Genomic DNA, 110,188 nt, shown 5'->3' with positions numbered 1-110,188 from the left:
GCGCTTCACGGGCGCTTGGGCCAGACCAGGGTGCCTGCCGGCTGATAATCAGCAACGATTTAGGCATGTTTCATGGCCCTCCAAAACAGATCAGGCGATCGGCGTCTTGCACCGCATCGTGCAACTGCCCGAGCCCGGACAATTCCCACGGTGCGCTGACATTGATTGCCGTGCGCTGATAACGCCTGGCTTCTGCTTCATCCAGCACACCGCGACGCAAGGCTGCAGCAATACACACTACGCCGTCGAGTTGGTGCTCGCTGACGAAGTTGCGCCATTGCAGCGCCAGGTCCTGCTCGTCCTGTGGCGTAACGACGTTGCTCGACGCGTTGTAAACGCCGTCCTGGTAGAAAAACAGCCGCACGATCTCGTGCCCACCGGCCAGCGCTGCCTGAGCAAACAGCAGGGCGCGGCGCGAGGAGGGCGCATGTGCGGCGGAAAACAGCGCAATGGCGAACTTCATGATGAACTCTGACAACAAATCTGCGGCCATGATAAAGCTTTATCGCCGGTGCGGCGAAGGGCGATTCAGCGCGGCATATAGCCCATCTGCCAACGCCGTGGAATCTTCAGTGAAACAGCACCGAGCACGCCGGCCAGCAGACCGCTGGCATACAGGGCTTGCAGGCCGAGATGGTGTTCGAGCGCTGCGCCCAGGACGGCGCCGGCAAACATGCCGGTCCACGGAATCAGTTGCACCCGCCAGCCATTGCGGCGTTCGCCGAGCAACCAGCGTCCCAGACCGCGCCCAAAGCGTGACAGGGCACCGGTGACATAGGTCAACCCGACCGGAAAGCCGTTGACCTGTTCGACGGCGGCGTTGAGCATCCCCATGGCGATGATCGCTGCCAGCAACGCCGGTAATTTAGCCTCGAATGGCCATGCAGCGGCGCCGCACAACAGCGCAGCGACGCACAGCATCAAGGGCAGGGCGCGTCGGCCGCTGAATCGGCTGACTACAATACCCAAGGCGTTGCCGACGACAAACATGGCGACCAGCACTAGCAACCGCAAGGTCATGCCCAGATCTGCGCCGCTGATCGCTACCGCCAGGCGAGTGGTGTTGCCGCTCATGAAGGAGACGAAGTCGCCAGTGGCCATAAAGCCGATAGCGTCGGTCATGCCAGCCAGCACTGACAGGCTCGCTACCAGCAACATACCGATCCGGCCGCGCCATTTCTGCACGTGCAACAGGCCCGGTGTGTGGGCGCGATTAGGTGAAGACGGCAGCATTCGTCAACTCTCGATACCATGCAATTTGCGATATTCCTTCCAGTCCATGCCGGCCATTTGCGCCACTTCCTTGTGCACCTCCAGCCGTTGGGCTTCATAGTCCTCAACAGTGGCCACGGTCAATTGCAACGTCAGTTCCCAGGCAAACAGGCCCAGACGCTCGGCCTCCGCCTCGTAGGCTTCATGCAGTCGTTCGTTGCGATACTGCGCCATGGTTTCGCCTTTGGCCTGGGCGGCCAGAGGGTTCAGGTGATCGAGCTCTTCGCGTAACGCCGGTCGTGCATTGAGAAATCGTTGCAGCGCCAGTTCGTGCTGCGAGTCGATGGGGGCCATGGACCGTCCTTGTCAAAGGGAAAGTATGCGCGTCTTGAGGGCGTTTGCCTTGACGCGGGTCAGGAGGTCTTTTTCTTGTTGGCTTTGGCCTCGGCGGCCAGGCACTCAAGTGCAAACTGCTCGGTGTAGGTCATCTGGATCGGCGTGGTTTCACCTTTGACGGTTCTTTCGCCATCGAGGATGTAGCGAATGCGCTTGTCGGTCACGCCAATGCGTTTGGCGATCCACGACGGAGTCTGACCGATCTGGCTGATCAGCTTGTCGGCGTAGTCGGTGGAAGGTTTGTAAAACTCGGCATTGGGGGTCATGGGCTTTCCGGAGGAAGTTGCTCGGCGCGACGCGCCAATTATGGCGCGACAGGGTGCGCGAATCGGCGCGGGCTGTCGCTATCTATATAAAGTAAAGCAGAGCGGCGCCATGAGGAAGAACCTTGCCTGGCGCTTCGGAGTAGCCGCTTGCGGTGATACAGTCAGCGTTTTGCGAATAAGGAAACACAATGCGTATTTTGATGGTGGCGCTGGCTGGCGTGTTGCTGGCGGGTTGCGCGGGATCGACGATGAAAGAAGCGCGCTCCCAGAGCCCCTACAAGACGCTCGCCTCGAGCAAGCCTGATCTGGTCGTCGCCCAGTGCGTGCAGTTTGCCTGGCAGGACGAGGCGGTGTTCGGTGTCGACGCCAGCGGTTACCTGCAACCCGGCGAAACCGGCGGTTTTACGGTTTACACCCGTTCGGCCGAGGCCTTCATCGACGTGCAAAGCGGCGCATTGAAGTACTACGCCACTCAGGACAACTGGGTTGCCAAGCGCCGATTGGCAGCACTGGCAACCTGTCTGTGAGTCAGTGACCGTCAGGTGTTTGGCTCGGCGGCCGTCAGGCGTTTCTGAAAAAAGAAGCGCTTGCTGCCCGGTGGGTAATCGGCAATCTGCCCAATCTCGGTAAACCCCAGCTTCTTGTAAAACTCCGGTGCCTGGAATTCGAAGGTGTCGAGGTAGATCCCAATGCAGTTCTTCTCCCGTGCCAGCTCTTCGGCCATGTGCATCAGCCGTGAGCCGGTGCCCTGTCCGCGTGCCTGTTCGGGCACTGACAACAAGTCGATGAACATCCACTGATAAAACAGTTTTGCGTAGAGCCCGCCGAGGATTTCGTCGCTCTGTTCATCTCGAACCAGCAGGGCGATTTCCTGGTAGTGACCTTCGCCGGCATGGGCGATGTTGTAGGCGCGCAGGGGGTTGATAATCGCCTGGCGTTCTTCGGGTAGCGGGTTTTGCGATATCTCGATGCGTAGTTTCATTCGTGACGTCCTTGTAACGGTTTTTGGGCAACCGATACCGAGACTACCGCGTGTTGTTAACGAAGTGAATACCAGTGACGCGCAGCCTTCCTGATGGGAATCGTTCCGATTGCGGGATTGTGTTGTAGTACTTTTGCCAGTCTCAACGTACGAATTCATACATTTAACTGTATGGATAACCAGTATTTATTGGGTTCGGCTCAAAAGCGCGATTGGAACGCGAAAAAAGCGGCCATGGACTTCATCTGTCATTCGGTTAGGTTGAAAGCGTTCCTCAGGAAGGAACGTTCTTAATCAACGGAGTGAAAAAATGAACAAGCCACAAACCCAAGCGCAACTCAAACATGGTCGTGTCACTACCCCTGCCAGCCGCGGCTCTGTCGCCATGGAGGTCGGTCTCCTGGAAGGGTGGCAGGTCAACGAAATGGAAGGCGGCAAGAACTTCCCGTCACTGACCGCCGGGCCTTTCCCCGCACCGTATCAGACGGACAGCGACAGCGTTGCACCACCGGCTGATGGTTTTATTCTCAGCGGTGGCAAGGCTGATGCTCGTGACTGCATCAACTTCACCAATGAGGAAATGAGCAAAAAGCTCAACCGCCCATTTACCTGGCCACTGCTGAACGTGAACCCGGGCCAGGTCTTTCATGTCACCTGGCAGTACACCGCGCCTCATACCACCCGCGGCTACAGCTGGTTCATCACCAAGGATGGCTGGGACCCGAAACAGCGCATCAGCCGTGCGCAACTCGAGGCCAAACCGTTTGCGGAGGACTTCTACACCCAGGTGCCTTATTACGCGCACAGCAGCGAACTCAAAGCCAAAGTCGAACATGAAGTGAAGTTGCCAGCAGGCAAAAAAGGCCATCACGTCATTGTGCTGCTGTGGATTGTCGCCAACACCGGCAACGCCTTCTATCAAGCCTTCGATGTGGACTTCAAGTAAGGCTTCGCTCGTAGAGTGATACCCAACAGGTTCCAAAGGATTGGAACCGAAAGCCCGGCGGCGATGCCGGGCTTTTTTTGTATCTGCCGTCGCTGCGGCCACCGCTACGATGGAATACCATGGCGCCCTCTGACAACAAAAAGGATGGATTGTCATGTCGAACACGGCTGAGCGCGTCAACATCATCGAGTCCCAGGTGCTGTCCCACGACTGGTACCTGCTCAAGAAAATCACCTTCGATTACCTGCGCAACAATGGCGTTTGGCAGCGACAAACCCGTGAGGTCTACGACCGTGGCAATGGTGCCGCCATTCTGCTGTTCAATCGCGCGCAAAAAACCATCGTACTGACCCGCCAGTTCAGGTTGCCGGTCTTCGTCAACGGTCATGACGGCTTGCTGGTTGAAGTGGCTGCGGGGTTGCTGGAAGGCGCCTCACCGCAAGAACGCATTCGCGCTGAAGCGGAGGAGGAAACCGGCTATCGCGTTCATGACGTACAGAAGGTCTTTGAGGCTTACATGAGCCCCGGGTCGGTGACCGAGAAACTGCATTTTTTTGTGGCTGAATATGATGCTGCTTCACGCGTCGGATCGGGTGGTGGGCTGGAGGTTGAAACGGAGGACCTTGAGGTGCTGGAGCTGAAGTTCGATGAGGCACTCGAGGCGTTTTACAGTGGGCAGATCGTCGACGCGAAAACCATCATGCTGCTGCAGTACGCGGCGATGAAGGATATTTTTGCGGCGGTTTAGGCTTGGATTTTCGCCGGGCAAAAAAAAGCCCGCGGGAGAAGGCGGGCTGAAAGTTTCTTGAATGAGCGGCGAGGAATATATCCGCCAAGCGTCGAAATCACTGTGAAAGATGTTTCATATGTACGCCTCGGATCATTCGACCGTTCAACCTATTGAGCCCACAGAACGCTAAACCGGGTGTAAGTTAGGTTCGGACTGTCTGTACTCGAATGGAGGTGACTATGAGTGCTCCGATGCTTAGCAAAATGCAGATGAACGGTTATCAAGTGGTCAGCGTCAACAGCGGTCTCTGGAAGGTCTGTACCCGTAGCGACCGGCTCGGGTCCTTTGGCAGTCGAGAAGAAGCGCTGGCCTACGCCGCGTCATTACCCGCCCGTTCATCCAGAACGAAAGCCGTTCCCAATACACAGTGAGGCGATCATCCGGATGAGTGTGTCGGTCTGCCTTCCAGCCGCGCAAACGAAAAAGAGCCCGCTTATAGCGGGCTCATTCGTCAGGCGTTATCAGTCGACTCAGGTTTGCGTCGATCCTTGCCGGCAGGATTACCGGTGTTCAGAAGTCTTCTCTCCACCATCACATTTTCAAGTGCCTGGCGGTCTGAAGGTTGCAGCTGATGTTCCCTCTCTTTGAGCTCTAGCAGGATCGGGCTGGACCAAGTGCGATAGGTCCGCTCGGCCATTCGAATCGGGTTCATTTTCGTCTCCCAGACCAAGTGCTCGCTAACAGCGCGACACGTTTCCATACCGCGAAAATCCTAGTCGAGAAACCGCGGTGTCGCCACCCGATCAGCCATTGCTTTTGTGATCGCCAGTGATGATCTTACCGATCGGCGTGATGAGATCCGGTCTCTGGTTTTTCACGTTACCGATCGCCATATCCACCTTGAACCACTCGAAGGTTTCGGCAGGCTCGCCCTGGTGCAGCACCATCTGTTCGGCGCTCTCCTTGGGCATCGCCAGGTTGAGCCACTCGCGGGCCAGCTCCGGTGACAGCACCACCGGTCGCCGATCATGTAGATCGACCAGGCCACCGCCACTGTCGGCGGTGAAAATCACAAAACCATCGTCCTTCTTCGGTTCCCGACCACCTGCAGGGTACTGACCAATGGCTGCGCAGAGTATGGGAGCGCGATCCCGGCGCCGGATAAGGTAAGGCTGTTTATTCGGGCCGCCTTCATAAACCCATTCGAACCAGTTATCGATGGGCACGATGGCGCGGTGCGGCCAGATCGCCCGGAAGAATGAGCCGTGTGCGACTTTCTCGACTCGGGTATTGATCGGCACAGAGTTGTCTTTCGACCAGGCTGGTCGCCATCCCCAGCGTACCCTGTCAGCGTGCAGGGTTTCGCCTTCGAGGTGGAAGAGCGCGACCTGGGTTGATGGTGCGACGTTGTACAGACCCAGAGGCTGGTCGCCCACAGTATTGACCAGGGGATTGGGCATGCTCAGCGCCGCGACGAAGTCGTGGATGCCTCGGTACTGCGAAAGTCTTCCACACATTGGAAAATCCTCCGGTGGAGCTTTCAGCTTAGCCGAGTCGCGCCCAGGGCGGAGGCGCCGCGAGCGGATCTATTGTCTGAAGGACTGGCAGATCGCAGGAGGTATGGGCCAGCAAACCTGCAATGGCCCCGGTCAACAGGTTCTCCAGCAGTTCGTTGCGTTCCCGATCCTCCAGCGGGTGCAGCGCCAGCCAGCTGGGCGCGCTGTTGAGCATGCTGGCAATGGTGTGTCCGGCAGCCAGTAATCCTTGTTCACTGAATCGGCGCGAGGGACAGAGGATCATCAGCAATTGCCGTTCGTAATGCTCCTGCAACTGCCGAACATGCACTTGCTGATCCTCGTTCAGGCAACCGCAGTCGCGCTCCACCAGGCGAAAATGCCAGGGCATTTCCCGATGCAGGCTCAGGTGCGCATGGATGACGTCGTGCAGGCTGTCACGCAGGTCTCGCGGCTGTCGCTCGAGGCGTCCGAGGGTCGCCAGCAGCTCCTCGTAAAACTCTTCGATCAAGTCGAGCAACAAGTGCTGCTTGCTCGGGTAATGGTGATACAGCGAGCCTGGGGCAAGCCCCAGGAACGCTGCCAGCTCACGCATGCCGACCTGGCCAAAACCCTTGCTGGCGAACAGCTCCAGGGCCTTGTCCCGGCTCTCGGCGAAGCGTGAGCAACGCTCAGCCATAGGTATGGAAACCGCGGCCGGTCTTGCGCCCCAGGTAACCAGCCGCGACCATTTCCTTGAGCAGTGGCGCGGGGCGGTACTTGCTGTCGTTGAAGCCGTCGTAGAAGGCCTGCATGATCGCCAGCAAGGTATCCAGGCCAATCAGGTCGGCCAGCGCCAGCGGACCTATCGGCTGATTGCAACCCAGGCGCATGCCTGCATCGATGTCTTCGGCGCTGGCCAGGCCTTCCTGAAACACCAGGATCGCTTCGTTGATCATCGGCACCAGAATCCGGTTCACCACAAAGCCCGGACGGTTACCGGCGGTGATCGCGGTCTTGCCCAGGCGTTGCGCCAGTTCCAGGGCCAGGGTGTGCGTGGCGTCGCTGGTTTGCAGGCCGCGGATCACTTCGATCAACCCCATCACCGGCACCGGGTTGAAGAAGTGCAGGCCGATGAAACGCGCCGGCGAACTGACGCTCGCGGCGAGCTCGGTGATCGACAACGATGAGGTGTTGGAAGCAATCACGCAGTCGGCGCTGACCTGAGCGGCGATCTGTTGCAATACCCGCAGTTTCAGTTCGAGGTTTTCGGTCGCGGCCTCGATCACCAACTGCACATTGTGCAGGGTGCTGTAGTCGGTGCTGGTGCTGATCTTGTCCAATGCCGCAAGCTTTTGCTCCTCGGTCAGCGACGCCTTGGCGACCTGCCGGTCGAGGTTCTTGCCCACGGTCGCCAGCGCTTTTTGCAGGGCGCTTTCGGAGATGTCCAGCAAGGTCACGTTGAAACCGGCCAGTGCGCAGATTTGCGCAATGCCGTTGCCCATGGTGCCGGCGCCAATGACGCCAATGTTCTGCAGATTCATCGTCATGTCCTTTCCGTCAAACCCGTTCGAACAACACGGCAATGCCTTGGCCGCCGCCAATGCACATGGTCGCCAGGGCATAACGTCCCTGAATCCGATGCAGTTCGTGAATGGCCTTGGTCGCGATGATTGCGCCAGTGGCGCCCACTGGATGGCCCAGCGAGATGCCCGAACCGTTGGGGTTGACCTTCTCGGGATCGAAGCCCAGCTCTTGCGCCACGGCACAGGCCTGGGCCGCGAAGGCTTCGTTGGACTCGATGACATCAAGGTCGGCCACGGTCAGGCCCGCGCGCTTGAGCACCAGGCGAGTGGCGGGAATCGGTCCAAGTCCCATCATCGACGGCTCAACCCCGGCGTGGGCATACCCCACCAGTCGGGCCATCGGCTTGAGGCCTTGTTCCTGGACAACTTGCCCGGTGGCCATGATCAGCGCGCCAGCGCCATCATTGAGGCCGGAGGCGTTGCCGGCGGTGACGCTGCCGTCTTTTTTGAATGCGGGTTTCATGCCGCTCAATTGCTCGAAGCTGACCTCTGCCCGTACATGCTCATCCGTCGCAAACGAAACCGTGCCTTTGCGGCTCGCCACTTCGATCGGTACGATCTGCCCGGCAAAACGTCCTTCGGCAATCGCCCGGGCAGCACGCTGCTGGCTGAGCAGCGCCAGTTGATCCTGGGTCTGACGGGAGATGCCGTAGTGCTCGGCGATGTTTTCTGCGGTGATGCCCATGTGGAAGCCGGCAAACGGGTCTTGCAGCACGCCGAGCATGTAGTCGATGCCCTGAATGTCGCCCATTCGTGCACCCCAGCGCGCCTGTGGCAACAAGTAGGCACCACGGCTCATGGATTCGACGCCACCGGCCAGCGCTGCCCCGGCATCCCCCAGCATCAGACTTTGTGCCGCACTGACAATCGCCTGCAGACCCGAACCGCAGAGGCGGTTGACGTTGAAGGCCGGGGTCTCTTTCGGCAGGCCGGCATTCATCGCCACGGCCCGTGAAATGTAGGCGTCGCGAGCCTCCGTCGGGATCACATGGCCCATCACCGCATGACCGATGAGTTCGGGCGCCAGGCCTGAACGTTCAATGGCTGCGCGGCACACGTCGGTTGCCAACTGGATAGGCGGCACATCCTTGAGTGAACCGCCAAAACTGCCGATGGCAGAACGGACCGCGCTCACAACAAAAATATCGGAAGGGTTCATGTGGTTTTCCTGAAAGAGGTCTTTTTTGTTGGGTACGAGTCTAGAATCAGCAACGCCGCTGGCCTATGCCGGAACTGTTCAACGGTGATGGCGTTTTTTGCCACTTTCAGATGCTGAGGAGAGAGACGAGCACATGCGGGATACGGATTCGGTGGCGGTCTATTTCATGTATCCAATGATCCATACCCTGCGTGAAAATCCGCAGCGTCTGCGGTCGGTACTCGAGCAGGTGGGAATCGATCCGGCACTGATGGATCAGCCTACGGCGCGGGTGCCGGCTACTGCTTTTGCGGCGTTATGGCTGGTGCAGATTCGTGAGCTGAACGACGAGTTCTTTCAGCTGGACTCCCACGGCATGCCGCCGGGCAGTTTCGCCTTGATCTGTCGGGCATTGATTCAGGAGCCGACGCTGGAAAAAGCCATGCGTCAGTGCCTGGCCAATTTCGGTCTGTTCCTGCGGGATTTTCGCGGCACGTTAACGGTGCGTGGCAAGCGTGCAGTCATCAGCTTGCAGACTCAGGCGCAAAACAGCGACGTCGCACACTTCGGTGAAGAGACGTTTCTGGTGTTGATGATCAGCCTGCTGTGCTGGCTCGGCGGGCGGCGCATTCCCATTGATCGTGCGGACTTTCGTCATGAGCGGTTGTCGCTCAATGATGATTCATTGCTCTGGGGCGCCAACCTGACCTTCGGCGCCGAGCGCACCGAGATCGAGTTCGACAGCCGTTATCTGCAATTGCCGGTGGTTCAGGACCTTGCTTCACTCAAGGCATTTTTGCGCAGTGCACCGCAGTGGCTGGTGATTCGTTTCCGTAACCAGCATGGCCTGGCATCGCAGGTTCATCAGCGTTTGCGCAACAGCCATTACAGCCAATGGCCGACCCTGGAGGCGTTCGCGATCGAACAGCATTTGAGCCCCAGCACCGTTCGCCGAAAGCTGGAGCGTGAAGGCTGTTCATTCCAGGAGATCAAGGACGAAGTACGCCGCGGTGTTGCCTTTGAACAGCTGCGCCAGAGCCAATCGAGCATCACCGCGATTGCCGAGCAGATCGGTTTTCAGGAGCCCAGCGCGTTCCATCGGGCGTTCAAGAAATGGACCGGTGAGAGTCCGGGGCGTTACCGGGCGAGGTTCCAGGGCAAGCGCCTCGATGCCTGAGAAGTATCTGTGGCGAGGGAGCTTGCTCCCGCTGGACTGCGTAGCAGGCCCAATTCAGGGCCACTTCGCGCCCCAGCGGGAGCAAGCTCCCTCGTCACAACTGCGGTTTTGCCTGAAACACCGGCTTAAGTGAACAGCACTGCACTCATCGAATAGCGTTTTACTTGTCGGCTTCGCAATTGACCATCCATGGCACCCCGAAACGGTCAACCAGCATGCCGAAGCGTGCGGCCCAGAACGTCGCCTCCAGCGGCATTTGAATGGTGCCCTGGTCCGCCAGTGCGCTAAAAATTCGCTCGGCTTCAGCGATGCTGGTGACATTCAGCGAAACAGAGCAACCGCTGATGCCGTGGTAGGGCCGCTCAGGTGTGGTGTCGGAGCCCATGAGGACCTGGTCGCCGACCACCAGCCGGGTATGCATGATCAGGTCATGGCTACTCGCCGGAATTTGATCGCGGGCCGGCGACTCGCCGAAGGTCATCATCATTTCAAGGGTGCCTTGCAGGCATTGCGCGTAGAACGTGAAGGCTGCTTTGCAATCACCGTTGAAGATCAGGTAGGGATTGATTTTCATCGTCAGCTCCAGGAACGCAGAGGGAAAGGGCACTATTTATTCCAGCGTGCCCGTGTGGGTAAGCCATGGGAAAGACGTTCAGCTATCGAGTAGTAGGGGGCTAATTATGGCTGACAGGTGTGGTTTTTTTAGATGATTTTGTTTGCTGCGAGCGAGCGTTATTACCGGTGGAAAAAAGATTGCAGGGGGCGAGTTGCCCCCTGGTATTCAGGCCTCGCTACATCAAGTTGCTTTGCGGCAATCCCAGCAGTCCGGTCAGCGTATTGAGGATGGTTTGTTGCCGGGCGCGGTTGACCTGGTGCTCGGCTTCTGCGGCGGCGACATCGGCGGCGCAATGTGGGCAGATCACTTCGTGTGCGTGGATGTACTGCAAACAGCCACGACACAGCGCCAGTTGCGGCGGAATACGTCCTTCGTCAGGCGATTTCTGGCCCTGGTTCGCCCAGGCCAGTTTGATCACCTGGCCACTGTCGCTGACGCTGTTGACCTTCTCGCCGGTGTCGATGCGTTCAGTAATCAGGTCAAAACGTCCTACGGCGAAAGAGGTTTTCGCAGCGTCCTCGAGTTTGACAATTCGTTCGCGCAGTCCCTTTTTCTGCAGATCCAGCGCACGGTAGTGACAGTAGGGATTGTTGCCGGGTTTGCCGAGCAAGGAGTGCGACGTCCAGGTACAGCCGCCACGGCAGACATCGTTGTAGTAGCAGCTTCGGCAGTAGCCCCACAGATCCTCGACACCGCGCAGACGGCCGAAGTGCATGCCTTCGCTGTAGTGCCAGATATCGTGCAGGCTCATGTTGCGCACATTACCGCCGGAAAAACCCACCGTTGCCAAAGAAGGGCAGCCTTTGACGGTGCCGTCGGCTTCGAGTGCCAGCACGGTTTGCCCGGCCGCGCAGCCGCTCCAGTGCACGCGCTCGTCGCCAAAACCACGCCACATATGCTCGTAAGGGCCGTAGTAACCAATATTGTTGCCCACGTTCATCAGCAGGCCGCGATCAACCCCCTCGCGGTAAAGGCGTGCCAGCAACGGCATCACTTCAAGCAGTTGATAGGGCTGTAACAGCAGCTCTGGATGGTCGACGGCATTGCCCATGGCGACCGTCAGCTGGATCTGCCAGTGGGTGGCGCCGAGTTCGATGATCAAGTCCATCAGTTCGGGCAGATCGGGCAGGGTGGCCGCACCGATCTGGGTGTTGACGCTCACCGCGAGCCCCGACTGTTTGGCGCGTCGCAGGGTATCGATAGCCTTGTCGAACGAGCCCGGAACATTGCGCACGGCGTCATGCAGCGGAGCCAGTCCATCCAGCGAAACACCGACGCCATTGAGCCCGGCATCCACTGCCGCCTGCATTTTTGCCGGCGTCAGGTTGCGGCCACCAGTTTGTATCGCGCAATACATGCCGTGATCGTGGATCGCCTGGATCAGCTGAGTCCAGTCCTTGCGCAAATAGGCTTCACCGCCGATCAAGGTGATCTCGCGGGTGCCGAGTGCAGCGAGGGAATCGATGACATCCAGGCATTCCCGGGTGTTCAGTTCATCCGGGCGTCGATGGCCTGCGCGGGAGCCGCAATGCAGGCATTTGAGATCGCAGGCCAGGGTGATTTCCCAGACCACATGGACCGGCACGTAACGTTTGAGGTCGGTTTCACTGAGGTAGCGGGCGGGGCGATTGTCTGACATGGGAAATCCTTGCGCACAGACACGTACGCGGCACGAATCCATCGAAGTGTTCGCGCCTTCCTTAGCGTCGATGGCGCGAGCGGATTTACCTCTGGGGTTGAAAAGTCCCGGGCCCGGTCAGTGGTGATCTGACCCCGCCCGGGCATTGCCGGTTAGCGTGCTTCCAGTCGCGCGATTTCTGCTTGCAACTGCTCCAGTGCGCTGCGCAAGGCGCCGCTGTTGGCCAGTTGCTGCTCGCCTTGGCTCACCACGGATTTCAGCTGCGCCAGGTCACCGCTGGCTTGCGCTTGTTGCACGGCGACGGCGTAGAGCGGGCGCACAACATGTGACGGATGCTCCGGGTGCTGAGCCGGGGCCTGGCTGACAGCCGCATGTCTGACTGTCGTCCAGTGGTCCTGATCGTAGTACTTGTAGTCGGCAAAACCGCTGGCCCAATCGGCGCCTAGAATGCCGCGCAGGTCGAAGGTCTGGGCGATCTGGCTGTAAGGGCCACTCGGGCTGCCATCCAAAGTGAGGATGATGTGGTTTTCCGTATCGGCGGTCAGTTTGGCCTCGGAATACTCACCCCATACCCGGGCACGGAAGTTGAGGGGTGGATACGTGCTTTGAAAAATGCTCGCAACACCGCTGACTTTCTTGTTGACGGTATCCACCAGCAGATCCAGGGTTAAAACCGGTGCGCCGAGTAGCGAGCTGGAAACGTTGAGGCGCGTGTGAAAAAGTCCAATTGACATGGTGCAACTCCCTTAATTGTATTCAGGACAAGCCAGGCACATTCAGTTGCCGGTCAGCGGCGTTCCAGTCGGCCGATTTCACCCTTGGCGGCCTCAAGCGCACTTTGCAGCTGTGGTTGTTGGTCCAGTTGTTGTTTGGCAAGGCTCGCCAGATTTTTCATCTGGGCCAGGTCACCGCTGGCGATGGCACTCTGAATCGGCGCGGCGTACAGCGGCATGATCGGCGGATACGGCAGGATGACCGGGCCCGGTTCCAATGGCGGTAAATAGGCCCTGGAGGGCACTGACTCGACGAGATGGGCGGGCGCATTGACCTTGACCCAGCGCTGACCATTGAAGTACTCGTAGTTGGCGACGCCTGCTTTCCAGTCGCTACCGACCACCAGATGCAACTTGAAATTCACGATGGAGTTAGAGCTCGGGCCACCTTGGTTGCCTTGAACGGTGATGAGGATTTTGCTGACGCCGGGTTTCATCACCGTCATGTAGGTATATTCACCCCAGACATCGGAATGCACATCCAGCGGCGGGTTGGTTGCCTGAGTGATGGCGGCAGTACCGCTTACCGTTTGCTCAGGTGTAAACACCAGCAGATTGAGCGCCAGACTTTGTGCGCCTGGTTGCTGAGTACCAATTTGATAGCAGAGTGGGAATAAACCGACAGATTGTTGAGAAGAACCAGACATAATTATTGCCTCCATTGCAATAGGGGAGCGGAAACAGTGCTTAGTGCTGTTCCAGGCGTGCGACTTCCTTAGCCAACTGCTCGTACGCGCTACTTAGTTCTTTGGGTTCTGGCTTGGATGTATCGCGTTGTTTCAATAAAGCTTTCATTTGCGGCAGCTTGCCTTCCGAGATCGCACTTTGGATTGCGACCCCGTAAGGGGGGACTGGGTGACGAGTTGAGGTGCTCATATCGATCCCTTCCGTGGTGTATGTGGACACTGCTGTCATCAGCAGTTTTTGCAGTTAAGCAGGGGTTGATAAATATGCAATGGGCAATGGGCTAGTACGGCTGATAAATTGTTAATATTATTTTATTAATAGCGACGCGTTAGGACGTTGGCCGTTTGTTATCAGGATCGGCGATGAGGGAAAGTGTGCTGGGTTCTTTTCTCATAAGCAGGGCAAGTTCTTATCGCCATTGATAATGAATATGTGCGGTTGTTTAATTTACGGGTAATTAAGTACGATAGTTCCAATAAAGGCATCGTTTTATTGTGAATCTTCAGCCTTCCTGAGCGGCAATTCGTCGAATGATCTGCAAGGCTTCTTCGCGCAGCAACGGCTGCTTCATCCGCTCGGCCAACAAGGCCATTTGCCGCGAGTACTCGCAGGCGACCACCGCCTCGACCTGTTCACCCTTGCACAGCAGGGCGATGAAGGCGTATTGCTCGGGGTTACCTTCGAAGACGATCCGGTCCCATTGGTCGGCGTGACCGAGCATCTCGAAGGTCTTGTCGAAGTGATACGTCCAGAAGAACGGCACATCCACATAGTGTGTATCAGCGCCCAGCATGTTTTGCGCGGCGATCCGCGCCTGCTGCTGCGCCAGGCGCCAGTGCTCGATGCGTGTGGGGAAACTTTGCCATGCAAAGGAGGCGATGTCGCCGGCAGCCCACAATCCAGGCGCAGCGCGCATGCCTTCGTCTACCGGTAGCCCGCCGTCATCGTCCAGCTCAACACCTTCGAGCAGGTCGGTGACCGGGTTGACGCCGATGCCGATCAGCACCAGGTCGGCGGGAAGTCGTTGACCATTCTCGAGCAGAACGGCCTCGACGTTGTCCTGGCCCTCGAACGCCTTCGGCTGGGTATTGGCATGAAAGACCACGCCGTTATCTTCGTGCAGGGACAAAATCGCCAGGCCGATGCGCTCACCGAACAGCGTGCTGAACGGTGTTTCATGGTGCGCGACCACGCTGACTTCCAGGCCATGGCGGCGCAAGGCCGATGCCGACTCCAGGCCGATGAAGCTGGCACCGATGATGACCACACGGGCACCGGGTTTTGCGATGTGCAGAATGCGCTCGGCATCCGTTCGTGAACGCAGCGCCAGGATGTTGTGCAGATGCGCACCGTCTACCGACAGCGGCCTGGGTTCGCCGCCACTGGCCAGGAGCGCGGCGTCGTAGTCGAAGGTGCGCCCGTCACCCAGGGAAACCCTTTTGGCGGCCACATCGAGACGGATGACCTCACCTTGAACCCGCTCGATGTGCTGTTCGTTGTAAAAGCGTTCATCAAGCAGCGGTGGCGTTTCTTCGACGGACATTTCCCCGGCAAGGACATATTTGCTCAGCACCGTGCGGTCATAGCCGGGGTCCGTTTCGCGATCGATCAACACCAGGCGACCGGCAAAGCCGTGTTCACGCAGGGCGACTGTTGCCGCTGTGCCCGCAGCGCCTGCACCGACGATCACGAAGCAGCGTGAATCAGGGGCACAATTCACTTCGATGGAGGCGAGGGGTTGGTCGTCCACGTGTACATCGCCATCGACGATCTTGACCGGATAACGGGTCAGTCCATTCAAGGCTGGCGGTTCGCACACTTGACCGTCCTCGACCGTGAACATCGCCTTGTGCCATGGGCAAATCAGCCGACCATTGCAGACAATGCCTTCGTCCAACGGAGCCTGTGCGTGCGGACATTCGCCCTGATAGGCGTAGACCCGTTCGCCGGCCCGCAACAGCACGATCTTCAGTGAGCCGATTTCAACGCGAGTACCGCGGTCTTCACGAAGGTCGGTAAAACGGGCGACGTTGTGCAGGGGCATGACAACTCTCCGGGGGGAATTTTCCGTTGGTGTCGGTAGCGGCGGGGGAGCGTCAGTGAAACTGCGGCCCCGTCTGGCAAGCTCGACCCTTACAGTAAAGCAGTGAAATCGATTGCCCATCGGCACCCTCGATCGACGCTCCAAGGAACGCTTGCACTGCGTTACACGCTATGCAAACTGTCGCGACTCCACCTGACTGATGGCCTTTAACATGACGGATAGCAAACCCGACAGACACACTCCCAGCGCCCAGGACATCGTCGCTGCACTCGACCTGGAACCCCATGTGGAAGGCGGTTATTACCGCCGGACCTTTCAGTCGGATCAGCAGCCCATGGTCGAGACTGCAGGTGGTCGGCGTTATGCGATGACCTCGATCTATTACCTGCTGACGGCTACGTCTCCCGTCGGCCACTTTCATTTGAACCGATCCGACATCGTTCACTACTACCATCTGGGCGATGCGATTCGATACTTCCTCATTTACCCGGACGGCACATTGAAAACCGTGGAGATGGGCAATGACGTCACTGCCGGGCAGTGCCTGCAACTGCATGTGCCGGGCGGTGTCTGGAAGGCTTCGCAGCTCATGGCTGGACCGGCCGCTTACGGCCTGATCAGTGAAGCCGTTTCGCCAGGGTTTGATTTTGCGGATATGCAATTGGGCAGTCGGCGCGGGCTCAGCGAGCTGTTTCCAGAGCATTCGGCGCTGTTTGAGCGGCTGGCGCGAGAATAAAACAGTAAGACCAGCACGCACTCCGTAGCAGCTGTCGAGCCTGCGAGGCTGCGTTCGGCTGCGTAGCAGTCGTAAACCCTGCCTCCGTGGTCGATCTGGTAGACCGCGTTGCATGATTTTACGAGTGCTGCGCACTCGAACGCAGCCTCGCGGGCTCGACAGCTGCTACCGGTCATCCGGTCTGCGAGGGATGAGCAGGATGTTGCGCTCATGAAATTTATTCTGTAGTTTTTCATGAAATTATAAAAACATAATTTCATGGGTGCCCGAATGTTTCAGCAGTCCTCGCAGCATGTCGCCAGCTATTACGCCCACAGTTGCGCTGATCGCCTGTTGAACCGAGCCGCATTGGAAGGTGAACACACTGCCGAGGTGCTGATCATCGGTGCTGGTTTCAGCGGTCTGCATACCGCATTGCGCCTGGCCTTGGCGGGCAAGCGCGTGACGTTGCTGGAAGCCAGTCGTGTTGCCTGGGCCGCCTCGGGGCGCAATGGTGGGCAGGCGATTCTCGGCTGGTCGTGTGACATGCCGCCCCTGGAGGCTGCGCTGGGTCATGAACGCGCGCGGCGCTTGTGGGACGGCATGCGCTGGGCGGCGCAGGAGTTGCGCGGGTTGCCGGCGCGCCATGGTTTCGACTGCGATTATCGCCCCGGCCACTTGTGGACGTCGGTCATGCCGCGTCGGGTCAGTCTCCTGACCGAGTGGCAACGCGAGGCCAGCCATAAGTGGGGCCACGATGATCTGCAATTCATAGCGCGTGAACAGTTACCGCAGTGGGTCGCCAGCGAGCGTTATCAGGCGGGGCTCTATGACCCCGAAGGCGGTCACCTGAATCCATTGAAGCTGGCGCTTGGCCTGGCCGCAGCCATCGAGCGTGCGGGTGGCTGCATCTACGAACACAGTAAAGCGCTGAGCTATCGCGAAGAAGGCGATCAGTACCGGGTGACTACCGAGCGCGGGAGCATTCGGGCAAATGTCCTGGTGCTGGCGTGCAACGCCTATCTTGATCAACTCGATCCTGACCTGGCCAGTTGCGTGCTGCCGGTGGGCACTTATCAGGTGGCCACCGCGCCGCTGACTGCCGAGCAAGCCAGCGCGCTGTTGCCGAGTAATGTCTGCGTCACCGACAACCAGTTTGTCCTCGATTACTTCCGTCGCACTCCGGATAACCGCTTGTTGTTCGGCGGCGGCTGCACCTATCTGGGCGGGATGCCCAAAGACATCGCCGCCGCGACACGACCCTATCTGGAGCGGGTCTTCCCGCAGCTCAAGGGTGTCGAGCTGGAGTTTGCCTGGGGCGGGCATATCGACCTGACCCTCAAGCGCACCCCCGACATTGGCCGGCGCGGCGACCTCTACTGGCTACAGGGTTATTCCGGGCATGGCGTGCTTCCAACATTGGCGGGGGCTCGCGCCGTGTCCGATGCGATTCTCGGTCAGCCGGACGAGCTGGCCTTGTACCAGGGTTTGCGTAATGACAGCTTTCCCGGCGGTAAATACCTGGCAGCGCCATTGGAAGCCATCGGCAAGGCCTGGTACCGACTGCGCGACAGCATTTGATGAGTCATCTTCCGGAATTACTGGCATGAACAAGCAAGAAGAAATCGCCGCGCTGGCGATCCTGATCCACGATCTGCGCAAGCACAAGAAATACACCCTCAAGGAATTGGCCGACAAAATCGACCGTTCCGTGGGCTTTCTTTCGCAAGTCGAACGTGGCTTGTCACGGCCGACCGTGGCAGACCTGACCGCGATCAGCGAAACCCTCGGCGTGCCAACCACCTACTTTTACAGCTTGCCGAAACCCAAGGTGTTGCCTTGGGTGACCCGGCCGGATGAGCGCCGCACGTTGTACTACGCCAACGGGATTACCGACATTCTGGTCTCGCCGAAGATCAGGGCCTCGTTCTCGATGCTCGAAAGCCAACTGGAGGCCGGCGCCAGCAGTGGCGAGCGGCACTTGAGCGACAGCTCCGAGCAGGGCGGCTATGTGCTGGAAGGCGCATTGACGCTGTGGTTGGGCGATGACGACGAGCCGGTCACCTTGCAGGCCGGTGATAGTTTTCAGCTCGACAGTCACACACGCTGTCGCTACGGCAACCTCACCGACCAGCTCACGCGAGTGCTTTGGGTTTACACCTGATAACAATAAAAGGAACAACAACGATGGATGCTGCCTGCTCTGATCTGCTGGCTGAGGTTCGTGCTTTTCGCCAACGCTACCCCGAGGTGCGCTATGTCGACCTGATCTCCCTGGACATTCCCGGGCATTTCTACGGCAAGCGCTATCCGATAGAGATGCTCGAAAAGGTGGCTGCCGGCAGCGCCCTCAAGCTGCCGCAGAACTGCGTGTTACTGGGCGTGCAGGGTGGGCTGTTCAAAATCGGCGACTACTGTTTTAACGACGGCGACCCGGATGCTCTGCGGCGCCTGGTGCCCGGCACGCTCAAGCCGGTGAGCTGGGAATCCAAGCCACTGGGTCAGATGCTGATCACCTCGGACGGCACCGAGAAGCCAATCGTCTTCGAGCCCCGCGAGGTCCTCGCGCAGGTGTTGGAGCGGTTGCGTGGCAAAGGTATTCATCCGGTGGTGGCGTTCGAGCTGGAGTTCTATCTGTTCGATAAACAGCTGCGCGACGGGCAGCCGCAGTTCCCCCGCGATCAGCTGTCGGACGATGCCGATGATCAACCGAACATGCACATCGAGCGGCTGTCGCGCTTTTCGCCAGTGCTCGATGAAATGGTCGAAGCGGCGAGGGCGCAAGGCATCGATACCACGGTGATCACTGCCGAACTTGGGCCGGGCCAGTTCGAGATCAACTTCGGTCATCTTGATGACGGCCTGCGTGCTGCCGACTGGGCGGCGCTGTTTTGCCGTAGCACCCGTGGCGTCGCGCTCAAACACGGTTACCGCGCCAGCTTCATGGCCAAGCCTTACTTGCAGCATCCGGGCAGCGGCATGCACGTGCATGTCAGCCTCTATGATGCCGAGGGTAAAAACCTGCTGGCCGCCAACCAGCAGCAAGCACTGCGGCATGCGGTGGCCGGCTGCCTGGAACTGTTGCCGCATTGCATGCCGATCTTCGCGCCGAACCAGAACGCCTTCCGGCGTTTGGGCGGTACGGTGAACGCGGCGACACTTGCCAGCTGGGGTTTCGAGGATCGCGATGCGTGTGTGCGGATTCCCGATTCGGATTCGAAAAATTTGCGTATCGAGCATCGCCTGGCGGGCGCGGACGCCAACCCTTATCTCGTGCTGGCAGCGATTCTGGTGGGACTGGAGCAGGGGCTGGAAGCCGGTCGCGAGCCGATCGCAGCGCTCAATGAAGACCGCAACAGCGGGATCGATTTTCCGCTGGAAATGCTCGAAGCCGTGCGCGCCATGCAGCATCAGCCACAACTGCGTGAGGGTTTGGGGGCGGAGTTTGTTGATGTGTACTGCGAGAACAAGCGCCAGGACCACCTGGCCTTCATGCAGGAGATCAGTGCGCGCGAGTATCGCTGGTATCTGTAACAACCGCCGACTCAGCCCCGTGAACTGAGTCGGCGTTTTACCCTGTTGTTAGCGAAGGAATGCCTGCATGTCGCTGGTCAGCTTCTTCAGTGCTGCCTTGAAGTCGTTGGCTGTCACCTGCTGGCTTGTATTCTCCAACTGTTCACCGAAGACCTTGCGAGCGACTTTAGCCACGGTTTGGCCGTTGCTCGCGTCAACCATCTCAGCTTCGATGTACAACTCGGTGTCTTGGTCGCGGTGACCGGTGGCCGCCTGAGTCGCACCTATCGCAGCTGCGACCGGAACCACTTCATACCATTTCATGCCTTCGTTAGAGGCTGTGACCCCGGTAATCGCGGCGCGTACGATCAGGACTCGCGAACCGGCAGGGGCCGACTGAACGTTTGGCACCACACGGTACTTCTGGCTCAGTGTGCTCTTGGCACTGTCCGTCATGTAGGTTTGCAGCTGATCCAGCGTCTGGCGGTTGACTCGCTCATTGGGCTTGGGGGCCGGGTACAGTTCCAGTTGCTTGAAGGCCACCGTGTTGTAAGCGTTCGGGTTCCAGGAAGGCGTCACCCAACGCATGGCTTTCTCGCCGCTGGGGGTGGTGACTTCTTGCAGGTTGCTGTAGTTGGGAAGAAACCCCGAGTATTGTTCCTTCTGTGTCACTTTTGAGGTGCAACCACCAAGCAGCAGGCCGGTCAAGGCAACGCCGATAAGCAAGTTTCTGGATAGGTCCATATTTTTACTCCATGGGTTGAAACGTTTTATTCAGGTCGCCTTAGTGGTAAGGCCGGCATTATCCGTGTCGATGTCGTACCTCACTCAGCCACAGCCCGCCAGAAACCTGGATCCCTCGCGAATCAGCGTAGGTACGAATGGCGAAATATCCAGTAGTGATGCTCGTGGGCGCATTGCCCCGTGATATCGTCTGCCCGGCTGTGGAGTGTATCCGGTAGGGAGCTATAGAATTTTTTTCTTCCTGTCCTTGACATGCCCGGCGAACACGTCCAGAATTGCGTCCATTCCTGATTCAGGAACGAGAAAAACCCTTTAGATATCAAAGGGTTGGAAACAGATAGCAATCCAGTTTCCCTCTCCAGTTTTTATGCGTTTGATGTTGTTTTTAAGGCATCGGACGTTTGGGGCCGAGTAGCAAAATGGTTATGCAGCGGATTGCAAATCCGCCTACGCCGGTTCGATTCCGACCTCGGCCTCCACTATTAAAAACCCCGTAGATCAACGATCTACGGGGTTTTTTGTTGCCCGCGATTTGGGAGGTGTTCCGCAACTTTTTGGATGTGTTCCGCAACCTGCCGGCTTTTATCGTGGGTAATTGCACTGACTTGACCGCCCGTTTGCATTCGATCTGACCAGTCATTTGCATCGGACTTGACCAGCAGGCTTCGTAACCATGACCGGCAGAGAACGGCCAACAACGGACGGTCGACGTTCCTACGGGAATCGTCGACAACTTCTGCATTGCGCTGAGGGCTAAAGGCGTGCAATCAAACTGCAATCGCGGAATCCCGCCGCACCTCTTATCACGAGCCTGAAGGCGGCGGATGATAATCGGGATGCCCCTCGGTGAGCTCACCACGTGCAGAAGCCCAGAAGTATTTCGCGTGATGCTTGTAGACGACGGTGGCGTCCGATAAGTCGAGGGCCACACCTTGAACCAAACTCAACAGTAGGCGCATGATTTCGAGATTGTCTTGATAGAACATCTCAATCTCGTCATCGGTTGCCCGAACAGGCCGCTTACCTTCCTCGTCTTGTTGCCTCGGGGTATCCGATCCAGCTACTGCTACCGGTGCTTTTGGCAATTCCCGGTGCGCCAGATGCTCGTTACGTAACGTCTTTAGCTTCTCCAGAACCTCGAAGGCTGTGCCATTCTCGCCGTACTTGTAGATCAATTTCAGTACCTGATCCCGTTTTGGCGTGAGTTCTTTTCTCATGGCGTCGGGTGTAAACCTGGAGCGAAGGCCTGTGCGCCCGGCCCGGAACTGAACCAGGGCTTCAAAGCATTTCCTGTCTCGCAGACGATCCGCAATCAGGGTCATCCTCACAGCCTTTGGGTTTTTATCCCATACGCGCGTCAGCGCCAGTAATAACTCACGACGCAGCGCCAACCGAATGATCTGAAAGGAATGTGCCGCATAGGAAGTGCCGATACGGGAATGAAGGCCGGTGTCATATGCCGCTGGTCGCCACGTCTCATGGAGCATGATCGCCAGTTCGATCTCCTGTCGGGCCGTGTCGACGAGGTTATTCAATCGTTCGATCTCTTGTTGGGTATCGCCCATCTGCGTCGCCTGCGAGCTAAATTATTCTGATCATAACGCGCAGATGCGACGAAGTCGGGTCAATTTCTGCCTTTCGGCAACGGCAGTTATGGGTCGGTTCCTGCCCATCGCGGCAGGCGGCAATCGGCCAGAAGCAGCCCCTCAAATGGGTCTACGATATTAGGGTCGATTCAGATTCAGCCAGTGGCGCTGCACGTTGCGAAACATGCAAGGCTCGGCTATGTTGCTGAACATTAGGGCATTTCGCCACCATGACGGACAGGACGCTAGGCATGAGTGCTGAAGACAGCAATGTAATTTTAGATGTACCTTCTGAAGAAAATGAAGACTTTTATAGCGATGACGATTTGTTTGAAATTTCATCGTGGGGTGCAGACTTAAGCTTCCGCGAACTAATAAGCCGCTACGACGATAACGAACTTGTAAAGCCCGAACTGCAACGAAATTATGTCTGGGATAAGTCGGAAGCGTCAAGATTCATTGACTCCATTCTACTTGGACTTCCCGTCCCAAGCATCTTTCTAGCAAAAACTAACGATGAAAAGCTTTTGATAATTGACGGCTATCAAAGGTTGATGACTGTACGCGATTATGTAAAAGGTATTTTCACAAAAGATAGCTCCGTATTTAAACTTTCAAAAAGCGATAAGATTCATGATCGCTGGAAAGGGAAAGCTTTCTTAGAGCTTCAGCCTGAAGAACAACGTAAGATTAGAAATACCACCATCCACGCCATCGTCTTTATGCAAAAGTCCCCAGCCGACGGCGATACTAGTCTTTTTCAAGTGTTCGAGCGAATTAACTCTGGTGGTCGATCCTTACTACCGCAAGAAATACGTAATTGTGTATATCAAGGCCCATTCAACTCCTTGCTATTCGAGTTAAACAGGGATCCAACTTGGCGACAACTATGGGGTAGAGAGGAAGCTGATTCCAGGATGCGAGATATGGAATGCATCCTACGTTTCTTCGCTATCTCCGACTTGGCTTCCCAGGATCCAACCACAGCCCCGTCTAGAATTTCGCTAAAAAAATATCTTAATCAGTATATGGGGCTGCATAACCGCGTCGATTATTGCGAAGCATTCCGCAATAGATTTCTATCGGCGACACGCTACATTCACGATCACCTAGGCCACGAAGCCTTCCACAACTTGTCACCCAGCAATCCTGAACGCGTGGTTCCTGCATTCAGCGCGACCGTTTTCGATTCAGTGATGATCGCAGTTGATATGGGGATACGACGTAATATTGCGCGTGATTATGGAGAAGGTTTGTCTGCGCGACGTAAAAAAGCACTACAAGACAAAGGCCTTCAAAATTATCTTTCCTTTGAGACCATGCGAACTGAAACTATCCGCAACAGAGTAGGGCAGATGTACCGGGAACTTTTCAAAGGGGCATCTCGATGAGAAATCAAGAGGTGTTACAGCAACTTGAATTATGCCGTCAGGAACTTGAAGGGATAAGGCAGCTTTTGGTAGGGATGGGGGCAGGCGCCAACCCCACACCTTATATGCGCCGCTATGCTGTAATAAGGGCCTCGGGAGCGATTGAAGTCGGATTTAAAAAGATAATCGCAGACAAAGTTGATGCGGAATGCGCGATACAGGCGAGAAATTTTGTAAAGAAGAAAATTCGTGACAGTTCATTCAATCCTCGCCTTGGGCAAATTGAAAGTATTCTTTCAGATTTCGACTCAAGGTGGCGAAAAAAGTTTGAAGAACTAATAAGCCTAAGTGATAAGCCCAAATTCAACACTGCATTAAATAGACTGGTTAAGGCAAGAAACGAGTTCGCTCATGGCGGGTCCCCGAATGTCGAAATAGACGACACAATTGAATGTTATCAAGGCGGCTGTGAGGTGCTACGCATTCTTGATCAAGTTGTTCATCATGAATTCGAAGAAGGGGAAGATGAGCCTATAAATGAACTAGAATAAAATACTCTTCAGTCTAGCGATTTTAAGAAGCTTACAGGCTCAGCGAGACGTGAAGCCTCTTCATCAAGTGTGAGGCTTCCGTCTACTACACGAGCCAGTTTAACGCCTACCTTCGTGGGGGAGCGCCAACCTTGCACCAGGTTGACGCTAGTTGAAGGGGGGTACTTCGTGGGTTTTACGATCTCTCCCACTCGTCGATAAACCTTTTTGGTCATCTCTTCTGTGGAGTGCCCCAGTAGTCGGCTGGCGTGTGTCAGTTCGATTTCACTTGCGGCTTTCGGGCGAATGTCCTTGAACTGAAACTGGCGAATGCTGATGGCCAACGCTGTGTCACCGTCGGCGCCAGCCTTGACTGCGGCTTTTTCCCGAGCTTCATCCCAACGGTTGCGCAACATCTGCTGGCTCATCCTGAGTCCGGACGTGTTGGTGATTAGGGTTGAGGTTTTGATACCGTTTAGCGCTCTGCGCTCCTGCAAGTCATCAATAAAAGTGCTGAGTCCAGATTGGGCGCCGGCGTCTTCCAGACGAATACGCAGGCGCTTCTCGGTTTTGCCTTGCCCGATCATCAGGAAGCCGCTGTTCAAATCAGTGGCCGCAATCTTCAGTACATCTGCTGGGCGCTGCCCGGTCAGATAGGCCAGGTCCATCGCGTCCTTGAGTTCCTGCACGGCCTGGGCGTAGACCGCATCCCACACCGTTTCCCCTGCGTAATAGTCGCGGGGAGTTTCTTTATTACGTCGAACACCAAAGCAGGGATTGGCGTTGGCCGTCAGGCCCCATTCGCGGGCGATGGTGAACATGTGGGAGAGCAGGGCGATTTCCCTATTGGCCCTGACTTTTGCGGTCCTGGCATCTCGATACTGGGCCACCACTTGGGGCGTTATCGAGTCAATGGGCGCTTTCTCAAATGACTTTCTGAGCTGCTTCAGCTCCTTGCGATTGTCCGATTGGGTACGGGGTTTCTTGCCGGGGATGATTTCCTTTTCATATCTGTCGAACAGGTAGCCCAGCAGATGATTAGGTTTGATCGGCGCCTTGCGCTCAAGCCTGGCCCATTCGACTTTGGCTTGATCGAGGTCGTTGCCCAGCGGGATTTCTTTGCGTTTGCCGTTGCCACTGCTGATTTGCGCTTGTCAGTCCTACTCGACGCCACCAACTCAGCCAGCGGTGCAGTGTCAGCCGCCACCACAGCCGGCGGCGTGGTTCATGGCGCCTCAAGAGCCCAACTTGACCCGGCGCATGCTCAACGAATTATCGGCATCACCGATGCCGGCGACCAAGGACTGATCGCCCTGGCTGCCTGTCAGGCCTATGTCATGGAAGTCTCAAAAAACAAGTAAAGCGGCACTTGGATAAGATGGAAGTCTATCCGAGGGCCGTATTATAATATAAGGAGGGTGTTATTTTTTCTGGTACAGCCTGTATTGGAAGCCAGCAAAAATAATTGCTGCTGAGATATACAGGAACTGTATGCTTAAGTTTGTAGCTCCACTCCAGAACTTGATGATCCAGCCGAAGGTTGTTAATGATATTGTTGTTGCTATTATAGCAACAGTTTTCTTGGCTAAGCCTCTGCCGGATTGTGAAGGGCGGTGGGTGTAATAAGGTAGCTGCAAGGCGTATAGGAATACCAGGGCCAGCAATGTGAAGGCTATTGCTGATAGCGGTATAATCAAAGAATCAGCTTCGCTGCTGTATTTACCTGATGAATAGTTACTTAATAGTGCACCTGTGCATGCAATTGTGATGGCAAGTAAAATCAGCGGGTATGAGATTGCGATTATTTTGTCTGTTCTGTTCATGTTTACTCCAAGGGGCTTGGTGTTGTAGGTTATCAATCTAGCGGAACATTACCAACGCCTACCAGGTTGATTTGGTGAGTTCCGTAAATGTCTATCTCAAATGCCGTTCCGTTAAAGGCTGCCCCCAAGGTTGTTGCGGTCTCTGCAACAATGCCGCGATTACTGGCGTTGAAATCAAACACGTCATGATACGCGCGTGCGTCACCTGAGAAACCCCACGTTCCGTTTTCGTGCCGGATGAAGTCTCCTTCCACATTTAGGGTAATTCTACCCAGTAATGCACCTGTTACAAGGCTGTCGTCGAAGGTGTTGTATTGAATCTTTGGGTCTGAGATATGGTAGGTGCCGGGAGTGTTGGTGTATTGAATATGCTGGGTAAGGAGAGGTAACTCGCTTGACTTAACGTTTAGTTGAATGGAGTTTATATCGACGTTCATCTTTTCTCCATTTCCGAACAGATAGTTTTCCATCGCCTTCACAGGACTGAAAACTCCACCAGAAAGATGATTGTCATTGTTGTAGTAGGTGGTGTGGCCGGCGAGTTTGTCGTTACTTACTTTGACGATTGCATCTCTGCTAGACATGCCCTTGCTCTGCCAGTCATCGGCAGTAGAGTAAGCAGCAAGTTGGCTTTTGAAGTAGGGGTCATATTGCCAGTCTTGGTAGTTATTGTAGAGGTTGGGTATCTTTCCAGCAAACTGCCAAACGTCTAGCGCGGCACCGAGAGCGTCACCTTTATTCAAGGCCTTATCCAAAAGTTTCAGCTCGAATGTAAATTTGTTAAGGCCGGTGATGGCTTGAATGTAATGAGCATACAGAGAATTATCAACGATTAAGGTTCCGGCTCCGCGATCATAAATTACCCCAGTTGACCCAGGTGGGTAAAGCGTTGAGGCCTCCCACCAGCGGCCTTGCCAAAACGTACTGAACGGAAGGTCGTTGTCAGTCGGATGAATAAAAGTCGGGTTTAAAACTATAGGTGCGGACACGCCCATGCTTAATTTCCTTATTAAGAAATAGAATGAAATTGTTGGTACATTTTCATAGGATCAATAGATAGTTCACTATCGAGATTGAGTATCATTCTCGATAGTGATGGGCTACGCAAGATCGCGGCCGCGGAGAGATGTTTCAAACTGTTTCAGTCTGCGGGAGTTGTTGGGCCGAATTAAGGGAGCATTCCAACTGAGGGCCGAGGTTTCCTGTACCCCTCGACGGAAGGCTTGATTCGCGTAAGAGTTCAAGTTGGTTGTCGTATGTCCAACAAATTATCGACGCCGCCGATATTGGCGACATGGGACTGATCACCCTAGCGGCCTGTCAGGCCTATACCAAAGAAGTCTCAACACCGAAATAAAAAAGAGCGGCCGGGTTGGATGCGTCAGCATCCAACCCGGCCGCCGTCCCTGCAGACTGTCCCTGCAAGTCCAGCCAAGGCTCTCGCTTCGTGTACAAAGAGCGGCGAGCCTAGTACCTGCTTATCCATACAGTAAAGGTCTTGCTTACAATGTCTACATCCATCATCCCTTGGATGGACGGCAAACGCCGCCTGGCCGACCGCCTCATTCCGCTCTTCCTCTCACCAACCTTGTCGCCCCTGATTACCGGAATGTTTTCCCATTCCGATTTACCGCTTGTGTAGAAGCCGTAAGCGTTAACGGAGCTATCCAGCAAGGTCTTCACATTGACACGTACACGGGAGCGGCCAGTTTCAAGCGTTGCGTATTGGTCGTTCTTATAGAAAGCGCCGTCGGGCGAAATGCTGGTGTTCGGTATCAGCATCCCAACAGTGCCCGTCGCAAAGCCAGAAGCAACAACGCTTGATCCTTTCAGTAGACGCAGTGACAGCGATCCGCCGAGACGTTGAGCAATCGCACTGCCAGTAGCAGACCCGCCCACCAGTTGCAGTGGAGTGCCTTCGGCGGTAATCGCTGCCCCGGTGCCAAGCACAGCCCACAGTCCGCAGTCGGCCAGTTTCTCAACAGGCACAAATCCGGCTGGGTTCTTGTGATTGATTACGCCGTCAGGGAGGTTACAACTCTTGGCGAACACATAGCCCATTGTGTCGGGCATGTCTTCTGGCTTCGGTGCAAGGTCTTTGTATTCCGTCCAGTGCTGAGCGTGAGTATCAACAGGTTCTACGCCGCTGTTGCGATAGCCTTTCGGCGGGTTGGGTGCATAACCGCTCATGCAGCGTCCCTGTTCATCCTTGGAGGTTCCCGGCCTGAGGCTGGGGCAGAATGACGTTACCGGGAAGTACAAGCGCTGGCTGCAGGACAATTCCTATTGGCAGTGCTGATTTCCCTGTTCCATGTCATTGCAGAGAGCGGATGGTGACCGCGCTAGCATGAGGGTTTGAGTGGTGGCATACACCTTGTTGACCACTGTCATGCCGGTCACTGTCAGGGCCTTGGTCGTGATGCTGACGGTGTCATTTTCAGCCCTCAACGATCATTGTTGAAAAAGTCTTGCCTGATCGTCGAGCCATTGCGTGAAACGCTCCAATTTTGCCGATTGGTGCGAGCGATGAGGCCAGACCAGGTAGTAGCTAGACGTGTGCGTGGTCTCAATGTCGGTTACCCGAACAAGCTCGCCGCGCGCCAGCAGGCCCGAAGCAATCGAGCGACGCGTGAGCGCAACGCCCATCCCCATCCGGACGGCTTCCAGCATATGCGTCGAATCGGTGAACTGTAATACCGGGTTGAGGGCATCAATCGCACGTGTCTCGGTCGTGGGGGGAAGCCATGTTGACCAGCTTTCGGTGGCTTGCAACGTCGGAACGGCCAGCGCTTCTTCCACTGTTTGCGGCACGCCAGTCGGGAACAGTTGGGGAGAAGCAACCAGCAGCAGCGAATCCCCCATCAACCGATGGCTGTGCAGATTTGGCCATTCACCATGTCCGAACCGAATCGAGCAATCTGCGAGCTCGGTGTCGAAGTCGGTCAGCCTGGTCGACGCATCGAGACTGAGCATAACGTCGGGGTGGTGGATGATCCAGTTGGGCAATCTAGGTACTAACCAATGCATCGCAAAGGAGGGCAAAACGGACACCCGCAGCAGTTGGCTGCCTCGCTGCCGGCGCAGGCGGCTGGTGACGGCGGCAACGTTGTCCAATGCCTGGCGAATCTGGTACGCATAAATTCGCCCCTCATCAGTGAGGTTCGTCCGACGTCCGGTGCGATTTATCAGCGACACACCGAGATAGTCTTCGAGCGCACGCATCTGGTGGCTGATCGCGCTGTGTGTCACGTGCAGTTCCTCTGCAGCGGCACCGACCGAGCCAAGGCGCGCGACGGCAACGAAGGCGCGAAGCGCCGATAAAGGGGGGAGAGGGGATCGCATGTTAGTTTTTCTAACGGAAATGCTGAATATATGCCACACATGCCCTTGTGTAGCAACGCTATGCTTGATTTGCCGTGAAAATTCCTTCACGTGAGGAGAACCGTATGATGGTAGATGAAATTCAGAAATTCCTTGGCTCGTACTTCGATGTGCTGCAAAGTCAGGACATATCGTTATTTGACCTCGTGTTTCACCGCGACTGCATGCTTTATTCGCAGCAGGATGGCGCCACAGTTGTGCGTCCGCTGACTGAGTACCGCAAGATGGTCGAAGGGCGAAGCTCGCCGCAAAGTGGTGGCTTTCCGCATCGCGATGAAGTGCTGATGATCGATGTGCTGGCGCCGGACATGGCACTGGCCAAGGTCCGGTTGCGCTTGTTCGACAACATCATGATCGACTACCTGAATCTCATGAAAGTTGATGGTCAATGGCAAATCGTGTCCAAGCTCTTCTACCGCGTGGGTAGCGCGGTAGCCGCCAGCTAACCCAACGGTGGAGCTTTATTGCGTAAATTGAATTCCGGCGAATCACCCCTGACCCCAGGCGGAGTTATGCCACGGCGACGGCTTGAGGGCGGCCCAGTTACGTAAAACGATTGAGCCGCGCGGAGCGGACCTGCAACTCGACCACCTAGCGCTCGAAGGTCCGCGCGGCCGTTGCCGTTCACATCGGCAGCGGCAGCACCGTGGCAATAGCACGAGAATGAAGCAAAAAACCGTTCCGCAACCCAAAACTGGACCCTTGAAGGACGTGGTCTGCAGGCCTTTAAAAATCAGTAGCTTGCGGAACGAATGCCATGCTAACCTATTGATCTACTTAGCTTTGTGGGTGGATTGCAAATCCGCCTACGCCGGTTCGATTCCGACCTCGGCCTCCACTATAAATAGCTCCGTAGATCACTGATTTACGGAGCTTTTTTATTTGCAGTAGACGGCAAGATTTTGTCTTGAATTTGACGTCAGCGAACTTGCTTAGAGGGGAAGGGGTGTATATATTTCTTCCCCTGCTGCACCGCACCAAAAAGAGTGATCGTTCATTCGATTGTTCTTGAAGGCTTCACCGCGCTACCGCCCGAATGGCGAAACTGGTAGACGCATGGGACTTAAAATCCCCCGCTCGTAAGGGCGTGCCGGTTCGATTCCGGCTTCGGGCACCATGAATATCAAGGGCTTGCGTGAGATACCTCATGCAGGCCCTTATCAATTCCACTCCGCAAAATAATAACCCGCTCCGCAATTCACTTGGTTGGCGTGACCTTTTTGCCTATGCGTTTACGGATGTAGTTTTCAGTCATAACAACAGTCGTATGACCAAGCTGATCCCGTGCTTGCAGGATATCTCCGCTCGACTCTGCCTTATCAGTGCCGGCTTTTGCTCGCAAGTCACGCATCTGGAAGTCAGCCTTTTCAACTCCCGCCGCTTCTCGCGCCGCATCAAACCTCCCTCGCAACATGCTGGTGGTCATAGGTTGGCCGTTATCCATAACAATTAGTTTGCTGGTGCGGATCTTATGACCGGCCTTTCTGGCAAGGATTCGGTCAATCACAACCTTCAACTCTCCAACAATCTCAATCCGCCTTTTTGCTCGGGTTTTCCCTTGCTGCACCGCCAGTCTATCGTCGCGGATATCTCGTTCGTTCATCAGTCGCGTGTCGGTCACCCGCTGACCGGTCAGATAAGCCAAGTCCATGGCGTCTTGCAGGCCGGCATCAGCCTTGTTGTGCACACGCTTGAAGAGCTCATCCTCGACGTATGTGGCCCGCCCCGTCTCTTTATTGCCCTTGATGCCAGCGCGGGGGTTGGCCAGGGATGTGTAACCCTTGTCCCTGGCGTAGTTCCAAATTGCGCTGAGCAGTGCCTTTTCACGATCAGGGATCAGCTACAGTTGAATGGTCATTCGCAAGGAGGTGGTTATGAGCATTGCTGTCTGTGTTGTATGTAGTGGGAGCTCCGATAAAGCTTTTCCAGTAGGCAACTTTTATGAGTTCAAATGCCCTGCTTGCGGACGTTATTCTGTGAACCGACAGCTACTTGAAGAAATGGAGAAGGCGAATCGGGTTTTTCATACGGCCCGCACACAGCAGTACCTGGTGATTCAATCCAGGTCCGGCCAAGTGCCGTCTATTTCCCAGCCCGAGGCATCAATTCATCAGCTGATCGTTGAGAGATCAAGCAATAGGTGAGGGTGGGTTGGTCCATCTGTGGGAGGAGTCTCGACTCAGAGGGGAGTGAGCTGCCCATCTTAACGTGACCGATGCCGATATTCCGGCATCGTCAGCCTTCGATCTGCCGAAGAAAAGCAAAGCCTGGCGGACTTTCATGCCGTCGGCAATGTATTGCTCTGGCGTTTCCAGGATCTTGCGTGCCGTGCACAACCAGCAGGCCCGATTCGGCGTCCTGCTGAGTGGCGCTGCCGGCCGCCTTTCCGTTGGCGTTGAATGTCCCGGCCACTGTGCCGGGTTTTTCATTTGGGTTTCGTCTTTATTTGACTAAACCGTTGTACACCTCGGTGGATGCACCCTCTTTCTTAATGATGAGCTTGTTCCCATCAGCCAATGAGTCAACTGTTTCCGAGCAGCCGTCAATTGATGTCTTGCCGTCGACAGATTCTGTTTGGGTATCGAAGCTCACGGCGTAGGTCGTGGCAGGACAGCTGTTGCCGCCTTCGCCTGTAGAGATGACTAATACGAATTTATTGGGGCCAAATGCGTAGGCTTTTTCGATCCCAACATAGGTAGCGTACTCGGGCTCGTCGATCACTTGCTCCATGATATCCATGACGCCAGCGCGAGACTGGTAGTTGATTTCATGGCCGCTGATGGTAAATGGGCCAATTTTGTCACCCGAGATCAGTATTGGCTGATAAGCGATGCTGGGTGCTGGTGGGGTTAAATTCACAGGAGGTTTTGGATTAGCTGTGAGATTTTTTTGTGTGTTCGGGCTAGTGCACTGGCCACTCTCACAGATACGGTCGCCTTTGCAATCGGTATCCTTGGAGCACTGCGCGGACACCTGATTTGTCTGGCTGGTATTTTCTGCCGGTTTATCGCAAGCGGTGAGGGCGAGTGTGAGAAGTGAAAGTGCAAAAATACGCTTCATAAGCGAATTCCTTTTCATGGGTGATGGCGTAACAGTATCGCCAATCGTTCCGCGAATGTCTTCTGGCCTTCGCCTCCCTTAACCTGACTCAATCTGAAATCGACGGGATGAACGCCATCAAGGCGCTTGAAGCTGACGCCGGCGGTTGTTCAAGCAAATCGGCCTGATTGAAGGTGTTGATCCGCGGCTGTTGGCTCTGGCCAAGACCAACTTGCAACAGGGCTTCATGTGGTTTGTGCACTCGATCGCGAAGCCTGCCGATCCGTTCAGTTGAGGGGTAACGTTACACGGCTCCGTCACGCTCTACCGCTGAACGGTGCTGTGCTCATCGATTACAGTTGAGTTTTGCTCCTGATATGATCGGCGGCTAATTTCTCTCTTGTTCAAGGTCGAATCAATGAAAGTGTGGCCCAAGGTAAAAAGTTCGGCACACACTCAAAGAGGCCATGTGAATTGTGCGCGCAGGAGGATTATTAATGACAGATCGACTTACCCATACGCGTATAAAAGCTCGTCGATCAGGTCCAGTTCTGGTTGCGTAAATTGCACATTGTTGAATTTTCTAATGTGCTCAAGTACTCCTCTGATGGGCACTTGGCGCGAAGGATCCTCAACTATCTCGATCAGGCGATCGTGCTCAGGATCTTTGCCTTTCAGGTATTTATGAATCAATTCCTTGAGCGATAAGCGGGCCTGCTGGTCGGTCAGCACTTTTATTTCTCCGGAAAAAATCGTGACTTCATCCACTTTAATGTGAGTGGGAGCGCCCGGTTTTGGAATAAGTTGCCTTGAACCACCGGTACCGTACTCGGGGTAGGCCTTGGTGAAAGGCTCCCAATTCGGGCCGGTGCCACCTAACTCGTGCGGAACAGTAACGTTCGGCGTTCCGTCCTTGTAGAGCTGCAACGTGTCGAACTTCAAGCGCAGACGGCCATCACTCCACGCTGGAGACGGATCGGCTGCAGTAACGTGTTTAGGCGCTCGAACCTGAAAAGCTTTTGTCGCAGCGTATCCAGTATCGAATTTGTCAAAACCAGGGCTTCCTGGGTGTCGATGGTCTTCTGCGCATGAGCGTTGAGACTTCCATCTGCGTTCTTATAACCCATGTACCGGTAGCCGGTGGCTGGCAGTGTCGAGTCCGGTCCGGATGGACCTACGTAAAAGTCAGCTTTAGATTCGGTGACAACCGGCGGGCGTGGGGATATTTCCTGAGCCTATAAGGGCGGGGTAAAAGGTTATTAGACGTACAGAAGCTGCTTTGTTAAAAAAATAGTGCATAGCACGCTGTCGGCGTGGTCATGCATCTCCATTTGGCTAAATGGAAATCGCCCAACATTGAGCTGGGCAACGATCAATGAGTCTGATTGCCGATACAGGGAAAAGTAGCTGCGACTTTGGCCAACTGCTCGCGCACCAGTGCATTGGGCTCATTGATCCCTCTTCTTTTCGGCCGCTGACCCTCTCACCCAAAAAACTTCTCGCCGGCTCGTGGAGGCCGACAGACACATCCGATGTACGACTTCTTGCCGATTGGCGCACCAGTGGTTGCGGGTCAATACTTTTTTCCTGTCCTTGGAGCGCTCCTATGAACCGGCAAGAAGAGTTTTTGGCGAAAGCGTTAGAGGTTCATCATGAATATGAAGAAGCTACGGTCGCCGTTCACAAAATGATGCGTGAGAACAGGGCTATAGGCTCGGAATGGGATGCGGCTGTAGCGCGGCAGATTGCATCTCTTGATGCCTGGATGGAGCTGCCCCACGAGTTCGGGGACTTCAAGGCGAATGAGTGACCGGTTTCAATTCAGTGGGCTGGGGTCTTCGGCAACCGGGTGTTTTGAACCTCCTCAATATGAGGACATCAAACAACTATAACGTCAGGCACGGGCCTGCCCGGAGAAGATCAAATGAAACGCACAACTGCTTTGATTTTTGTGGTGTCAGCGGCGTTGTTACTGGGTGGTTGCTGGCCGTATTGGCATGACCATGACCGTCGCGGACATGATCGTGGGCGTTACTACGGTGACTATCATCAGGCACAAGAGTATCGCCGTGCATGAGTTCGAAGTAGCAGAGCCAGGATAGATTCGTGTCGAGCCCGGCAGTCTCATGGACTGCCGGCTGGAGGGCGTCGTATAGCAAATAGCCGCGGCTGGAGCGATCCCGGCAAAGAAAGGAGTCTCTACGAGGTTGGCGTATTTTCTGTAGATGGGGCCAAATCCTTTTGGCTGGTCCCAGTATGCTTGGCAGGTGTGATAAAGGTATGACGGGATCGAAGGGAAAAGCCCGACATGAGATCGGGCTAGAACGTGCACGTCAACTCAACCGTTTAATCGTGTTTGTACTTATTCTTGTATTTATGATGGTGTTTACCGTTGTAACCTCTGCCCTCTGAGCCACGATTGCGATTATCGTCGGACAGGTTATTGCCGAGTGCGCCGCCCGCGGCACCGCCGAGGCCTGCGCCAATGGTGGAGCCGGTTGAGCCACCCAACTGATGACCAATCACCGAACCACCCGCCGAGCCGAGCCCCCCGCCGATCGCGGCGTTGGTTTTGTTGCCCCTCGGCGCAGCGACAGCGCTGCCTGCAGCTCCTCCTACACCCGCGCCGATCGCTGCACCGGTGCTTCCGCCCATTTGCTGACCAACTATGTTGCCCAGTGCGCCGCCAAGGCCTCCGCCAACGGCTGCGGTGCCATCTCCAGCGGCCATTGCTCCTTGTGTGATCAGGGCACCTAGAGCAAGGGTAAGCAGTGTGATTCGCATGCTGTGCACCTCAATAAGTAGTTTTTGTGTTCAGACTGCTATTTTGACTATTGAGCATTTTGAAACGTGCGTTGTTGCTTCCGGTCGCCAAGCTGCTCTCGTCAGTGCATTGACGATAGAGAGAGCACTAGAACTGTAGAGGACGCGGCAAAGCCAAAGTTCGACTGCGATAGTGGCACGTTGTCGAAAGTTTACACAGGAGCAAAAAAACAGCCCGTACGCGGTGGGCTCTTTAGTGCGGGTTACTCGACTAACAACCAACAGAGGGATGCAGCAATGACTGAGCGCCATATGATCCACTCGGAAACGCTTTCGAACGGACGCAAGATCGAGGTCAAGGCCAAGATTCTGAGGGACGGCTCGTTGCAGATGTTCATCGGTGTTTACCAGCCTGACGGCACAGTCCTCTTTGAGGACCACGACCCAAAACCGCATCTGCTGGACATGGAGGACGCGCTGGACTGGGGGATCGAAATCGCGCGACGCACCGGTAACGCCCCTGAAATCAATAAGACTTGATGATCACCGGATCTGGTTTTTTAATGTGTCGTCTCTCACTAGTGAATCATTGATCCGCTTCATGGTCGTAACTATGGTTGAACGCTCTCCAGACTAAACTGGCGGATAGCGACATTCCTTCTCCGTAGCACTGACCCTTGCTTTTAGGATGTTCATATGAAGCGCACAGCGATAATGATCCTGGCCATTTCAAGCTCTCTCCTGCTGGGAGGCTGCTGGCCTTACTGGGAAGATGGAGACGGGTACGGTCGAGATCACGACCGTGGTCGAGAGTATCACCGTCGTTATGATCGCCATGATGACCGCGGATACGAGCGTCGTGACAATGATCAGGGCGAAGGTCGTTACCACAAACGTGATCATGACGACAGAGACGACTGACGCTTGAGGCCTGGTCGGGACGAGGAAAGGTCATGCAGACTCTGACAGCAAGGACGGTTCGCCCCGTCAGCCAATGGCTGATGGCGGCGGGTATTGGTCTGATCGTAATGATGACCAATGCCCAGGCTCAAACCACGCCACAAGCCGCTCAAGAGATAAAGAGCTTGCTGGATTTTGTCGAACACAGTGAGTGTCGGTTTGTGCGTAACGGAAGCGAATATCCGGGCTCCCAGGCTCGGGCGCATCTGGAGAAAAAGCTGAACTATCTCGAAGGCAAGAACATGATCAGCAGTACAGAAGACTTCATCGATCTGGCGGCCACTAAAAGCAGCATGAGTGGCAGCCTCTATGAAGTGCGATGCCCTGCAGGCGTACAACCTGCAAGTCTCTGGCTGAAGACCGAGCTACAGAGGCAGCGTCAGCTTCATTGAGTCGATCTGAAATCAAGAAAGCCCAGCCTGATGCTGGGCTTTCTCGTTTTCGGGCGTCGTACGGGTGGACTGGATCGGTCGGTCAGTCACTTCGAGGCTATCCTGTGATTTCAAGCCACGGGCGCAGTGACGTATGGGTGCGACTAGAGTGAATAAGTCCCGCCCTTCGATTTAGAAACAGTAGTGCGCGTTGCTCCGATGGTAGGCCCCTTCCTGGTCTGAAGGTTCTTATGACGCCTCACACGCAGCCAGGGATGGCGGGCCGTGGTGGCATTGGCAAAGTGGCGATTATGGACACGAGAGTCAGACTGGCGAGCGGCGAAGAGGCAGAAGACTTTTTCGTGCAAACACTGGAGCAGGCTGTCGATGCCGTGGTGGTCATTGATGACCAGAACAACGTGGTGTTTTTCAATGCGGCTGCCGAACAGTTTTGGGGGTGTTCCCGTGTAGAAATACTGGGAAGCAATGTCAATAGATTGGTTCCTCACGCCATACGTCCCCACCATGACGGTTATGTCGGCGCAAACCGGGAGACCGGGGTCAACAAGATCGTGGGCGCTAGCCGGGATATCCATATCACGCGCAAGGATGGTGAGGCGCGTTGGGGCGCGATGTCGATCTCGAAAATCACCTTGCAGGGCCGAATCCTTTATGCGGCCTTTCTCAAGGATGTGACGCAGACGCGCATGAAAGATATCGAACACCGATTGCTGTCGATGTCGGTCAATATCACCAGTTCTGCCACCTGTATTGTCGACGCCGATGCGCGTCTCATCTATGTCAATGACGGGCTTATTCGACTGCTCGGGTATTCCCGTGAGGAGGTCATCGGGCGGTCGCCTTTGATGTTCTTTGTCTCCGATATTCAGGCCGAAACGCGTGCGCAAGCGGTGCTGGAAAGAGTCCTGCGTGGTGAGCCCAGTGAAGCCAGTGCACTGATCAGCAAGCGTAATGGTCAACGGTTGTGGGTGCATATTTCGTCGACCCCCGTGTTCGATGCTCAAGGGAAGGTCGACAACATTGTCATAGTGCTGACTGACATCACCCGGTCGAAGCTGCACGAGGTGTTACAGGACAAGGTGATAGGGGCTCTTTTGAAAGAGCAGTCTTTGGAAAGCGTATTGACCCTGATGTGTCAGGAGATCGAACGCATCGCGCCAGAAGTCATCGTTTCGATCCTGAGCGTGGACCCGGAAGGATTTCTGCACCCGCTGGCCAGTCCTGGTTTGCCGACCGATTACTCGAGAGCGATCGAGGGGTTACCGATAGGTCCTGTTGCCGGGTCTTGCGGGACAGCGGCCTACAGGGGCGAACCGGTTCTGGTGACGGATATCATCCACGATCCGCTCTGGGCGGATTACAAGTCTCTGGCCGAAAAGTCGGGTTTGCGAGCGTGCTGGTCTATTCCTGTGCGCAACGGGGCAGGGCGGATCGCTGCCACCTTTGCACTCTATTTCAGGGAATGTCGCGGTCCCGATACCTTGCATGCTCACCTGGTGACGGCGGGAACGCACCTGTGCATGTTGGCACTCGAGCGGGAAGAGGCGCGTGAATCCATTCGAAAAATGGCGTTTTATGATGTGTTGACCGGCTTGCCCAATCGCAGTTTTTTGCTGGCACAAGCGGACCGCGCCATTGCCGAAGTTGCTCAGGAGCAGGCTGAACTGGCGGTACTGTTTGTCGACCTGGACCGCTTCAAGCAGGTCAACGATGCGCTGGGGCATGCTTCGGGCGACGAGTTGCTGCAAGTCGTGGCGCAACGGCTACGCAGTGTGCTCAGGGAGTCGGACATTGTCGGGCGGTTATCCGGCGATGAGTTCGTTCTGGTGCTTCCAAGGATGAATGCCACGCAGGTTACGACCTTTCTCGAGCGGTTGAAGATGACCCTGAGTATTGCGGCCAATATAGCCGGCACCTCCGTGGTCCTGTCCGCCAGTATCGGTATAAGCATGTTTCCAGTTGACGGGCAGGATATGGAAAGCCTGCTGCATTGCGCCGATATTGCGATGTACCAGGCCAAACGTACCGGCCGTGGCAGCTTCAGTTTTTTTCTCGAAGAGATGAACAAGATCGCTCAGGAACGTTTGATACTTGAGACGGCGTTGCGTGTGACCCTGGCTGACAATGCTCTTCACCTGGTTTATCAGCCACAAGTCGATCTGAGGAACGGGCGTCTTGTTGGCGTAGAGGCGCTGGCACGCTGGGAACACCCAACACTGGGCAGTATCTCGCCAATGCGATTCATCCCCTTGGCCGAGGAGTGCGGGTTAATCAATGAGTTGAGCCAATGGGTATTGCAAGAGGCCTGCGGGCAATTGGCGCAGTGGCGCCAGCAAGGACTCGTGGTCCCGTCCATGTCGATCAATCTGTCACCGATCAACTTTCACAATCTGAATCTGGTGGGGCTGATCGCCGAGCAATTGCGCCGATGTAAATTGCAGCCCGCCGATTTGTGCGTGGAGGTGACGGAAGGCGTATTGCTTTGCAACAGCCCTGGTTCAGAGCAAACCATCCAGGACCTGCATGCCTTGGGTGTGCGTCTGGCGATCGATGACTTTGGCACGGGTTATTCCAGCCTGGGGTACTTGCGGCGGTTGCCGATCAGTGAGCTGAAACTGGACAAGAGTTTTGTTGATGACCTGGAGCATGATGCTTCCTGCCGTGCACTAAGCGAGTCTGTCATCGGTATTGGCAAGGGACTTTCCTTGCATGTTGTCGCTGAAGGCATTGAGCACGCTGCCCAGCGTGACATTCTCAGAGCGCAAGGTTATGAGGTCGGGCAGGGATATTTCTTCTCTGTCCCATTGTCTTCCGGGGCGTTCATGCAATGGATGCTGAGCAGCCCGAGCGGGCGATAAACGGCGTAGAAATAACCCTGGCCAGCCACGGCCATCGATCAGGTTCTCATCCCTGACATCTATACTCATTGTCATGCATTCAGCCATGGGATCCCGATCCCGGGACCTATCCTGTTCACTCGCTGGTGATAAAGCCTTGGCCTGGATTTACGAGGGCTCAACATGCGGATTTTGATAGGGGTTGCAGCCTTTTTATTCATTTCAGGGTGCATGACTTCTCCAGTTCCAGCAGAAAAAGCCGCTCGGGTTCCAAGTGATCGGGTTTTTGCGTTTCAGCAACCCATCGAGGGAAACAGCGGAACGATTTTTGTGACGCGTGATGGCGGTTTGCTGGGTTCGGCCTGCTACATCGGTGTTTATGTGAACGGTGATTTTGTTGCGCGAGTGGGACCTGGTGAAGGAGCAAGGTTTTTCACCAAGCCCGGGGAAGTCTTTGTCGGCGCAGGAGAAGACCTGAAGGGTAACGGCCTGTGTTCGTTAGGCATTTCCTTACGCGAGGTGGTAACGACCATGGATGCCGGAGAGGTCAGGCATTTTCGAATTTACGGTGATGCGAGCGAGGGCATTTCAATAGCGCCAAGCTCTCGCTGAAGTAGCGATGTACGAGCTTCGACCTTTAAAAAAGTGTGGTTATTTAAGGGCTTAGGTGATTTTTGTGTGGAAAAAAGATGTAAATATCTTGTTACATCTCGAGTGGTGAGCTATTATCGCGCCCGTGTTCACCTACCACGGTTTACGCATTTTTAAGCCCCAAGCGTCCATCAGCTGCTTGGGCTTTTTTTTGCCTGAAATTTGCCGCTGGCTGGTACTGGTTTTGAACATGGGGCGTTTCTAAACTTCTAATACGTATCGACTGCAGGGCGTACGAGAGGTGAGCCATGAGGACCGATCCGCAAGCACCACGTATTAAAAAACCCGCTGAGCCAAGCCGCTCAGGTGAAGCTCGGCAGGACCGCGACGAGCTCCAGCCAGATAATCCGAAAAAGTGGAAGGATGTTCAAAGCGCGGTCGAGAGCGAGCTGGAAACACTGCACGATAAAGCCAGGCCCCTCTAAGTGGCGCTCGCCAGCAAGTACAAGCCATGCATCTCACCGTTGGGTGAGATGCATCTTGCGAATCAGGCAATCAGATCCACTTTGCCGCTGGCCAGGCGATAGATGCCCCCGACAACTTTCAATGTGCCCTTGCTCAGCGCTTCAGTCAGCACAGGTGAGGCTTTCTTGAGGTTGTTTACCGTGTCTTTGACGTTTTGCACGGTCGCGTTCTCGAGAAGATTTCCCGGATCCTTGAGTACCTTCTCGATAGAGGGCCTCAGTGCGTCAGTCAGTTTCTGGATTTGACCGGGGAAAACCGCATTGTCCTTTGTTGCCTTGATGCCGGCATTGAGTGCGCCGCAGTCTTCATGCCCCAGCACCAGAATCAGTGGTGCGCCGAGCACCAGGACCGAGTATTCCAGGCTTGCCAGGCCTTCCTCCGTGACGAAGTTGCCCGCGACACGCACCGCGAAAACGTCGCCACGGGCCGTGTCGAACGCGTACTCGGGGGCAATGCGCGAATCAGCACAACTCAATACTGCTACGAACGGGTTCTGGCCGGTGACCAAGGCTTCACGCTCGGCCTTGAAGTCGTGCGTCTTTGAGGTGCCGTTGATATATCGCTTGTTACCGTTTATCAGTCGTTGAAGGGCCTTGTCGGGGCTGATCGCATTTTGTGGTTTTGGAGGCGAAGCCTTTTTCTCGGCGGCCTGGGCGATGCTGTCAGGCAGCACACCGGCAAGCAGCAGGGCGCTGGCGCCTAGTCCTGCAAGCCGGAGAAAACGACGCCGTCCGTCTGCCTCCGGCGCGGAGCTTGAATCACAAGATTCACACATGATTTGTGTACTCGGTATTTGGATGGGAGTGGCTCGCTATCAAGGGTTAATACTTGCGGGAACCTTCAGCACTTCTGCGTTGGAGTCTAGATGGTTTGCCGGGGCTCGTTTCAGGGGGGGCGCACGATTACAAAGTGCGAAATACCTAACACTTTGAGCTTAATCCGTTCGCTTTTGCCGGGGTCGGCTAACCTGTAAAGGTTAGGTAACACTCCCGCACACTATCTCCCCATGGACGGAATGCCATGTTTCCTCTTCTTCAGCTTTGCCAGATTGTGGAGTCCGGTTTCTATCCACTCTCGTGCACCTGCACGGTGAATCCCGACGGATCGTTGAGGGTCACGATTGTCGATCCCGAATCCGGACGTGTTGCACTGCTGATCACTGGCGTGTCGACATCGACGCTGTCCAGCGTCCGTGAGATCGCCAATTTTATCGGTGAGCTGCGTACTGAGTTGAAAGCCGGGCGTAGAGCGTTCGCAGGCTGAGACAACGATCAGGTCAAGCCGCAGTCCGACGATTGGACTTGTACCGAATGATCTGGCGGCAGGCTTGATTCGTCGTGCAAGCGAGGTGGTAAATCTGGGAGTTGCATCCAGTGCACAAGAGGGTTATCAAGTCTTTTGCAGTGGAAACGATTTTCAGAGCGTCGCATCGAGAGATGCCGTGACGCGGAGGGAATTGCCATGTTACTCAACAAACCCGAGCACGAACTGCGCAGCGACTTCCAGAACCTCGCGTCTGATTTGCGATGGTCGGCGGTGGAGCTCAAAGCCATTGCCGAGCGGCTGAGACAGACCGGTAACGAGGTCGATGCCCAGTCATTGCTGAAGACGTGTCAGGTGTTGGAGACCGCCGAAGAACGGCTGGCGCTCTACGCGAGTGAAGTGAAGTCTCATCGAATTCACCTTGAATAAGCGCGGGTCGCCATTACAGCTTGCTCAGGACTGCCAGTATGGCTCTGCGGCAGCATTGCAGACTTTCCGGAGCAATGGAGATTTCCAGGCGTCTCACATGAGGTTGTCGCATAGAGTCAGGAGATATACCCAGTTGAAGGAAAGGCTTTCAGATTTTGCAGTGCTCATATTGATGGTGCTTGGCGGCATTGCGTTGCTGTTCGTTGCTAAATACTGCATTGAATACTTCGTAGGCCCCATTGCTGAATCATGGATCGATCTCGCGCTCGTCCTCTCGGGCTATGTACTGTTCTTTCTTCTTGAACCCATTCGCAAGTCGGTCAGTAAAAAATGGAGTAAAGGGGCGAGACGAAAAAGACACAGTGAGGGAGTGTGAGGGGCGTTGATAAGGCGCTGGCTTGCGTGGGGGGCGGTGATATTTCCGTAACCATGACAACCCTTTCACGAAGTCTTCACCCCGACCGGCCTAAATTGACGTGACTCCTTTGTGATATCCCCTTCAAGCCCGCCCGCATGCGGGCTTTTTTTCGTCTTCAATATTGTCCATTCGTCGACAGGCTCTCCAATGAGTCTGCATAGATTACTTTTGCCGAGGCCTGACAAATTCTATAAAGTTAACCATTAGGTCAGCTTTTCGGCTTTTCAGCCCTTCGCATTGCGAGGAAGGGCTCCTGAGGTTTTCCCTGTACACCATAACGACATGGGCGGAATTCATAACCGTCCAGAGGATGATCCATGTCCAACCGTGATATATCCCGGCGCTCCTTTCTACAGGGCGGGTTGATCGCTGGCGTCAGCGTGACGCTGACCCCGCTCAGCTCCCAGGCATTGGCTGCCTTGATGGAAAACAGCGTGACCGTGCCGTCCGAGCAATGGCTCGGCAACAACGGCAAGGCCCGCATGCGCAACGACTCATTGTCCAAGGTGTGCGGCAGCAAGGTATTTGCCCGCGACATCCGCGCCAAGGACATGCCGGGCTGGCCGCAACAACAAGGCCACGCGATGCTGCTCAAAACCATTCGCGCCGACCGCATTTATGACGGATTCGACCTGTCGTTGCTGGGTGCCGAATTGCAGCCTGATCGCATCGTCACTGCTGAAGACCTGGACAAGGACGGCATCGTTTTCCCTGAAGACCACGCGCCCGATCCGCTGCTGCCAGCCGGCAAGGTGCCGATGTTCATCGGCCACCCGGTAGCGATCCTGATCTGGAACGACTTCGAGCGTTTCCGCCAGGCCAAGAACATGCTCAAGTTCAACGACAAAGCGATCCGCTACGGCGCCAAGGCGCCGTTTTACACGCGCGATCCTTATGGCAGTTTCCGTTACGTGCGGGTCGGTGGGGCGACCTCGGCAGATGAAGATGAATTCGCCAGCCTGAAGGACTCGATCCTGTTCCCGATGATTCGCGAACGGCGTCCGGTGTGGAACGCCCAGCCGAACCTGCATGGCAACCTGACCGAGCGCGGTCTGTTTTATGCCGATCGCATGAAACAGCAATTGGAAACCCCGCCAGAAGGCTGGATGGTTTTCGACGAGCGCTACAAGACGCCGTCGATTGAACCGGCTGCAATGGAACCCGACAACGGCAATGGCTGGTACGACCCGACGACCAAGACCCTGCATTTTGTCGTCGCGACCCAGTGTCCGCTGGAGTCTGCGACTGAAACCGCGAAGATGATCGCGCCGTCGCGTTTCGGCTTGAGCACGCTGAACATGCATCCAGGCTACACCGTCGGATACGGCTCCAAAGACCACAACATCTTTGTCTACTACGCGGCGCTGGCGGCGTTGTATGGCGGCGGTGTGCCGGTGCGTCTGGCCAACGACCGCTACGAGCAGTTCCAGAGCGGTATCAAGCGTCATCCGTTCGACATTCGCTACCAGTTGGCCGTCGACAAACAGGATCACAGCTTCAAGATTTTCCGCGCGGACATGAACGTCGACGGTGGTGGGCGAATCAACTACAGCCCTTCGGTGGCGGCGGTTGGTGCGACAGCCGCACAGTCGATTTACTACATGCCGCAGAACGACCTGCAAGTGACCGCTTACCATTCACGTGGTGTTGAAGCCGGCTCCATGCGGGGTTACGGCACCCTGCAAAGCATGGCCGCTACCGAGATGATGGTGGATGAAATCGCTGATCGTCTGGGTATCGACGCCATCGACCTGCGCAAGAAAAACGTGCTGCTGTCCGGGATGAAAAACACCCAGGGCGCGGTGCCGGCAGGTGCATTGCGCCTGCATGAAATTCTCGAAAAAGCGGCTGGCAACGAGCTCTGGAAAAACCGTCACGCGTTGAAAAAACAAGAGGACGCCAAGGACCCGGACAACTGGTACGGCATCGGCTTCGCCATTTGCCAGAAAGACTTCGGCACCGGTTCCGAAGCGCCGATGGCCAGTATCGAATTCAGCGCTGACGGGCATATCACGCTGCGCCATATCGGCATCGAGATTGGCACCGGCATGTCCACTTCCCAGGCCTTGGTGGTCGCCGATTTCCTCGGTAACCCGGCCAGTGAAGTGAAGACCGGTGAAACCGAATGGAAAGAGCTGCAGCTGACCAGCAGCGGCAACCCCTACCTCATGAGCCAGGCCGAGCAGGACACCGTGCTGCGCAACCCGCGTTGGGTCGGCAAAATTGCCTCGGCGTCGTCGGCAACCAACTCCGCCTATTACTTCAGCCATGCGACCCGTGAAGCGGCGCGTGTGTTGTTCAATCACGGTCTATGGCCGGCCGCCGTCGAAATCTGGCGTCAGGGGCCGTTCGGTGGTCAGGCCAACCCGTATGTGCTGCGCCGCGAAGACGCGCATTGGGTGGACGGCAAACTGACCGCCAACGGCATGGAACCGCTGCCATTTGCGGTGCTGGCCAAACGTGCCCATGAGCGCGGTCTGGTGACTGGCGCGACGGTGCACGGTTTCAACCGCTGGAGCTGGGCCGAGGCGGAGTACAGCATCAATGGCGTGCGCGAGCGTCTACCGCTCGACGGTCTCGCCGTGAAGTATGGCGACGGTGCGCCGAACGCGATCAAGGCGCAGATGAACAGCGCCGGTTTCCACCTGCTGGATCGGCAGAACATTGCCTACCCGGCGACCCAGTTGAACAACGCGGCGGTGACCTATTACAGCCCCGTGGCGACGCTGGTTGAACTGAAAGTGAACAAGGGTTCGGGCGAGGTGAAAGTCCTCAACCATCACTCCTGGCTTGAATGTGGCCGGGTGCTGGTGCCAGAACTGGTCAAGGGCCAGCTCGAGGGCGGGATCGCCATGGGCATCGGCCACGCGCTGCTGGAAGAAATGCCGCTGTACGAAGGTGGACCGGGGGAGGGTGACTGGAACTTCAACCGTTACCGTTTGCCGCGTGCCAAGGATATCGCGGTCTGGACGCAGACCTCGGAGATCCTTCCGCCATTGTCGCCGAGTGATCCGTCCAAGGGCATCGCCGAAGTGGTGATGATTCCGGTGGTGGGCGCCATCGCCAACGCCGTGGCCCATGCAATCGGCAAACGGGTCCGTGACCTGCCTATCACTCCAGCGCGCATCAAGGAGGCCCTCAATGGCTAACCGTCCGCTTCACATGACCCTCAATGGTCAATCCGTCGGTCCCGTGGAGGTCCCTGATGATCTGCCGATGATCGACTATCTGCACGAATACCGAAACCTTACCGGCTCGCGCCTGGGCTGCGGCCAGGGCATTTGTCACGCCTGCGTGGTGATTGTCGACAACCCCGACGGCACCAGCGAGGAAGTACGCACCTGCATTACCGGCGCGCATTACTTCGAGGGCAAGAAAGTCCGCACCATCGAAGGCCATGCGCGCCGCGATGAAAGCGGCAAGGTCACCGAGCTGACCCCGATTCAGCAACGCTTCGTCGACGAATTCGCCTTCCAGTGCAGCTATTGCGCCCCGGGCTTCGTCAACGCCGCGACCGTACTGGTGGAAAAACTCCAGCGTCAGCCGATCAGCAAAAGCCAACTGGAAGCAGTTATCGAAGACAGCCTTGGCCACCACATTTGCCGCTGCACCGGCTACGTGCGCTATTACAGCGCCACGCGCCACGTGTTGACCGATCTCGGCCTGGTCAAGGAGGGTTGAGCATGAAGCGACTACTTTCCAGCCTTGGCACGGCGGTTGGCCTGGCCGTTTCGCTGATGGCGATCCAGCAGGCCCAGGCAGCCGATCAGCAGCAGATCAAGCGCGGTGAATACCTGGCGCGGGCGGCGGACTGCATGGCTTGCCACACCGCACCCGGTGGCGCGCCTTACGCGGGCGGCCTGCCGATCGTGTCACCGTTCGGCACCATTTATGGCACCAATATCACCCCGGACAAAGACCACGGGATCGGCCAGTACAGCGATGACGAATTCTTCGCTGCGCTGACCGAAGGCAAGCGTCGTGATGGCGCCAACCTGTACCCGGCGATGCCGTACACCTCGTATCACTTGATGCCGCGTGAAGACTCCGACGCCATTCACGCGTACCTGCAGACGGTCGCGCCGATCAACCGTGCTGCACCGGTCACCCGCCTGAGCTTTCCGTTCAACGTGCGTCTGGGGTTGATGGGCTGGAACATGCTCTACGGCAAGGACGTGAAACTGACGCCGGCTGAAGGCAAAAGTGAAGACTGGAAACGCGGCCAGTACCTGGTCGACGTACTCGGTCACTGTGGCGAATGCCACACGCCGCGTGGTTTGCCCGGCGCGATGCAACAAGACAAACGCTTGACCGGCGGCCTGCTCAATGGCTATCTGGCGCCGAGCTTGCTCGCCAACGATTTGGCGGCACGCGGCTGGACGCATCAGGACCTGAGTTCTTTCCTCAAGCACGGCATGAGCGCTCAAGGTACGATGTTCAACGAGATGTTTCCGGTGTTTCATAACAGCACCCAGAACCTCAATGAGCCGGACCTGGCGTCCATGGCGACTTTCCTGCTCGGCGACCCGCCACCGCAAGCGCGGGTGTTGAGCGAAGTGCCGTTGGACAAAATGACCGAAAGCGCCCGGCGCGGCCGTCAGGATTACCTGAACGTTTGCGCCGGTTGCCATGGCGTCAACGGCGAGGGCAAGCCGCACATCGCGGTGGCGATGCAAGGCAACACCACGTTGCGCCTGGAAGATCCGCGCAACCTGTTGCGGGTGATCGAAGACGGGATTGGCGAGCAAAAATTTGCCGGCTTCGAGCGCATGCAACCGATGCCGGGTTTCGCCGACAAATTGAGCAATCAACAAATGACGGACCTGATCAGCTATTTGCGTCAGGCCTGGGGCGGTCAACCGGCTGATCTGCTGATCGGCCAGATCGAGCAATTGAAGGCAGATGCTCCCGTTGAGCACAAGGCACACTGATATGCAGCATCTTGACCTGCAAGTGGTTCGGCGAGCGTTGGCCTGGTCCGGCGCTGGTCAGCGTGTATGGCTCTGCAGCGTGCTCGGCACCTACGGCTCGGCGCCTCGTGCGCCGGGCTCGATGTTGGCGGTCAACGACAGCGGGCAATGGATTGGCTCGTTGTCGGGGGGCTGCGTCGAGGACGACTTTCTGGCGCGCATGGCCGAAGGGGCGTTCCTCGACGCCGTTGCGGTGGTGCGTTACGGCGAGGGCGATGATCCGCGTTCCACGATAAAGCTGCCCTGCGGCGGGTTGCTCGACGTACTGGTGGAAAAGCTTGAACCTGAGTGCGAGGTCCAGGCCCATCTGCGCGAACTGGAGTCCGCGTTGCTGGGGCAGCGTCGTTTGATTCGCGAAGTGAATCTGGCCAGCGGCGCACGCAGTCTACTGGTTGACCGTGAACATGGGCCGCGTATCGAACGGGAAATCGACCGGGTGCGTGTGCGTGTCGGTGCGGCCCAACGCTTGTTGCTCGCCGGTTATTCCAGCGTGTCCCAGGCGTGTGCCGAGTTTGCGGTGGGGCTGGGTTTCGAAGTGATTCTGTGTGATCCGCGTGATGAGGTCCTCGAAGGGGTAGTCCTTGAGAACGTGGAGATTCGTCGCGAGTTGCCGTCGATGTTCATCGCCAATGGTGGTTGCCACAGCGATACCGCCGTGGTGGCGCTGACACACGATCCGCGCATCGACGACCTGGCAATGATGGAAGCGGTGCGCACCGAGGCGTTTTACATCGGTGTGATGGGCTCCATGCAAACCTCGCAAAAGCGCTTTGAGCGTTTACGGCGTATCGGTGGTTTGGGCGAAGCTGAGCTGGCCCGTATTCACGCGCCGATCGGGCTTAATCTGGGCAGCAAGACACCTGCGGAAATCGCCTTGGCGGTGCTCGCCGATATTCTGCGCATTCGCAGTGGTATAGCTCGGGATCAACTCTGAAAAACAGCGTGTCAGTGTGCTGCCGATCCCTGGCGAGTCCCGACTTCAGCATATGAACCGGGACTTGCTTAGCGGAATCGAGGCAGTGGCCGGTCGACAGGTTTGAGTGATGTCAGCGCGTTCTGAATCAGCGGGGCATCTTTCTCGATGTCTTGCAGACGGTCGCGAATTTTCATCGCGGTGGGGTGGCCGCCATGGATATCGACCCAGTCGGCGATTTCCTTGCAGGCAGCCGCCAAGCGCGCCTGACGTGAGTCGAGCAGGGTCAGCAAGGTAGTGATGGACTCTTTTTCGGACATGAGAAACACCTCCGTATCAGAGAAGCTTTTGATCGAGCAACAAAACGCTCGCCGGGCGCGAGCGTTTGCCGATGAAGTCGCCGATCCTTCAGCTGGAATCAGTATAGACCCGCAATGCCAATGGCAGCGGAGCCGCGTGCAGCCTGGGTTTCAGACTTTACGCGAGACCCGCGAGCTGGCGGCATTGAGCCGTCGGCACTCCTTCATGGCATCTTCCATACGCTCATAACCGTCACCGATAAAGCCGCCACCCGTGCGTGTATCGGCGATCCGGTACCAGACCGCCGTTATCGGCTGCTGACCAGACACTTCACCCGCACGGCGACCCTGAACGGTGGCCTTGTTGCAACGTTTCACAACGAATATGTCTTCCATGGCGTCACCGACGCTCCAGTTGTGTACACATCAACTATAGAAGCAAGTTGAGAAGCTGCAAAAGCGGTCTGTGCTGTTCGTCGATTGATTCAATGCTCAGACCGCGCTTCGACACATTGCAGGTTCCACCCCGTAGGCTGCCAGTGCAAGGTATGGGTGGGCGCCAGGGCCTGCAGGAACTCGGTGTCATGGGAGGCGGCAATGAGCGCTCCGGGAAAGTCGCGTAATGCCTGTTCCAGCGCCTGCACAGACGCAAGGTCGAGGTGATTGGTCGGCTCGTCGAGCAACAGCAACTGGGCCGGGTTTTCTCGCCATAACGCGATGGCAATAGCCGCTTTCAGACGTTCGCCACCGCTGAGCAGGCGAGTCGGCACGTTCACCCGCACAGCGTCCAGTTGCAGTTGGGCCAGCCGGCTGCGCACCGAGCCTTCCGATAGCGGTGTGTCCAGCAGGTTCAACTGTTCGACGATGGAGCGTTCTGGATCGAGCAACTCCAGTCGTTGGTCAAGGTAAGCGTTGGGCACGTGGGTCAGGCAATCACCGCTGACAGGGTTGCAGTGCGCTGCGAGCATTTTCAGCAAGGTGGATTTTCCGCAGCCGTTCGGCCCACTGAGCGCAATGCGCACAGGGCCTGCAAGTGAAATAGTGAGGAATGTCGTTGGCGCCTCGGGTGCCAGCCAGGGCAGTTGCGCGTCGATCAGTGTGATCATCTGTCGGTTGGCCGGCACAGCGGTTCCCGGCAGGGTCATCAGCACCGGCTCTGACGGTTTAATCCGTGCGTTGGCCTCCCGTACCTGCTCATTCATCGCTGATTTGTGGGCCTGATGAGCGTGACGTACGTGGCCCATGATCTCGGTGGCCGCACCTTTCATCCTGGCGCGTTCGAAGCGTGAGACGTTGGCGGTTTCAGCGTTTTTGCGTGATCCGGCAGCGCGTCGCTGAATGGTGTCGTGTTCGCGCTGTAGCCGTTTCAGCTCGCGACTGCGCAGGGTGCGGTTGTGCTCAAGGGCTGCATGCGCCGCAGCTTGCTCGACTTCGCGCTGCTCAAGGTAAGCCGCATGATTACCACCAAAGACCTGCACACCCAGTGCGCTGAGTTCGACGATGCGTTGAAGGCTGTTGAGCAGCGTTCGATCATGGCTGACCACGATCACCCCTCCGCGCCAGTGGTCGAGCCGGTCCATTAGCCAGCGGCGGCCGTCAGCATCCAGATGGTTGGTCGGTTCATCCAGCACCAGCAAATCGGCCTGGCTGAGGAATGCGCCGATCAGTGCGATGCGGGCACGTTGGCCGCCGCTGAGGGCGTCCATAGGGTGTTGCACCGTCAGCTCTGGCAGGCCGGCTTCATCGAGCAACAGGCGCAATTGTTCGGGCAGATCCCAGCGTTCAGCCGCCCGTTCAAGGTCTTGGGTGGATGCGCTGCCGCTGGCCAGCCGGGCGAGCGCATCGAGTGTCTCGGCGATACCCGCCGCTTGCGCAACGCTCTGGCCGCTGATCGCAATCGGCTCTTGCGCCACATAGGCGACGCTGCCAAAGCGGCTGAGTGTGCCGGAAGCGGGCGTCAAGTCGCCGGCAATCAGTCGGGCAAGCACGGATTTGCCGACGCCGTTACGGCCAACAATGCCGGTGGGACGATGATCGAAGTGCAGGTTCAGGGAGTCGAACAGTGTTTCGCCATTGGCGAGCTGATAGGACAGTCGGTTCAGGGTTACGAGCGCAGGCAGACGCGTGACGTGAGTCATGGAACCTCCAAAAAATGTCGAAAAGACCAACAAGTGCCGGTGGCAGCTTGTTGCGCATACATTTTTGAAAGGCTTAGTTGTTCACGTCGAAAGGTCATCCGGCATAGGGGAGAGGCGGCTAGCCTAGCTCAAAAGACTTTCCCCTTACAACGCTTATGGTCTTGTTGCACGCCCCAGCCGTTTACGCGAGGACCGCCACCGCCTTGATTTGCGCCCATAGTTGCTGGCCGGGATGCAGTTGCAAGTGATCGCGGGAGTAGCGGGTGATGCGCGCGAGCAACGGTGTTCCCGAAGCGTCCAGGCGTACCAGCACATGGGCGGCGTTGTCCGCGGAAATTTCGCTGGTGACTGTCACTGGCAGGCGATTGAGGATGCTGCTCAGTTCACCGCCCTGAAGACTCAGGCTGACATCGCGAGCCTGGACTTTGACGCGCAACAACTTGCCCACGGCCATAGGCGAATGCGCGACCCGCACATTCAATTGGCTGCGGGGCAGTTGCAGGGTCAGCAGTTGGTAATGGGCGTCGTAGTCCGTCACTTGACCCTCGATCACTACGCCGGCGTCGTCGCCCAAGGCCAGTGGCAGGTCGAGCCGCGCAAGCGTTTCGCCGATGGGCCCGCTGGCCAGGGCTTTGCCGTAGCTCAGCAGGACAATGTGGTCGGCCAGTCGTGCGACCTCATCCTGCGAGTGACTGACGTACAGCACCGGGATTTCCAGTTCGTCGTGCAGCCGTTCGAGGTACGGCAGGATTTCGCTTTTGCGCTGCGAGTCCAGCGCGGCCAGTGGCTCGTCCATCAACAGCAGTTTCGGGCTGGTGAGCAACGCCCGGGCAATACCGACCCGTTGGCGCTCGCCGCCCGAGAGGTGTTGTGGATGTCGGCCGAGCAAGTGGCTGATTCCCAGCAGTTCGGTGGCGTGGGCCATGTCGACCCGGCGTTGCTGGCGTGGAATACGCCGCAGGCCAAATTCCAGGTTGGCCAGCACCGACAGATGGGGAAACAGACTGGCCTCCTGAAACACATAACCCAGCGCCCGTTTGTGCGGGGCGACAAAGAGTTTTTTGTCGCTGTCCTGCCAGATTTCATCATTGATCTGGATAAAGCCTTGTTCGGCCTTTTCCAGTCCGGCAATGCAGCGCAGGCAGGTGGTTTTGCCCGAGCCGGAATGACCGTACAGCGCCGTGACGCCGCGGCCGGGCAGGTGCAGGTCGACGTCCAGGGAAAAATCCGGGTAGCTCAGTTTCAGCCGAGCGTGAATCGTTGAGGTCATCGATCAGCTCCAGCCGGCTTTGGTTTTGCGGCTGGAGTACAGCGCCAGCAATATCAGGAACGAGAACACCAGCATTGCCCCGGCCAGCCAGTGGGCCTGGCCATATTCCATGGCTTCGACATGATCGTAGATCTGCACCGACACCACCCGGGTTTTGTCCGGGATATTGCCGCCGATCATCAGCACCACGCCGAACTCACCGACGGTATGGGCGAAGCCGAGAATGGCCGCAGTGATAAAGCCTGGCCTGGCCAGCGGCAAGATCACGTTGAAAAAAGTGTCCCAGGGGTTGGCGCGCAAGGTGGCGGCCACCTCCAGCGGACGCGGGCCAATCGCCGAGAAGGCGTTCTGCAGTGGCTGGACGACAAAGGGCATCGAGTAGATAACCGAACCGATCACCAGCCCTGCAAAACTGAACGTCAGCGTGCCCAGCCCCAGTGCTTGGGTGAACTGGCCGATGACCCCGTTAGGGCCGAGGGTCAGCAGTAAATAGAAGCCGATCACCGTCGGCGGCAGCACCAGGGGCAGGGCGACGATAGCGCCGATGGGCCCGCGCAACCAGGAGCGGGTACGCGACAGCCACAACGCAATCGGAGTGCCGATGACCAGCAGGATGGCCGTCGTCAGGGAGGCCAGCTTGAGGGTCAGCCAGATGGCGGAAAAATCGGCACTCGATAGCGTCATTTAGAGTTGATAACCGTAGGACTTGATGACGGCAGCGGCTTTAGGCCCTTTGAGGTAAGCAACCAGCGCCTTGGCGGCCGGGTTGTCTTTGCCTTTGTTGAGGATCACTGCGTCCTGTTTGATCGGGTCGTGCATGTCGGCTGGAACGATCCACGCCGAACCGCCGGTGACTTTGCCGTCTTTATAGATCTGCGACAAGGCGACGAAGCCTATTTCCGCATTGCCGGTGGAGACGAACTGGTAGGCCTGGGTGATGTTCTGGCCTTCGACGATCTTGCCCTTGACCTTGTCTGTCAGGCCCAGTTTAGCCAATACCTGAGTGGCCGCGAGACCGTAAGGGGCGGCTTTCGGGTTGGCGATCGACAGGTGCTGATAGGTGTTGTCGCTAAGCACTTTGCCTTTGGCGTCAACGTAACCGTCCTTGGCCGACCACAGTGCCAGGGTGCCGATGGCGTAGGTGAAACGCGAACCTTTGACCGTGTCGCCTTCGCTCTCGAGTTTTTGCGGGGTGCTGTCGTCAGCCGACAGGAGCACTTCGAACGGCGCACCGTTTTTGATCTGGGTGTAGAACTGGCCCGTGGCGCCATAGGCGGCAACCAGTTTGTGCCCGGTGTCTTTTTCGAAATCGGCGGCAATGGCCTGGATCGGTGCGGTGAAATTGGCTGCGACCGCAACCTGGACTTCATCGGCCTGGGCTGAGCCAAACGCGAACACGGCGAGCAAGGATGCCAGGCAAGTGGGGGCAAAACGTGAGGCACGAATAGTCATGAAGCGGCTCCGGGGTAGGCAGGTGCAGTGGGCAGTTTTTATGGGGGGTGGACTGCACCGGTGCGAAAGGATGAAACGCTATATAGGTGAATATATAGCGAATTGCCGACAAACGGAACGTATCAAATAGCACCCAATGAGCCGACACGCGCTCTGTTCCCTGTTTCCCCGTTCCCCCGTTCCCCCGTTCCCCCGTACCTCGTAGCAGCTGCCGAGCCTGCGAGGCTGCGTTCGGCCGCGCAGCGGTCGTCAAATCAGGCAGCGTGTTTTTCCAGACAAACCGCGTTTGCGGGATTTGCGAGGACTTCGTCCTCGAACGCAGCCTCGCAGGCTCGACAGCTGCTACGGGGCCGAACGCAGCCTCGCGGGCTCGACAGCTGCTACGGGGTTTTTGATCGTTACCACGCAAAGCATGGGAACGATCAAATGGTGTTTAGCGACGCGCCATCAAGGCCAGCGCCTCGTCAGCCAGCCGCTGGGTCAACTCAGCGGTCGGTAATTCAACCCCAAGCCGTAGCGCTTGTCCGGCCCAGAGGTTGCTGAAGTCCGCTTCATCCTTGGCACGCAGTGGCATCAGCGCGCCGCCGGCCAATGGGAAGGCCGGAGCTTGCGGGCTGATCGGGCCGAGTTCGCGCATGACCCGATTGAGAATCCCTCGCGCCGCACGCCCGGTAAAAATATTGGTCAGCGCCGTCTCGCTTTCCTTGGCGCTGCGCAAGGCCCGGTGATGGGAGGCGCTGACCTTGGCTTCCGGGGTAAACAGGTAGGCGGTGCCCAGTTGCACTGCCGAGGCCCCCAAGGCGAAGGCGGCGACAATCCCGCGTGCGTCGCCGATCCCGCCCGCAGCGATCACCGGTACGCTGACGGCATCGACGATCTGTGGTACCAGGGCAAATGTACCGACCTGACTGTTCAGATCATCGCTGAGAAACATCCCGCGATGGCCTCCGGCCTCGTAGCCCATGGCGATAATCGCGTCGCAGCCATGCTGTTCCAGCCAGATGGCCTCATCGACGGTAGTTGCCGAAGACAGGACCTTCGCGCCAGTGGCTTTGACCCGATCGAGCAGGGATTTTTCCGGTAGGCCGAAGTGAAAACTCACCACCTGCGGACGGAACTCTTCGACCACCGCGCAGGCGGCGGCATCGAACGGCGCACGATTGGAAACCGGGGTCGGTGCGTCGAAGTCAGCGCCCAGCTCGCGGTAATACGGTTCCAGCAGGTTTTTCCATTGCTGAGCGCGTTGCTCGTCGGCCACGGGTGGTTGATGGCAGAAGAAGTTCACGTTGAACGGGCGCTGGCTGTGTTGCCGGATGACCTTCAGCTCTTCGCGCAACTGTTCGACGCTGAGCATGGCCGCGGGCATTGAGCCCAGGGCGCCGGCATTGCTGGCTGCAATGACCATGGCCGATCCGGTGGCGCCGGCCATGGGAGCCTGGATGATCGGCAATTCAATGCCGAGCAGATCAAGAATACGGGTGTCAGGCCACGGGTTCATCGCAACGTCCTCCTTATGACAAGAACGGCTTTTGTAGCAGGAGTCAGCGTCACAAGGCCAGTGGCCTTTAGGCGCAGATGCCGAGCGCAACAAAGTTGTAGTGTCCGGTTGTGCCAGCGCTCACGCCAATGGCATGGTGGCCGCTTGTGGTGGATGTGAATCGTTAACGACGGAGAAACTGTTCCATGGATTTGAAACAACTTGAGGTTTCGCCATTCCGCGTATCGGGATTGCGTGTACGTACGTTTAACAGCGCCGAGCAGCAGGCAGCTACCGCCAGAATCGGTCCGATGTGGCAGCGTTTTTTTGTCGAAGGGCTGTTTGACAAGATTGGCAATAAGCAACCGGACTCACCGGCTTACGGGGTGTACTCCAGCTATGAGTCCGATGCATCCGGGGCTTTCGATGTGACGGCCGGGGTGGCGGTCAATGAAGCCGCCCCCGGTTACGAAAGCATTGAGGTGCAGGGCGGCCAGTATCTGGTTTTCGAGGCGAAGGGGCCGATGCCGGGCTGTGTCATCGAGGCGTGGGGCAGCATCTGGGCGTATTTCGAGGCCAACCCGCAGGTCAAACGCCGATTTGCCACCGACTTCGAGGCCTATACCGGCCCTGAGTCAGTGGCCGTGTATATCGGCATTTTCTGAGATTGGGTTTCACGCGCAAGCAGTTGACGCTTGCGCTCCACCCCCCAGCGGTAGCCCGAGAGATCGCCATCGCTGCGCACCACCCGATGGCAGGGAATGGCCACCGCGAGGTTGTTGGCACCGCAGGCCTGGGCCACGGCACGGAAGGCTTTTGGCGCGCCGATGCGCTGGGCTATTTCGGCGTAGCTGGCGGTGCTGCCCGCCGGAATATCCCGCAGCGCCATCCACACCCGCTCCTGAAATGCCGTGCCGCGCACATCCAGCGGCAGGTCCAGGCCAAGCGCCGGGGCTTCGATGAAACCCACCACCTTGGCAATCAGCTGTTCGAAGTCATGGTCGGCGCCAATCAGGTTAGCCTGGCGGAACCGGTCTTGCAGGTCGCAGACCAGCGCGTGGGGATCGTCTCCCAACAAGATCGCGCACACCCCGCGTTGACTCTGTGCCACCAGAATCGCCCCTAATGAACATTGGCCAACGGCAAACCTGATGTCGGTGTTCTGGCCCGCAGCGCGGTAGTCGCTGGGCTTCATGCCAAGCAGATGATCGGCGGACTCGTAGAAGCGGCTGTTGGAATTGAAACCTGCCTCATACAGCGCGTCGGTCACCGAACCGGCGACTTCCAGGCGTTCACGAACCCTGCGTGAACGTTGTGCAGTGGCATAGCCCTTGGGCGTCAGGCCAGTGACAGCCTTGAACACCCGGTGAAAGTGGAAAGCGCTCATTCGCGCGGTCTGTGCCAGTTCGTTCAGGCTGGGCAATGTCTCGGCAGCCTCGATTTGCCGACAGGCTGCGGCGACCAGTGCGGCGTGTTGCGCGGCGAGATGAGTCTGGTCTGTTGCAGCGCGTTTGCTTGGGCGATAACCGGCCGCCTGAGCCTGTTCCTCGGTGTCGAAAAACTCGACGTTTTCCGGTTTCGGCAATCGCGCCAGGCTGCTCGGGCGGCAATAGATCCCGGTGGTTTTCACCGCGTAGACAAACTGACCGTCAGCGCGCGGGTCGCGCGCCAGCACCGCGGACCAACGGGGATCTTGTTCTGTGGTGGGTTTGGCAGTGGTCATGGGGGATACCGGTAGAAGGTTTATTCATACGCAGCCTAGCGAGTGTGGGCGCTGAGGACACTCCGGCGCTTGCGGTCAAATTCCGGATGTCATCCCGCCGTGCGGAAGGTGAAGTTGATTCGCTGTCCGCCCAGTTGCGGGTGATGACCGTCCTTGAGCGGCAGCACGCCGTGATAACGCAAGCGATCCACGCCGCCCCAGACCACGATGTCACCGTGAAACAGCGGCACTCGCAGACTCTTATCGCTGCGCTTGAAGCCGCCGAACAGGAACATCGCCGGCAGACCGAGGGACACCGAGACAATCGGCGGATCGTAGGACCGTTCATTCTTGTCCTGATGCAACGACATCTTGGCGCCCGGCAGGTATCGGTTGATCAGGCAGGCATCGGGCTCAAAGTGATGGAAACCGGCTTCTCGTGCGGCAGCCTGTGCCAGTTCCCGAAAGGCCTCGGGCATCGCCGGCCAGGGCTGGCCGCTGACGGGATCGATGCGAGTGTAGCGATAGCCACTGCGATCGGTGGTCCAGCCCAGCGTGCCACAACTGCTCAAGCCTACAGACATGGTGAAACCGCCAGGGGTGACCATCTGCCGAAACGGTGCGGCCAGTAGAATCTTCTCCAGCGCCGGCAGCAATTGCACCACCCAGGGCAGGGCGAAACCTCGCAGAACGAAAGACTGTTCGCCGATTTTCTCGGTTCTGGCCGGTTGCCGGTCTTCATCGGCAAACAGCTCGAAGGTCGCTGGAGGCATCGCTTTACTGCGCATCGTGAAAGATCACTCCAAGGGTATGCCGTTTGCCGCTGTGCAGGCGACTGACGCCGTGGCGCAGGTTCACCCGGTAATCGCCGCGAACACCTTTGACCGGGCGCTGATGCACGGCAAAAATCAGCGCATCGCCTTTTTCCAGGCTCATCACCATGGGCCGTGATTGCATCCGTGGGCGTTGCTCGGTGAGCACGAATTCGCCGCCGGTAAAATCTTCGCCGGGAGTGGACAGCAGAATCGCCACTTGCAGCGGGAACACATGATCGCCGTACAGATCCTGATGCAAACAGTTGTAGTCCTGTGGGCCATATTGCAGCAACAGCGGCGTAGGGCGCTCCTGTCCCGCGTCATGACAACGTTGCAGGAAGGCTGCGTGTTCCGTGGGAAAGCGCCCGGGCAAGCCCATCCGTTCATTCCAGCGATTGGCCAGCGGGACAAGCCTTGAGTAGAGCGTGCCGCGCAGGCAAGCAACGATATCCGGCAGCGGGTATCTGAAATACCGGTACTCGCCGCGCCCGAAACCATGCCGGGCCATTATCACGTGCGAGCGGAAAAGCGCAGGCTGAGCATAGAGCGCGCTGAGGTCTGCACATTGCTCGGGGTTGAGCAGTCCTTTGATTGTCGCGCAGCCGTCCCGGTCGAGGTCTTGCTCCAGGGAAGGCCAATCCAGTGCGTTGATACGCGAGATCAAAGGCTGTTCGCCCATTGCACGGACACCGTCGATATAACGCGCTACCGAGGTGTTGTGCGGCAAAGAAATCGACATGTCCGGCTCCTGAACTCAAGGTTGAGGTGTGCCAGTCTGGGGAGTACGAAGGCGGGCGACACTCCGGTGCTTGCGGTCGAACTCCGGAGTGGTTGTGCCAGGGGTTACAGCGCTTTGCTGACCTTTATATCGCTGATCCCGGACAAGTCGCCGTGAATCGCTTCAAGTGCCGCTCTGGCTTCTTCTTCGGTGCCGGTTTCAAGCTGGGCAAACTCGAAACGGCGTTCTTCGTTGAGTTTGTATTTGATGACGTATTTAGTCGTTTGGGCCACGGTCGTACCTGTCTGTCGCAGTGCGGGCCGAGGTCTCAGCTAAGTTTCGAGCTGGACCGGCGGATGATTTTGATCGAGTGGGTCAGGGTCGGTTTGCGGGTCACGCTGATCGGCCGGCGGTTGACCGTGTCGATGGTGATGTTCCAGAAGCCGGTGCTTGGCGCGGTGATTTTCGCAGGGAAGGTGTCAAACGCGCCGCCGTGGTAAGTGTGGCGGCCGCCATTCTTGAAGCTGCGAAAATTGGCGTCGTTCATCAAGCGGATGTTGCACATTTGGGAGCATTGAATGACGACGATGTCATCTTCATTGAGGTGCTCGCGCTGGTGGATAAATTTCATGGGGGCGCCTCCAGAAGGGCTTTTTCTACAAAATCAAAACGATAGCATGGGCGATGGCGCAGTTTATCAGCCCGAACGGTTTATTATTGGGCTACCGCGAGGTGCTTTGACAATTAAAAACAGCTATTCGGGTTTTTATGGGTGATAAAGCAGCGGTCTCCGGAGAAAAACAGTATTTGCGCTGTCGGAGCGTCTTTAAGGGAGGATTAGTATGAAGCGGGGTGTTTTGGTACTGGCGTTGGCGATGAGTGGTTGCGCGACTGTCTCGGACATTAGTCAGACGCTGCCAACCATGAATGTGATCTCGGGGAAAAAACCTCAAGCGTACGCCGACTGCGTGGCCAAACATTTGGCCAGTACCCGAGGGGCGGTGCAAATGGAGCCCTACAACAAGGATGGCGTCCGGGTCATTGTTGCAGGAAAACTGTCAGCGAGTCCGTCTGCGGTGTTTGACATCGAAGAGCGATCCGGCGGAAGTAGCATCAAGCTCCACGAAAGCATGTCCAATGTGCCAATTCGGCCTGGAGATGTGCAGGATGCGGCCAACACATGCATTTCTGGCTCATAGTTTTTTCGGCGATTCTCTCTCGCTCGCTGAATTTGAAATTGGCTGATTGACCGTATCGTCCGATAAACTGTCGTCAATCAGCAGGAGTGCCGTCCAGCCTCGGGTTTGGGCGGCACTGTCATTTCTGGAGTGGTCAATGAAGCGAGAGCAAGTAAGAGAGCGGCATGCAGAGGGGCACATCTCTGCGACGCATGTGATTCAAAACCCGGCAAACTCCGGGGAGTGGATTGTGTTCTTCAAGAAAAGTGCAGGGCGCAGCTATTTCCTGGTGGATGAAAACGACGAGGTCGAATCATTTAGTCGGCTGGATGATTTGATCGAGACAGTACGCGGGCTCGGGATCAAATTCGCCGAAATTCACATGTAACGGCCATAGCGTCTTGCCGGTTACTTGCACACCACTACGACGCTGCGGCTCTTGTAGTTGCCAACGTCGACGCCCAGGGTCTTGTCGCTTTCCTTGGTGGCTGGCGTGCCATCGGTGCCAATGATCCGATAGCCGGTACCCGCGCAGGAATCGTCAGCCATTTGATAACATTTGGCCCAGGAGTTGGCTTCACCCGAGCAGTCGATTGACAGGCCTTGCTCGCCATTGTTCAGATAGGTTTTGGATGCAGTAGCGCAACCGCTCAAGGCCAGCACCGCAATCAGAGCCAGATATTTTTTCATGTTTGGGTCGTCATCGAGTGAACAGTGTGTAAGGGGCGCGAGTCGCCCTGAAGCCAGATGCTATAGCGAACAACCATTTCGGTACAGACAAACACAAAAAAGCCCTGCGCGTTAGCAGGGCTCTTTCGAGGGCTGTGTTACTCAGGTTTGGCGCCGCGCCGCTTGGGTGCAGGCGGGGTGTCTTGCAGCACCGAGGCGACTTCAATCGCCAACGCTTCCGTGGGGAAAGGCCCGGCGATGTTTTCGCCGCTGACGCTGTCGACCCACCACTGGCGATCTTTGGCTTGATTGATCAGGTAACCGTTTACGCTTTTTGCTGCCGACATCTATCTGCCTCGTTGGCTGGTTCAATCGCGCAATGATAACTGGAAACGTGCCCCGGCGCGTTCACTGGTCTAAAGTGAAGTCTTTGCGTTGTTCCGTACGCCTTGGCCTGGAGGCTAATCTGCGTCGTTGCGGAACTATCCGCCAGAATATTTCTCTATGATGGCATCGGTTAGCCAGTGTGGGGCATTGTAAGGTGCTCGCCGGCTGATTAGACTGCGCCGAAACTCGTACACACAGCCCTTTTAAGGACTTTTATGATCAAGAAATGCTTGTTCCCAGCAGCCGGTTACGGTACTCGCTTCCTGCCAGCGACTAAAGCCATGCCTAAAGAAATGCTGCCGGTGGTGAACAAGCCACTGATCCAGTACGGCGTTGAAGAAGCGCTGGACGCTGGTTTGACAGAAATCTCCATCGTGACTGGTCGTGGCAAACGCGCCCTGGAAGACCACTTCGACATCAGCTACGAGCTGGAAAACCAGATCAAGGGTACTGACAAAGAGAAGTACCTGGTCGGCATCCGCAAATTGCTCGACGAGTGCTCGTTCTCCTACACCCGTCAAACCGAAATGAAAGGCCTGGGTCACGCCATTCTGACCGGCCGTCCATTGATCGGTGACGAACCGTTCGCGGTCGTGCTGGCGGACGACTTGTGCGTCAACCTGGACGGCGACGGCGTACTGACCCAGATGGTCAAACTGTACAAACAGTACCGTTGCACCATCGTCGCGATCCAGGAAGTCGACCCGCAGGAAACCCACAAATACGGCGTGATCGCTGGCGATTTGATCGGTGACGACCTGTACCGCGTCCGCAACATGGTCGAGAAGCCAAAGCCGGAAGATGCTCCATCCAACCTGGCGATCATCGGTCGTTACATCCTGACCCCGGACATCTTCAAGCTGATCGAAGAAACCGAGCCAGGCAAAGGCGGCGAGATCCAGATCACCGACGCCCTGATGAAACAGGCGCAAGACGGTTGCGTGATTGCCTACAAGTTCAAAGGCACGCGTTTCGACTGCGGTGGCGCTGAAGGCTACATCGAAGCGACCAACTTCTGCTTCGAACACTTCTACAAGACTGGCAAGGCTTACTAAAAGCGCTTCGCAGTTTTGTTCTGAAAAGCCACCTTCGGGTGGCTTTTTCGTTTTCCGGCCCCATGTCATTCGCAGCGCTGACCGAGAAAGCTGCAGCGGGTATGCTTGTGGCCTGCCGAGGAGATTGAAAATGGCCTACGATTTTGACCTTTATGTGATTGGCGCCGGTTCCGGCGGTGTACGAGCAGCACGTTTCGCAGCAGGTTTCGGCGCGAAAGTGGCAGTGGCCGAGAGCCGCTATCTGGGCGGGACTTGCGTCAACGTTGGCTGCGTGCCGAAGAAGTTGTTGGTTTACGGGGCGCATTTTGCCGAAGACTTCGAGCAGTCGCAGGGCTTTGGCTGGTCGTTGGGCGAGGCGAATTTCGATTGGGCAACGCTGATCGCCAACAAGGATCGCGAGATCAATCGGCTGAACGGTATCTACCGCAATCTGCTGGTCGGCAGCGGCGTAACCTTGCATGAAGGTCACGCCAAAATCGTTGGCCCGCATGAGGTCGAGATCAACGGCGAGCGCTACACCGCCAAGCACATTCTGATTGCTACCGGCGGCTGGCCGCAGATCCCCGAGATTCCGGGGCATGAGCACGCCATCAGCTCCAATCAGGCGTTTTTCCTCAAAGAGCTGCCCAAGCGCGTTCTGGTGGTCGGTGGCGGCTATATCGCCGTAGAGTTCGCCGGGATTTTCCACGGGCTGGGCGCCGAAACCACCTTGCTGTATCGCGGTGAGCTGTTCCTGCGTGGCTTCGACGGCTCGGTGCGCAAGCATTTGCAGGAGGAACTGACCAAGCGCGGGATGAATTTGCAATTCAATGCCGACATCGAGCGCATCGAAAAGCAGGCTGATGGCAGTTTGAACGTGACCCTCAAGGATGGTCGCGAGTTGCAGGCAGATTGCGTGTTCTACGCCACGGGGCGTCGTCCAATGGTCGACAACCTGGGGTTGGAGAACACCAAGGTCATGCTCGACAAGAAAGGCTTTGTCGAAGTCGACGAGTTGTATCAAACCGCTGAGCCATCGATTCTGGCGATTGGCGATGTGATCGGTCGCGTGCAATTGACGCCGGTAGCCCTGGCTGAAGGCATGGCGGTGGCGCGTCGGTTGTTCAAGCCTGAGCAGTATCGTCTGGTCGACTACAAGATGATTCCCACGGCGGTATTCAGCTTGCCGAACATTGGCACCGTTGGCCTGAGTGAAGAGCAGGCGAGGGAAGAAGGTTATGAGGTGCAGATTTTCGAAAGCCGTTTCCGGCCGATGAAGCTGACCATGACCGAGTGCCAGGAGCGCACATTGATGAAATTGGTGGTGGACGCCAAGACCGACAAGGTTTTGGGTTGCCACATGGTCGGCCCGGAAGCGGGCGAGATCGTTCAGGGCCTGGCGATTGCCTTGAAGGCTGGCGCCACCAAGCGCGATTTCGACGAAACCATCGGCGTGCATCCTACCGCTGCCGAAGAGTTCGTCACCATGCGCACACCGGTAGCGGGCTAATCGTCCCCATTCTCTCTGAAACGGTATCTGGCTCTGCGTTGATCGCGCAGGCCAGCCCGTTTCTCGGGATGGCCTGGATCGTTGAAAAGGCTGTTGGCGAATTGATACGGTTTTCTTCTATTGATAGTGCTGGCTAATAGCGAAAACCAATGAGTAGCATCAGGTTTGCCAATGAGCCATCCGTCGGTCGAGTGGGTAGGATTCACTCCATCAACTTCTCAACCCCTGACGGAGAGTCAACGATGCCTATCATCAACAGCCACGTAAAACCGTTCAACGCTACCGCATTCAAAAACGGCGCATTCGTCGAAGTGTCGGACGCCGATCTGAAAGGCAAATGGTCCGTCGTGTTTTTCTACCCAGCCGACTTCACCTTCGTTTGCCCAACCGAGCTGGAAGACCTGGCTGACAACTACGATGCATTCCAGAAGCTTGGCGTAGAAATCTACAGCGTGTCGACCGACACCCACTTTGCCCACGCTGCATGGCACAACACTTCGCCAGCGATCGAAAAAATCAAGTACACCATGATTGGCGATCCGACCCACGTGATCTCCCGTAACTTCGACGTGCTGATCGAAGAAGTCGGCCTGGCTGACCGTGGCACCTTCGTGATCAACCCTGAAGGCCAGATCAAAATCGTCGAGCTGAACGACGGCGGTGTAGGCCGTGACGCTTCCGAGCTGCTGCGCAAAATCAAGGCTGCCCAGTACGTTGCCGCTCACCCGGGCGAAGTCTGCCCAGCCAAGTGGAAAGAAGGCGAGGCCACCCTGGCTCCGTCCCTGGACCTGGTCGGCAAGATCTGAGTCTGTGAGCCACTCAAGAGCGCTAATCCGCACTTAAGTAAGCTGCACCGCCCAAAAAACGCCCGGGCGAGATTCGCTCGGGCGTTGTTTTTTCTACCGTATACAAAATGGAAATCGCCCGTATGTTGGACGCCAATCTTAAAGCTCAGTTGAAGTCATACCTGGAACGGGTCACCCAGCCGATCGAGATCGTCGCCTCCCTCGACGACGGCGCGAAATCCCAGGAAATGCTCGCGTTACTCAAAGACGTTGCCAGTCTTTCCCAGCAAATTACCTTGCTCGACAACGGTACCGATGCGCGCAAGCCATCGTTCTCGTTGAACCGCCCGGGAAGCGATATCAGCCTGCGTTTCGCCGGTATCCCCATGGGGCACGAATTCACTTCGCTGGTGCTGGCCTTGCTGCAAGTTGGCGGTCACCCTTCGAAGGCCAGTATCGAGGTGATCGAACAGATTCGCTCGCTCAAAGGCGAGTTCAACTTCGAGACCTACTTCTCGCTGTCGTGCCAGAACTGCCCGGACGTGGTCCAGGCGCTGAACCTGATGGCGGTGCTGAACCCGAACATCCGTCACGTCGCCATCGACGGCGCGCTGTTCCAGGACGAAGTCACTGAACGGCAAATCATGGCCGTGCCCAGCATCTACCTGAACGGCGTGAATTTCGGTCAGGGCCGCATGGGCCTGGAAGAAATCATCGCCAAGATCGACACCAGCGCCATCGAGCGTCAGGCCGAGAAGATCAGCGCCAAGGAAGCCTTTGACGTACTGGTCGTCGGTGGTGGGCCAGCCGGTGCTTCGGCAGCAATCTACGCCGCCCGTAAAGGCATTCGTACCGGCGTTGCAGCCGAGCGTTTTGGTGGTCAGGTGCTGGACACCATGGCAATCGAAAACTTCATCTCGGTACAGGAGACGGAAGGGCCGAAGCTCGCCGTCGCGCTGGAAGAACACGTCAAGCAATACGACGTCGACATCATGAACCTGCAGCGCGCCGACAAGCTGCTGCCGGGTAAAAACGGCGAGCTGCACCAGATCCAGTTCGCCAGTGGCGCTTCACTGAAAGCCAGGACCGTGATCCTCGCGACCGGTGCTCGCTGGCGTGAAATGAACGTTCCGGGCGAGCAGCAATATCGCAACAAAGGCGTGGCGTACTGCCCGCACTGCGACGGCCCGCTGTTCAAAGGCAAGCGCGTTGCGGTGATTGGTGGCGGTAACTCGGGGGTCGAAGCGGCCATCGACCTGGCCGGTATCGTTGCTCATGTCACGTTGCTGGAGTTCGATGTGCAGTTGCGTGCCGATGCGGTGTTGCAGCGAAAGTTGCACAGCCTGCCGAACGTGACCGTGATCACCAGTGCGCAAACCACTGAAGTGACCGGCGATGGGCAGAAGGTCAACGGCTTGCGTTACAAGGATCGTCAGTCAGGCGAAGTGCTGAGCATCGAGCTGGAAGGGATCTTCGTGCAGATCGGTTTGCTGCCGAACACCGATTGGCTCAAGGGCACCGTCGAGCTGTCGCCGCGCGGCGAGATCATCGTCGATAACCGTGGCGAGACCTCGATACCGGGTGTGTTCGCGGCCGGCGATGTAACGACCGTGCCGTACAAGCAGATCGTGATTGCGGTAGGCGAGGGTGCCAAGGCATCGCTGAGTGCCTTCGATCACCTGATTCGCACCTCTGCGCCTGCATAAACGTCAACGCTGAAAACACAAAACCCCATGAGTGATCATGGGGTTTTTTGTTTGTAGCAAAGGCTAGCGTAGGAGCAAAGCTTGCTCGCGATGAACGATGACCCGGTAGATCAGGCCATCCGCATTGTGCCTATCGCGGGCAAGCCTTGCTCCTACAAAAGGCGGGGCTTACAGCGGTGCCGGCTGAATGATCTCAACCCAGTACGCATCCGGGTCCTTGATGAAGGCCAGACTCTTCATGCGGCCGTCGTTCAGGCGTTTCTGGAAATCACAGCCCAGGGCTTCGAAGCGCTCGCACGCGGCACGGATGTCTGGCACCGAAATGCAGATGTGGCCGAAACCGCGAGGGTCGGTGTTGCCATTGTGGTAGGCGAAATCCGCATCGTTCTCGGTGCCGTGGTTGTGAGTCAGCTCAAGAATACCGGGAATCGATTTCATCCACTGGGTGCGTGCAGCGGCGTCGGCCGGGATCTGGTTCTTATCGACCAGCGCCAGGAAATACAGGCTGAACTCGGCTTCCGGGAAATCGCGTTTTTCCACCAGCGTAAAGCCGAGGATGCGCGTGTAGAAATCCAGCGACTTGGTGATGTCCTTGACCCGCAACATGGTGTGGTTGAAGACGAATTGCTGCGTGGCGGTGTCAGGTTGGGCGGTAACGCCGGGGAAGGTGTTCAGTTCGTGCAGGCTCATGGGCCCTCCGGAAAAAGTGGGGCAAACGGCGCTCAAGACAAGAGCTGTCCCTTGGCTTGCAGTTGATGAGGCTTGCTTGCAGTACGCCAATAATACGCAAGGCGGTGTATTGCACCAAAGCAAAACGTTCAGCTATTGCCTGACGGCGTGGTGGGGCTCAGACTTTAACGTTCGCCCCGTCAGTGTTGAGTGCAATGTTTCGACCGTATCGCTACCTGCTTGTTTTGACCTGCCTGTTTTCGGCTGTTGCCCGCGCCGAGACTGTGCTTCCCGAGATTACCTGGCCCAGCGGCTGGGCAGTGCAAGTATTGCCACAAGAGGAGGCGACAACTCAAACACCGCCCAGGGTTTCAAGACAGCGGGCGGTGAAAAACGACGCAAACGGTGATCCGGTGCTGGTCATGGAGTTGACCATGAGCCAGGTTGAGCCTGGGCATGAAGTCAATTTGCAAGGTGTGCTGCTGGAAATGCGCAAGTCCGTGCAAAAGGATTTTTTTCAGGGCGGCTATCAAAGTGTTTGCAACAAAATTCATCCCGCTACATTGAGCAGGCTGCAAGCGCTGGAAACCACCTGTACGGTCACCCAGAATGGACGACATGTGTTGTCGCAAACATTAGTCGCAGCGCTAGATGCTGATAAGGCCTATGTTTTTTCCTACGCAGGCCAAGCCGAGGCTTATGCCGCAAGTCAGGAAGAAATACGCAGTGCGCGAAACAGTTTGAGACTTTAGTAGTGCGCGATGTCTGCACGTTAGCCGTGCCGAGGGGTGTTGTTTAATACCCAAAGGGATTAAGCAGAAAGTTGTACCGGATGCCCATGGTATTTGGCCGGCGTTTCCAACTAGATCGACGATCATCGTTGCATTAAGTATAGGTGAGCATAAAAAAGCCCTGCACAGGCAGGGCTTTTGGAGGGGGCGCAGGAAAGCTTAAGTGCGCAGCCAGGAGTCAACGGTGCTTGCACCATATTGTTCCTTCCAGGCTTTCAGGCCACGGTGATTGCCGCCCTTGGTTTCAATCAGTTCACCGGTGTGCGGGTTTTGATAAACCTTGACCACGCGGGCGCGGCGAGTTTTAGGTGCGGCGGCCTGCAGCAGGCCGGATTTTGGGTTCGGGTTGAGAATGGCGATGATGTCGCGCAAGCTCTTGCCGTAGGTTTTCATCAGCCCCTGGAGCTTTTCTTCGAATTCGATTTCTTTCTTGAGCCCGGCGTCGTTCTTCAGCGATTCCAGCTGCGCGAGCTGTTCTTGAAGGGCCTTTTCAGCGGCACGAAATTCAGCGAGTCTGGACAATATCTTTACTCCAATAGTGTGTTTGGCTGATACCAACCGCCAACAAAGCTATAAGCCAAGAGCCTTGTAGCGACTCGGTGTTAATGGCTCACCTGTCAATCTTGTGCAGGCAAGAAAAATTGTAGTAGTTAATTCGCTCAGAGTAAATCACGTCTTTTTCATGATGTAACGCACGTTGCTGTTTGATGCAATTTGCGGCGTGGATCCTTTTGTTGAGGATGTCCGTGGAACGCGCAAAGTGGCTAATTAATGGCTGTTCAACGCAATAATGAAATCGGCGCCCGGCATCGGTCGTCCAAATAGGTAGCCTTGCAGGAAGTTCACCCCGTGACGGGCAAGATAATCACTCTGTTCGAGGGTTTCGACACCTTCGGCAACGATACCAAGGTCCAGCTTGGCCGAGAGTTCGATGATGCTGTCGAGTATGTGGCGGGACAAGGCATCAACACCGATCATCGCCACAAAGCTCTGATCTATTTTCAGAAAGTCCACATTGAACTGGCGCAAATAGCCCAGGCTAGAATGCCCGGTGCCAAAATCATCGATCGCAATCATCACCCCCAACGCATGTAACTGTTCGAACAATTGAAGGGTGATGGCGTTGGGTTCGATCAGCTCGCGCTCGGTCAGTTCCAGAACCAGTGCAACCTTGCCGGGCGGGAAGGCGGCGAGAAACTCGCGGCAATCGTCTACCAGCGCAAGGTCACGGCAGTGGCTGGCGGTGATGTTGATGCCGATATGAAAGCGCTCATGGAACACAGGCGCATGCGGGGCGAGCAACGCGGCAGTCTGGCGCATCAACGAGCGGGTCATCGGCACGATCAATCCGGAATGCTCGGCGAATGGAATGAACAGGTCCGGACGCACCAGGCCTTCTTTTGGGTGTTGCCAGCGCATCAGGACCTCGACGCCTGCCCACTCTTTGCTGTCACCATGAACCACAGGCTGGAAGTAAGGAATGAACTCATTGGCTTCCAGTGCCCGTTGCAGTTCGTGAGTCTGTGATGAGGAGCGCTTCTGTAGCCAATGACCAATGGCCCCGGCAATCACCCCAAAGAAGATCAGCAGGCTGAACAGCGGCGGGTATTCGCTTTTCATGTAGCGCCAGACTTCGCCCTCGGGAAAACCGGCCTCTACTTCAAAGGCATACCGCGAAGACGCAAGGTTGCTTCGGGCTACCGGCAATACGGACAGGGCGCCCTCGTGGACCTGGCCATCGGTAGATAACCAGTGGGGGCCGACGTGCAGTAACAGTAGAGTCTGGCGACCAATCAGCCGCAGGACGTTGCTCAGGTGATAGCCGTCAAGGGCGCTCAGGGCGCCTTGCTTGCCTTCGCTGAGGCGATACACCAGCACCGCGGTATTGGGTGTGACCGGGTTGCCGTTCATCAACCACAACTTGCCTTGTGTGTACTCGCCAGGATCAACCGTTGCCTGATAGTCGCCAAATAGTGAACTGCAATATATGTTGTTGTCCCACACAAGATTGGTCGAACGCACGAAGGGCCGGCGCGTGACTTGTTCGCGTAGGGCCAGTTTGACATCGGCGCAAGGCTGTCCGGCCAGCGGCAGCAGTTCTTGTGCCGCCAGCGCGGTGTCATCGAGCATCAAATCGAATTGCCGCACCGCTTCTTCGGCCGTTTGGTGGGTGCTTTGCTCCAGCACCCGTCCGGCTTGCATGTGCAGAATGACGAAACCCAGTAGTACAGGCACCAAGCCGACCAACAGCGTGATTAGGTTGCGAGTCCGTGGCGTGCGGCGGGCTTTGAAGGTCAAGGGCATGTGTGGAACCTGCGGCGACGGAGTAGGGCTCTCAGAAGAGTAGGGCTCTCAAATGCAGGCAGGACGACGGCTTGCCTCTCAAAAAGAGTACAGACAAGGGCCATGATAGATGGGGTAAAGGCTTTGCGCTTTTCAACGGTAGTCCAGACTTATGGCCAATTTGATAAACGCGAGGGTCGCCGGTGATGATTGGCGCTGGTCGAGTACTGCCAGGCCAACCTGACGTTTGACCGGTGGTTTAAGGGGCCTTTTCACGTAGCGCGTGTGTTCCGCGTTTGGCAGCGAAAGTTCGGCGACCAGCGTCAAGGCGTCGCCACGGCTGACGGTTTCCAGTGTGCTGAGCAATTGCGAGCTGCGATAGCGAATGTCCGGGGTCAGCCGGGCAGTGCTGAACAGGTGCGAAACCAGCTCCGAAGAGCCTGCTTCAGTGAGAATGAACGGGTCGTGACACAGATCACTCAAGCTCAGGCTGTCGCGTCGGGCGAGTTCATGAGTAGCCGGTATCAGCGCGACCATCTGGTCTTCCACCAGTGCAAACGTATCGAAACGTTCTTCGGGCAACACCACAAAACCGATGTCGATACGCCGCTCTTCAAGCCATTGCAGCACTTGCCGATCCGGGCCTTCGTCAACGTGGACCTCGATTCCGGGATACGCCGCGCGGTAGTGCTGCAAAATCTTCGGCAGCAGTTTGATCGACGAGGTCGGTCCGAAAGAGCCGATACGCAGCGTGCCACGCTTCATTCCGCGAGCATCCGCGGCTTCCTGGCGCAGGGTGCTGGCCAGCCCGAGCATGGCACGGGCGCGTAACAGCAATTGTTGACCGATATCGCTGAGTTCGATGTGGGCCTGATGCCGTCTGAGCAACTCGACACCGAGTTCCTGCTCCAGCGACTTGATGGCATGGGACACTGCCGACTGGGTGATGCCCAGGCGGTTGGCCGCGCTGGTGAAACCGTGCAGCTCGGCCACCAGCGAAAAGATCTCGAGTTGGGTCAGGGTCATGAGTATTTACTCATTTTACGATGATCAGACATTACGCAAAGAATACGTTATCTAACGTCCTTCTTAGCGTGGAGATTTATGAAAAGCCTTGTCCAAAGCGGCTCCCGTGATTCGGATGTCCCGGTCTACCTGAAACTCGCCACTGTCACCATGATCTGGGGTGGGACCTTCGTTGCCGGCCGGTTTCTCTCCGACTCACTCAGCCCGCTATTTGCGGCGAGCTTGCGTTTTCTGCTGGCGAGCCTGGCCTTGCTACTGTTTATGGTTCTGGCGCGCATCCCTTTGATGCGCCCGACCTTCAGGCAGTGGTTGCAATTGGGGATGCTGGGTTTTTTCGGGATCTTCTTTTACAACCTGTGTTTCTTTTACGGCTTGCACTACATCAACGCCTCTCGGGCATCGCTGATCGTGGCGCTGAATCCGGCGGTCATCGGGTTGGCGTCGTGGCTGCTGTTCAAGGAGCGCTTGAGTCGAACCAAAATTGCAGGCATCGCGATCTGCATCGCTGGGGCAGGGGTGGTCATTTTCAGTCGCAACCAGCCGGTGTTTGATGGCGGCGCCGCGAACAGCTGGATCGGTGATCTGCTGATTTTCGGTTGCGTGTTGGGTTGGGGAATTTACTCTTTGTTTTCCAAAGGTCTGAACCAGGCGTTGGGCCCGCTGCATACCGTGACCTACTCGATTGTACTGGGCACACTGATGTTGTGCACGACCAGCGCCGTGCGCGGTGAAGTGAGTCTTGAGGTCCTGGACGATTTGCAGGTGACGCAGCTGTTGAGTCTGTTGTATCTGGGGGTACTCGGCTCGGCGCTGGCCTACATTTGGTACTACGACGGTATTCGTAGAATCGGCGCCACCCGCTCGGGGGTGTTTATCGCCCTGAATCCGCTGACGGCAGTGATACTTGGCGCGCTGTTGCTGGGCGAGCAGTTGAGTGGGGCGATGTACCTGGGAGGCGCGGCGATTTTGCTGGGCATTTACCTGTGCAATAAACCCCTTGCACCGGCGTCAAAAAGGGGGATTTTATAGAGAAGGCGGACAAACATTGTTACGCTGTGTAGAATCAGGTTACGCATATAAGAATAACGTCTTCTGGCAGCAGAAGCCTCGCCCGCAAGAGCCTTGGGTCGACAATGAAGATATTTGGGTTCCAATTGATCTACGGTGATTTTCTCGCCCGCAGTGTGCGGGGTATCTCCTGCGCGCCACCCGCCGCTCTCAGCAGTGCTTGTAACTAACGTTCCGTTAATTCCAAAAGCATCATGATGAGGCGCCAACCATGGCAGATTTATACGAAAACCCAATGGGCCTGATGGGCTTTGAGTTCATCGAACTCGCATCGCCGACCCCGAACACCCTTGAGCCGATCTTCGAGATCATGGGCTTCACCAAGGTCGCGACCCACCGCTCCAAAGACGTGCACCTGTATCGTCAGGGCCAGATCAACCTGATCCTCAACAACGAACCCCACAGCGTGGCGTCGTACTTCGCGGCTGAACACGGTCCGTCGGTATGCGGCATGGCGTTCCGGGTCAAGGATTCGCAAAAGGCCTACAAGCGAGCCCTGGAACTCGGCGCCCAGCCGATCCATATCGAAACCGGCCCGATGGAACTGAACCTGCCGGCGATCAAAGGCATCGGCGGCGCGCCGCTGTACCTGATCGACCGTTTCGGTGAAGGCAGCTCGATCTACGACATCGATTTCGTGTTCATCGAAGGCGTTGATCGTCACCCGGTCGGGGCTGGCCTGAAGATCATCGACCACCTGACCCATAACGTGTACCGCGGCCGTATGGCTTATTGGGCGAACTTCTACGAGAAGCTGTTCAACTTCCGCGAGATCCGTTACTTCGACATCAAGGGCGAATACACCGGCCTGACCTCCAAGGCCATGACCGCCCCGGATGGCATGATCCGCATCCCGCTGAACGAAGAGTCGTCCAAGGGCGCCGGGCAGATCGAAGAGTTCCTGATGCAGTTCAACGGCGAGGGTATCCAGCACGTTGCCTTCCTCTCCGATGACCTGATCAAGACCTGGGATCACCTGAAAAAGATCGGCATGCGCTTCATGACCGCGCCGCCAGACACTTACTACGAAATGCTCGAAGGCCGTTTGCCGAACCACGGCGAACCGGTCAACGAACTGCAAGCGCGGGGGATTCTGCTGGACGGTTCGTCAGAGGCGGGCGACAAGCGTCTGCTGCTGCAAATCTTCTCGGAAACCCTGATGGGGCCGGTGTTCTTCGAATTCATCCAGCGTAAAGGCGACGATGGCTTCGGCGAAGGCAACTTCAAGGCACTGTTCGAATCCATCGAACGCGACCAGGTTCGCCGTGGTGTGCTCTCGACTGAGTAATTTGCCACCGCTGTAAAACTGTAGGAGCTGAGCTTGCTAGCGATGGAAGCGCCGCGGTCCGCCGGGATGTTGCGGCGCTGCCATCGCTAGCAAGCTCGGCTCCTACAAGGTCAAGGTCAAGGGCGGCGATGCCGCATCAAATGCTTGAAACCTTCAAACACCAACACCAGCACCGCCAGCCAGATCGGAATGTAGGTCAGCCATTCTCCCGCCTTGATACTTTCCCCCAGCAACAACGCAACCCCCAGCAACAGCACCGGTTCGACGTAGCTCAGCAGCCCGAACAGGCTGAACGGCAGCAAGCGGCTGGCGATGATGTACACCACCAGCGCCGAAGCACTGATCACTCCGAGCAGCGGGATCAGCAGCGACAACCACGGGTGTTGATCGAATACTGCAAAGCCTTGTTCACCGCTGTGCACGAACCCGTACGCCACCGGCAGCATCAGCGTCATGTCCAGCCACAAGCCACCGAGGTTGTCCGACGCCAAGCGTCGGCGCAGCACGAAGTAGGTCGGGTAACCGATGGCCACCAAGAGAGTCGCCCAGGAAAAACTGCCCACCTGATACAACTCGTTGAGCACGCCAAGGGTGGCGAAAAACGCGGCGATCTTCTGCAGGTACGAGAGCTGTTCGCCATAGACGATGCGCCCGGTCAGCACCATGGTCAGTGGCAACAGGAAGTAGCCCAGCGAAACGTCAAGGCTGTGGCCGTTCAGCGGCGCCCACATGAACAACCAGAGTTGCACGCCGAGCAATGCCGAGGAAACCAGCAGGCCACCGAACAATGCCGGTTTGCTGCCCACCCGACGGAGGATCTCGACCACGCGCCGCCATTCGCCGGAAACCACCATGAACACGGTCATGCACGGCACGGTCAGCAGCATTCGCCAGCCGAAGATTTCCACGCCGCTCAGGGGCGACAGCAACGAGGTGTAGAAATACATGACGGCGAACAGCACCGAGGCTGTCACCGATAGAGCAATACCTTTAGACAAACTGTCCTCGCGAGACGTGGCGGTAATTCAAGGGGCGCAGAGGATAACGTGGATTACTCAAAGAATATCGTTCATCTGACTGCACGCTGATCCTGTGGCGAGGGAGCTTGCTCCCGCTCGGCTGCGCAGCTGTCGCAACCCAAGCAACTCGGTTCATCAGTGAGAACGCGATACCTGGGTTTGGGGCCGCCCTGCGGCCCAGCGGGAGCAAGCTCCCTCGCCACATAGGAATGATTCAGGTATTGCGCGGCTTACGACCCGAGACGAAATGACTCACGTCATTGAACCCCGGCGTCGACGAGTGTCCCGGCGTTACCAGCGAGTCAATGAAGGCTTCGTCTTCAGCCGTGATCTTCACCGCCAGGGCCTTGGTGTAGGCATCCCATTGGGCTTCGGTGCGCGGACCGACGATGGCCGAGCTGACGGCAGAGTTGTTCAGCACCCAGGCGATCGCGAACTCGACGATGCCGACGCCGCGCTCTTGGGTGTACGCCTGAATCTGCTGGGCAATGCGCAGCGACTCGACCCGCCATTCGGTTTCCAGGATGCGCTTGTCCTGGCGACCGGCGCGGCTGTTGGCGTCCGGGGTGGCGTCTGGCGCGTACTTGCCGCTCAACACGCCACGGGCCAACGGGCTGTAAGGCACCACGCCGAGTCCGTAGGCGTTGGCGGCGGTGATTTGTTCGGTTTCGGCCTGGCGATTGACGATGTTGTACAGCGGCTGGCTGATCACCGGTTTGTCGACGCCGAGTTTCTCGGCGACGCGGATCACCTCGCTGATCCGCCAGCCACGGTAGTTGGACAGGCCCCAGTAACGGATCTTGCCTTGGCGAATCAGGTCGCCGATGGCCGACACCGTGACCTCCAGCGGCGTGTTGTGGTCTTCGCGGTGCAGGTAATAGATGTCCAGGTAATCGGTGCCCAGGCGGGACAGGCTTGCATCGATGCCATTGAACAGGTGCTTGCGGCTCAGCCCGCTGCGATTCGGCACACCGTCCACCGGGCCGAAGCCGACCTTGGAAGCCACCACCCATTCATGGCGGTGACTGGCAATGGCTTCGCCGACGATCTCCTCGGAGCGGCCGCCGGTGTATACGTCTGCCGTGTCGATGAAGTTGACGCCTTGATCCCAGGCCTTCTCGATGATCCGCAGCGAGTCTTCGGTGCTGGTCTGCTCGCCGAACATCATGGTGCCCAGGGTCAGGGTGGACACTTGCAGTCCAGAGTGGCCCAGTGTGCGGTAGGTCATGTGCGAAATCCTTTTGCCGGTAGGAAAGGCTCAATCAAATACCAGAACAACCGCACGGGGCAAACGGAATTATCGAACACCTCAGATCAATTGTCGGGTATCAAGCGCGCAACGTGCGCGTCATACGCAGCGCCAACAGACTGCCGCAAACAATCACCCCCGCCAGCAGGTACAACGCCGCATCGGTCGAGCCGGTGCTGTCCTTGACCCAACCGACCAGGTACGGGCTGAGGAAACCGGCCATCTGGCCCATGGAGTTGATCAACGCCAGGCCACCGGCAGCAGCGCCGGCGCTGAGCATGGCAGTCGGCACTGGCCAGAACATTGGCAAGCCGGTGAGGGCGCCCATGGTGGCGATGGTCAGGCCAAGAATCGCTATGGCTGGGTTGGCCGCAAAGTTCACGGCGATCAACAGACCCACCGCGCCCATCAGCATCGGTACCACCAAATGCCAGCGGCGTTCTTTATGCAAGTCAGCCGAGCGACCGACCATCAGCATAAACACGGCGGCCAGCAGGTACGGAATCGCACTGAGCCAGCCGATCACCAGGTTATCGGCGAAACCGAGGTTCTTGATGATCGACGGCAACCAGAAGTTGATCGCGTAGACACCGCTTTGAATGCAGAAATAGATCAGCCCGAACGCCCAGATCGCCGGGTTCTTGAACACGGCGAGCAGCGAATCGGTGGCGGTCTTCGGTTTGCTGGCCCAATCGATGGCTTGATCGGCTTCGAGCACGGCACGCTCTTCTGGTTTGAGCCATTTGGCGCTGGCGAAGTTGTCGCTGAGCAGGAAGAACGCCAGCGCACCCAGCGTGATGGTCGGAATGCCTTGCAGCAGGAACATCCACTGCCAGCCGGCGAGGCCACCTTGACCGGCGGCGAAGTGGTTGAGAATCCAGCCAGAGAACGGGCTGCCGAGCAGGCCGGACACCGGAATCGCCGACATGAACAGCGCCATGATGCGGCCACGGCGGAAGGTCGGGAACCACTGCGAGAGGTACAGCACCACACCCGGGAAGAACCCGGCTTCGGCGGCACCGGTGAACAGGCGCAGGGTGTAGAACCCGGTCGGCGTGGTGACGAACAGCAGGCAGGTCGACAGCATGCCCCAGGTGACCATCATCAGCGCGATCCAGCGCCGTGGGCCAAATCGGGTCAGCGCCAGGTTGCTCGGTACGCCACACAACACGTAGCCGATGAAGAAAATCCCGGCCCCGAGGCCGTACACGGTTTCGCTGAATTTCAGCGCATCGAGCATCTGCAGTTTGGCAAATCCAACGTTGACCCGGTCGAGGTAGTTGAACAGGTAGCAGACAAAGATGAAGGGGATCAAGCGCAGGGTAACGCGCTTGTAGACGGCGTTTTTATCGTCATCGGTGGCCAGGGTGGCAGCGGCGCTCTGTGACATGGCGGGACTCTCTTTATTATGATTTTTTGCGAGGCAAGGGTAACGTTGGTCGCCTGGAGAGTCTCGGTCACCCCTACGCGGAAGTCTTTGTGCCTGAGCACAGGGTTTGCGCCAACAGCCTGTGCGGGTGAACAATCAATCGCCGCACGTTTTCAAGGATTAGCCGCATGTTCGAACTCGATCACGACCTGGCGCAGGATATCGTCGACCGGGCGATGGCCATTCTGCCGTACAACGTCAATGTCATGGACAGCCAGGGGCTGATCCTCGGCAGTGGCGAGCCGGAGCGGATCAACACCCGGCACGAAGGTGCGCAACTGGTGCTGGCGAATGGGCGCGTGGTGGAAATCGACGCGCAGACCGCCGTGCACCTCAAAGGTGTGCAGCCGGGGATCAATCTGCCGTTGCTGCTCGATCAGCGTTTGATTGGCGTGTTGGGTATTACCGGTGAGCCCGAGCAACTGCGTACCTATGCGGAGCTGGTGCGCATGACTGCCGAGATGCTGGTCGGCCAGCGCAACCAGCAGGCCGAGCAGCAATGGCGTCGCCAGCGTTGCGATGACCTGTTGGCGTTGCTGCTCAGCGAGGCCGGGGATTCGCCACGGCTGATCGACGAAGCTCAGCAAATGGGCCTCAAGCCGCAGCTGTCGCGCACACCTTATTTGTTCGAGTTGGGCCTGGAACATGGAGCGGGGCAAACCGCCGAGGCCTTGAGTGCCTGGCTGATCTCACGCTATCCCGACAGTTGGTGCGTGAGCTCCGCGAAGTCGTCGTTGCTGTGGTGCCGGCCGACCACGCAAGTGGTGGACAACGAGCGCTTGTTGGAAAAACTCGAGGGCCTGGGCTGGAACATTCTGCGTATTGCCGTGGGTGGCCAGGCCGATGGTTTGCAAGGCTTGCGCCGCTGCTATCGACGGGTCGGCGACTTGCTGGCCTATGGGCGCGATGTGCTGCCGAAAACCCGTTTGCTGATACTTAATCGCTATCGATTGCCGGTTATGCTCTGGCGTCATCGCAACGACGATGCGCTGGACGAGTTGCTCACGCCTCTGCGCAAAGTCATCGCCAAGGACAGCAACGGCCAACTGTTGGCAACGTTACGAAGTTGGTGCGAACACGATGGCCAAAGCCAGGCCTGTGCCGATGCGTTGGGCATTCACCGCAACAGCTTGCGTTACCGCATGGAGCGCATTGCCGAACTCAGCGGCGTTGATCCGCTGCGCCTCGACGGCATGCTCGCGCTGTACCTGGGCGTGCAACTGCTACCGCAGACGGACAGTCCCCCCTAATGATCTCAACGAAAACCCTGTAGGAGCACGGCTTGCCGGCGATGGCGATCTTACGGGCGCCATCGCTAGCAAGCTCTGCTCCTACGGGAATGGAGGCGACGGTTTGTAAAAATGAACAATAAACCCCTGTTGTACTTGTGCAACGGACCGGCGTTATTGTTCATATCAACTGGCAGCATGGGCTCCATTGGAACTGGAGAATTCACATGAAAATCGTCATCGCCCCCGATTCGTTCAAGGACAGCCTCAGCGCCGAAGCCGTGGCCACTGCCATTGCGCTGGGCCTGGCCGAGGTCTGGCCGGACGCGACGCTGGTCAAGTGTCCGATGGCTGATGGCGGCGAAGGGACGGTCGAGTCGATTCTCGCAGCCTGCGAAGGTGAGCTGCGCAGCGCCAGCGTGCAGGGGCCGCTCGGCATACAGGTCGACGCGCACTGGGGCTGGCTGCCCCACAATCACACTGCGATCATCGAAATGGCCGAAGCCAGCGGATTGCAGTTGGTGCCGGTGGGCCTGCGCGATGCATGTACCAGCAGCACTTTTGGCACGGGCGAACTGATCCGCGCGGCACTCGATGCAGGGGCTCAGCGGATCATCCTGGCCATTGGCGGCAGCGCGACCAACGACGCAGGTGCCGGTGCGTTGCAGGCGCTGGGCGTACGACTGCTCGATGCCCAGGGCCAGACATTGCAACCGGGTGGCCTGGCATTGGCGCAACTGGCACGGATCGACCTGAGTGAAATGGACCCGCGTCTGGCCAGCGTGCGCTTCGAAATCGCCGCCGACGTCAACAATCCACTGTGCGGTCCTCATGGTGCCTCAGCGATATTCGGTCCACAGAAAGGTGCATCGGTCGAGCAGGTTCAACAACTGGATCAGGCCCTTGGGCATTTCGCCGGGATCTGTGCTCAAGCGCTGGGAAAAGATCTGCGTGACGAACCGGGCAGTGGGGCAGCGGGCGGTCTGGGTTTTGCGGCCAAGGCGTTTCTTGGCGCGCAATTTCGCGCCGGTGTAGAAGTGGTTGCCGATCTGGTCGGCCTGGATGAGGCGGTACGTGATGCAGACCTGGTGATCACCGGCGAGGGCCGCTTCGACGCCCAGACCTTGCGCGGCAAAACTCCGTTTGGCGTGGCGCGTATCGCCCGGCAGCAGGGCGTGCCGGTAATCGTGATTGCCGGCACGCTCGGCGAGGGCTACCAGCAGATGTACGAACATGGCGTGGACGCGGCATTCGCCCTCGCATCCGGGCCAATGACGCTGGAGCAAGCCTGCGCCGACGCTCCGCGCCTGCTGCACGATCGCGCCCGGGACATCGCCCGCGTCTGGCGCCTGGCGGTACATAAGCACTGAACACGGTCCTTTGTGGCGAGGGAGCTTGTCGGAACGCCGCACCGTCCCGATGGGACGCGAAGCGGCCCCGAAATGGAAAAAAATAAAGCAAAGGCTTACGGCGGCTTCGCCACAGGTAGGAGCAGTGTTTCACCACTGAAACACTTCTCCTGCCCAGAAATATATTTCGCTCAACCCTCCATAAAATCTAAAGCCCTGCCGATACAGGGTATAGGCGCATAACCCCTCAAATAAAAGTCGCCTACCTGCACGCTGGGCGCAACTTTCTGCCTGCCAGCGTTCACTGCATGGATGCTCGAAGACTTCACCACCCGAGAGTCATCCTATGTCCATACGTAATATGAATATCGCGCCTCGAGCGTTCCTGGGTTTTGCGTTCATTGCATTGCTGGTCATCGTGCTTGGCATCTTTGCCGTGAACCGCATGTCGATCATCCGCCAGGCCTCCATCGACATGGAAACCAATCAGCTGCCCAGCGTCGCCTTCCTTGGGAACATGACCGAGAGCGTCTTGCGCTTGCGTATCCTCTCGTTTCGCGTGCTGGTAAACCGCGACGCCGCCGGACTGCAAGACGCTGAAACCCGCATCAACGTACTCACTGACAAGGCCAGACAAGCTCAAAAGAGCTACGCAGCCCTGCCAGCCGGCCCGGAAGAAGCGGCGCTGTATAAAACCTTTGCTGCCACCCTGGACAGCTACCTGCAAGCCCAAAGCCAGATGATGGAGCTGTCGCGGCAGAACAAACTCGATGAACTGCGCAACCTGATCAATACGCGTATCAAGGACGGTACCGATCTGATGGGTGAGCAGCTGAACAAATTGATCGCCATTAACAAGGCAGGCGCAGCCGAGGCCGATGCTGTAGCAGGCGACCAATATTCCTATGCCACCAACGGCATCATTGCGGTGTCGGTGATCGCTGCACTGGTGACAGTGTTGCTGGCCTGGCTGTTGACCCGCAGCATCGTCACACCGCTGAACCGTGCGGTTGCCGCCGCCGAGTCCATTGCTGGCGGTAACCTCACCAAACCCATCGAAGTCGATGGCAAGGACGAACCGGCGCGTTTGCTCGGCGCCTTGTCGACCATGCAGGCCAACTTGCGCAAAACCATTGAACAGATCGCCGGTTCCGCGAACCAGCTGGGGGCTGCCGCAGAAGAGCTCAGCGCCGTAACCGAGGAAGCGTCGCGCGGTCTGCAACAGCAAAACAACGAGATCGAACAGGCCGCGACCGCTGTCAATGAAATGACCGCCGCGGTGGAAGAAGTCGCACGCAACGCGGTGTCCACCTCCGAGGCGTCGAATCAATCGACCCAGGCCGCCCGTGAAGGTCGCGACCGCGTGGTGGAAACCGTCAACGCCATTCAGACCATGACCCATGACGTACAAAGCACCTCGCTGATGATTGAAGGCCTGGCCACTCAGGGCCGCGATATCGGCAAGGTGCTGGATGTGATTCGGGCGATTGCCGAGCAGACCAACCTGCTGGCACTTAACGCGGCCATCGAAGCGGCGCGTGCCGGTGAAGCCGGGCGCGGTTTTGCGGTGGTGGCAGACGAGGTCCGCGCCTTGGCGCATCGCACCGCGCAATCGACCCAGGAAATCGAAAAAATGGTCGCCGGGATTCAAAACGGCACCGGTGAGGCGGTCGACTCCATGCAGCAAAGCAATCAGCGTACGCACACGACCTTGGAGCTGGCCCGTGCGGCCGGCGTGGCGCTGGAGCAAATCACCCAGTCGATCCACCAGATCAACGAGCGCAACCTGGTGATCGCCAGCGCCTCGGAAGAACAGGCGCAGGTGTCGCGCGAAGTGGACCGCAACCTGGTGAACATCCGCGATCTGGCCACCCAATCGGCCGCCGGTGCCAACCAGACCAGCGCCGCCAGCCATGAGCTGTCGCGCCTGGCAGTTGATTTGAATGCCATGGTGGCGCGTTTCGTGATTTGAGATAGGGTTGAATGTGGAGTTCGCGCGACAGGAGATGTACATGCGCTATTCAGCCTTGACCCAACGAATCGCCGGTGACGGAGCCGACGCCTGGCAGATTCACTACCGAGCGCTGGAATTGCGCGAGCAGGGCGTCGATGTCCTGCTGCTGTCGGTCGGCGACCCGGATTTCGATACGCCAAAACCGATCGTCCAGGCGGCCATCGACAGCTTGCTGGCCGGTGATACACATTATTCGGAGGTGCGCGGCACGCGGTCGCTGCGCACCAGCATCGCCCGTCGTCACACCCGGCGCAGCGGGCAGGTGGTCGATGCCGATCATGTGCTGGTGCTGCCGGGCGCGCAGTGTGCGGTGTATTCGGTGGTGCAATGCCTGCTCGATCCGGGTGACGAAGTGCTGGTCGCCGAACCGATGTACGTGACCTATGAAGGCGTGTTCGGTGCCTGCGGGGCGAAGGTGGTACCCATCGCTGTGCGGCCGGAAAACGGATTTCGCGTTGACCCGACGGACATCGCTGCACGAATCACTCCCAGGACTCGCGCCATTCTGCTCAACAGTCCGAACAATCCTTCCGGGGCAAGCCTGTCGCTGCCGATCTGGCAGGCGTTGGCGCGTTTGTGCGTCAAGCATGACTTGTGGCTGATCAGCGATGAGGTCTACAGCGAACTGTTATATGAGGGTGAGCACATCAGTCCGGCCAGCCTGCCGGGGATGGCCGAACGTACGGCGACCGTGAACAGTCTGTCGAAGTCTCACGCCATGACGGGCTGGCGAGTTGGTTGGGTGATCGGTCCGAAACGCTTGACTGAACACCTGGAGAACCTTTCGCTGTGCATGCTCTTTGGCATTCCCGACTTCGTGCAGAACGCAGCGCGTGTGGCTCTGGAGGCTGATTTGCCGGAACTTGCGCTGATGCGCAACGAGTACCGTGCGCGGCGTGATCTGGTGTGCGCGCGATTGAGCGATTGCCCAGGCATTAATCCGGTCATTCCGGATGGCGGGATGTTCGTGATGGTCGATGTGCGCCAGACCGGGGTCGGTGCGCAGGCGTTCGCCGAGAAACTGCTGGAAGGCTATGCCGTGTCGGTACTCGCCGGTGAAGCGTTCGGGCCAAGTGCGGCGGGGCATATTCGCATTGGCCTGGTGCTCGACCAACAGCGGCTGGCCGAAGCCTGCCGCCGAATCGTGCGCTGTGCAACGGAACTGTTGAAAGCCCACCGGAGCTGACGCGGTACCACCTCCTAATTCGTAGGAGCAAGGCTTGCCCGCGATGGCGCCCGCAAGATCGCCATCGCCGGCAAGCCGTGCTCCTACAGGTTTTGTGTCTCCCAGACCTGGCCATTCACCAGATTCGCCGGGCGCTCACCGGCCAGTGCCGCCAGCAGGTTGTCAACCGCACAGCGGGCCATGGCTTCGCGGGTTTCGTGGGTTGCAGAACCTATGTGCGGAGTCGCCACCACGTTGTTCAACTGCAACAACGGCGAGTCGTAGGCCAGCGGTTCACGCTCGAACACATCCAGCCCCGCCGCGCGAATCTGCCCTTGGCGCAACGCTTCGATCAACGCCGTTTCATCGACCACTTTGCCTCGGGAGATATTGATAAAAATACTTTCCGGGCGCATCAGTGCAAACTGCTCGGCGCCGATCAATCCTTCGGTTTCAGCGGTCAGCGGTAATGTCAGGCAGATAAAATCGGCCTGCTGCAACAGCGCAGGAAGGCTGCGGTACTGCGCGTCGAAACGCTGTTCCACCGCAGGTTTGGCGCTGTGGCTGTGATAGATAATCGGCATCCCGAAACCGAAATGCCCACGCTGGGCCAACGCCTCGCCGATGCGGCCCATGCCGATAATGCCCAAGGTCTTGCCATGTACATCGGTGCCGAAATGCGCCGGGCCGATGTTGCGGTTCCATTGTCCGGCGCGCACCAGATTGGCCAGCTCGACCACACGCCGGGCCGTCGCCAGAATCAACGCAAAACCGGTGTCGGCGGTGGTTTCGGTCAACACGTCCGGGGTATTGCTGAGCAGGATCTGTCGGCGGTTCAGGTAGTCGATGTCGTAGTTGTCGACGCCGACCGAGACGCTGGCAATGGCCTCCAAGCGTGGCGCCAGGTCGAGCAGTTCGGCGTCCAGCTTCAGGCTGGCGCCCAGCAGACCGTGGGCCGTGGGCAGCGCTTCGCGCAAGCGTTTCAGGCCCTCGGCGTCAAGGCTGTCGATCAGCGTCACCTCGGCCTGTTCGTGCAAGCGAGCCATGAGTGGCGCAGAGAGTTTTTTGTACAGCACGACCTGCTTTTTCATCCGATCAGTCTCTTGTTCAATTCAGGAATGTGCCGCTACGGTCCGGGCCGTCGCACGCGAGGGTTGGGCCCGGTCGCTGGCGCCGGGCTTGAGGAAAATCGTCAGCACCACCGAAAGCATCAAGGCCGCGCTCATCAATAGGTAAGAGGCGCCGGGCGAGCCGGTGGAACTGTTCAAATAGCCGACCAGATACGAACCGCCGAACGAGCCGAGGGCGCCCATGCTGTTGATCAGCGCCATGGCACCGCCGGCGACGTTGGCTGGCAGGATCTCCGGGACGATGGCAAAGAATGGCCCGTAAGGGGCGTACATGCAGGCGCCAGCAATCACCAGCAGCGCGTAGGACCACCAGAAGTGTTCGGCGCCAAGGGCATAGGATGCGTAAAACGCGATGGAGGCGATCAACAACGGCGGCCAGACGAAACGTTTGCGCCGCTGAATCCGGTCCGAGCCCCAGGACACACCGAGCATCGCAATCACCGCTGCCAGATACGGCAGCGCCGACAGCCAGCCGGCTTCGATCATGTTCATCTGCGCGCCGTGTTTGAGGATCGACGGCAGCCACAGCACAAACCCGTAAACGCCGATGCTCCAGCAGAAAAACTGCAAGGCCAGGATGATCACTTTGGGGGAGCGGAACGCTTCGGCGTAGTTTTTCACCGCTTTGATCCCGACCTGTTCAGCGGCCAGGGCGCTTTGCAGGTCAAGCTTATGCTGGTTGCTCAGCCACTTGGCGTCGGCAGGCCGATCATCGGCCAGGCGCCACCAGATAAATGCCCAGAGCACCGCCGGTAACCCTTCGACGATAAACATCCAGCGCCAGCTGAAATGCTCCACCAGATAACCCGACACCACCGACATCCAGAGCATGGTCACCGGGTTGCCGAGAATCAGAAACGTATTGGCTCGCGAGCGTTCGGCGCGGGTGAACCAGTGGCACAGGTAAACCAGCATCGCCGGCATCACGGCGGCTTCGACCACCCCCAGCAGGAAACGGATGGCGATCAGCATGTAGGCGTTGGAGACGATGCCGGTCAACGTGGCGAGGCCACCCCAGAGGATCAGGCTGACGAAGATCAGTTTCTTCACGCTGTGCTTTTGCGCGTAGATCGCCCCCGGCACCTGGAAGAAAAAGTACCCGAGAAAGAACAGCGCACCGAGCAGCGAGGACAGCCCCGGTGTGATCATCAGGTCGGCGGCCATCCCGGAGGCGGCGGCAAAACCGTAGTTGGCGCGGTCCAGATACGCCAGGCTGTAGGTGATAAACACCATCGGCATGATGTACCACCAGCGGCGGGTGGCGAGGTTCAGCGTTTGCATGGTAGTGCTCCTGAGCTTGTTGTTTTTGTCGCAACAGGTAACGGTTCAAAACATCAGTAACGATTGATCTCGTTCCCATGCTCTGCGTGGGAACGATGGGTGAGTCCATGGGGCAATTCACTGCGCTTGGGCAAGCCCTCCATATCCCCCCGGCTCTGCACCGCGCGGCTGCCAATCCAGTTGGCGCGCTGTACGGCGTCCGGGATACTGAGGTTCTCCAGCAGGGCGCTGATCATCCCGACCGCAAAACCATCGCCGGCACCCACCGTGTCCACCACGGTGGTCACGGGCACACCGGGTACAAAACCCTGATCGTGTTGGGTGCGGTAATAGGCGCCGTCAGGGCCGAGTTTGATCACCACCGCCTCGGCGCCCTGATCCAGATAAAACGCCGCAATGTCGGCCGGGTCCTCGAAACCGCTGAGCAAGCGTCCCTCGCTCAAGCCCGGCAGCACCCAATGGGCCAAGGCGGCGAGGCGATTGATTTCGCCGATCATCTGCTGTTCGCTGCCCCACAGCGTCGGGCGCAGGTTGGGGTCGAACGAGACGCTGCGCCCGGCCTGACGCATGCGCGTCATCAATTCGAAAGACATCTGCCGCGCCGACTCGGACAGCGCCGGCACAATGCCGGTAGCGTGCAGATGTCGGGCTTCAAGCTGTTCAGGCACGATCGACTGCACGGACAGAAGACTGGCCGCCGAACCCCGGCGGAAGTATTCGACGTGAGGGTCGCTGCCATCGTCGGCACGCGACTTGAGCTGGAAACCGGTTGGGTGTGCGTGATCGGTCTCGACGAAACGACAATCCAGACCTTCCTGTTCCAGGGTGTCGACCACAAACCGGCCCAGCGAATCCGCACCGACCCGGCTCAGCCAGGACACCTTGAACCCCAGTCGCGACAGACCAATCGCGACATTACTGTCGGCACCGGCGATGCGCTTGTGGAACTGCGTAACGTCGGCCAGATCACCGCTCTGTTCGGCGACAAACATCGCCATGGTTTCGCCAAACGACAGAATATCGATCTCAGACATGAGCACTCTCCAGCCGTACTTGACCCAGGCGGGCGAGGGTGGCGACATGCTCGGCGGTCAACTGCACCAGGTCGGCACCTTGCAACGGATACTCCACCGCCCGCATCACCCCTTGGGGCATGTGTTGCAGGTGTTGTGCCCATTCGTGCAAATCATCAAGCGAGGGCGGTATGGCGACCAGCTTGCCGTCGGCACGACGACGGACCGCTTTGCAGTGCACATAGCCGACATGCCGGCCCAGCAGGCATGCGGCGCTGGCGGCGGATTGGTCCTGCCATTGCCAGTTGCCGATATCGAAGGTCATCTGCACCGGCAGCGCATGCGCTTCAATCGCCATAAAAAACCGTTGGAACGGCTCGATGCGTCCACCCTGCAAGGTCTGGTCATTCTCCACCAGCAACTGCACCGGGCTTTGGGACAAGCAGCGGGCCAGCGCCGACAGAGAGTGAGTGTCGGTGAATTCACCCAGCGAGACTTTCAGCCACTTGGCGCCAAACGCCCGGGCTCGCCTTAAGGTGTCGGGCAATTCTGGATGGGGCTGCTCCTGCCCGGTCAGCCACAGTTCCAGCGGTGAGGAAAACACGCAACCCAAGCCGCTGTGTTCGATGGCCGCAGCCACTTCTGTCGGCACTTCATTGGTGAGCAGTTCTTCACGCAGCTCAATGCGATCAGCGCCGGCAGCGGCCAGCAACTCGACAAAACTCAACTGCCCACGCTGGCGAACCAGTTCGGCGCCGTAGCTGGAAAGGCTGATGGAAACGGGTGGTTTATTCATTGTTTTGCACCTCTGAAACCGGTTTCATTTTTGTTCAAATTTTTTTGCTGCCATTCACAACCTGTGGCGAGGGAGCTTGCTCCCGCTCGGCTGCGGAGCAGCCGTAAACCAGCACATGGGTTATGCCTGATACAACGCAGTCAGCCGTTTAGGGCCGCTTCGCAACCCAGCGGGAGCAAGCTCCCTCGCCACAAAGTTTCAGCGCGGCCGTGTCGACCCACGCTCAATCAGCCGCGCCGCAAAATCCAGGGTCCGCGCCGGCCCGGCATCGCCGCGCAAGCGCTTGAGCAAACACTCGAACGCGCTCGCGCCAATCTCTGCGGTTGGCTGGGCGAGGGCAGTAATACCGCTGCCCACCAGCGGGTACCAGTCGAGGTCATCGAGGGCGATCAAGCCGATGTCTTCAAACAGCCTGCAACCCAACTCGCGCAAGGCGCGGGTGCCGGCCAACGCGGCAATACCGTTGGCGCAAAACAGCGCTTTTGGACCGGGACCGGGTGTAGCCAGGAAGGATTTCAGCTGTGCGTTCAGCTCACTGCCGGTCTCAACCACCGCACCGCTCAGCAGCGTGCGTCGCTCGATCTGCGCCTTGAAGCTGTTCACCCGCTCAATCCGTGAGCTGGTGCCGTCGAAGGGTTCGCTGACCAACACAATGTCGCGATAGCCGCGTGCTTCAAGATGATCCAGCGCCATCTCGACCGCTGCCGGGTTGTTCAGCCCGACCAGGTCGCTGTCCAGCAGATCGACCTTGCGATCCACCAGCACCATCGGCAGTTCACGGTGCAGCTCGCGCAGCTCATCAAGGTGATGGCCGAGGGTGTTCACGATCAAGCCTTCGATGTTGTACGAGCGCAGTGCCGCCAGATGCTGGCGTTCCTGCTCATCGTCGCGGTCGGTGTTGCACACCACCAGGCTGTAGCCGTGCTGACGGCAGGCGGTTTCCACGCCATGCATCACGGCAATCGAATAGGGGTTACGGATATCGGCCACCAGCATGCCGATCAGACGGGTTCGCCCGCGTTTCAAACCGCGAGCCATCTGGTTCGGACGATAGCCCAGTTCGCTGATCGCTTGCTCGATGCGCTTGGCAGTGGCTTCGGACAGCAAGGCGCGGTCTTCGCCAATAAAACGCGACACGCTGGCCTTGGAGACCCTGGCGTGCTCGGCAACATCGAGCATGGTGACGCGACCGCGCTGGGCGGCGGAAAAAGTAGTCACGGTGTGAAGCCTTGTTGTTTGAGTTGTGGTGGCGGCTGCTGAAACCGGTTTCAGAAAACACCAAGCGCGGGTGAACGTCAAGTTCATCGGCGAAGGAAGTTGTAGGAAAAGTCGGATTTAACCGACAGGCGGTCTTCAGACCTGTCAGATCTGACAGTAGCCGGTGTTGGGGATAGGGCGTTTAATTTCTTGCAGGCATAACAGGTCACCGCCTGTTATTGAAGAACGGTCCCCAACAACGCCTGTTCGGACGTGCATCAATTCAACTGTGATGGAGAACGTGAAATGACTGCTAACGAAAAACTGACACCGACGCTGACTAACAAAGAAATTGCTAAGAAAACGCTTATTAAACACCGTTCTTTCAATTTGCCAGAAGCGGCCGAGCAGCATCCGGCTCCAGAGATTGAGGGGATTCACCCAAGCGGACTGCTACCTAAATCTATTCTGGATAAGGCAGAAATACCGGTTATTATAAGAAAGCTGAGTAATGATCATGAATACAAAAAAGGTGACACGTTAAAGTTGCAGGTGATAGATCCGAGGAAGGGTGATTCAGGACCGGTTTATGAGGGTGGGGCAGAGGATTTACCTGATAGTTTAGAAGGATTCCCTCTAACAGTTTTCTTTCCGAGTAGTCACCTGGTTGATGATGATAAAGTTAACCCAGAAACTAGCTATCAGGTGCGGTTTATCGTCACTGATTCCGGAACCGGTAATGATCTTCCCTCACTAAAACTACCTGTTCTCGCCGATCGTTACGCGCCTTATCAAAGCAAGCATGATGCTAGTTTCCTTCGGCCTGATGTGCCGGAGGTCCTAAATGCTTCGTCTGGAATTGATGAGCAGTGGCTGATAGATAATAAATTCCTGCAACTGAAATTTGCCTTGGGGTATCAATTCCGGTTGCTTGATGATGTTTTTAAAGTTTCTATCTCCACCACTCAGTCAGGGGCAGATGGTCCACTGTTGAATGTGGTTTATTTCGGGGCGCTGGGTGTCGATGGTCTTCTGGATGTTTCGGTTGAAAAATTTGCATCTGAAGTGGCAAACGATGGAGATATTTATGTGTGCTGCACTGTTACGGACGCGACAGGTAACGTCAGTAAGGTTTCATACAATGCCGCCATTAGGGTGGCGTTGCGCCCTGAGCCCGAGTTTAATAAGCCTAGAATTCCGATCGTGGGTGAAGGGGGTGTGCTTAATTATGAAACATTTAAATCAACTATTTATGCCTATGTAGATCGTGGTAAGAACTGGTTCCACACAGACAAAATTCTGCTCCAGATACAGAGCACTATTGCTGGTGCCACTCCTATCGATGTGGCGCAGATCGAGGTGGGTATTGGAACTGGTCCACTTCGGTTCCCACTTCGCTATCAGGACATCAAATTACTGTTCATCGATCGTGAGACACCAACCCCCACAAAATCGCTTTATCTGCTGAAACGAGGGACCGAGACACCGCGCCCCTCACCTGCAACACAATTTACTACTGATCTCACGGAAGCCGGCCCGATTAACCCCAATCTGCCGAGCGAGACCAATCCAAATATGGTGAAAGTTGGGGTTACAGGGGACTCAGGAACGCTGAATCATATTACGGGCCTGGACCGTGGAAAACCGGTCACTATCCAGACGCCAATGAAAAATTTGGATGACACCTGGGTGATTCTAGGCAATGAGATTGCTCGACTCTGGTACCACGGAGTGAAGGTCTTCGAATTGGCATTGACCGGTTCTGAGGCAGAACTGACTCATGATATACCTGTGGCCATTATTGAACAGGTAGGCACAGGGAGAAAAGATGCCTGGTGGGATATTATAGGGAACGATAGTTCCAATACCTGGGTCTCGCCAAAAACTGTAGTTACCGTAGATCCGAAGACAGTCGAGTTTGTGGAGCCATGGGTACAGGACTTTCCAGTTGGTGGAATTGACGTCATTAACTGCAAAAGTCTTGAGCTCCCAGATCGTCATCTGAAAGTGGTCGTCCCTGTTGTTGCCGCCTATATGCCGAAGGACTCCGTTGTCATAGTGTGTTCAGTGGGGGCGTCCGATAAGTTTGGGTTCGATGTCATCGGTGGTACCGAGTTCTCAGAGTCTCATACTATAAGTGACAGTGATTTGGCGGCGGGCGAATTTTCGGTAAACATCAAGCCCTATTTGACCAAGATAAGACCCATGCAGCCGACGAATGACTCTGGAATGCCAAATGGTTCTATAAAACTCTGGTACGTCGTGCAGGTTGATAGTCTGCCAGTTTCGTCAAAAGAGCGCCTGCGCGAAGTAAGGTTGTTGTCCAGTGGTGTGTATTGCGAAGATGCGCCAACACGTTAATCAATAATGATCGAGTCAGCAGAGAGAGGCCAACACCGCTCTCTGCTTTTCATGCTCCGACCCACCAGAGGGAAAAGTCTGATTAGGCTGATGAAAAGTCCTACATACGCGAATCGTTTACGCACGTAGTCTCCCGCGCATTCCGGGAGGAGAGCTCCCGTATCGGATTACTGGATCTTTCCTTTAAGGACGGATAATTACCTGGATACCTCACTATGTCGTTAACGCAACTATTTAACCTGAACCCGGTTGTCATCGGGCTCAATATGTCATCACTGGCCCTAATGTCGATGATCGCCCCCTATGCCAGCGCCCAACAGCTGGATGGCGTCGAACTGACAATCGGCCCGCCGGGGATCACCCAGGACTGGCAGCTTTACAAAGATGCCGTTTTAACAGTCAACGGTATGTCGACGTTTGATATTCGAGCTATACAGTCGACGCTCAATGTCAATTCCGGCACGACGCAACAGATTTCAGCCAGCCGGGGCTCGGTGGTCAATCTGGTCAATACCACCGTCAACGCGGCTGGCGGCAATAACGGTGTCGAACTGATCAACAGTGTCGCGACGATTACCGACAGCACCATCAACAGTAGCCGCTTGGGTATGCGCATCGCTCGCGATGCGACCACGGATACTGGCTCTACCGCGACAGTGACCGGCAGTACGATCACTGGCGCGACGGGGGGGGCGTGGGTCACCAGCCTTAGCACCCTGGCGCTTTCGAACTCCACGCTCGAAGGTACCGGCGCCACCAGTTATGGGCTTCGGCTGACCAATGGCAGCGTGACTGCCAGCAACGGCAGCCGCATCATTGGCGGTCAGAATGGCGTGAGCTTCACGCTGGATACCACGGTTGATCAACCCGGCACACTGGTGCTGGACAACTCGAGTGCGGAAAGTCGAACGGGTTCGGCGATCCTTGTCGATTACGCCGGTAAGGACAGTGCCCCGACGCAGATCGATATTCTCAACGGTTCCACTCTCAAGGGCGGTAACGGCATCATTCTGGACGTGACGGGCAAGGCGTTGGTCAATATGAACGTCGGTAACAGCGCACTGAACGGCAATGTTCAAGTGGCCGGCAACAGCACCGCGAACCTGAATTTCAAGCAAGGCTCGCTGACCGGTGACGTGATCGCCGAGTCGGGTAGTACGGCGAATGTTCAGCTGCAGCAAGGTTCTCTATTGACCGGGCGCCTGGAGAACGTGGCCACGGTCGGCATCGATCGTCAATCCGAATGGACCATGACCGGCAACAGCCAGGTCGGTGACCTGCACACAGAGGGCACTGTCAGGTTTGGTGCCGATCATGGCAATGACTACAAACAACTGGATGTAACCAACCTGTCGGGCGACGGCCTGTTTCTCATGCGCACCCACTTCACCACGGGTGAGACTGATTTGTTGAACGTCACCGGCACCGCTACCGGCGATCATCGACTGCTGATCACCAGCAGCGGTGTCGATCCGGCTAGTGGCGAGCCGATCACTGTGGTGCACACACAAGGTGGCGATGCTCAGTTCAAGTTGGCCAATGCCGATGGTACGGTCGATCTGGGGACGTATTCCTATGGGCTGACTCAGGATACAACCGGTAAAAACTGGTTCCTCGACCCGAGCAAGCTCACCGTCAGCCCCTCCACTCAGGTCGTCAGTGCCTTGTTTGGTGCACCGCTCACCGTGTTATACGGCGAAGACGCCTCGCTACGCACGCGCATGGGTGAAGTGCGCTTCAACCCCGGCAAGTCGGGGGCCTGGAGCCGCGCTTTTGGCAGCAAGTACAACGTCAATGGGGACTACGGCAATAGCTTTCAGCAAACGCAGAAGGGTTTTGCGTTGGGTGTCGATACACCGTTGGGCGACAGTCGGTGGATGCTGGGGGTGATGGCTGGTTATAGCCAATCGGACCTTGCTCTGAACCATGGCAGTTCGGCCACCGTCGACAGCTACTTCCTGGGCAGCTACCTGACCTGGTTGGGTGAGCAGGGGTATTACGTCGATAGCACTCTCAAGCTCAATCGCTTGGAGAGCAAGGCTGATGTTGCGATGAGTGATGGGGAAGAGTCCAAGGGGGATTACGGTAACACCGCCGTGAGTGCGTCTGTGGAGGCGGGTCGGAAAATCGAACTCCGCAACGGATATTTCATCGAGCCCTCCACTCGGTGGTCGACCGCCTACATTCAGGGCAAGAATTATGGTCTGGATAACGGCATGGAGGTCGAGGACGACGGGACCTATTCATTGCTGGGCAAGGTTGGGGTAACGGCGGGTCGTGACTTGCAGATGAAGAACGGCAGCACACTGCAGCCTTATGTCCGTGCGGCGCTGGCGCATGAGTTTTCCGCAAGCAATGAGTTCAAGGTCAACGACACTCGGTTTAAACATAAACTCTCCGGGTCGCGCCTGGAAGTGGCGACGGGGGTTGCCATGAAGCTGACCGACCGCTGGAGTGTAAACGCCGAGGTCGAGTACATGAACGGCAAGAACATCGAAATGCCGACCCGCGGGACGCTGGGCGTGCAGCTCAAGTTTTAAGGGGCGATGAAATTTTGGAAAGCCGCGTTTCGACAGAAGTGCGGCTTTTTTATGGTTTTTTTTTGCAGTCGCAAACCCTGGTGAAACCGCAAACCGACCGGTGGTCGAAATACCTGTCAGATCTGACAGTAGCCGGTCTTGGTGATCGGGTGTTTAATTTCTTGTAAGGGCTAACGGGATATTTACTGTTAGTGAAGAGCGATTACCAGAAAGGCCTGTTCGGACGGGCATCAATTCAATTGTGATGGAGAACATGAAATGACTGCTAAGGAAACGGAAACACCGAATCCTAACCTCCCACTCCCAAATAAAGCGGGGGTGCACCCGGCGCCAGTGATTAAGGGCTTGATCGAGAATGGACTGTTAACTAAAGCACTTCTGGCTCAGCCGGTAGTAGTGGTTGAGCTGGTGGGGCTGAACGAATATAGTCAGGGTAATACTGCTGAACTGCACTTGATTGATTCGAAAAAACCATTTCCATCTATTGTTTATATAGGGCCTCGAAAGTCTTTGCCAGGGACTGCAGCAGAGTACCCTCAATATTTTGATCTGCCGAGTGCTGAACTGCTTGATGATGATGTGATGAATGACTCAACTTACTATCAAGTGAGATTGATCGTCACTGAAGGCAGTACGGGTAATGATAATCCTACAGAAAAACTCGCCATTCGAGTCGATCGCCATGCTCCTTACCAAAGTAAATATAACGGTGGCTACAATCGGCCCATGAAGCTTGTCTTTCTAAATGTGCCAGTTGATCAAGTCATTGATAAACAGTGGTTGGGGGAACATTCATACTTAAAGCTTAAAGTAGACACCGGCTATCCCTTTCATCAGCAGAGTGACTTTATCAGAGTTTCTATTTTTGACACCGTGCCGGACGCTGATTCTCCGCTCCCCAATGAAGTGTATTTCGGATATTTGGATGAAGGTGGACAAGTCAACATCCCTGTCGAAAGTTTTCAAGAGTACTTGGGTGTAGATCGTACTCTTTATGTGGCTTACTCTATTACCGACAGTGCAGGTAATGCCAGCAAGGTGTCGGTGCACGCTTACCTGGATGTGAAACTTCGCGCTGAGCCAGTGCTGGAAGCGCCCACATTGCCGGTGCTGGGATCCGATGGAGTGCTTGATTTAGCAAAGGTTCAGCCAACACCGAAGTGTTACGTCCCTCTTCCCGACCACTCACTTCCAACGGATCGGATTCTGTTATTCCTTGATAATATTAAAGTGGCGGAGCAGGTAGTGGGCGAGGGGCCAGGCCCCTTGGAGTTCTGGCTCAGCTACTTGATCATCAGCCAATTGCCTATTTATCCTGACGCACTGTATCAGGCATCGCTGTCCTATCAGCTTATGCGGGGCAATGAACCGCCGCGTCAGTCTCCCCTGCTAAAATTTGTTATTGACTTTATAATGGCCGGCCCGAAAAGCAAAAATCTTCCGGACTTGACAAATTCGGAGATGGTGAACGTCGAACTTCGGGGGCAATCCGGGACGCTGAATCATTTAACGAGCAAGGACCATGGCAAACCGGTCACTATCCGGACACCGATGAAAAAACCTCATGACCCTTGGCAGATTCGAGGCGATGAGACTGTTGGACTTTGGTTCGCTGGAAAACTGATCTACACGTTGCCTTTGACCGGTGTCGAGATAGAACTTGTATTCGAGATGCCTTGGTCCGTTATTGATCAGGCAGGTCCTGGCAGCCACAATGCCTTTTGGACTATTTATACGGATGGAAGCAAGAATGTGTTCCGCTCGGAAAGAACGGTGGTGATCGTTGATGCCACAGCCGAATTCACGCCTCCATCGGCACCATAGACATTTGCTGTACACGGCAGATTAATGGTCCGCCCGTTCAGTCAAAGGTGTTCATTCGTGAAGTTGGGTTGTTGAACAGTGGCTTGTGGTACTCGGGGACGCCAATACATCTAATTGATGTTGGTCAAGGCACAGAGAAAGGTTCACACCTTTCTCTGTTTTTCCATACGCTGATTTTGCGGGGGGAGGGAAGTCTGCTTGGGCTGATAAAAGCTCTGTCATTTGTCGCACCCATTGCGTCCAATAGTGCCGCGCACAGTTATTCGTCAACTGAACAACCCGGCAGCAATATTGATCGAAAACCCCAGGATGGCGGTATTGAACAGAAAACCGATCAGTGATTGGGCCAGCACGATCTTGCGCAAACTGCGTGTGGCCACCCCGACATCGGCGGTTTGTACTGCCACGCCGATGGTGAACGAGAAATACAGGAAGTCCCAATAGTTGGGGTTTTTCAAGCCTTCGGCAAAGCGCAGCGCCGGCTCCTTGCCGTCCCAGGTGTAGAACAGCCGGGCGTAGTGCACGCTGAAGATCACCCCGACCAACAACCATGAACCGATTACCGTCATCCCGGTGAAGCCGTAATGCAATAGCCGTCGGCTGGTCTCCAGATCCTTGCTGCCAACCAGTTCCAGGGTGATGGTGGCGAGGCTGGCAATCGCCGCGATACAGACGATGAGCAGTACCATGCCGGCGTTTTCATCTTCGACTTCGGCGATGCGTTTGACGTCATCGGCCCGCGCGCGGATGGTGAGCCAGAGCATCAGTACCAGATAGGTCCAGACTCCGGCATTCCAGCCAATAAGGATTTTGCTGATGATCGAACTGGCCGGAGCCAGGAGGCTGACCGTCACCCCCAGCAGGGCGGCGGCGGTCAGGCGAGGGTGGGTGCGCAGGAGGTGTGGCATGGTCACTCGATAGGGCGGGTTTTAACCACCATAGCGTAGCGCGGTCCCTTGTGGCGAGGGAGCTTGCTCCCGCTCGGCCGCGCAGCGGTCGTAAACCAGTCTATGAGTTTTATCTGACGGATAGCGGCTGCTGATATTGGGACCGCTTCGCGGTCCAGCGGGAGCAAGCTCCCTCGCCACAAGGTTGTGTCTGGTTCAGGGTTTAGCTTGGCGTTTCCTGACCAGTTTCATCACCACTACAAAAAACACCGGCACAAACACCACCGCCATGGTCGCGGTGATCATCCCGCCGATCACGCCAGTGCCGATCGCCTGCTGACTCGCCGAGCTTGCGCCGGTGGCAATCGCCAGCGGCACCACGCCAAGGATGAATGCCAGCGAGGTCATGATGATCGGTCGCAGGCGCAAGCGTGCGGCTTGCACCGTGGCGTCGATCAGGTCATGGCCTTCGTCGTACAGGCTCTTGGCGAACTCGATGATCAGGATCGCGTTTTTCGCTGACAGCCCGATGATGGTGATCAGCCCGACCTTGAAGAACACGTCGTTGGGCATTCCGCGCAAGGTCACCGCCAGCACCGCGCCGAGCACACCCAGCGGCACCACCAGCAGCACCGAAGTCGGAATCGACCAGCTCTCGTACAGCGCCGCCAGGCACAGGAACACGATCAGCAACGACAAGCCAAGCAGCATCGGTGCCTGGCTGCCGGACAGGCGCTCTTGCAACGACAACCCGGTCCATTCCTGACCCAGCCCTGCCGGGCCTTGGGCGACCAGACGCTCGATTTCCGCCATCGCTTCGCCGGTGCTGTGACCGGGCGCCGGCTCACCGGAAATGCTGATCGCCGGGTAACCGTTGTAGCGCGTCAGCTGCGCCGGGCCCTGGGTCCATGTGGCCTGGACGAACGCCGACAGTGGGACCATTTTATCGGCATTGTTGCGCACGTGGATCTTCAGCAAGTCGTCAACCTGACTGCGTTGATCGCCTTCAGCCTGAACCACCACCCGCTGCATCCGCCCCTGGTTGGGGAAATCGTTGATGTAGGCCGAACCGACAGCGGTGGACAGCACGTTACCGATATCGGCGAAGGAAACGCCCAAGGCATTGGCCTGTTTGCGGTCGACCTCAAGTTGCACTTGCGGTGCTTCCGCCAAGGCACTTTCGCGCACGTTCATCAGGATCGGGCTTTTCTCGGCAGCCGCCAGCAAGGCACTGCGCGCTTGCATCAGCGCCGCATGACCCAGGCCACCGCGGTCTTGCAGGCGGAACTCGAAACCGCTCGACGTACCGAGGCCGTCAACTGGAGGTGGCAGTATCGAGAAGGCCACGGCGTCCTTGATCTGACTCAAGGCACCGTTGGCGCGATTGGCAATCGAGGCCGCCGAGTCATCGCTGCCGCGTTCAGACCAATCCTTGAGCGTGGTAAACGCCAGGGCTGCGTTCTGACCGCTGCCGGAGAAGCTGAAGCCGAGAATCACTGTGCTGTCGCCGACACCGGGTTCAGTGGCGTTGTGCGCTTCGATCTGCTCGACCACCTGCACCGTACGGTTCTTGCTGGCACCCGGTGGCAGTTGAATGTCGGTGATGGTGTAGCCCTGGTCTTCGACCGGCAGGAAGGACGAGGGCAGGCGACTGAAGCAAAACACCAAACCAATCAACAACACGCCATAGACCAGCAGATAACGACCACTGCGTTTCAGGGCGTAGACCACCCAGCGCTGATAGCCCTCGGTCATCTGCTCGAAGCGCTGGTTGAACCAGCCGAAGAAACCGCCCTTGGCGTGATGCTCACCTTTGGCGATCGGTTTCAGCAGCGTGGCGCAGAGTGCCGGGGTGAGTGTCAGGGCGAGGAACGCCGAGAACAGAATCGATGTGGCCATCGACAGCGAGAACTGCTGGTAGATCACCCCGACCGAGCCCGGCATGAACGCCATCGGGATAAACACCGCCACCAGCACCAGCGTAATACCGATGATCGCCCCGGTGATCTGGCTCATGGCTTTGCGCGTTGCTTCTTTGGGCGACAGGCCTTCGTTGACCATGATCCGCTCGACGTTCTCGACCACGACGATAGCGTCGTCGACCAGAATGCCGATCGCCAGGACCATGCCGAACATGGTCAGTACGTTGATCGAGAAACCCAGCGCCATCATGGTCGCAAAAGTGCCCATCAATGCCACGGGCACCACCAACGTCGGGATCAGCGTATAGCGGATGTTCTGCAGGAACAGGAACATCACCGCGAACACCAGCAGCATCGCCTCGCCGAGGGTGTAAACCACTTTGGTGATCGAGACTTTGACGAACGGCGAGGTGTCGTACGGAATCTTGTATTCCACACCGGCCGGGAAGTAGCGCGCCAGCTCGTCCATCTTCTCGCGCACCAGCGTTGCGGTGCTCAAGGCATTGGCACCGGGCGACAGTTGCACGCTGACCGCTGTCGACGGCTTGCCGTTGAGGCGGGTGGAGAACTGGTATTCCTGGCTGCCGATTTCGACCCGCGCCACGTCACCCACGCGCACCGTGGAACCGTCGGGGTTGGCCCGCAGCACAATGTCGGCGAACTCTTCGGGGGTCGACAGTTGACCTTTCACCAGCACCGTCGCGGTGATTTCCTGGGTGGTACGGGTCGGCAAATCGCCGATGCTGCCGGCCGAGACCTGGGCGTTCTGCGCGACGATCGCCGCGTTGACGTCGGCCGGGGTCAGGTTGAAACCGATCAGTTTCTGCGGGTCGATCCAGATTCGCATGGCCCGTTCGGCGCCATACAGCTGAGCCTTGCCGACGCCGTCCAGACGCTTGATCTCGTTCATCACGTTGCGCGCCAGATAGTCGCTGAGCGCCACGTCATTGAGCTTGCCGTCGCTGGAGGTGAGGGTGATCAACAGCAGGAAGCCGGCCGAGACTTTCTCGACCTGCAAACCTTGTTGGGTCACCGCTTGCGGCAGGCGCGACTCGATCACCTTGAGGCGGTTTTGCACATCGACCTGAGCCATTTCCGGATCGGTACCGGGCTGGAAGGTGGCGGTGATGGTCGCGGTGCCAAGGCTGCTCTGGGATTCGAAATACAGCAGGTGATCGGCGCCGTTGAGCTCGCCCTCGATCAGGCTGACCACGCTTTCGTCGATGGTTTGCGCCGAGGCGCCCGGGTACACCGCATAGATCTCGACCTTCGGCGGTGCAACGTTGGGGTACTGCGCGACAGGCAGCTGCGGGATAGCCAGCGCACCGGCCAACAGGATAAACAGTGCGACCACCCAGGCGAACACCGGGCGGTCGATAAAGAATTGCGGCATAAAGTCTGCGTCCTGCCTACTGCCCGGTGACCTGGGCAAGGGGAAGAGGGGTGTCGTCGATTTCTACTTTTTCGCCGGGACGGGCGTGCTGCAGGCCTTCGATGACAATGCGGTCGCCGGGCTTGAGGCCGCCGGTGACGATCCAGCGATCCTTCTGCACCTGGCCGAGCTGCACCGGTTGCTGGCTGACACGGGCGTCGGCGTCGAGCAAAAGCACCTGAGCAATGCCGGCGCTGTCACGCAGGATCGCCCGTTGCGGCACGCTGATACCGTGCTGATTCACCGCTTGCTCCAGGCGCACCCGGATGAAGCTGCCCGGCAGCAAGTCGAGGTCCGGGTTGGGGAACTCGCTGCGCAGAATGATCTGGCCAGTACCCGGGTCGACACTGATGTCGGCGAACAGCAGCTTGCCGGGCAATGGGTAGAGACTGCCGTCGTCCTGAATCAGCGTGGCTTTGGCCTGATCCTGGCCGACCTGCTGCATCTGCCCGGCACGAAACGCCCGGCGCAACTCGTTGAGTTCGCGGGTCGACTGGGTCAGGTCGGCGTGGATCGGGTCCAGCTGCTGGATCAGTGCCAATGGCGTGCTTTCGTTCTGCCCGACCAGCGCGCCTTCGGTGACCAAGGCACGGCCAACCCGCCCGGAAATCGGTGCGGTGACAGTGGCGTAACCGAGGTTCAGTTTCGCCCGTTGCACAGCCGCCTGATTGGCCGCGACATCGGCGGCGGTCTGCCGGACGGCGGCGCGGGCGTTGTCGTAATCCTGGCCGCTGATGGCATTGCCTTCGATCAACTGCGCGTAACGCTGCTCTTGCAAGCGCGCCTGAAAGGCATTGGCCTCGGCTTTGCGCAGCGCCGCCTGGGCGCTGTCCAGATCAGCCTTGAACGGTGCCGGATCGATGCGAAACAGCACGTCGCCCTGTTTGACGTCGCTGCCTTCGCGGAAGGTCCGTTGCAGGACCACGCCGGCCACCCGGGCGCGGACTTCGGCGATTCGCGGCGCGGCGATCCGCCCACTCAGTTCGCTGCTGATCGACAGTGGCCGGGCTTCGATGGTTTCGATCCGGACCGTGGCCAGCGGCGCTGTTTCTTCGGCAGTGGAGGACTTGTCGCACGCACTCAGCGTCATTGCCAAGGCAATCAGGCCGAGCTTCGCAAACAGGTTCTTTGACATGTAAATACCCCAATAATGACCCCGGCATCCTACGGGGAGGGGACGAGCGTAGCGGTGAAGCTTTGTAGGTGCTGTGTGAAATTGTGTAATGGTTTTACTCATGCCTGTGCGAGGGCGTATATCCTTGGCGCCTGCTTCGCAGTCGATCGCGGACATGCCTTGCTCCTACAGGTATCGAGCCGGACGCAATATTTGCGAACGCCCGCTGTCCGTAGGAGCAAGGCCTGCCCGCGATAGCGGTCACTGCTCACCATTGCATTCCCTGGAAACACCCATGCCCAACATCCTCTTGGTCGAAGACGATTCCGCACTCTCTGAATTGATTGCCAGCTACCTTGAACGCAATGGCTATCAGGTCAGTGTTATCAGCCGTGGCGACCATGTGCGCGAACGGGCGCGGGTCGATCCGCCGGATCTGGTGATCCTCGACCTGATGCTGCCAGGCCTCGATGGTTTGCAGGTCTGTCGCTTGCTGCGCGCCGATTCGGCGGCTCTGCCGATTCTGATGCTGACCGCCCGCGACGACAGTCATGACCAGGTGCTGGGCCTGGAGATGGGCGCTGACGATTACGTCACCAAGCCGTGCGAGCCACGGGTATTGCTGGCGCGGGTGCGGACCTTGCTGCGGCGCAGCAGCCTGAACGAGCCGCAGACCGCCAGCGACCGAATCCTCATGGGCAACCTCTGTATCGATCTGTCGGAGCGCACCGTGACCTGGCGCGAGCAACTGGTCGAACTGTCCAGCGGCGAATACAACCTGTTGGTGGTGCTGGCTCGCCACGCCGGTGAAGTACTCAGCCGCGACCAGATCCTGCAACGCCTGCGCGGCATCGAATTCAACGGCACCGACCGCTCGGTGGACGTGGCGATTTCCAAGCTGCGGCGCAAATTCGACGATCATGCCGGCGAAGCGCGCAAGATCAAAACCGTGTGGGGCAAGGGTTATCTGTTCAGTCGCTCCGAGTGGGAATGCTGAACATGCTGCGCATTCTGATCCGCCTCTACCTGATCACCATCGTCACCTTTAGCGCGGCGATTTATTTCATCCCGGATCTGGTGATCAAGGTTTTTCACGAGCGATTCGTGAACTACAACCTTGATCACTCCCGAGGCTTGCAGAAGCTGATCACCCAACAGTTTCACGGAGTGCCGACCGAGCAATGGACCCATCTGGCCGCGCAGCTGGACCAGGACTTCAGCCCGTTGCACGTGGCACTGGTGCGCAATGACGACGCGGATTTCACCCCCTACGAACGTGAGCGTCTGGAGCGCGGTGAAAACGTTATCCGCATGGGCGACTGGGGCTGGCGCACGCTGGCGGTCTCGCCGCTGGATCAGCAACTGTCGGTGAAACTGGTGGTGCCACCGGATCCGCTGGACGTCAACTTGTTGTACTGGAGCATCAACGTACTGATCGGCGGCGCGCTGCTGGCGTGTCTGTTGATCTGGCTGCGGCCGCACTGGCGCGATCTGGAACGTCTGAAAAATACCGCCGAGCGCTTTGGCAAGGGCCACTTGAGCGAGCGCACACAGATCCCGCCGAGTTCGAACATTGGCAGCCTGGCCAACGTTTTCGACACCATGGCCGGCGATATTGAAAACCTCCTGAACCAGCAACGTGATTTGCTCAACGCGGTGTCGCACGAATTGCGCACGCCGTTGACCCGACTGGACTTTGGCCTGGCACTGGCCTTGTCCGACGACTTGCCGGCCGCCAGCCGCGAGCGTTTGCAGGGCCTGGTTGCACATATTCGTGAACTGGATGAGCTGGTGCTGGAATTGCTTTCCTACAGCCGCCTGCAGAATCCGGCACGGGTGCCGGAGCAGGTGGACGTGTCGCTGGATGAGTTTATCGACAGTATTCTGGGCAGCGTCGATGAAGAGCTGGAGTCGCCGGACATCGTCATCGACGTCTTGTTGCACGGCCAGCTCGAACGCTTCAGCCTTGACCCGCGCCTGACCGCCCGAGCGATCCAGAACCTGCTGCGCAACGCCATGCGCTACTGCGAAAAACGCATTCAGATCGGCGTGCAGGTCTGCGCAAAAGGCTGTGAAATCTGCGTCGACGATGACGGCATCGGCATTCCGGAAGACGAACGCGAGCGGATCTTCGAACCTTTCTACCGCCTGGACCGCAGCCGCGACCGCGCCACGGGCGGGTTTGGCCTGGGGCTGGCGATCAGCCGCCGAGCCCTGGAAGCCCAGGCCGGCACACTGACGGCCGAAACCTCGCCGCTGGGCGGGGCGCGGTTCCGGTTGTGGCTGCCGACCCCGGTTTGATCTCAGGCTTTTTACTGACACTCAACGGTAACTCGAGCTTGCACTGACCTTGTGGCGAGGGAGCTTGCTCCCGTTGGGCCGCGAAGCGACCCCAAAACCTGCCAATGCATATATTCAGACACACTGCATTCGGCAGCTTTACGACTGCTTCGCCCAAACGCGGACCGGCCGACGGGGGCAAGCCCCCTCACCACAGGTTCAGGGTTCAAACGGATACTTCGGCAGCCGTGATCAACCCCACCCCAGCCCGGTCCATCCGTTCCATGGCCGAGGCCAGCGAGCCGTTCAGGTCGATCGCCCGGCAGGCGTCCAGCACCACCGTGGCATTGAACCCGGCTGCGCGGGCGTCCAGCGCCGAGAACATCACGCAGAAATCCAGCGCAAGTCCGACCATGAACACCGTATCGATTCCGCGTTCCCGCAGGTATCCGGCCAAGCCGGTGGGGGTGGTGCGGTCTGCTTCCAGAAACGCCGAATAGCTGTCGATGTCCGGGTTACAGCCTTTGCGGATGATCAACTGGGCGTGGGGCAGGTTCAGTTCGGCATGCAGTTCGGCGCCAGTGGTGGCTTGCACACAATGTTCAGGCCACAGGGTCTGGGCGCCGTAAGGCAGTTCAATCACATCATAGGGTTGGCGTCCGGGATGGCTGGACGCGAACGAGGCGTGCCCGGCCGGATGCCAGTCCTGGGCAATGATCACCTGGGTGAACTGACCGGCGAGGCGATTGATCAAGGGAATGATCCGGTCGCCCTCGGGTACCGCCAGTCGGCCGCCGGGAGTGAAGTCGTTTTGTACATCGATGACTAATAAGGCGCAGTGTGATTGAGCGGATGTGGACGTCATGACCGGTTACCTCCCTGGAAGTGGAAACGCAAGCATAGCGTCAGGTTCAGACTCTTCAAACGCTGAACCGACTCCTGAACAGCGTCCCCACCTCCCCCCGCAGTAAAATCAGGCACCACGTTTTATCAGGTTCACCGTGGAGGCAGGATTTACGGCCGCTTCGCAGCCGAACGCAGCCTCGCGGGCTCGGCAGCTGCTACGAAGGGAGTGTGGGAGCACTATTAGTCGGCGGGCAGTAAATGCTGGCGACAGTCGAGTGTCAGGCGGGCGCCGCCGAGTTCGCTGCTGCCGACGTCCAGGGCGAATCCGTGCAGGTTCACGATGGCCGCGACAATCGATAAGCCGAGGCCGAAGCCACCGTTCTTGGCGTTGTCGTCGACGCGATAGAACCGTTGGAACACCGCCGTGCGTTTGTCCGCCGGGATGCCGGGGCCGGAGTCGAGTACTTCAATACGTGTGCTGCCGGCATTGTCGATTGCCCGCACGATGACCTGACCGCCCGCCGGGGTGAACTTGATCGAGTTGCTCAGCAAGTTCGACAGGGCTTCAAACAACAACGCCCGGTCGCCGGTCAGCTCCGGCAAGGTCTGCGGTGTTTGCAGGCTTAATGTCAGCTGACCTTCCTCGGCCAGCGGCAGGTAAAAATCGTACAGTTCCTGCAGCAACGGCAATGGATCGAACAGCACAAAGCCTGAACGCCGTTGTTGATCCTCCAGCTCGGAGATCCGCAGCAATCCGCGAAAGCGCGCCATCAGGGTGTCGGTCTCGGCGATCACCTGATCCAGCTGCAACGCCTCGGCAGAACCTTCGACGGCCTGCTGTTGAATGCGGTAAAGCTGCGCGCGTAGCCGGGTGAGCGGGGTGCGCAGGTCGTGGGCGATGTTGTCGCAAACCCCCTTGACCTCGTTTACCAGGCGCTCGATGCGTTCGAGCATGGCGTTGACGATGGCCGCAAGCATGTCCAGCTCATCGCGGCGGCTGGACAGCGGCAAACGGTGGTTGAGGTTGCCGGCGACGATGGCTTCGGCGCTCGCCTGCAAGGCGCGAATCCGTTGTAACGGCCGACGGCGCAACAAATGCCAACCGGCGATGCCGGGGATGATGGTCAGCGAGACTCCCCAGAACAGCGCATGCAGGATGATCCGTGTGACCGCAAACAACGAACCGTTGTCACGCACCAGGACCAGCCAGCGGCCATCCAGCGTGTGGGTCGCCACCGCGTCGCAACTGTCGGATGGCAGGCTGGCGTCATCCGGATCGGCGCAGTCGCCCAGTGAATGGATCTTGCCGTCCAGTGGCAGGCCAGCGGGGATCCTGCGAATCAGCCCGTGCAGCGGCCGATGCTGTTCGTCGAACAGCCCATAGGCGTCGATACCGCGCTGGTCGAAGGTGATGCTGGCAATCAGCGCCTCATCCAGCTGATCACCGTGGAAGCGTGAAAACAGGTGCTGGCGCTGCATCAGCGAATGTTTGGCAAGGTTCTCCAGGTAGCTGGAAACCTCGTAATACATCACCCCCATGAGCAGGCCGCTCCAGACCACGAACAGCGAACTGTAGAGCGCCAGCAAGCGGCTGCTGGAGGAGCGCCAGCCTTTAGACGGGTTCAGCAATGACATAACCGGAGCCTCGCACAGTCCGTATCAGCGGCAGTTGGCCCGGCAGGTCGATTTTTTTGCGCAGACGTCCGATGTGCACATCGATCAGATTGGTGCCGGGGTCGAAGTGATAGCCCCAGACCTCTTCGAAAATCATCATCCGCGTGAGGATCTGCCCGGTATTGCGCAACAGAAACTCCAGCAGTTTGTATTCGGTCGGCAGCAGGCTCAGCAACTGTCCGCCGCGGCTGGCTTCGCGGCTGATCAGGTTGAGCTCCAGGTCGGCCACGCGCAGCGTCGTTGTGTAGTCCTTGACGGTGTTCTGGCGTCGCAGCAGGACTTCGACGCGGGCGGCCATTTCGTCGGTGGCAAAGGGTTTGGTCAGGTAATCGTCACCGCCGGCGCGCAGACCGCGAACGCGTTCATCGACGTCGGACAGGGCGCTGATCATCAGAATCGGCGTCGACACGCCCATGGTTCGCAAGGTGGTGACAATCGCCAGGCCGTCAAGCTCCGGCAGCATGCGGTCAAGGGTGATCAGGTCGTAGTCACCGCTGACCGCCCGCGCCAGGCCTTCTCGACCATTGGCGACCCAGTCCACCTGCAGGCCGTGGCTGCTCAGTTCGGCAACGATCTCCCGTGCAGTGACGGCGTCGTCTTCAATGGTCAGGATTCGGGTCATGGGGCTTGCCTGAGAATAAGTGAAATGCACGAGTGGCAGTGTGCCAAGAAATGCCGGCGAAGGTTCTAAAAAAACTTTCATGCAGGGTAGATGGACTTCAGACAGACACGACTTTTCATCGCCTGTGACAGAAGGAGGCGCGGTACGGTTCACTGGCCTGGATCAATATTTTGCTTTGGCATATCACGTAACGTAAAGGTTTCAGGGCCTTGTAGCACCGTCAGCTACATTGTCTTGGCGCAGCAATGTTGCGTCATTGCACGACTGCAGCAGGATGCTGACACCCCTTAATGACTTTTCACGGATGAAACATGCCATGCAACGCCTAGACCGTACCTTTGATATCCAGCCGCTTATGCGGGCAGATATGACCATCGAACTCAATGGCCAGCCGGTCAGCGCCGCGATCGGCGAAACCGTGTTGACGGTCATTCAAGCCCTCGGCGTGCGCCAGGTCGCACGTAACGATCACGATCAGATCAGCGGGGCCTATTGCGGCATGGGCGTGTGCCAATGCTGCCTGGTGAAAATCAACGGTCGGCACAAACGCCGCGCCTGCCAGACGCTGGTGCAGCCGGGCATGCGGGTCCAAACGGCGGTCAACCGCATTGCCGAGCAGGAGGCACTATGAGCCTGCATCCGGTCATCGTCGGCGGTGGTCCGGCGGGTATGGCGGCGGCCATTGAACTGGCCAGACACGGCGTGCACTGCACCTTGCTCGAAGAAGCTTCACGGCTGGGCGGGGTGGTGTATCGCGGGCCGTTGCGCGACGGCGTACAGCTGGACTATCTGGGACCGCGTTACGCCGAGTCCCTGGCCAAACTGCATGGCGACTTTCAGGACCGTTGTGCACTGATCGATGTGTGTTTGAACACGCGGGTTGTCGGTGCAGAAGGGACCCGGGCGCTGGTCATGCTGGACGCTGACGAACGCGTGCAGGAAATCACCTACCCGCAATTGTTGCTCGCCGCCGGATGCCATGAGCGCAGCGTACCGTTCCCTGGCTGGACATTGCCGGGGGTGATACTGCTGGGCGGTCTGCAACTGCAAATCAAGAGTGGCGTGGTCAAGCCGCAAAGCCCGGTGGTGATCGCCGGTACCGGTCCGTTGTTGCCGTTGGTTGCCTGTCAATTGCATGCCAGCGGAGTGAAGGTCGCCGGAGTGTTCGAGGCCTGCGCGTTCGGCAAGATCGCCAAGGAAAGCCTGGCACTGCTGAACAAACCCCAATTGTTCCTCGACGGGCTGAGCATGCTCGCCTATCTGAAACTGCACCGAATCTCGATGCGCTACGGTTGGGGCGTGGTCGAGGCGCAAGGCGAGGGCGAGTTGCGCAGCGTGACGGTCGCACCGTATTCCAGCAACTGGCAGCCAGACCTGAGTCTCGCCGAGCAAGTGCCGGCGCAGACCCTGGCGGTAGGCTATGGCTTTATTCCGCGTACTCAACTGAGTCAGCAAATGGGCCTGGAACATGGCTTCAGCGTTGACGGTTATCTGCGTGCTACAGCCAATATCTGGCAGCAAAGCAGCGAGCCGCACGTTCACCTGGCTGGTGACATGGGCGGGATCCGCGGTGGTGAGGCAGCGATGCTCAGCGGTCGAATCGCTGCGTTGTCGATCCTTGTGCAGCGCGATGTGCTGAGCAGCGAAAAGGCGCTGCACTTGCGCGAGCGCTATCTGGCGAAACTCAAGTCCATCGTGCGTTTTCGCGCGGCGGTGGATCGCTACACCGAGCGCGGTGCCGGGCAGACCGCGTTGCCGGCTGCCGATACGCTGATCTGCCGTTGCGAAAACGCCACCCGGGCCGACATCGATCGTGCGCTGTCCCAAGGCGTTCAAGACATGGCCAGCCTGAAAATGCGCACGCGGGTGAGCATGGGCGATTGTCAGGGGCGGATGTGTGTCGGTTATTGCAGCGACCGCTTGCGTGAAGCCACCGGGCGCCAGGATGTGGGCTGGTTGCGCCCACGTTTTCCCATCGAGCCGATTCCTTTTTCGGCTTTCCAGAACCTCGGCACGGATGCGTTGAATCATGAGTAAGTTCTACGATGTGGTCATTGCCGGTGGCGGTGTGATCGGGGCTTCTTGCGCCTATCAACTGTCGAAACGCAAGAATCTGAAAGTCGCGCTGATCGACGCCAAGCGCCCCGGCAACGCGACTCGCGCGTCGGCCGGCGGCCTGTGGGCGATTGGCGAGTCGGTGGGGCTGGGCTGCGGGGTCATTTTCTTTCGCATGATGTCGGCCAACCGCAAGCGCGAAGCCCAAGGCGCGGCGGTGGCGGTCGACTCCAGCACGCCGCACATCCTGCCGGATTCGTTCTTTGAGTTTGCCCTGCAATCGAATGCGCTGTACCCGGACCTGCACCGCGAGTTGCAGGAAAAGCACGGCATGGATTTCAAGTTCGAAAAAACCGGGCTGAAGTTCGTGATCTACGACGATGAGGACCGCTTGTACGCCGAGCACATCGTCGCCTGCATTCCACACCTGGCCGATCAGGTGCGCTGGCTTGACCAGGCCGCGCTGCGCGAGGCCGAACCGAGCGTCAGCCATGAAGCACGCGGGGCGCTGGAGTTTCTCTGCGACCATCAGGTCAGCCCGTTCCGCCTGGCGGACGCCTACACCGAAGGTGCCCGGCAGAATGGCGTCGACCTGTATTTCAACACCAACGTCACTGAGGTGTTGCGCCAGGGTTCGCGGGTGGTCGGGGTGCAGACTGCCGAAGCCGGCAAGTTCCGTTGCGACACCTTGATCAACGCCGCCGGCGCCTGGGCGGCTGACTTGAGTGAGTGGGCTACTGGCATCCGCATTCCGGTGAATCCGGTCAAGGGTCAGATCTTGCTGACCGAGCGCATGCCGAAGATCTTGCGCGGTTGCCTGACCACCAGTGATTGCTATCTGGCGCAGAAGGACAACGGCGAGATTCTGATCGGTAGCACCACCGAAGACAAAGGCTTCGACGTGACCACCACCTACCCGGAAATCTATGGGTTGGTGCAAGGCGCGATCCGCTGCATTCCAGAGCTTGAACACATCAATCTCAAGCGCTGCTGGGCAGGGTTGCGGCCGGGCTCACCGGATGAGCTGCCGATTCTCGGGCCGATGAAAGGGGTGCAGGGCTATCTCAATGCCTGCGGGCATTTCCGCACCGGCATCCTGACTTCGGCGATCACCGGCGTGTTGCTCGACAAACTGGTGAACAACGAAGCGTTGCCGCTGGACATCACACCGTTCCTGGCGGATCGGTTTGAGGTGAAACAAACGGTCGCGGTCAAACAGGCAGAAATGGCCTGAATTGGCTCAGGTGTTCTGCGAGCAGCGGCAATAGCTGTTCGCAGGACGCCTCGATTTTCATGTCCAGCAACTCATCGGCGCGGGTCTTGCCCAGATTGATAGCGATCAGCGGTTTGCCGCGGTCGGCGATCACCCGACACAGGCGAAACGCCGAAAACGCCATCAGCGATGACCCCACCACCAGCAATCCCGCTGCCTGTTCGGCAGCAGCCATGGCCTTGGCAGCGGTGGCGTGCGCGACGTTTTCACCGAAAAACACCACGTCCGGTTTCATTCGCTCACCCTCGCAGTTTGGGCAACGGGGGACTTGAAAATGCGACTCGAAGGCCGGGTCGAGCAGGGTGTCACCATCGGGTGCCTGAACCGCATCGACATCCGCCAGATAGGGGTTTTGCGCTTCCATGAGGCGCTGGATCGAGTCCCGGTCACTGCGTTGGCCGCAATCCAGGCACAACACCCGGTGCAAGCTGCCATGCAGCTCGATCACGTCCGGGCTGCCGGCCTGATCGTGCAAGGTGTCGACATTTTGGGTGATCAGCCCGGCAATCTGCCGCTGTGCTTGCAGCGTGGCCAAGGCTTCGTGGGCGGTATTCGGCCGCGCTTGCCGAACCCGTGGCCAACCGAGCATCGCCCGTGCCCAGTACCGCTGGCGTGACTCGGGTGCTTTGAGAAACTCCTGATACATCATCGGCTGCCGGCCGCGCCGCACCCCATCGGTGTCGCGGTAATCGGGAATGCCCGACGCCGTGCTGATACCGGCGCCCGTGAGCACCAGCAACGGCTGCTCGGCCATCAGGTTCTGCAGGTGGTCAAGCTGTTCGCGGATGGTGCTGTCGAACATGGTCAGCGCTCCGGTTGCCGGGTTTCACAACACGATGCAGGATAGTTGTTGTTCGGTCTACTGCGAGGGGTTGGCAGTTGAGCGAAAAACTGTGCTCTGACGTGCGTTTGTGACGTCTAGCGTCTGTGTCCCCGCGGTGGTACGGGGCGTGAATTCGGAAGCCGGCATGCAAGCGTTGTTGAACGAGATTCTTGACACGGTTCGCCCCCTGATCGGACAGGGCAAGGTGGCTAATTACATTCCTGCGCTGGGCAGTGTGCCGGCCGATCAGTTGGGCATTGCGGTGTATGGCAATGACGGCGAGCTGTATTGCGCCGGCGATGCCCACACGCTGTTTTCGGTGCAGAGTATTTCCAAGGTGTTCAGCCTGGTTCAGGCCATCGAGCATTCCGGCGAGGCGATCTGGGAGCGACTCGGTCACGAGCCTTCCGGCCAGCCGTTCAATTCGCTGGTGCAGCTGGAGTTCGAACGCGGTCGACCGCGCAATCCGTTCATCAATGCCGGGGCGCTGGTGATCTGTGACATCAACCAGTCACGCTTTGCCGCGCCAGCGCTGTCGATGCGTGATTTTGTGCGGCGGTTGTCCGGTAATCCGCAAGTGATGGTCGACAGCAAAGTCGCCGAGTCGGAATACCAGCACCGTGCGCGCAACGCGGCCATGGCTTACCTGATGCAATCGTTCGGCAACTTTCATAACGATGTGGAAGCCGTGCTGCGCAGCTACTTCAGCCATTGTGCGCTGCGCATGAGCTGTGTCGACCTGGCCCGGGCCTTCTGTTTCCTGGCCAATGACGGGTTTTGCAAGCACAGCGGCGAACAGATCCTCACGGCGCGCCAGACCAAACAGGTCAACTCGATCATGGCCACCAGCGGTCTGTATGACGAAGCCGGCAACTTTGCCTATCGCGTCGGTCTACCGGGCAAGAGTGGTGTAGGCGGCGGCATCGTGGCCGTGGTGCCGGGGCGCTTTACC

Annotated in this window: 107 protein-coding genes, 2 tRNA genes and 7 pseudogenes (2 of these 116 only partly in view); 54 read left to right on the top strand and 62 right to left on the bottom strand. The window is 57.7% G+C overall.

The genetic code is table 11. The features are described from left to right. From tusC to AC1RJ3_RS21725, 5 genes are all read right to left on the bottom strand, one after another. Nucleotides 1-67: the 5' end (the start) of a sulfurtransferase complex subunit TusC gene (gene tusC / locus AC1RJ3_RS21745; protein ID WP_493080437.1), read on the bottom strand. Its footprint begins 296 nt before the window's first position; 67 of the gene's 363 nt are visible here — the first part of the coding sequence; the start codon lies at nt 65-67; its stop codon lies beyond the left edge, outside the window. Nucleotides 68-70: 3 nt separating this feature from the next. Further along, nucleotides 71-463 carry a sulfurtransferase complex subunit TusD gene (tusD, locus tag AC1RJ3_RS21740; RefSeq protein WP_024264676.1) on the bottom strand — a complete coding sequence of 131 codons (393 nt, stop codon included), beginning with the start codon at nt 461-463 and terminating at the stop codon, nt 71-73. Between the two features lie 65 nt (nt 464-528). Further along, a complete protein-coding gene (locus AC1RJ3_RS21735) occupies nt 529-1,233 on the bottom strand; it encodes a YoaK family protein (protein ID WP_054597831.1) in 705 nt (234 codons plus the stop codon). Nucleotides 1,234-1,236: 3 nt separating this feature from the next. After that, complete coding sequence (locus AC1RJ3_RS21730) at nt 1,237-1,566, bottom strand: DUF6388 family protein (protein WP_493080435.1); 330 nt, start codon at nt 1,564-1,566, stop codon at nt 1,237-1,239. 59 nt (nt 1,567-1,625) lie between these two features. Further along, on the bottom strand, nt 1,626-1,874 hold the full coding sequence (locus tag AC1RJ3_RS21725; protein WP_019689854.1) for a hypothetical protein: 249 nt from the start codon (nt 1,872-1,874) through the stop codon (nt 1,626-1,628). Nucleotides 1,875-2,062: 188 nt separating this feature from the next. On the opposite strand from AC1RJ3_RS21725, the gene AC1RJ3_RS21720 reads away from it, so the two are divergent. Next, on the top strand, nt 2,063-2,401 hold the full coding sequence (locus AC1RJ3_RS21720; RefSeq protein WP_054597829.1) for a hypothetical protein: 339 nt from the start codon (nt 2,063-2,065) through the stop codon (nt 2,399-2,401). Nucleotides 2,402-2,412: 11 nt separating this feature from the next. Here the strand turns inward: AC1RJ3_RS21720 and AC1RJ3_RS21715 are convergent, their stop codons facing one another. Beyond that, entirely contained in the window at nt 2,413-2,856 is a 444-nt protein-coding gene (locus AC1RJ3_RS21715; RefSeq protein WP_054597828.1) for a GNAT family N-acetyltransferase, read from the bottom strand. Nucleotides 2,857-3,166: 310 nt separating this feature from the next. On the opposite strand from AC1RJ3_RS21715, the gene AC1RJ3_RS21710 reads away from it, so the two are divergent. The 3 genes from AC1RJ3_RS21710 to AC1RJ3_RS21700 all read left to right on the top strand — a co-directional run bounded on the left by AC1RJ3_RS21710 (nt 3,167) and on the right by AC1RJ3_RS21700 (nt 4,963). After that, entirely contained in the window at nt 3,167-3,802 is a 636-nt protein-coding gene (locus tag AC1RJ3_RS21710; RefSeq protein WP_493080432.1) for a lytic polysaccharide monooxygenase auxiliary activity family 9 protein, read from the top strand. 154 nt (nt 3,803-3,956) lie between these two features. Continuing rightward, nucleotides 3,957-4,550 (top strand): NUDIX domain-containing protein, encoded by a 594-nt coding sequence (locus AC1RJ3_RS21705; protein WP_054597826.1) that lies wholly within the window; start codon nt 3,957-3,959, stop codon nt 4,548-4,550. Nucleotides 4,551-4,771: 221 nt separating this feature from the next. Next, complete coding sequence (locus tag AC1RJ3_RS21700; protein WP_054597825.1) at nt 4,772-4,963, top strand: hypothetical protein; 192 nt, start codon at nt 4,772-4,774, stop codon at nt 4,961-4,963. Nucleotides 4,964-5,043: 80 nt separating this feature from the next. On the opposite strand, the gene AC1RJ3_RS21695 is transcribed toward AC1RJ3_RS21700, so the two are convergent. The 5 genes from AC1RJ3_RS21695 to AC1RJ3_RS21675 all read right to left on the bottom strand — a co-directional run bounded on the left by AC1RJ3_RS21695 (nt 5,044) and on the right by AC1RJ3_RS21675 (nt 8,770). Next, a complete protein-coding gene (locus tag AC1RJ3_RS21695; protein WP_054598363.1) occupies nt 5,044-5,244 on the bottom strand; it encodes a hypothetical protein in 201 nt (66 codons plus the stop codon). Between the two features lie 91 nt (nt 5,245-5,335). Beyond that, nucleotides 5,336-6,049, bottom strand: coding sequence for an SOS response-associated peptidase family protein (locus tag AC1RJ3_RS21690; RefSeq protein ID WP_493080429.1), 714 nt, complete (start codon nt 6,047-6,049; stop codon nt 5,336-5,338). A 28-nt stretch (nt 6,050-6,077) separates the two neighbouring features. Next, complete coding sequence (locus AC1RJ3_RS21685) at nt 6,078-6,725, bottom strand: TetR/AcrR family transcriptional regulator (RefSeq protein WP_493080427.1); 648 nt, start codon at nt 6,723-6,725, stop codon at nt 6,078-6,080. Continuing rightward, nucleotides 6,718-7,569, bottom strand: coding sequence for a 3-hydroxybutyryl-CoA dehydrogenase (locus AC1RJ3_RS21680; RefSeq protein ID WP_493080451.1), 852 nt, complete (start codon nt 7,567-7,569; stop codon nt 6,718-6,720). Before AC1RJ3_RS21680 ends, AC1RJ3_RS21685 begins: the two co-directional genes overlap by 8 nt. 16 nt (nt 7,570-7,585) lie before the next feature. After that, nucleotides 7,586-8,770 carry an acetyl-CoA C-acyltransferase family protein gene (locus tag AC1RJ3_RS21675; protein WP_103316431.1) on the bottom strand — a complete coding sequence of 395 codons (1,185 nt, stop codon included), beginning with the start codon at nt 8,768-8,770 and terminating at the stop codon, nt 7,586-7,588. A 133-nt stretch (nt 8,771-8,903) separates the two neighbouring features. On the opposite strand from AC1RJ3_RS21675, the gene AC1RJ3_RS21670 reads away from it, so the two are divergent. Further along, on the top strand, nt 8,904-9,926 hold the full coding sequence (locus AC1RJ3_RS21670) for an AraC family transcriptional regulator (protein WP_493080425.1): 1,023 nt from the start codon (nt 8,904-8,906) through the stop codon (nt 9,924-9,926). Nucleotides 9,927-10,086: 160 nt separating this feature from the next. Here the strand turns inward: AC1RJ3_RS21670 and AC1RJ3_RS21665 are convergent, their stop codons facing one another. The 6 genes from AC1RJ3_RS21665 to AC1RJ3_RS21640 all read right to left on the bottom strand — a co-directional run bounded on the left by AC1RJ3_RS21665 (nt 10,087) and on the right by AC1RJ3_RS21640 (nt 15,685). Then, nucleotides 10,087-10,500: a VOC family protein gene (locus tag AC1RJ3_RS21665; RefSeq protein WP_493080423.1), complete on the bottom strand. Its 414-nt coding sequence runs from the start codon at nt 10,498-10,500 to the stop codon at nt 10,087-10,089. A 217-nt stretch (nt 10,501-10,717) separates the two neighbouring features. Continuing rightward, nucleotides 10,718-12,181 carry a GDL motif peptide-associated radical SAM/SPASM maturase gene (locus tag AC1RJ3_RS21660; protein ID WP_427537131.1) on the bottom strand — a complete coding sequence of 488 codons (1,464 nt, stop codon included), beginning with the start codon at nt 12,179-12,181 and terminating at the stop codon, nt 10,718-10,720. A gap of 152 nt (nt 12,182-12,333) precedes the next feature. Then, complete coding sequence (locus tag AC1RJ3_RS21655; RefSeq protein WP_054597817.1) at nt 12,334-12,915, bottom strand: DUF1842 domain-containing protein; 582 nt, start codon at nt 12,913-12,915, stop codon at nt 12,334-12,336. A 53-nt stretch (nt 12,916-12,968) separates the two neighbouring features. Continuing rightward, nucleotides 12,969-13,601, bottom strand: coding sequence for a DUF1842 domain-containing protein (locus tag AC1RJ3_RS21650; protein WP_054597816.1), 633 nt, complete (start codon nt 13,599-13,601; stop codon nt 12,969-12,971). Nucleotides 13,602-13,641: 40 nt separating this feature from the next. After that, complete coding sequence (locus AC1RJ3_RS21645) at nt 13,642-13,830, bottom strand: DUF1843 domain-containing protein (RefSeq protein ID WP_054597815.1); 189 nt, start codon at nt 13,828-13,830, stop codon at nt 13,642-13,644. A gap of 313 nt (nt 13,831-14,143) precedes the next feature. Beyond that, the gene (locus AC1RJ3_RS21640; protein ID WP_493080417.1) at nt 14,144-15,685 is read right to left on the bottom strand and encodes an FAD-dependent oxidoreductase; all 1,542 of its coding nucleotides are present in this window, start codon (nt 15,683-15,685) and stop codon (nt 14,144-14,146) included. A gap of 211 nt (nt 15,686-15,896) precedes the next feature. Between AC1RJ3_RS21640 and AC1RJ3_RS21635 the strand changes: the two genes are divergently transcribed. From AC1RJ3_RS21635 to AC1RJ3_RS21620, 4 genes are all read left to right on the top strand, one after another. Then, complete coding sequence (locus AC1RJ3_RS21635) at nt 15,897-16,421, top strand: cupin domain-containing protein (RefSeq protein ID WP_493080415.1); 525 nt, start codon at nt 15,897-15,899, stop codon at nt 16,419-16,421. Nucleotides 16,422-16,691: 270 nt separating this feature from the next. Continuing rightward, complete coding sequence (locus tag AC1RJ3_RS21630) at nt 16,692-17,981, top strand: NAD(P)/FAD-dependent oxidoreductase (RefSeq protein ID WP_493080413.1); 1,290 nt, start codon at nt 16,692-16,694, stop codon at nt 17,979-17,981. A 25-nt stretch (nt 17,982-18,006) separates the two neighbouring features. Next, complete coding sequence (locus tag AC1RJ3_RS21625) at nt 18,007-18,564, top strand: helix-turn-helix domain-containing protein (RefSeq protein ID WP_019689871.1); 558 nt, start codon at nt 18,007-18,009, stop codon at nt 18,562-18,564. A 23-nt stretch (nt 18,565-18,587) separates the two neighbouring features. Next, nucleotides 18,588-19,934, top strand: a complete 1,347-nt coding sequence (locus AC1RJ3_RS21620) for a glutamine synthetase family protein (RefSeq protein WP_347927058.1) — start codon at nt 18,588-18,590, stop codon at nt 19,932-19,934. Nucleotides 19,935-19,982: 48 nt separating this feature from the next. Here AC1RJ3_RS21620 and AC1RJ3_RS21615 read toward each other — a convergent pair whose 3' ends face one another. Further along, on the bottom strand, nt 19,983-20,657 hold the full coding sequence (locus tag AC1RJ3_RS21615) for a DUF3313 domain-containing protein (protein WP_347927057.1): 675 nt from the start codon (nt 20,655-20,657) through the stop codon (nt 19,983-19,985). Between the two features lie 405 nt (nt 20,658-21,062). On the opposite strand from AC1RJ3_RS21615, the gene AC1RJ3_RS21610 reads away from it, so the two are divergent. Then, a tRNA-Cys gene (locus tag AC1RJ3_RS21610) sits at nt 21,063-21,136 on the top strand. A gap of 324 nt (nt 21,137-21,460) precedes the next feature. Here AC1RJ3_RS21610 and AC1RJ3_RS21605 read toward each other — a convergent pair. Continuing rightward, the gene (locus AC1RJ3_RS21605) at nt 21,461-22,222 is read right to left on the bottom strand and encodes an AbiU2 domain-containing protein (protein WP_493080410.1); all 762 of its coding nucleotides are present in this window, start codon (nt 22,220-22,222) and stop codon (nt 21,461-21,463) included. A 272-nt stretch (nt 22,223-22,494) separates the two neighbouring features. Here AC1RJ3_RS21605 and AC1RJ3_RS21600 point away from each other — a divergent pair, with 272 nt between their 5' ends. Continuing rightward, nucleotides 22,495-23,634, top strand: coding sequence for a GmrSD restriction endonuclease domain-containing protein (locus tag AC1RJ3_RS21600; RefSeq protein WP_493080408.1), 1,140 nt, complete (start codon nt 22,495-22,497; stop codon nt 23,632-23,634). Continuing rightward, entirely contained in the window at nt 23,631-24,164 is a 534-nt protein-coding gene (locus tag AC1RJ3_RS21595; protein WP_493080406.1) for a HEPN domain-containing protein, read from the top strand. Before AC1RJ3_RS21600 ends, AC1RJ3_RS21595 begins: the two co-directional genes overlap by 4 nt. A gap of 164 nt (nt 24,165-24,328) precedes the next feature. On the opposite strand, the pseudogene AC1RJ3_RS21590 reads toward AC1RJ3_RS21595, so the two are convergent. Then, nucleotides 24,329-25,288, bottom strand: a pseudogene (locus tag AC1RJ3_RS21590) (tyrosine-type recombinase/integrase); the annotation flags it as partial. Between AC1RJ3_RS21590 and AC1RJ3_RS21585 the strand changes: the two are divergent. Beyond that, nucleotides 25,274-25,504 (top strand): annotated as a pseudogene (locus AC1RJ3_RS21585) (lysis protein); the annotation flags it as partial. The pseudogenes AC1RJ3_RS21590 and AC1RJ3_RS21585 overlap by 15 nt on opposite strands. Before the next feature lie 60 nt (nt 25,505-25,564). On the opposite strand, the gene AC1RJ3_RS21580 reads toward AC1RJ3_RS21585, so the two are convergent. Together AC1RJ3_RS21580 and AC1RJ3_RS21575 are read right to left on the bottom strand one after the other, a co-directional pair. Next, on the bottom strand, nt 25,565-25,966 hold the full coding sequence (locus tag AC1RJ3_RS21580) for a hypothetical protein (protein ID WP_493080404.1): 402 nt from the start codon (nt 25,964-25,966) through the stop codon (nt 25,565-25,567). A gap of 32 nt (nt 25,967-25,998) precedes the next feature. Beyond that, nucleotides 25,999-26,961, bottom strand: coding sequence for a lipid II-degrading bacteriocin (locus tag AC1RJ3_RS21575; RefSeq protein WP_493080402.1), 963 nt, complete (start codon nt 26,959-26,961; stop codon nt 25,999-26,001). Nucleotides 26,962-27,218: 257 nt separating this feature from the next. On the opposite strand from AC1RJ3_RS21575, the pseudogene AC1RJ3_RS21570 reads away from it, so the two are divergent. Further along, nucleotides 27,219-27,323 (top strand): annotated as a pseudogene (locus AC1RJ3_RS21570) (lysis protein); the annotation flags it as partial. Nucleotides 27,324-27,541: 218 nt separating this feature from the next. Here AC1RJ3_RS21570 and AC1RJ3_RS21565 read toward each other — a convergent pair. Both AC1RJ3_RS21565 and AC1RJ3_RS21560 read right to left on the bottom strand, forming a co-directional pair. Continuing rightward, a pseudogene (locus AC1RJ3_RS21565) lies at nt 27,542-28,156 on the bottom strand (S-type pyocin domain-containing protein); the annotation flags it as partial. 261 nt (nt 28,157-28,417) lie between these two features. Continuing rightward, nucleotides 28,418-29,308, bottom strand: a complete 891-nt coding sequence (locus AC1RJ3_RS21560; protein ID WP_493080401.1) for a LysR substrate-binding domain-containing protein — start codon at nt 29,306-29,308, stop codon at nt 28,418-28,420. A gap of 104 nt (nt 29,309-29,412) precedes the next feature. On the opposite strand from AC1RJ3_RS21560, the gene AC1RJ3_RS21555 reads away from it, so the two are divergent. Together AC1RJ3_RS21555 and AC1RJ3_RS21550 are read left to right on the top strand one after the other, a co-directional pair. Next, nucleotides 29,413-29,793 (top strand): nuclear transport factor 2 family protein, encoded by a 381-nt coding sequence (locus tag AC1RJ3_RS21555; RefSeq protein WP_493080400.1) that lies wholly within the window; start codon nt 29,413-29,415, stop codon nt 29,791-29,793. Between the two features lie 584 nt (nt 29,794-30,377). Then, nucleotides 30,378-30,464: transfer RNA gene (locus AC1RJ3_RS21550), tRNA-Leu, on the top strand. 81 nt (nt 30,465-30,545) lie between these two features. On the opposite strand, the pseudogene AC1RJ3_RS21545 reads toward AC1RJ3_RS21550, so the two are convergent. Beyond that, nucleotides 30,546-31,178: pseudogene (locus AC1RJ3_RS21545) on the bottom strand (tyrosine-type recombinase/integrase); the annotation flags it as partial. A gap of 611 nt (nt 31,179-31,789) precedes the next feature. Then, nucleotides 31,790-32,407, bottom strand: coding sequence for a hypothetical protein (locus tag AC1RJ3_RS21540; RefSeq protein WP_489110427.1), 618 nt, complete (start codon nt 32,405-32,407; stop codon nt 31,790-31,792). A gap of 62 nt (nt 32,408-32,469) precedes the next feature. On the opposite strand from AC1RJ3_RS21540, the pseudogene AC1RJ3_RS21535 reads away from it, so the two are divergent. Next, nucleotides 32,470-32,681: pseudogene (locus AC1RJ3_RS21535) on the top strand (Acb2/Tad1 domain-containing protein). A 215-nt stretch (nt 32,682-32,896) separates the two neighbouring features. On the opposite strand, the gene AC1RJ3_RS21530 reads toward AC1RJ3_RS21535, so the two are convergent. Then, on the bottom strand, nt 32,897-33,328 hold the full coding sequence (locus AC1RJ3_RS21530; RefSeq protein ID WP_493080398.1) for a hypothetical protein: 432 nt from the start codon (nt 33,326-33,328) through the stop codon (nt 32,897-32,899). A 664-nt stretch (nt 33,329-33,992) separates the two neighbouring features. On the opposite strand from AC1RJ3_RS21530, the gene AC1RJ3_RS21525 reads away from it, so the two are divergent. Then, complete coding sequence (locus AC1RJ3_RS21525) at nt 33,993-34,196, top strand: hypothetical protein (protein ID WP_493080396.1); 204 nt, start codon at nt 33,993-33,995, stop codon at nt 34,194-34,196. 114 nt (nt 34,197-34,310) lie between these two features. Then, a complete protein-coding gene (locus AC1RJ3_RS21520) occupies nt 34,311-34,463 on the top strand; it encodes a hypothetical protein (protein ID WP_158246536.1) in 153 nt (50 codons plus the stop codon). Between the two features lie 269 nt (nt 34,464-34,732). Here AC1RJ3_RS21520 and AC1RJ3_RS21515 read toward each other — a convergent pair whose 3' ends face one another. After that, a complete protein-coding gene (locus AC1RJ3_RS21515) occupies nt 34,733-35,170 on the bottom strand; it encodes a glycine zipper domain-containing protein (RefSeq protein ID WP_347927038.1) in 438 nt (145 codons plus the stop codon). A 276-nt stretch (nt 35,171-35,446) separates the two neighbouring features. On the opposite strand from AC1RJ3_RS21515, the gene AC1RJ3_RS21510 reads away from it, so the two are divergent. The 4 genes from AC1RJ3_RS21510 (at nt 35,447) to AC1RJ3_RS21495 (ending at nt 39,950) form a co-directional block, all read left to right on the top strand. Further along, nucleotides 35,447-35,689, top strand: coding sequence for a hypothetical protein (locus AC1RJ3_RS21510; RefSeq protein ID WP_489110429.1), 243 nt, complete (start codon nt 35,447-35,449; stop codon nt 35,687-35,689). 413 nt (nt 35,690-36,102) lie between these two features. Then, nucleotides 36,103-36,501, top strand: a complete 399-nt coding sequence (locus AC1RJ3_RS21505; protein WP_054598359.1) for a YfeK family protein — start codon at nt 36,103-36,105, stop codon at nt 36,499-36,501. A 230-nt stretch (nt 36,502-36,731) separates the two neighbouring features. Continuing rightward, nucleotides 36,732-39,359: an EAL domain-containing protein gene (locus tag AC1RJ3_RS21500; RefSeq protein WP_493080392.1), complete on the top strand. Its 2,628-nt coding sequence runs from the start codon at nt 36,732-36,734 to the stop codon at nt 39,357-39,359. Nucleotides 39,360-39,521: 162 nt separating this feature from the next. Beyond that, the gene (locus AC1RJ3_RS21495; RefSeq protein ID WP_146039816.1) at nt 39,522-39,950 is read left to right on the top strand and encodes a hypothetical protein; all 429 of its coding nucleotides are present in this window, start codon (nt 39,522-39,524) and stop codon (nt 39,948-39,950) included. Nucleotides 39,951-40,476: 526 nt separating this feature from the next. On the opposite strand, the gene AC1RJ3_RS21490 is transcribed toward AC1RJ3_RS21495, so the two are convergent. Then, complete coding sequence (locus AC1RJ3_RS21490) at nt 40,477-41,229, bottom strand: carbonic anhydrase (RefSeq protein ID WP_347927036.1); 753 nt, start codon at nt 41,227-41,229, stop codon at nt 40,477-40,479. 245 nt (nt 41,230-41,474) lie between these two features. Between AC1RJ3_RS21490 and AC1RJ3_RS21485 the strand changes: the two genes are divergently transcribed. The 7 genes from AC1RJ3_RS21485 (at nt 41,475) to AC1RJ3_RS21455 (ending at nt 48,468) form a co-directional block, all read left to right on the top strand. Beyond that, nucleotides 41,475-41,717 carry a DUF1652 domain-containing protein gene (locus tag AC1RJ3_RS21485; RefSeq protein WP_054597743.1) on the top strand — a complete coding sequence of 81 codons (243 nt, stop codon included), beginning with the start codon at nt 41,475-41,477 and terminating at the stop codon, nt 41,715-41,717. Nucleotides 41,718-41,915: 198 nt separating this feature from the next. Beyond that, a complete protein-coding gene (locus AC1RJ3_RS21480) occupies nt 41,916-42,146 on the top strand; it encodes a hypothetical protein (RefSeq protein ID WP_054597742.1) in 231 nt (76 codons plus the stop codon). 133 nt (nt 42,147-42,279) lie between these two features. Further along, nucleotides 42,280-42,522, top strand: coding sequence for a hypothetical protein (locus AC1RJ3_RS21475; protein ID WP_493080389.1), 243 nt, complete (start codon nt 42,280-42,282; stop codon nt 42,520-42,522). 359 nt (nt 42,523-42,881) lie between these two features. Continuing rightward, nucleotides 42,882-45,713, top strand: a complete 2,832-nt coding sequence (locus AC1RJ3_RS21470) for a xanthine dehydrogenase family protein molybdopterin-binding subunit (RefSeq protein ID WP_493080387.1) — start codon at nt 42,882-42,884, stop codon at nt 45,711-45,713. Beyond that, nucleotides 45,706-46,245, top strand: coding sequence for a (2Fe-2S)-binding protein (locus AC1RJ3_RS21465; RefSeq protein ID WP_493080385.1), 540 nt, complete (start codon nt 45,706-45,708; stop codon nt 46,243-46,245). Before AC1RJ3_RS21470 ends, AC1RJ3_RS21465 begins: the two co-directional genes overlap by 8 nt. Nucleotides 46,246-46,247: 2 nt before the next feature. Continuing rightward, the gene (locus AC1RJ3_RS21460) at nt 46,248-47,495 is read left to right on the top strand and encodes a c-type cytochrome (RefSeq protein ID WP_054597739.1); all 1,248 of its coding nucleotides are present in this window, start codon (nt 46,248-46,250) and stop codon (nt 47,493-47,495) included. A gap of 1 nt (nt 47,496) precedes the next feature. Continuing rightward, complete coding sequence (locus AC1RJ3_RS21455; RefSeq protein ID WP_493080383.1) at nt 47,497-48,468, top strand: XdhC family protein; 972 nt, start codon at nt 47,497-47,499, stop codon at nt 48,466-48,468. A 68-nt stretch (nt 48,469-48,536) separates the two neighbouring features. Here the strand turns inward: AC1RJ3_RS21455 and AC1RJ3_RS21450 are convergent, their stop codons facing one another. The 7 genes from AC1RJ3_RS21450 to AC1RJ3_RS21420 all read right to left on the bottom strand — a co-directional run bounded on the left by AC1RJ3_RS21450 (nt 48,537) and on the right by AC1RJ3_RS21420 (nt 55,104). Continuing rightward, nucleotides 48,537-48,767, bottom strand: coding sequence for a hypothetical protein (locus tag AC1RJ3_RS21450; protein WP_054597737.1), 231 nt, complete (start codon nt 48,765-48,767; stop codon nt 48,537-48,539). A gap of 150 nt (nt 48,768-48,917) precedes the next feature. Beyond that, the gene (locus AC1RJ3_RS21445; RefSeq protein ID WP_054598357.1) at nt 48,918-49,142 is read right to left on the bottom strand and encodes a hypothetical protein; all 225 of its coding nucleotides are present in this window, start codon (nt 49,140-49,142) and stop codon (nt 48,918-48,920) included. 89 nt (nt 49,143-49,231) lie between these two features. After that, entirely contained in the window at nt 49,232-50,884 is a 1,653-nt protein-coding gene (locus tag AC1RJ3_RS21440; RefSeq protein ID WP_493080380.1) for an ABC-F family ATP-binding cassette domain-containing protein, read from the bottom strand. Nucleotides 50,885-51,065: 181 nt separating this feature from the next. Then, nucleotides 51,066-52,154 carry a molybdenum ABC transporter ATP-binding protein gene (gene modC, locus AC1RJ3_RS21435; RefSeq protein ID WP_347927029.1) on the bottom strand — a complete coding sequence of 363 codons (1,089 nt, stop codon included), beginning with the start codon at nt 52,152-52,154 and terminating at the stop codon, nt 51,066-51,068. Between the two features lie 3 nt (nt 52,155-52,157). Next, nucleotides 52,158-52,838 carry a molybdate ABC transporter permease subunit gene (modB, locus tag AC1RJ3_RS21430; protein ID WP_493080378.1) on the bottom strand — a complete coding sequence of 227 codons (681 nt, stop codon included), beginning with the start codon at nt 52,836-52,838 and terminating at the stop codon, nt 52,158-52,160. Further along, on the bottom strand, nt 52,839-53,606 hold the full coding sequence (gene modA, locus AC1RJ3_RS21425; protein ID WP_493080376.1) for a molybdate ABC transporter substrate-binding protein: 768 nt from the start codon (nt 53,604-53,606) through the stop codon (nt 52,839-52,841). Between the two features lie 433 nt (nt 53,607-54,039). Beyond that, on the bottom strand, nt 54,040-55,104 hold the full coding sequence (locus AC1RJ3_RS21420; protein ID WP_103316388.1) for an NAD(P)H-dependent flavin oxidoreductase: 1,065 nt from the start codon (nt 55,102-55,104) through the stop codon (nt 54,040-54,042). 185 nt (nt 55,105-55,289) lie between these two features. On the opposite strand from AC1RJ3_RS21420, the gene AC1RJ3_RS21415 reads away from it, so the two are divergent. Continuing rightward, the gene (locus AC1RJ3_RS21415; RefSeq protein ID WP_493080374.1) at nt 55,290-55,748 is read left to right on the top strand and encodes a GyrI-like domain-containing protein; all 459 of its coding nucleotides are present in this window, start codon (nt 55,290-55,292) and stop codon (nt 55,746-55,748) included. Here the strand turns inward: AC1RJ3_RS21415 and ada are convergent. The 5 genes from ada to AC1RJ3_RS21390 form a co-directional block, all read right to left on the bottom strand. Then, nucleotides 55,703-56,806, bottom strand: coding sequence for a bifunctional DNA-binding transcriptional regulator/O6-methylguanine-DNA methyltransferase Ada (ada, locus tag AC1RJ3_RS21410; protein ID WP_493080372.1), 1,104 nt, complete (start codon nt 56,804-56,806; stop codon nt 55,703-55,705). The genes AC1RJ3_RS21415 and ada overlap by 46 nt on opposite strands. Nucleotides 56,807-56,895: 89 nt before the next feature. Continuing rightward, nucleotides 56,896-57,558, bottom strand: a complete 663-nt coding sequence (gene alkB / locus AC1RJ3_RS21405) for a DNA oxidative demethylase AlkB (protein ID WP_493080449.1) — start codon at nt 57,556-57,558, stop codon at nt 56,896-56,898. Between the two features lie 4 nt (nt 57,559-57,562). After that, complete coding sequence (locus AC1RJ3_RS21400; RefSeq protein WP_493080447.1) at nt 57,563-58,279, bottom strand: 2OG-Fe(II) oxygenase; 717 nt, start codon at nt 58,277-58,279, stop codon at nt 57,563-57,565. Nucleotides 58,280-58,443: 164 nt separating this feature from the next. After that, nucleotides 58,444-58,611: a hypothetical protein gene (locus AC1RJ3_RS21395; RefSeq protein ID WP_019690028.1), complete on the bottom strand. Its 168-nt coding sequence runs from the start codon at nt 58,609-58,611 to the stop codon at nt 58,444-58,446. A gap of 35 nt (nt 58,612-58,646) precedes the next feature. Continuing rightward, entirely contained in the window at nt 58,647-58,949 is a 303-nt protein-coding gene (locus tag AC1RJ3_RS21390; protein WP_019690029.1) for a DUF1883 domain-containing protein, read from the bottom strand. 211 nt (nt 58,950-59,160) lie between these two features. On the opposite strand from AC1RJ3_RS21390, the gene AC1RJ3_RS21385 reads away from it, so the two are divergent. Both AC1RJ3_RS21385 and AC1RJ3_RS21380 read left to right on the top strand, forming a co-directional pair. Further along, the gene (locus tag AC1RJ3_RS21385; RefSeq protein WP_054597728.1) at nt 59,161-59,517 is read left to right on the top strand and encodes a hypothetical protein; all 357 of its coding nucleotides are present in this window, start codon (nt 59,161-59,163) and stop codon (nt 59,515-59,517) included. A gap of 136 nt (nt 59,518-59,653) precedes the next feature. Further along, nucleotides 59,654-59,884 carry a hypothetical protein gene (locus AC1RJ3_RS21380; protein ID WP_054597727.1) on the top strand — a complete coding sequence of 77 codons (231 nt, stop codon included), beginning with the start codon at nt 59,654-59,656 and terminating at the stop codon, nt 59,882-59,884. Between the two features lie 20 nt (nt 59,885-59,904). Here the strand turns inward: AC1RJ3_RS21380 and AC1RJ3_RS21375 are convergent, their stop codons facing one another. Together AC1RJ3_RS21375 and AC1RJ3_RS21370 are read right to left on the bottom strand one after the other, a co-directional pair. Continuing rightward, nucleotides 59,905-60,186, bottom strand: coding sequence for a hypothetical protein (locus AC1RJ3_RS21375; RefSeq protein ID WP_054597726.1), 282 nt, complete (start codon nt 60,184-60,186; stop codon nt 59,905-59,907). Between the two features lie 137 nt (nt 60,187-60,323). Then, entirely contained in the window at nt 60,324-60,512 is a 189-nt protein-coding gene (locus AC1RJ3_RS21370) for a hypothetical protein (protein WP_054597725.1), read from the bottom strand. Between the two features lie 255 nt (nt 60,513-60,767). On the opposite strand from AC1RJ3_RS21370, the gene galU reads away from it, so the two are divergent. The 4 genes from galU (at nt 60,768) to ahpF (ending at nt 65,587) form a co-directional block, all read left to right on the top strand. Then, nucleotides 60,768-61,607 carry a UTP--glucose-1-phosphate uridylyltransferase GalU gene (gene galU, locus AC1RJ3_RS21365; protein WP_019690034.1) on the top strand — a complete coding sequence of 280 codons (840 nt, stop codon included), beginning with the start codon at nt 60,768-60,770 and terminating at the stop codon, nt 61,605-61,607. 130 nt (nt 61,608-61,737) lie between these two features. After that, nucleotides 61,738-63,096, top strand: coding sequence for a glutathione-disulfide reductase (gorA, locus tag AC1RJ3_RS21360; protein WP_493080368.1), 1,359 nt, complete (start codon nt 61,738-61,740; stop codon nt 63,094-63,096). 242 nt (nt 63,097-63,338) lie between these two features. Further along, nucleotides 63,339-63,902 carry an alkyl hydroperoxide reductase subunit C gene (gene ahpC, locus AC1RJ3_RS21355; RefSeq protein ID WP_054597722.1) on the top strand — a complete coding sequence of 188 codons (564 nt, stop codon included), beginning with the start codon at nt 63,339-63,341 and terminating at the stop codon, nt 63,900-63,902. Nucleotides 63,903-64,024: 122 nt separating this feature from the next. Further along, complete coding sequence (ahpF, locus tag AC1RJ3_RS21350) at nt 64,025-65,587, top strand: alkyl hydroperoxide reductase subunit F (protein ID WP_493080365.1); 1,563 nt, start codon at nt 64,025-64,027, stop codon at nt 65,585-65,587. Nucleotides 65,588-65,755: 168 nt separating this feature from the next. On the opposite strand, the gene gloA is transcribed toward ahpF, so the two are convergent. Then, nucleotides 65,756-66,277: a lactoylglutathione lyase gene (gloA, locus tag AC1RJ3_RS21345; RefSeq protein WP_103316383.1), complete on the bottom strand. Its 522-nt coding sequence runs from the start codon at nt 66,275-66,277 to the stop codon at nt 65,756-65,758. Nucleotides 66,278-66,471: 194 nt separating this feature from the next. Here gloA and AC1RJ3_RS21340 point away from each other — a divergent pair, with 194 nt between their 5' ends. Next, complete coding sequence (locus AC1RJ3_RS21340) at nt 66,472-67,008, top strand: DUF4946 domain-containing protein (RefSeq protein WP_054597719.1); 537 nt, start codon at nt 66,472-66,474, stop codon at nt 67,006-67,008. 198 nt (nt 67,009-67,206) lie between these two features. On the opposite strand, the gene AC1RJ3_RS21335 is transcribed toward AC1RJ3_RS21340, so the two are convergent. The 3 genes from AC1RJ3_RS21335 to AC1RJ3_RS21325 all read right to left on the bottom strand — a co-directional run bounded on the left by AC1RJ3_RS21335 (nt 67,207) and on the right by AC1RJ3_RS21325 (nt 70,356). Next, nucleotides 67,207-67,569 carry a histone-like nucleoid-structuring protein, MvaT/MvaU family gene (locus AC1RJ3_RS21335; protein ID WP_054597718.1) on the bottom strand — a complete coding sequence of 121 codons (363 nt, stop codon included), beginning with the start codon at nt 67,567-67,569 and terminating at the stop codon, nt 67,207-67,209. 246 nt (nt 67,570-67,815) lie between these two features. Then, nucleotides 67,816-69,351: an EAL domain-containing protein gene (locus AC1RJ3_RS21330; protein WP_493080362.1), complete on the bottom strand. Its 1,536-nt coding sequence runs from the start codon at nt 69,349-69,351 to the stop codon at nt 67,816-67,818. 132 nt (nt 69,352-69,483) lie between these two features. Continuing rightward, the gene (locus tag AC1RJ3_RS21325) at nt 69,484-70,356 is read right to left on the bottom strand and encodes a LysR family transcriptional regulator (RefSeq protein ID WP_493080360.1); all 873 of its coding nucleotides are present in this window, start codon (nt 70,354-70,356) and stop codon (nt 69,484-69,486) included. Nucleotides 70,357-70,434: 78 nt separating this feature from the next. Between AC1RJ3_RS21325 and AC1RJ3_RS21320 the strand changes: the two genes are divergently transcribed. Together AC1RJ3_RS21320 and hppD are read left to right on the top strand one after the other, a co-directional pair. Beyond that, entirely contained in the window at nt 70,435-71,385 is a 951-nt protein-coding gene (locus AC1RJ3_RS21320) for a DMT family transporter (protein ID WP_493080358.1), read from the top strand. Nucleotides 71,386-71,635: 250 nt separating this feature from the next. Next, nucleotides 71,636-72,712 carry a 4-hydroxyphenylpyruvate dioxygenase gene (gene hppD / locus AC1RJ3_RS21315; protein WP_054597714.1) on the top strand — a complete coding sequence of 359 codons (1,077 nt, stop codon included), beginning with the start codon at nt 71,636-71,638 and terminating at the stop codon, nt 72,710-72,712. 116 nt (nt 72,713-72,828) lie between these two features. Here the strand turns inward: hppD and rarD are convergent, their stop codons facing one another. The 3 genes from rarD to AC1RJ3_RS21300 form a co-directional block, all read right to left on the bottom strand. After that, nucleotides 72,829-73,710, bottom strand: a complete 882-nt coding sequence (rarD, locus tag AC1RJ3_RS21310) for an EamA family transporter RarD (RefSeq protein ID WP_493080355.1) — start codon at nt 73,708-73,710, stop codon at nt 72,829-72,831. 235 nt (nt 73,711-73,945) lie between these two features. Further along, the gene (locus AC1RJ3_RS21305) at nt 73,946-74,959 is read right to left on the bottom strand and encodes an aldo/keto reductase (RefSeq protein ID WP_054597712.1); all 1,014 of its coding nucleotides are present in this window, start codon (nt 74,957-74,959) and stop codon (nt 73,946-73,948) included. A gap of 100 nt (nt 74,960-75,059) precedes the next feature. Further along, entirely contained in the window at nt 75,060-76,370 is a 1,311-nt protein-coding gene (locus tag AC1RJ3_RS21300) for an MFS transporter (RefSeq protein ID WP_054597711.1), read from the bottom strand. Between the two features lie 167 nt (nt 76,371-76,537). Between AC1RJ3_RS21300 and AC1RJ3_RS21295 the strand changes: the two genes are divergently transcribed. The 5 genes and pseudogenes from AC1RJ3_RS21295 (at nt 76,538) to AC1RJ3_RS21275 (ending at nt 82,187) form a co-directional block, all read left to right on the top strand. Beyond that, nucleotides 76,538-77,659 carry a sugar diacid recognition domain-containing protein gene (locus AC1RJ3_RS21295; RefSeq protein ID WP_493080353.1) on the top strand — a complete coding sequence of 374 codons (1,122 nt, stop codon included), beginning with the start codon at nt 76,538-76,540 and terminating at the stop codon, nt 77,657-77,659. Nucleotides 77,660-77,865: 206 nt separating this feature from the next. After that, the gene (locus AC1RJ3_RS21290; RefSeq protein ID WP_493080351.1) at nt 77,866-79,008 is read left to right on the top strand and encodes a glycerate kinase; all 1,143 of its coding nucleotides are present in this window, start codon (nt 77,866-77,868) and stop codon (nt 79,006-79,008) included. Between the two features lie 325 nt (nt 79,009-79,333). After that, a pseudogene (locus AC1RJ3_RS21285) lies at nt 79,334-80,101 on the top strand (MCP four helix bundle domain-containing protein); the annotation flags it as partial. After that, entirely contained in the window at nt 80,096-80,959 is an 864-nt protein-coding gene (locus AC1RJ3_RS21280; protein WP_371917664.1) for a methyl-accepting chemotaxis protein, read from the top strand. The pseudogene AC1RJ3_RS21285 and the gene AC1RJ3_RS21280, both read left to right, overlap by 6 nt. 40 nt (nt 80,960-80,999) lie before the next feature. Then, on the top strand, nt 81,000-82,187 hold the full coding sequence (locus AC1RJ3_RS21275; RefSeq protein ID WP_493080349.1) for a pyridoxal phosphate-dependent aminotransferase: 1,188 nt from the start codon (nt 81,000-81,002) through the stop codon (nt 82,185-82,187). 83 nt (nt 82,188-82,270) lie between these two features. On the opposite strand, the gene AC1RJ3_RS21270 is transcribed toward AC1RJ3_RS21275, so the two are convergent. The 5 genes from AC1RJ3_RS21270 to AC1RJ3_RS21250 all read right to left on the bottom strand — a co-directional run bounded on the left by AC1RJ3_RS21270 (nt 82,271) and on the right by AC1RJ3_RS21250 (nt 87,604). Next, nucleotides 82,271-83,257: an NAD(P)-dependent oxidoreductase gene (locus AC1RJ3_RS21270; protein ID WP_493080347.1), complete on the bottom strand. Its 987-nt coding sequence runs from the start codon at nt 83,255-83,257 to the stop codon at nt 82,271-82,273. Between the two features lie 21 nt (nt 83,258-83,278). Then, nucleotides 83,279-84,577, bottom strand: a complete 1,299-nt coding sequence (locus AC1RJ3_RS21265) for an MFS transporter (protein ID WP_493080345.1) — start codon at nt 84,575-84,577, stop codon at nt 83,279-83,281. Nucleotides 84,578-84,630: 53 nt separating this feature from the next. Further along, nucleotides 84,631-85,611, bottom strand: coding sequence for a sugar kinase (locus tag AC1RJ3_RS21260; protein WP_493080343.1), 981 nt, complete (start codon nt 85,609-85,611; stop codon nt 84,631-84,633). Next, nucleotides 85,604-86,386: a sugar phosphate isomerase/epimerase family protein gene (locus AC1RJ3_RS21255; RefSeq protein ID WP_493080341.1), complete on the bottom strand. Its 783-nt coding sequence runs from the start codon at nt 86,384-86,386 to the stop codon at nt 85,604-85,606. Before AC1RJ3_RS21255 ends, AC1RJ3_RS21260 begins: the two co-directional genes overlap by 8 nt. A gap of 198 nt (nt 86,387-86,584) precedes the next feature. Next, complete coding sequence (locus AC1RJ3_RS21250) at nt 86,585-87,604, bottom strand: LacI family DNA-binding transcriptional regulator (protein ID WP_493080339.1); 1,020 nt, start codon at nt 87,602-87,604, stop codon at nt 86,585-86,587. A gap of 285 nt (nt 87,605-87,889) precedes the next feature. Here AC1RJ3_RS21250 and AC1RJ3_RS21245 point away from each other — a divergent pair, with 285 nt between their 5' ends. The 3 genes from AC1RJ3_RS21245 to AC1RJ3_RS21235 all read left to right on the top strand — a co-directional run bounded on the left by AC1RJ3_RS21245 (nt 87,890) and on the right by AC1RJ3_RS21235 (nt 94,308). Then, on the top strand, nt 87,890-89,944 hold the full coding sequence (locus AC1RJ3_RS21245) for a hypothetical protein (RefSeq protein ID WP_493080337.1): 2,055 nt from the start codon (nt 87,890-87,892) through the stop codon (nt 89,942-89,944). Nucleotides 89,945-90,159: 215 nt separating this feature from the next. After that, nucleotides 90,160-92,484, top strand: a complete 2,325-nt coding sequence (locus AC1RJ3_RS21240; protein ID WP_347927005.1) for an autotransporter outer membrane beta-barrel domain-containing protein — start codon at nt 90,160-90,162, stop codon at nt 92,482-92,484. A 258-nt stretch (nt 92,485-92,742) separates the two neighbouring features. Beyond that, nucleotides 92,743-94,308, top strand: coding sequence for a hypothetical protein (locus tag AC1RJ3_RS21235; RefSeq protein ID WP_347927004.1), 1,566 nt, complete (start codon nt 92,743-92,745; stop codon nt 94,306-94,308). A 266-nt stretch (nt 94,309-94,574) separates the two neighbouring features. Here AC1RJ3_RS21235 and AC1RJ3_RS21230 read toward each other — a convergent pair whose 3' ends face one another. The 3 genes from AC1RJ3_RS21230 to AC1RJ3_RS21220 form a co-directional block, all read right to left on the bottom strand. Then, entirely contained in the window at nt 94,575-95,216 is a 642-nt protein-coding gene (locus AC1RJ3_RS21230) for a DUF1345 domain-containing protein (protein WP_054597701.1), read from the bottom strand. Between the two features lie 195 nt (nt 95,217-95,411). After that, nucleotides 95,412-98,510: a multidrug efflux RND transporter permease subunit gene (locus AC1RJ3_RS21225; RefSeq protein WP_493080334.1), complete on the bottom strand. Its 3,099-nt coding sequence runs from the start codon at nt 98,508-98,510 to the stop codon at nt 95,412-95,414. Between the two features lie 16 nt (nt 98,511-98,526). Continuing rightward, the gene (locus AC1RJ3_RS21220) at nt 98,527-99,684 is read right to left on the bottom strand and encodes an efflux RND transporter periplasmic adaptor subunit (RefSeq protein ID WP_054597699.1); all 1,158 of its coding nucleotides are present in this window, start codon (nt 99,682-99,684) and stop codon (nt 98,527-98,529) included. 274 nt (nt 99,685-99,958) lie between these two features. Here AC1RJ3_RS21220 and AC1RJ3_RS21215 point away from each other — a divergent pair, with 274 nt between their 5' ends. Together AC1RJ3_RS21215 and AC1RJ3_RS21210 are read left to right on the top strand one after the other, a co-directional pair. Beyond that, complete coding sequence (locus AC1RJ3_RS21215) at nt 99,959-100,660, top strand: response regulator (RefSeq protein ID WP_054597698.1); 702 nt, start codon at nt 99,959-99,961, stop codon at nt 100,658-100,660. Nucleotides 100,661-100,662: 2 nt separating this feature from the next. Continuing rightward, on the top strand, nt 100,663-101,964 hold the full coding sequence (locus AC1RJ3_RS21210; RefSeq protein ID WP_347927001.1) for an ATP-binding protein: 1,302 nt from the start codon (nt 100,663-100,665) through the stop codon (nt 101,962-101,964). A 205-nt stretch (nt 101,965-102,169) separates the two neighbouring features. Here the strand turns inward: AC1RJ3_RS21210 and pncA are convergent, their stop codons facing one another. The 3 genes from pncA to AC1RJ3_RS21195 form a co-directional block, all read right to left on the bottom strand. Continuing rightward, nucleotides 102,170-102,808, bottom strand: a complete 639-nt coding sequence (gene pncA / locus AC1RJ3_RS21205) for a bifunctional nicotinamidase/pyrazinamidase (RefSeq protein ID WP_216741747.1) — start codon at nt 102,806-102,808, stop codon at nt 102,170-102,172. A 221-nt stretch (nt 102,809-103,029) separates the two neighbouring features. Further along, complete coding sequence (locus AC1RJ3_RS21200) at nt 103,030-104,424, bottom strand: sensor histidine kinase (RefSeq protein WP_347927000.1); 1,395 nt, start codon at nt 104,422-104,424, stop codon at nt 103,030-103,032. Then, complete coding sequence (locus AC1RJ3_RS21195) at nt 104,402-105,085, bottom strand: response regulator transcription factor (RefSeq protein ID WP_103316361.1); 684 nt, start codon at nt 105,083-105,085, stop codon at nt 104,402-104,404. Before AC1RJ3_RS21195 ends, AC1RJ3_RS21200 begins: the two co-directional genes overlap by 23 nt. A 316-nt stretch (nt 105,086-105,401) precedes the next feature. Here AC1RJ3_RS21195 and hcnA point away from each other — a divergent pair, with 316 nt between their 5' ends. From hcnA to hcnC, 3 genes are read left to right on the top strand one after another with little or no spacing between them, the layout of a single operon-like run. Then, a complete protein-coding gene (hcnA, locus tag AC1RJ3_RS21190) occupies nt 105,402-105,716 on the top strand; it encodes a cyanide-forming glycine dehydrogenase subunit HcnA (RefSeq protein ID WP_347926999.1) in 315 nt (104 codons plus the stop codon). Further along, nucleotides 105,713-107,122 carry a cyanide-forming glycine dehydrogenase subunit HcnB gene (gene hcnB, locus AC1RJ3_RS21185; RefSeq protein WP_493080329.1) on the top strand — a complete coding sequence of 470 codons (1,410 nt, stop codon included), beginning with the start codon at nt 105,713-105,715 and terminating at the stop codon, nt 107,120-107,122. Before hcnA ends, hcnB begins: the two co-directional genes overlap by 4 nt. Further along, a complete protein-coding gene (hcnC, locus tag AC1RJ3_RS21180) occupies nt 107,115-108,374 on the top strand; it encodes a cyanide-forming glycine dehydrogenase subunit HcnC (RefSeq protein ID WP_489110456.1) in 1,260 nt (419 codons plus the stop codon). Before hcnB ends, hcnC begins: the two co-directional genes overlap by 8 nt. On the opposite strand, the gene AC1RJ3_RS21175 is transcribed toward hcnC, so the two are convergent. Next, nucleotides 108,352-109,215, bottom strand: coding sequence for an NAD-dependent protein deacetylase (locus AC1RJ3_RS21175; protein ID WP_493080327.1), 864 nt, complete (start codon nt 109,213-109,215; stop codon nt 108,352-108,354). The two genes, hcnC and AC1RJ3_RS21175, sit on opposite strands and share 23 nt — an antisense overlap. A 166-nt stretch (nt 109,216-109,381) precedes the next feature. Between AC1RJ3_RS21175 and glsB the strand changes: the two genes are divergently transcribed. Beyond that, on the top strand, nt 109,382-110,188 hold the 5' portion of the coding sequence (glsB, locus tag AC1RJ3_RS21170; protein ID WP_054597690.1) for a glutaminase B. 102 nt of this gene lie beyond the right edge of the window; the window shows 807 of its 909 coding nt (coding positions 1-807); it begins with the start codon at nt 109,382-109,384; the stop codon falls past the right edge of the window.

It is taken from the genome of Pseudomonas sp. GW822-FHT04C11, assembly GCF_058800905.1.
Note: the sequence above shows the minus strand (reverse complement) of the source record. Positions and strands in the feature narration are given on the sequence as shown.

Coding starts and splice junctions, on each gene's coding strand:
- AC1RJ3_RS21490 (WP_347927036.1), bottom strand. CDS start 41,229: ATGTGTGAATCTTGTGATTCAAGCTCCGCGCCGGAGGCAGACGGACGG.
- AC1RJ3_RS21480 (WP_054597742.1), top strand. CDS start 41,916: ATGTTACTCAACAAACCCGAGCACGAACTGCGCAGCGACTTCCAGAAC.
- AC1RJ3_RS21400 (WP_493080447.1), bottom strand. CDS start 58,279: ATGGGCGAACAGCCTTTGATCTCGCGTATCAACGCACTGGATTGGCCT.
- ahpC (WP_054597722.1), top strand. CDS start 63,339: ATGCCTATCATCAACAGCCACGTAAAACCGTTCAACGCTACCGCATTC.
- galU (WP_019690034.1), top strand. CDS start 60,768: ATGATCAAGAAATGCTTGTTCCCAGCAGCCGGTTACGGTACTCGCTTC.
- AC1RJ3_RS21470 (WP_493080387.1), top strand. CDS start 42,882: ATGTCCAACCGTGATATATCCCGGCGCTCCTTTCTACAGGGCGGGTTG.
- AC1RJ3_RS21235 (WP_347927004.1), top strand. CDS start 92,743: ATGACTGCTAAGGAAACGGAAACACCGAATCCTAACCTCCCACTCCCA.
- AC1RJ3_RS21440 (WP_493080380.1), bottom strand. CDS start 50,884: ATGACTCACGTCACGCGTCTGCCTGCGCTCGTAACCCTGAACCGACTG.
- AC1RJ3_RS21615 (WP_347927057.1), bottom strand. CDS start 20,657: ATGGACCTATCCAGAAACTTGCTTATCGGCGTTGCCTTGACCGGCCTG.
- AC1RJ3_RS21525 (WP_493080396.1), top strand. CDS start 33,993: ATGAACCGGCAAGAAGAGTTTTTGGCGAAAGCGTTAGAGGTTCATCAT.
- AC1RJ3_RS21295 (WP_493080353.1), top strand. CDS start 76,538: ATGTTCGAACTCGATCACGACCTGGCGCAGGATATCGTCGACCGGGCG.
- ada (WP_493080372.1), bottom strand. CDS start 56,806: ATGACCACTGCCAAACCCACCACAGAACAAGATCCCCGTTGGTCCGCG.
- AC1RJ3_RS21720 (WP_054597829.1), top strand. CDS start 2,063: ATGCGTATTTTGATGGTGGCGCTGGCTGGCGTGTTGCTGGCGGGTTGC.
- modC (WP_347927029.1), bottom strand. CDS start 52,154: ATGACCTCAACGATTCACGCTCGGCTGAAACTGAGCTACCCGGATTTT.
- AC1RJ3_RS21225 (WP_493080334.1), bottom strand. CDS start 98,510: ATGCCGCAATTCTTTATCGACCGCCCGGTGTTCGCCTGGGTGGTCGCA.
- AC1RJ3_RS21660 (WP_427537131.1), bottom strand. CDS start 12,181: ATGTCAGACAATCGCCCCGCCCGCTACCTCAGTGAAACCGACCTCAAA.
- AC1RJ3_RS21670 (WP_493080425.1), top strand. CDS start 8,904: ATGCGGGATACGGATTCGGTGGCGGTCTATTTCATGTATCCAATGATC.
- AC1RJ3_RS21245 (WP_493080337.1), top strand. CDS start 87,890: ATGACTGCTAACGAAAAACTGACACCGACGCTGACTAACAAAGAAATT.
- AC1RJ3_RS21460 (WP_054597739.1), top strand. CDS start 46,248: ATGAAGCGACTACTTTCCAGCCTTGGCACGGCGGTTGGCCTGGCCGTT.
- hcnB (WP_493080329.1), top strand. CDS start 105,713: ATGAGCCTGCATCCGGTCATCGTCGGCGGTGGTCCGGCGGGTATGGCG.
- AC1RJ3_RS21370 (WP_054597725.1), bottom strand. CDS start 60,512: ATGTCGGCAGCAAAAAGCGTAAACGGTTACCTGATCAATCAAGCCAAA.
- AC1RJ3_RS21375 (WP_054597726.1), bottom strand. CDS start 60,186: ATGAAAAAATATCTGGCTCTGATTGCGGTGCTGGCCTTGAGCGGTTGC.
- AC1RJ3_RS21500 (WP_493080392.1), top strand. CDS start 36,732: ATGACGCCTCACACGCAGCCAGGGATGGCGGGCCGTGGTGGCATTGGC.
- AC1RJ3_RS21735 (WP_054597831.1), bottom strand. CDS start 1,233: ATGCTGCCGTCTTCACCTAATCGCGCCCACACACCGGGCCTGTTGCAC.
- AC1RJ3_RS21685 (WP_493080427.1), bottom strand. CDS start 6,725: ATGGCTGAGCGTTGCTCACGCTTCGCCGAGAGCCGGGACAAGGCCCTG.
- AC1RJ3_RS21390 (WP_019690029.1), bottom strand. CDS start 58,949: ATGAAATTTATCCACCAGCGCGAGCACCTCAATGAAGATGACATCGTC.
- AC1RJ3_RS21575 (WP_493080402.1), bottom strand. CDS start 26,961: ATGGGCGTGTCCGCACCTATAGTTTTAAACCCGACTTTTATTCATCCG.
- AC1RJ3_RS21270 (WP_493080347.1), bottom strand. CDS start 83,257: ATGAAAAAGCAGGTCGTGCTGTACAAAAAACTCTCTGCGCCACTCATG.
- AC1RJ3_RS21495 (WP_146039816.1), top strand. CDS start 39,522: ATGCGGATTTTGATAGGGGTTGCAGCCTTTTTATTCATTTCAGGGTGC.
- modA (WP_493080376.1), bottom strand. CDS start 53,606: ATGACTATTCGTGCCTCACGTTTTGCCCCCACTTGCCTGGCATCCTTG.
- AC1RJ3_RS21715 (WP_054597828.1), bottom strand. CDS start 2,856: ATGAAACTACGCATCGAGATATCGCAAAACCCGCTACCCGAAGAACGC.
- AC1RJ3_RS21730 (WP_493080435.1), bottom strand. CDS start 1,566: ATGGCCCCCATCGACTCGCAGCACGAACTGGCGCTGCAACGATTTCTC.
- AC1RJ3_RS21560 (WP_493080401.1), bottom strand. CDS start 29,308: ATGCGATCCCCTCTCCCCCCTTTATCGGCGCTTCGCGCCTTCGTTGCC.
- AC1RJ3_RS21275 (WP_493080349.1), top strand. CDS start 81,000: ATGCGCTATTCAGCCTTGACCCAACGAATCGCCGGTGACGGAGCCGAC.
- AC1RJ3_RS21725 (WP_019689854.1), bottom strand. CDS start 1,874: ATGACCCCCAATGCCGAGTTTTACAAACCTTCCACCGACTACGCCGAC.
- AC1RJ3_RS21385 (WP_054597728.1), top strand. CDS start 59,161: ATGAAGCGGGGTGTTTTGGTACTGGCGTTGGCGATGAGTGGTTGCGCG.
- AC1RJ3_RS21450 (WP_054597737.1), bottom strand. CDS start 48,767: ATGTCCGAAAAAGAGTCCATCACTACCTTGCTGACCCTGCTCGACTCA.
- AC1RJ3_RS21510 (WP_489110429.1), top strand. CDS start 35,447: ATGACTGAGCGCCATATGATCCACTCGGAAACGCTTTCGAACGGACGC.
- AC1RJ3_RS21555 (WP_493080400.1), top strand. CDS start 29,413: ATGATGGTAGATGAAATTCAGAAATTCCTTGGCTCGTACTTCGATGTG.
- pncA (WP_216741747.1), bottom strand. CDS start 102,808: ATGACGTCCACATCCGCTCAATCACACTGCGCCTTATTAGTCATCGAT.
- AC1RJ3_RS21445 (WP_054598357.1), bottom strand. CDS start 49,142: ATGGAAGACATATTCGTTGTGAAACGTTGCAACAAGGCCACCGTTCAG.
- AC1RJ3_RS21280 (WP_371917664.1), top strand. CDS start 80,096: ATGCAGGCCAACTTGCGCAAAACCATTGAACAGATCGCCGGTTCCGCG.
- hcnA (WP_347926999.1), top strand. CDS start 105,402: ATGCAACGCCTAGACCGTACCTTTGATATCCAGCCGCTTATGCGGGCA.
- AC1RJ3_RS21455 (WP_493080383.1), top strand. CDS start 47,497: ATGCAGCATCTTGACCTGCAAGTGGTTCGGCGAGCGTTGGCCTGGTCC.
- AC1RJ3_RS21230 (WP_054597701.1), bottom strand. CDS start 95,216: ATGCCACACCTCCTGCGCACCCACCCTCGCCTGACCGCCGCCGCCCTG.
- gorA (WP_493080368.1), top strand. CDS start 61,738: ATGGCCTACGATTTTGACCTTTATGTGATTGGCGCCGGTTCCGGCGGT.
- AC1RJ3_RS21320 (WP_493080358.1), top strand. CDS start 70,435: ATGAAAAGCCTTGTCCAAAGCGGCTCCCGTGATTCGGATGTCCCGGTC.
- AC1RJ3_RS21220 (WP_054597699.1), bottom strand. CDS start 99,684: ATGTCAAAGAACCTGTTTGCGAAGCTCGGCCTGATTGCCTTGGCAATG.
- alkB (WP_493080449.1), bottom strand. CDS start 57,558: ATGCCTCCAGCGACCTTCGAGCTGTTTGCCGATGAAGACCGGCAACCG.
- AC1RJ3_RS21520 (WP_158246536.1), top strand. CDS start 34,311: ATGAAACGCACAACTGCTTTGATTTTTGTGGTGTCAGCGGCGTTGTTA.
- AC1RJ3_RS21200 (WP_347927000.1), bottom strand. CDS start 104,424: ATGTCATTGCTGAACCCGTCTAAAGGCTGGCGCTCCTCCAGCAGCCGC.
- AC1RJ3_RS21340 (WP_054597719.1), top strand. CDS start 66,472: ATGTTTCGACCGTATCGCTACCTGCTTGTTTTGACCTGCCTGTTTTCG.
- AC1RJ3_RS21630 (WP_493080413.1), top strand. CDS start 16,692: ATGTTTCAGCAGTCCTCGCAGCATGTCGCCAGCTATTACGCCCACAGT.
- AC1RJ3_RS21600 (WP_493080408.1), top strand. CDS start 22,495: ATGAGTGCTGAAGACAGCAATGTAATTTTAGATGTACCTTCTGAAGAA.
- AC1RJ3_RS21505 (WP_054598359.1), top strand. CDS start 36,103: ATGCAGACTCTGACAGCAAGGACGGTTCGCCCCGTCAGCCAATGGCTG.
- AC1RJ3_RS21215 (WP_054597698.1), top strand. CDS start 99,959: ATGCCCAACATCCTCTTGGTCGAAGACGATTCCGCACTCTCTGAATTG.
- AC1RJ3_RS21380 (WP_054597727.1), top strand. CDS start 59,654: ATGAAGCGAGAGCAAGTAAGAGAGCGGCATGCAGAGGGGCACATCTCT.
- AC1RJ3_RS21540 (WP_489110427.1), bottom strand. CDS start 32,407: ATGAAGCGTATTTTTGCACTTTCACTTCTCACACTCGCCCTCACCGCT.
- AC1RJ3_RS21710 (WP_493080432.1), top strand. CDS start 3,167: ATGAACAAGCCACAAACCCAAGCGCAACTCAAACATGGTCGTGTCACT.
- AC1RJ3_RS21415 (WP_493080374.1), top strand. CDS start 55,290: ATGGATTTGAAACAACTTGAGGTTTCGCCATTCCGCGTATCGGGATTG.
- AC1RJ3_RS21665 (WP_493080423.1), bottom strand. CDS start 10,500: ATGAAAATCAATCCCTACCTGATCTTCAACGGTGATTGCAAAGCAGCC.
- AC1RJ3_RS21580 (WP_493080404.1), bottom strand. CDS start 25,966: ATGAACAGAACAGACAAAATAATCGCAATCTCATACCCGCTGATTTTA.
- ahpF (WP_493080365.1), top strand. CDS start 64,025: ATGTTGGACGCCAATCTTAAAGCTCAGTTGAAGTCATACCTGGAACGG.
- AC1RJ3_RS21305 (WP_054597712.1), bottom strand. CDS start 74,959: ATGACCTACCGCACACTGGGCCACTCTGGACTGCAAGTGTCCACCCTG.
- hcnC (WP_489110456.1), top strand. CDS start 107,115: ATGAGTAAGTTCTACGATGTGGTCATTGCCGGTGGCGGTGTGATCGGG.
- AC1RJ3_RS21675 (WP_103316431.1), bottom strand. CDS start 8,770: ATGAACCCTTCCGATATTTTTGTTGTGAGCGCGGTCCGTTCTGCCATC.
- AC1RJ3_RS21645 (WP_054597815.1), bottom strand. CDS start 13,830: ATGAGCACCTCAACTCGTCACCCAGTCCCCCCTTACGGGGTCGCAATC.
- AC1RJ3_RS21605 (WP_493080410.1), bottom strand. CDS start 22,222: ATGGGCGATACCCAACAAGAGATCGAACGATTGAATAACCTCGTCGAC.
- AC1RJ3_RS21265 (WP_493080345.1), bottom strand. CDS start 84,577: ATGCAAACGCTGAACCTCGCCACCCGCCGCTGGTGGTACATCATGCCG.
- AC1RJ3_RS21625 (WP_019689871.1), top strand. CDS start 18,007: ATGAACAAGCAAGAAGAAATCGCCGCGCTGGCGATCCTGATCCACGAT.
- tusD (WP_024264676.1), bottom strand. CDS start 463: ATGAAGTTCGCCATTGCGCTGTTTTCCGCCGCACATGCGCCCTCCTCG.
- AC1RJ3_RS21705 (WP_054597826.1), top strand. CDS start 3,957: ATGTCGAACACGGCTGAGCGCGTCAACATCATCGAGTCCCAGGTGCTG.
- AC1RJ3_RS21640 (WP_493080417.1), bottom strand. CDS start 15,685: ATGCCCCTGCACAACGTCGCCCGTTTTACCGACCTTCGTGAAGACCGC.
- AC1RJ3_RS21240 (WP_347927005.1), top strand. CDS start 90,160: ATGTCGTTAACGCAACTATTTAACCTGAACCCGGTTGTCATCGGGCTC.
- AC1RJ3_RS21260 (WP_493080343.1), bottom strand. CDS start 85,611: ATGTCTGAGATCGATATTCTGTCGTTTGGCGAAACCATGGCGATGTTT.
- gloA (WP_103316383.1), bottom strand. CDS start 66,277: ATGAGCCTGCACGAACTGAACACCTTCCCCGGCGTTACCGCCCAACCT.
- AC1RJ3_RS21650 (WP_054597816.1), bottom strand. CDS start 13,601: ATGTCTGGTTCTTCTCAACAATCTGTCGGTTTATTCCCACTCTGCTAT.
- AC1RJ3_RS21290 (WP_493080351.1), top strand. CDS start 77,866: ATGAAAATCGTCATCGCCCCCGATTCGTTCAAGGACAGCCTCAGCGCC.
- AC1RJ3_RS21700 (WP_054597825.1), top strand. CDS start 4,772: ATGAGTGCTCCGATGCTTAGCAAAATGCAGATGAACGGTTATCAAGTG.
- AC1RJ3_RS21635 (WP_493080415.1), top strand. CDS start 15,897: ATGACGGATAGCAAACCCGACAGACACACTCCCAGCGCCCAGGACATC.
- AC1RJ3_RS21655 (WP_054597817.1), bottom strand. CDS start 12,915: ATGTCAATTGGACTTTTTCACACGCGCCTCAACGTTTCCAGCTCGCTA.
- AC1RJ3_RS21255 (WP_493080341.1), bottom strand. CDS start 86,386: ATGAATAAACCACCCGTTTCCATCAGCCTTTCCAGCTACGGCGCCGAA.
- AC1RJ3_RS21465 (WP_493080385.1), top strand. CDS start 45,706: ATGGCTAACCGTCCGCTTCACATGACCCTCAATGGTCAATCCGTCGGT.
- modB (WP_493080378.1), bottom strand. CDS start 52,838: ATGACGCTATCGAGTGCCGATTTTTCCGCCATCTGGCTGACCCTCAAG.
- AC1RJ3_RS21695 (WP_054598363.1), bottom strand. CDS start 5,244: ATGAACCCGATTCGAATGGCCGAGCGGACCTATCGCACTTGGTCCAGC.
- AC1RJ3_RS21485 (WP_054597743.1), top strand. CDS start 41,475: ATGTTTCCTCTTCTTCAGCTTTGCCAGATTGTGGAGTCCGGTTTCTAT.
- AC1RJ3_RS21515 (WP_347927038.1), bottom strand. CDS start 35,170: ATGCGAATCACACTGCTTACCCTTGCTCTAGGTGCCCTGATCACACAA.
- AC1RJ3_RS21325 (WP_493080360.1), bottom strand. CDS start 70,356: ATGACCCTGACCCAACTCGAGATCTTTTCGCTGGTGGCCGAGCTGCAC.
- AC1RJ3_RS21680 (WP_493080451.1), bottom strand. CDS start 7,569: ATGAATCTGCAGAACATTGGCGTCATTGGCGCCGGCACCATGGGCAAC.
- AC1RJ3_RS21595 (WP_493080406.1), top strand. CDS start 23,631: ATGAGAAATCAAGAGGTGTTACAGCAACTTGAATTATGCCGTCAGGAA.
- AC1RJ3_RS21195 (WP_103316361.1), bottom strand. CDS start 105,085: ATGACCCGAATCCTGACCATTGAAGACGACGCCGTCACTGCACGGGAG.
- hppD (WP_054597714.1), top strand. CDS start 71,636: ATGGCAGATTTATACGAAAACCCAATGGGCCTGATGGGCTTTGAGTTC.
- AC1RJ3_RS21300 (WP_054597711.1), bottom strand. CDS start 76,370: ATGTCACAGAGCGCCGCTGCCACCCTGGCCACCGATGACGATAAAAAC.
- AC1RJ3_RS21620 (WP_347927058.1), top strand. CDS start 18,588: ATGGATGCTGCCTGCTCTGATCTGCTGGCTGAGGTTCGTGCTTTTCGC.
- AC1RJ3_RS21175 (WP_493080327.1), bottom strand. CDS start 109,215: ATGTTCGACAGCACCATCCGCGAACAGCTTGACCACCTGCAGAACCTG.
- AC1RJ3_RS21330 (WP_493080362.1), bottom strand. CDS start 69,351: ATGCCCTTGACCTTCAAAGCCCGCCGCACGCCACGGACTCGCAACCTA.
- AC1RJ3_RS21420 (WP_103316388.1), bottom strand. CDS start 55,104: ATGAACCCGTGGCCTGACACCCGTATTCTTGATCTGCTCGGCATTGAA.
- AC1RJ3_RS21690 (WP_493080429.1), bottom strand. CDS start 6,049: ATGTGTGGAAGACTTTCGCAGTACCGAGGCATCCACGACTTCGTCGCG.
- AC1RJ3_RS21210 (WP_347927001.1), top strand. CDS start 100,663: ATGCTGCGCATTCTGATCCGCCTCTACCTGATCACCATCGTCACCTTT.